Annotated in this window: 96 protein-coding genes, 2 tRNA genes and 2 pseudogenes (1 of these 100 running past the window's edge); 61 read left to right on the top strand and 39 right to left on the bottom strand. The window is 71.9% G+C overall.

The window, feature by feature from the left end; all coding sequences use genetic code 11:
• Both ABD993_RS30200 and ABD993_RS30195 read right to left on the bottom strand, forming a co-directional pair.
• Positions 1-940, bottom strand: the 5' portion of a protein-coding gene (locus ABD993_RS30200; RefSeq protein WP_345426035.1) for an Hsp70 family protein. Its footprint begins 848 nt before the window's first position; only the first 940 of its 1,788 coding nucleotides appear in the window; it begins with the start codon at positions 938-940; its stop codon lies off the left edge, out of view.
• A 156-nt stretch (positions 941-1,096) separates the two neighbouring features.
• Positions 1,097-1,798 (bottom strand): IclR family transcriptional regulator, encoded by a 702-nt coding sequence (locus ABD993_RS30195; RefSeq protein ID WP_345426033.1) that lies wholly within the window; start codon positions 1,796-1,798, stop codon positions 1,097-1,099.
• A 76-nt stretch (positions 1,799-1,874) separates the two neighbouring features.
• Here ABD993_RS30195 and leuC point away from each other — a divergent pair, with 76 nt between their 5' ends.
• The 3 genes from leuC (at position 1,875) to ABD993_RS30180 (ending at position 4,650) form a co-directional block, all read left to right on the top strand.
• Positions 1,875-3,287 carry a 3-isopropylmalate dehydratase large subunit gene (leuC, locus tag ABD993_RS30190; protein ID WP_345426031.1) on the top strand — a complete coding sequence of 471 codons (1,413 nt, stop codon included), beginning with the start codon at positions 1,875-1,877 and terminating at the stop codon, positions 3,285-3,287.
• Positions 3,287-3,877, top strand: coding sequence for a 3-isopropylmalate dehydratase small subunit (gene leuD / locus ABD993_RS30185; RefSeq protein ID WP_345426029.1), 591 nt, complete (start codon positions 3,287-3,289; stop codon positions 3,875-3,877). The genes leuC and leuD overlap by 1 nt, the downstream gene beginning before the upstream one ends.
• A gap of 104 nt (positions 3,878-3,981) precedes the next feature.
• Entirely contained in the window at positions 3,982-4,650 is a 669-nt protein-coding gene (locus tag ABD993_RS30180) for an HU family DNA-binding protein (RefSeq protein WP_345426027.1), read from the top strand.
• 91 nt (positions 4,651-4,741) lie between these two features.
• On the opposite strand, the gene ABD993_RS30175 is transcribed toward ABD993_RS30180, so the two are convergent.
• From ABD993_RS30175 to ABD993_RS30165, 3 genes are all read right to left on the bottom strand, one after another.
• Positions 4,742-5,656 carry an NUDIX hydrolase gene (locus ABD993_RS30175; RefSeq protein ID WP_345426025.1) on the bottom strand — a complete coding sequence of 305 codons (915 nt, stop codon included), beginning with the start codon at positions 5,654-5,656 and terminating at the stop codon, positions 4,742-4,744.
• Complete coding sequence (locus tag ABD993_RS30170) at positions 5,653-8,025, bottom strand: RNA degradosome polyphosphate kinase (protein ID WP_425569194.1); 2,373 nt, start codon at positions 8,023-8,025, stop codon at positions 5,653-5,655. Before ABD993_RS30170 ends, ABD993_RS30175 begins: the two co-directional genes overlap by 4 nt.
• Positions 8,026-8,109: 84 nt before the next feature.
• A complete protein-coding gene (locus tag ABD993_RS30165; RefSeq protein ID WP_345426021.1) occupies positions 8,110-8,511 on the bottom strand; it encodes a hypothetical protein in 402 nt (133 codons plus the stop codon).
• A gap of 407 nt (positions 8,512-8,918) precedes the next feature.
• Here ABD993_RS30165 and ABD993_RS30160 point away from each other — a divergent pair, with 407 nt between their 5' ends.
• From ABD993_RS30160 to ABD993_RS30135, 6 genes are all read left to right on the top strand, one after another.
• Positions 8,919-10,235, top strand: a complete 1,317-nt coding sequence (locus ABD993_RS30160; RefSeq protein WP_345426019.1) for an NtaA/DmoA family FMN-dependent monooxygenase — start codon at positions 8,919-8,921, stop codon at positions 10,233-10,235.
• On the top strand, positions 10,235-11,539 hold the full coding sequence (locus ABD993_RS30155) for an NtaA/DmoA family FMN-dependent monooxygenase (protein ID WP_345426017.1): 1,305 nt from the start codon (positions 10,235-10,237) through the stop codon (positions 11,537-11,539). The genes ABD993_RS30160 and ABD993_RS30155 overlap by 1 nt, the downstream gene beginning before the upstream one ends.
• Before the next feature lie 174 nt (positions 11,540-11,713).
• Positions 11,714-13,018, top strand: coding sequence for an NtaA/DmoA family FMN-dependent monooxygenase (locus ABD993_RS30150; RefSeq protein ID WP_345426015.1), 1,305 nt, complete (start codon positions 11,714-11,716; stop codon positions 13,016-13,018).
• Positions 13,019-13,627: an LLM class flavin-dependent oxidoreductase gene (locus ABD993_RS30145; RefSeq protein ID WP_345426013.1), complete on the top strand. Its 609-nt coding sequence runs from the start codon at positions 13,019-13,021 to the stop codon at positions 13,625-13,627.
• Positions 13,624-14,487: an ABC transporter permease gene (locus ABD993_RS30140; protein ID WP_345426011.1), complete on the top strand. Its 864-nt coding sequence runs from the start codon at positions 13,624-13,626 to the stop codon at positions 14,485-14,487. Before ABD993_RS30145 ends, ABD993_RS30140 begins: the two co-directional genes overlap by 4 nt.
• Positions 14,488-14,578: 91 nt before the next feature.
• Positions 14,579-16,264: an ABC transporter substrate-binding protein gene (locus ABD993_RS30135; protein ID WP_345426009.1), complete on the top strand. Its 1,686-nt coding sequence runs from the start codon at positions 14,579-14,581 to the stop codon at positions 16,262-16,264.
• Between the two features lie 39 nt (positions 16,265-16,303).
• Here the strand turns inward: ABD993_RS30135 and ABD993_RS30130 are convergent, their stop codons facing one another.
• The gene (locus tag ABD993_RS30130; protein WP_345426007.1) at positions 16,304-17,035 is read right to left on the bottom strand and encodes a GntR family transcriptional regulator; all 732 of its coding nucleotides are present in this window, start codon (positions 17,033-17,035) and stop codon (positions 16,304-16,306) included.
• Positions 17,036-17,136: 101 nt separating this feature from the next.
• Positions 17,137-17,763, bottom strand: coding sequence for a 2-phospho-L-lactate guanylyltransferase (gene cofC, locus ABD993_RS30125; protein ID WP_345426005.1), 627 nt, complete (start codon positions 17,761-17,763; stop codon positions 17,137-17,139).
• 93 nt (positions 17,764-17,856) lie between these two features.
• Between cofC and ABD993_RS30120 the strand changes: the two genes are divergently transcribed.
• The 3 genes from ABD993_RS30120 (at position 17,857) to ABD993_RS30110 (ending at position 20,763) form a co-directional block, all read left to right on the top strand.
• A complete protein-coding gene (locus tag ABD993_RS30120) occupies positions 17,857-18,564 on the top strand; it encodes a lysophospholipid acyltransferase family protein (protein WP_345426003.1) in 708 nt (235 codons plus the stop codon).
• A gap of 5 nt (positions 18,565-18,569) precedes the next feature.
• A complete protein-coding gene (locus tag ABD993_RS30115) occupies positions 18,570-19,568 on the top strand; it encodes an NAD(P)H-dependent glycerol-3-phosphate dehydrogenase (protein ID WP_345426177.1) in 999 nt (332 codons plus the stop codon).
• A 100-nt stretch (positions 19,569-19,668) separates the two neighbouring features.
• The gene (locus ABD993_RS30110) at positions 19,669-20,763 is read left to right on the top strand and encodes a cystathionine gamma-lyase (RefSeq protein WP_345426001.1); all 1,095 of its coding nucleotides are present in this window, start codon (positions 19,669-19,671) and stop codon (positions 20,761-20,763) included.
• Positions 20,764-20,898: 135 nt separating this feature from the next.
• Here ABD993_RS30110 and ABD993_RS30105 read toward each other — a convergent pair whose 3' ends face one another.
• On the bottom strand, positions 20,899-21,450 hold the full coding sequence (locus tag ABD993_RS30105) for a TetR/AcrR family transcriptional regulator (RefSeq protein WP_345425999.1): 552 nt from the start codon (positions 21,448-21,450) through the stop codon (positions 20,899-20,901).
• Positions 21,440-21,766: a DMT family transporter gene (locus ABD993_RS30100; RefSeq protein WP_345425997.1), complete on the bottom strand. Its 327-nt coding sequence runs from the start codon at positions 21,764-21,766 to the stop codon at positions 21,440-21,442. Before ABD993_RS30100 ends, ABD993_RS30105 begins: the two co-directional genes overlap by 11 nt.
• Before the next feature lie 341 nt (positions 21,767-22,107).
• Between ABD993_RS30100 and ABD993_RS30095 the strand changes: the two genes are divergently transcribed.
• Both ABD993_RS30095 and ABD993_RS30090 read left to right on the top strand, forming a co-directional pair.
• The gene (locus tag ABD993_RS30095) at positions 22,108-22,419 is read left to right on the top strand and encodes a hypothetical protein (RefSeq protein ID WP_345425996.1); all 312 of its coding nucleotides are present in this window, start codon (positions 22,108-22,110) and stop codon (positions 22,417-22,419) included.
• Positions 22,420-22,557: 138 nt separating this feature from the next.
• Positions 22,558-23,169, top strand: coding sequence for an HNH endonuclease (locus tag ABD993_RS30090; RefSeq protein ID WP_425569183.1), 612 nt, complete (start codon positions 22,558-22,560; stop codon positions 23,167-23,169).
• A gap of 184 nt (positions 23,170-23,353) precedes the next feature.
• On the opposite strand, the gene ABD993_RS30085 is transcribed toward ABD993_RS30090, so the two are convergent.
• Complete coding sequence (locus tag ABD993_RS30085) at positions 23,354-24,334, bottom strand: GDSL-type esterase/lipase family protein (protein WP_345425994.1); 981 nt, start codon at positions 24,332-24,334, stop codon at positions 23,354-23,356.
• A gap of 242 nt (positions 24,335-24,576) precedes the next feature.
• On the opposite strand from ABD993_RS30085, the gene ABD993_RS30080 reads away from it, so the two are divergent.
• Positions 24,577-25,419 carry an SGNH/GDSL hydrolase family protein gene (locus ABD993_RS30080; protein WP_345425992.1) on the top strand — a complete coding sequence of 281 codons (843 nt, stop codon included), beginning with the start codon at positions 24,577-24,579 and terminating at the stop codon, positions 25,417-25,419.
• A 384-nt stretch (positions 25,420-25,803) separates the two neighbouring features.
• A complete protein-coding gene (locus tag ABD993_RS30075) occupies positions 25,804-27,171 on the top strand; it encodes a sugar transferase (RefSeq protein WP_345425991.1) in 1,368 nt (455 codons plus the stop codon).
• A gap of 61 nt (positions 27,172-27,232) precedes the next feature.
• Here ABD993_RS30075 and ABD993_RS30070 read toward each other — a convergent pair whose 3' ends face one another.
• Entirely contained in the window at positions 27,233-28,324 is a 1,092-nt protein-coding gene (locus ABD993_RS30070) for a glycoside hydrolase family 5 protein (protein ID WP_345425990.1), read from the bottom strand.
• Positions 28,325-28,668: 344 nt separating this feature from the next.
• Here ABD993_RS30070 and wecB point away from each other — a divergent pair, with 344 nt between their 5' ends.
• Genes wecB through ABD993_RS30055 form a run of 3 tightly spaced genes read left to right on the top strand, consistent with a single transcriptional unit; the run spans position 28,669 to position 31,765 of the window.
• The gene (gene wecB, locus ABD993_RS30065; RefSeq protein WP_425569182.1) at positions 28,669-29,766 is read left to right on the top strand and encodes a non-hydrolyzing UDP-N-acetylglucosamine 2-epimerase; all 1,098 of its coding nucleotides are present in this window, start codon (positions 28,669-28,671) and stop codon (positions 29,764-29,766) included.
• Between the two features lie 50 nt (positions 29,767-29,816).
• Positions 29,817-30,962, top strand: a complete 1,146-nt coding sequence (locus tag ABD993_RS30060; RefSeq protein WP_345425987.1) for a hypothetical protein — start codon at positions 29,817-29,819, stop codon at positions 30,960-30,962.
• Positions 30,963-30,964: 2 nt separating this feature from the next.
• Positions 30,965-31,765: a WecB/TagA/CpsF family glycosyltransferase gene (locus ABD993_RS30055; protein ID WP_345425985.1), complete on the top strand. Its 801-nt coding sequence runs from the start codon at positions 30,965-30,967 to the stop codon at positions 31,763-31,765.
• A 72-nt stretch (positions 31,766-31,837) separates the two neighbouring features.
• Here ABD993_RS30055 and ABD993_RS30050 read toward each other — a convergent pair whose 3' ends face one another.
• Positions 31,838-34,840 (bottom strand): acetoacetate--CoA ligase, encoded by a 3,003-nt coding sequence (locus ABD993_RS30050; protein WP_345425983.1) that lies wholly within the window; start codon positions 34,838-34,840, stop codon positions 31,838-31,840.
• A 272-nt stretch (positions 34,841-35,112) separates the two neighbouring features.
• Here ABD993_RS30050 and ABD993_RS30045 point away from each other — a divergent pair, with 272 nt between their 5' ends.
• The 9 genes from ABD993_RS30045 to ABD993_RS30005 are packed head-to-tail and all read left to right on the top strand — an operon-like array spanning position 35,113 to position 45,391.
• Positions 35,113-36,078 (top strand): GDP-L-fucose synthase family protein, encoded by a 966-nt coding sequence (locus tag ABD993_RS30045; protein ID WP_345425981.1) that lies wholly within the window; start codon positions 35,113-35,115, stop codon positions 36,076-36,078.
• Positions 36,079-36,108: 30 nt separating this feature from the next.
• On the top strand, positions 36,109-37,104 hold the full coding sequence (gmd, locus tag ABD993_RS30040; RefSeq protein WP_345425979.1) for a GDP-mannose 4,6-dehydratase: 996 nt from the start codon (positions 36,109-36,111) through the stop codon (positions 37,102-37,104).
• Between the two features lies 1 nt (position 37,105).
• Positions 37,106-38,602: a lipopolysaccharide biosynthesis protein gene (locus ABD993_RS30035; protein WP_345425977.1), complete on the top strand. Its 1,497-nt coding sequence runs from the start codon at positions 37,106-37,108 to the stop codon at positions 38,600-38,602.
• Complete coding sequence (locus ABD993_RS30030) at positions 38,599-40,269, top strand: tyrosine-protein kinase domain-containing protein (RefSeq protein ID WP_345425975.1); 1,671 nt, start codon at positions 38,599-38,601, stop codon at positions 40,267-40,269. Before ABD993_RS30035 ends, ABD993_RS30030 begins: the two co-directional genes overlap by 4 nt.
• Positions 40,270-40,279: 10 nt before the next feature.
• A complete protein-coding gene (locus ABD993_RS30025; RefSeq protein WP_345425973.1) occupies positions 40,280-41,080 on the top strand; it encodes a glycosyltransferase family 2 protein in 801 nt (266 codons plus the stop codon).
• Positions 41,077-42,204 carry a glycosyltransferase family 4 protein gene (locus tag ABD993_RS30020; RefSeq protein ID WP_345425971.1) on the top strand — a complete coding sequence of 376 codons (1,128 nt, stop codon included), beginning with the start codon at positions 41,077-41,079 and terminating at the stop codon, positions 42,202-42,204. The genes ABD993_RS30025 and ABD993_RS30020 overlap by 4 nt, the downstream gene beginning before the upstream one ends.
• A complete protein-coding gene (locus ABD993_RS30015; RefSeq protein WP_345425969.1) occupies positions 42,197-43,264 on the top strand; it encodes a glycosyltransferase family 4 protein in 1,068 nt (355 codons plus the stop codon). Before ABD993_RS30020 ends, ABD993_RS30015 begins: the two co-directional genes overlap by 8 nt.
• Positions 43,261-44,583, top strand: a complete 1,323-nt coding sequence (locus ABD993_RS30010) for an O-antigen ligase family protein (protein ID WP_345425967.1) — start codon at positions 43,261-43,263, stop codon at positions 44,581-44,583. Before ABD993_RS30015 ends, ABD993_RS30010 begins: the two co-directional genes overlap by 4 nt.
• A gap of 1 nt (position 44,584) precedes the next feature.
• Complete coding sequence (locus ABD993_RS30005) at positions 44,585-45,391, top strand: WecB/TagA/CpsF family glycosyltransferase (protein WP_345425965.1); 807 nt, start codon at positions 44,585-44,587, stop codon at positions 45,389-45,391.
• A 12-nt stretch (positions 45,392-45,403) separates the two neighbouring features.
• Here the strand turns inward: ABD993_RS30005 and ABD993_RS30000 are convergent, their stop codons facing one another.
• Genes ABD993_RS30000 through ABD993_RS29990 form a run of 3 tightly spaced genes read right to left on the bottom strand, consistent with a single transcriptional unit; the run spans position 45,404 to position 48,436 of the window.
• On the bottom strand, positions 45,404-46,054 hold the full coding sequence (locus ABD993_RS30000) for a PIG-L deacetylase family protein (RefSeq protein WP_345426173.1): 651 nt from the start codon (positions 46,052-46,054) through the stop codon (positions 45,404-45,406).
• Between the two features lie 22 nt (positions 46,055-46,076).
• Complete coding sequence (locus ABD993_RS29995; RefSeq protein ID WP_345425963.1) at positions 46,077-47,609, bottom strand: sugar transferase; 1,533 nt, start codon at positions 47,607-47,609, stop codon at positions 46,077-46,079.
• Positions 47,609-48,436 carry a sugar phosphate nucleotidyltransferase gene (locus tag ABD993_RS29990; protein WP_345425961.1) on the bottom strand — a complete coding sequence of 276 codons (828 nt, stop codon included), beginning with the start codon at positions 48,434-48,436 and terminating at the stop codon, positions 47,609-47,611. The genes ABD993_RS29995 and ABD993_RS29990 overlap by 1 nt, the downstream gene beginning before the upstream one ends.
• Positions 48,437-48,620: 184 nt before the next feature.
• Between ABD993_RS29990 and ABD993_RS29985 the strand changes: the two genes are divergently transcribed.
• The 11 genes from ABD993_RS29985 (at position 48,621) to ABD993_RS29935 (ending at position 61,054) form a co-directional block, all read left to right on the top strand.
• Entirely contained in the window at positions 48,621-49,295 is a 675-nt protein-coding gene (locus tag ABD993_RS29985; protein ID WP_345425959.1) for a phosphatase PAP2 family protein, read from the top strand.
• Complete coding sequence (locus tag ABD993_RS29980) at positions 49,292-50,608, top strand: MATE family efflux transporter (RefSeq protein WP_345425957.1); 1,317 nt, start codon at positions 49,292-49,294, stop codon at positions 50,606-50,608. Before ABD993_RS29985 ends, ABD993_RS29980 begins: the two co-directional genes overlap by 4 nt.
• 134 nt (positions 50,609-50,742) lie before the next feature.
• The gene (locus tag ABD993_RS29975; RefSeq protein ID WP_425569181.1) at positions 50,743-52,017 is read left to right on the top strand and encodes a class I SAM-dependent methyltransferase; all 1,275 of its coding nucleotides are present in this window, start codon (positions 50,743-50,745) and stop codon (positions 52,015-52,017) included.
• Positions 52,017-53,147 (top strand): class I SAM-dependent methyltransferase, encoded by a 1,131-nt coding sequence (locus ABD993_RS29970; protein WP_345425955.1) that lies wholly within the window; start codon positions 52,017-52,019, stop codon positions 53,145-53,147. Before ABD993_RS29975 ends, ABD993_RS29970 begins: the two co-directional genes overlap by 1 nt.
• A gap of 59 nt (positions 53,148-53,206) precedes the next feature.
• Positions 53,207-54,334 carry an NAD-dependent epimerase/dehydratase family protein gene (locus tag ABD993_RS29965; RefSeq protein WP_345425953.1) on the top strand — a complete coding sequence of 376 codons (1,128 nt, stop codon included), beginning with the start codon at positions 53,207-53,209 and terminating at the stop codon, positions 54,332-54,334.
• Positions 54,334-55,710 carry a UDP-glucose dehydrogenase family protein gene (locus ABD993_RS29960; RefSeq protein WP_345425951.1) on the top strand — a complete coding sequence of 459 codons (1,377 nt, stop codon included), beginning with the start codon at positions 54,334-54,336 and terminating at the stop codon, positions 55,708-55,710. The genes ABD993_RS29965 and ABD993_RS29960 overlap by 1 nt, the downstream gene beginning before the upstream one ends.
• 3 nt (positions 55,711-55,713) lie before the next feature.
• Positions 55,714-56,649 carry a glycosyltransferase family 2 protein gene (locus tag ABD993_RS29955; RefSeq protein ID WP_345425949.1) on the top strand — a complete coding sequence of 312 codons (936 nt, stop codon included), beginning with the start codon at positions 55,714-55,716 and terminating at the stop codon, positions 56,647-56,649.
• A complete protein-coding gene (locus ABD993_RS29950; protein ID WP_345425947.1) occupies positions 56,646-57,902 on the top strand; it encodes a polysaccharide pyruvyl transferase family protein in 1,257 nt (418 codons plus the stop codon). The genes ABD993_RS29955 and ABD993_RS29950 overlap by 4 nt, the downstream gene beginning before the upstream one ends.
• A gap of 22 nt (positions 57,903-57,924) precedes the next feature.
• Positions 57,925-58,821, top strand: a complete 897-nt coding sequence (locus ABD993_RS29945) for a phytanoyl-CoA dioxygenase family protein (RefSeq protein WP_345425945.1) — start codon at positions 57,925-57,927, stop codon at positions 58,819-58,821.
• Positions 58,822-58,844: 23 nt separating this feature from the next.
• Positions 58,845-59,825, top strand: coding sequence for an aminotransferase class IV (locus ABD993_RS29940; protein ID WP_345425943.1), 981 nt, complete (start codon positions 58,845-58,847; stop codon positions 59,823-59,825).
• A complete protein-coding gene (locus ABD993_RS29935; protein WP_345425941.1) occupies positions 59,822-61,054 on the top strand; it encodes a class I SAM-dependent methyltransferase in 1,233 nt (410 codons plus the stop codon). The genes ABD993_RS29940 and ABD993_RS29935 overlap by 4 nt, the downstream gene beginning before the upstream one ends.
• On the opposite strand, the gene ABD993_RS29930 is transcribed toward ABD993_RS29935, so the two are convergent.
• Positions 61,002-62,222, bottom strand: a complete 1,221-nt coding sequence (locus ABD993_RS29930; RefSeq protein WP_345425939.1) for a glycosyltransferase family 4 protein — start codon at positions 62,220-62,222, stop codon at positions 61,002-61,004. The genes ABD993_RS29935 and ABD993_RS29930 overlap by 53 nt on opposite strands.
• Positions 62,223-62,382: 160 nt before the next feature.
• On the opposite strand from ABD993_RS29930, the gene ABD993_RS29925 reads away from it, so the two are divergent.
• The 3 genes and pseudogenes from ABD993_RS29925 to ABD993_RS29915 all read left to right on the top strand — a co-directional run.
• Entirely contained in the window at positions 62,383-64,140 is a 1,758-nt protein-coding gene (locus tag ABD993_RS29925) for a hypothetical protein (RefSeq protein WP_345425937.1), read from the top strand.
• Between the two features lie 4 nt (positions 64,141-64,144).
• Positions 64,145-65,557 carry an O-antigen ligase family protein gene (locus tag ABD993_RS29920; protein ID WP_345425935.1) on the top strand — a complete coding sequence of 471 codons (1,413 nt, stop codon included), beginning with the start codon at positions 64,145-64,147 and terminating at the stop codon, positions 65,555-65,557.
• Positions 65,554-66,780 (top strand): annotated as a pseudogene (locus ABD993_RS29915) (right-handed parallel beta-helix repeat-containing protein); the annotation flags it as partial. The gene ABD993_RS29920 and the pseudogene ABD993_RS29915, both read left to right, overlap by 4 nt.
• Positions 66,781-66,968: 188 nt before the next feature.
• Here ABD993_RS29915 and ABD993_RS29910 read toward each other — a convergent pair.
• The 7 genes from ABD993_RS29910 to rfbD form a co-directional block, all read right to left on the bottom strand.
• Positions 66,969-69,101 (bottom strand): heparinase II/III family protein, encoded by a 2,133-nt coding sequence (locus ABD993_RS29910; RefSeq protein WP_345426169.1) that lies wholly within the window; start codon positions 69,099-69,101, stop codon positions 66,969-66,971.
• Positions 69,098-71,287 (bottom strand): bi-domain-containing oxidoreductase, encoded by a 2,190-nt coding sequence (locus tag ABD993_RS29905; protein ID WP_345425933.1) that lies wholly within the window; start codon positions 71,285-71,287, stop codon positions 69,098-69,100. Before ABD993_RS29905 ends, ABD993_RS29910 begins: the two co-directional genes overlap by 4 nt.
• A 15-nt stretch (positions 71,288-71,302) precedes the next feature.
• Entirely contained in the window at positions 71,303-73,225 is a 1,923-nt protein-coding gene (asnB, locus tag ABD993_RS29900) for an asparagine synthase (glutamine-hydrolyzing) (RefSeq protein WP_345425931.1), read from the bottom strand.
• 14 nt (positions 73,226-73,239) lie between these two features.
• Positions 73,240-74,439 carry a glycosyltransferase family 4 protein gene (locus ABD993_RS29895; RefSeq protein WP_345425929.1) on the bottom strand — a complete coding sequence of 400 codons (1,200 nt, stop codon included), beginning with the start codon at positions 74,437-74,439 and terminating at the stop codon, positions 73,240-73,242.
• Positions 74,436-75,761, bottom strand: coding sequence for a nucleotide sugar dehydrogenase (locus ABD993_RS29890; protein WP_345425927.1), 1,326 nt, complete (start codon positions 75,759-75,761; stop codon positions 74,436-74,438). The genes ABD993_RS29895 and ABD993_RS29890 overlap by 4 nt, the downstream gene beginning before the upstream one ends.
• A 362-nt stretch (positions 75,762-76,123) precedes the next feature.
• The gene (gene rfbA, locus ABD993_RS29885) at positions 76,124-77,011 is read right to left on the bottom strand and encodes a glucose-1-phosphate thymidylyltransferase RfbA (RefSeq protein WP_345425925.1); all 888 of its coding nucleotides are present in this window, start codon (positions 77,009-77,011) and stop codon (positions 76,124-76,126) included.
• Complete coding sequence (rfbD, locus tag ABD993_RS29880; protein ID WP_345425923.1) at positions 77,008-77,823, bottom strand: dTDP-4-dehydrorhamnose reductase; 816 nt, start codon at positions 77,821-77,823, stop codon at positions 77,008-77,010. Before rfbD ends, rfbA begins: the two co-directional genes overlap by 4 nt.
• A gap of 138 nt (positions 77,824-77,961) precedes the next feature.
• Between rfbD and rfbB the strand changes: the two genes are divergently transcribed.
• Both rfbB and ABD993_RS29870 read left to right on the top strand, forming a co-directional pair.
• Positions 77,962-78,942 carry a dTDP-glucose 4,6-dehydratase gene (gene rfbB, locus ABD993_RS29875; RefSeq protein WP_345425921.1) on the top strand — a complete coding sequence of 327 codons (981 nt, stop codon included), beginning with the start codon at positions 77,962-77,964 and terminating at the stop codon, positions 78,940-78,942.
• Positions 78,939-79,502: a dTDP-4-dehydrorhamnose 3,5-epimerase family protein gene (locus tag ABD993_RS29870; protein ID WP_345425919.1), complete on the top strand. Its 564-nt coding sequence runs from the start codon at positions 78,939-78,941 to the stop codon at positions 79,500-79,502. The genes rfbB and ABD993_RS29870 overlap by 4 nt, the downstream gene beginning before the upstream one ends.
• Here ABD993_RS29870 and ABD993_RS29865 read toward each other — a convergent pair.
• Positions 79,496-81,334: a hypothetical protein gene (locus ABD993_RS29865; RefSeq protein ID WP_345425917.1), complete on the bottom strand. Its 1,839-nt coding sequence runs from the start codon at positions 81,332-81,334 to the stop codon at positions 79,496-79,498. The genes ABD993_RS29870 and ABD993_RS29865 overlap by 7 nt on opposite strands.
• 110 nt (positions 81,335-81,444) lie before the next feature.
• Here ABD993_RS29865 and ABD993_RS29860 point away from each other — a divergent pair, with 110 nt between their 5' ends.
• From ABD993_RS29860 to ABD993_RS29835, 6 genes are all read left to right on the top strand, one after another.
• Positions 81,445-82,851 (top strand): DUF2252 domain-containing protein, encoded by a 1,407-nt coding sequence (locus ABD993_RS29860; RefSeq protein ID WP_345425915.1) that lies wholly within the window; start codon positions 81,445-81,447, stop codon positions 82,849-82,851.
• A 47-nt stretch (positions 82,852-82,898) separates the two neighbouring features.
• The gene (ctaJ, locus tag ABD993_RS29855; RefSeq protein WP_345425913.1) at positions 82,899-83,138 is read left to right on the top strand and encodes an aa3-type cytochrome oxidase subunit CtaJ; all 240 of its coding nucleotides are present in this window, start codon (positions 82,899-82,901) and stop codon (positions 83,136-83,138) included.
• Positions 83,125-83,616, top strand: a complete 492-nt coding sequence (locus ABD993_RS29850; RefSeq protein ID WP_345425911.1) for a DUF5130 family protein — start codon at positions 83,125-83,127, stop codon at positions 83,614-83,616. Before ctaJ ends, ABD993_RS29850 begins: the two co-directional genes overlap by 14 nt.
• A gap of 262 nt (positions 83,617-83,878) precedes the next feature.
• A complete protein-coding gene (locus tag ABD993_RS29845; protein ID WP_345425909.1) occupies positions 83,879-84,532 on the top strand; it encodes a LuxR C-terminal-related transcriptional regulator in 654 nt (217 codons plus the stop codon).
• Positions 84,533-84,677: 145 nt separating this feature from the next.
• Positions 84,678-86,231: a sensor histidine kinase gene (locus ABD993_RS29840; protein ID WP_345425907.1), complete on the top strand. Its 1,554-nt coding sequence runs from the start codon at positions 84,678-84,680 to the stop codon at positions 86,229-86,231.
• A 111-nt stretch (positions 86,232-86,342) separates the two neighbouring features.
• The gene (locus ABD993_RS29835; RefSeq protein WP_345425905.1) at positions 86,343-86,702 is read left to right on the top strand and encodes a hypothetical protein; all 360 of its coding nucleotides are present in this window, start codon (positions 86,343-86,345) and stop codon (positions 86,700-86,702) included.
• Positions 86,703-86,848: 146 nt separating this feature from the next.
• Here the strand turns inward: ABD993_RS29835 and ABD993_RS29830 are convergent, their stop codons facing one another.
• On the bottom strand, positions 86,849-87,502 hold the full coding sequence (locus ABD993_RS29830; RefSeq protein ID WP_345425903.1) for a phosphatase PAP2 family protein: 654 nt from the start codon (positions 87,500-87,502) through the stop codon (positions 86,849-86,851).
• Positions 87,503-87,575: 73 nt separating this feature from the next.
• A complete protein-coding gene (pepN, locus tag ABD993_RS29825) occupies positions 87,576-90,113 on the bottom strand; it encodes an aminopeptidase N (RefSeq protein WP_345425901.1) in 2,538 nt (845 codons plus the stop codon).
• 147 nt (positions 90,114-90,260) lie between these two features.
• On the opposite strand from pepN, the gene ABD993_RS29820 reads away from it, so the two are divergent.
• Positions 90,261-90,884, top strand: a complete 624-nt coding sequence (locus ABD993_RS29820) for a mycothiol-dependent nitroreductase Rv2466c family protein (protein WP_345425899.1) — start codon at positions 90,261-90,263, stop codon at positions 90,882-90,884.
• 73 nt (positions 90,885-90,957) lie between these two features.
• On the opposite strand, the gene ABD993_RS29815 is transcribed toward ABD993_RS29820, so the two are convergent.
• Positions 90,958-91,392 carry a CBS domain-containing protein gene (locus ABD993_RS29815; RefSeq protein WP_345425897.1) on the bottom strand — a complete coding sequence of 145 codons (435 nt, stop codon included), beginning with the start codon at positions 91,390-91,392 and terminating at the stop codon, positions 90,958-90,960.
• Between the two features lie 209 nt (positions 91,393-91,601).
• Between ABD993_RS29815 and ABD993_RS29810 the strand changes: the two genes are divergently transcribed.
• Together ABD993_RS29810 and ABD993_RS29805 are read left to right on the top strand one after the other, a co-directional pair.
• Positions 91,602-93,860: an apiosidase-like domain-containing protein gene (locus ABD993_RS29810; RefSeq protein WP_345425895.1), complete on the top strand. Its 2,259-nt coding sequence runs from the start codon at positions 91,602-91,604 to the stop codon at positions 93,858-93,860.
• A 187-nt stretch (positions 93,861-94,047) separates the two neighbouring features.
• Entirely contained in the window at positions 94,048-95,574 is a 1,527-nt protein-coding gene (locus tag ABD993_RS29805; protein WP_345425893.1) for a serine/threonine-protein kinase, read from the top strand.
• A gap of 3 nt (positions 95,575-95,577) precedes the next feature.
• Here ABD993_RS29805 and ABD993_RS29800 read toward each other — a convergent pair whose 3' ends face one another.
• The 6 genes from ABD993_RS29800 to ABD993_RS29775 form a co-directional block, all read right to left on the bottom strand.
• Positions 95,578-97,479, bottom strand: a complete 1,902-nt coding sequence (locus ABD993_RS29800; protein WP_345425891.1) for a S9 family peptidase — start codon at positions 97,477-97,479, stop codon at positions 95,578-95,580.
• A complete protein-coding gene (locus tag ABD993_RS29795; protein ID WP_345425889.1) occupies positions 97,480-99,252 on the bottom strand; it encodes an N-acetylglutaminylglutamine amidotransferase in 1,773 nt (590 codons plus the stop codon).
• Between the two features lie 8 nt (positions 99,253-99,260).
• Positions 99,261-101,822, bottom strand: coding sequence for a glutamate--cysteine ligase (locus ABD993_RS29790; RefSeq protein ID WP_345425887.1), 2,562 nt, complete (start codon positions 101,820-101,822; stop codon positions 99,261-99,263).
• Between the two features lie 97 nt (positions 101,823-101,919).
• A complete protein-coding gene (locus ABD993_RS29785; RefSeq protein ID WP_345425886.1) occupies positions 101,920-102,546 on the bottom strand; it encodes a TenA family protein in 627 nt (208 codons plus the stop codon).
• Between the two features lie 4 nt (positions 102,547-102,550).
• Positions 102,551-103,159: a molybdenum cofactor guanylyltransferase gene (gene mobA / locus ABD993_RS29780; RefSeq protein ID WP_345425884.1), complete on the bottom strand. Its 609-nt coding sequence runs from the start codon at positions 103,157-103,159 to the stop codon at positions 102,551-102,553.
• Between the two features lie 10 nt (positions 103,160-103,169).
• Positions 103,170-103,826, bottom strand: coding sequence for a DUF429 domain-containing protein (locus ABD993_RS29775; RefSeq protein ID WP_345425883.1), 657 nt, complete (start codon positions 103,824-103,826; stop codon positions 103,170-103,172).
• Between the two features lie 17 nt (positions 103,827-103,843).
• Here ABD993_RS29775 and ABD993_RS29770 point away from each other — a divergent pair, with 17 nt between their 5' ends.
• Genes ABD993_RS29770 through ABD993_RS29760 form a run of 3 tightly spaced genes read left to right on the top strand, consistent with a single transcriptional unit; the run spans position 103,844 to position 105,503 of the window.
• Positions 103,844-104,302: a ribose-5-phosphate isomerase gene (locus ABD993_RS29770; protein ID WP_345425881.1), complete on the top strand. Its 459-nt coding sequence runs from the start codon at positions 103,844-103,846 to the stop codon at positions 104,300-104,302.
• The gene (locus ABD993_RS29765) at positions 104,295-105,101 is read left to right on the top strand and encodes an Fpg/Nei family DNA glycosylase (RefSeq protein WP_345425880.1); all 807 of its coding nucleotides are present in this window, start codon (positions 104,295-104,297) and stop codon (positions 105,099-105,101) included. Before ABD993_RS29770 ends, ABD993_RS29765 begins: the two co-directional genes overlap by 8 nt.
• Before the next feature lie 42 nt (positions 105,102-105,143).
• A complete protein-coding gene (locus tag ABD993_RS29760) occupies positions 105,144-105,503 on the top strand; it encodes a zinc finger domain-containing protein (protein WP_345425878.1) in 360 nt (119 codons plus the stop codon).
• Between the two features lie 138 nt (positions 105,504-105,641).
• Here ABD993_RS29760 and ABD993_RS29755 read toward each other — a convergent pair whose 3' ends face one another.
• Positions 105,642-106,445, bottom strand: a complete 804-nt coding sequence (locus ABD993_RS29755) for a hypothetical protein (protein ID WP_345425876.1) — start codon at positions 106,443-106,445, stop codon at positions 105,642-105,644.
• Positions 106,446-106,565: 120 nt separating this feature from the next.
• On the opposite strand from ABD993_RS29755, the gene ABD993_RS29750 reads away from it, so the two are divergent.
• Positions 106,566-107,306 (top strand): HAD-IIA family hydrolase, encoded by a 741-nt coding sequence (locus ABD993_RS29750; RefSeq protein ID WP_345426168.1) that lies wholly within the window; start codon positions 106,566-106,568, stop codon positions 107,304-107,306.
• 223 nt (positions 107,307-107,529) lie between these two features.
• The gene (locus tag ABD993_RS29745) at positions 107,530-107,682 is read left to right on the top strand and encodes a hypothetical protein (protein ID WP_345425875.1); all 153 of its coding nucleotides are present in this window, start codon (positions 107,530-107,532) and stop codon (positions 107,680-107,682) included.
• A gap of 4 nt (positions 107,683-107,686) precedes the next feature.
• On the opposite strand, the gene ABD993_RS29740 is transcribed toward ABD993_RS29745, so the two are convergent.
• The 3 genes from ABD993_RS29740 to ABD993_RS29730 form a co-directional block, all read right to left on the bottom strand.
• Positions 107,687-107,917, bottom strand: coding sequence for a hypothetical protein (locus ABD993_RS29740; RefSeq protein ID WP_345425873.1), 231 nt, complete (start codon positions 107,915-107,917; stop codon positions 107,687-107,689).
• Between the two features lie 648 nt (positions 107,918-108,565).
• Positions 108,566-108,642 (bottom strand) — tRNA-Pro (locus tag ABD993_RS29735).
• A gap of 25 nt (positions 108,643-108,667) precedes the next feature.
• A complete protein-coding gene (locus tag ABD993_RS29730; RefSeq protein WP_345425870.1) occupies positions 108,668-108,892 on the bottom strand; it encodes a PLDc N-terminal domain-containing protein in 225 nt (74 codons plus the stop codon).
• 121 nt (positions 108,893-109,013) lie between these two features.
• On the opposite strand from ABD993_RS29730, the gene ABD993_RS29725 reads away from it, so the two are divergent.
• Together ABD993_RS29725 and ABD993_RS29720 are read left to right on the top strand one after the other, a co-directional pair.
• A tRNA-Gly gene (locus tag ABD993_RS29725) sits at positions 109,014-109,087 on the top strand.
• An 89-nt stretch (positions 109,088-109,176) separates the two neighbouring features.
• Positions 109,177-110,463: a tyrosine-type recombinase/integrase gene (locus ABD993_RS29720; RefSeq protein ID WP_345425867.1), complete on the top strand. Its 1,287-nt coding sequence runs from the start codon at positions 109,177-109,179 to the stop codon at positions 110,461-110,463.
• A gap of 96 nt (positions 110,464-110,559) precedes the next feature.
• On the opposite strand, the gene ABD993_RS29715 is transcribed toward ABD993_RS29720, so the two are convergent.
• The gene (locus ABD993_RS29715) at positions 110,560-114,240 is read right to left on the bottom strand and encodes a YobI family P-loop NTPase (RefSeq protein WP_345425864.1); all 3,681 of its coding nucleotides are present in this window, start codon (positions 114,238-114,240) and stop codon (positions 110,560-110,562) included.
• Positions 114,241-114,512: 272 nt separating this feature from the next.
• On the opposite strand from ABD993_RS29715, the gene ABD993_RS29710 reads away from it, so the two are divergent.
• The gene (locus tag ABD993_RS29710) at positions 114,513-115,076 is read left to right on the top strand and encodes an NUDIX hydrolase (RefSeq protein ID WP_345425860.1); all 564 of its coding nucleotides are present in this window, start codon (positions 114,513-114,515) and stop codon (positions 115,074-115,076) included.
• Here ABD993_RS29710 and ABD993_RS29705 read toward each other — a convergent pair.
• Positions 115,062-115,343 (bottom strand): annotated as a pseudogene (locus ABD993_RS29705) (hypothetical protein); the annotation flags it as partial. The gene ABD993_RS29710 and the pseudogene ABD993_RS29705 overlap by 15 nt on opposite strands.

The raw sequence follows: 115,343 nt of genomic DNA, 5'->3' as shown, positions 1-115,343 counted from the left end.
ACCCGCCGACCAGCAGCACGGCGGCCAACGCCTCCGGCGTGACCCCCGCGGAGGCGACGGCCCGGCGCAGCGCCGCGACCGTCTCCTCGATCGACGACCGGATCTCCCGCTCGAACTCGCTGCGGTGCAGCCGCACCGACCCGCCCGCCCCGGGCAGCGGCACCCGGACCGACACCTCGGTGTCCGCCGACAGTGCCTCCTTGGCCTCCGCGCACTCCCGACGCAGTGCCGCGAGGGCGCCGCGGATCTCGGGATCGGTGTCGTCCAGGGTCTCGAAGGCCGCGGGGGCGCCCTGCGCGACGTGGTCGAACACCGCCTGGTCGAAGTCCACCCCGCCCAGGTGCTCGAGTCCCTCGGGCCTGCCGAGCAGCGAGAACCCGGTGACGTCCCGCTGGACGACGGCGGCGTCGAACGTCCCGCCGCCCAGGTCGTACACCGCGACGATCGCGCCCGGGTGCAGCCGCTCGTTCGCCGCGTAGTGCAGCGCCGCGGCCTGCGGCTCGGCGAGCAGCGTGACGGAGACGCCCTGGTCCAGCAGCGCCCCGGCGAACAGCTCGCGCTTGTGCTCGCCCCAGGCGGCGGGATGGGTGACGGCGATCCGCTCGGCGGGCCCGCCCTCGCGCGCGGCCACCTGGTCGACGACCCGGCGCACCAGGAGCGCACAGAGTTCCTCGGGCGACCATCCGCGCCCGCCCGCGACGATCGGCGTGGGGTCCCCGACGCGGCGCTTGAACTCCCGCGCGACGCGCTCGGGCTCGGTCGTGGCGAACCGCTCGGCCGCCTCGCCGACGAGGATGTCGTCCTCGCCGAGGTACACCACCGACGGCATGTCGACGGCCCGCTCGCCCAGCGGCACGGCCTCGGGCGCGCCGCCCGGGCGGCCGATCGCCGCCGCGGTCCGCGTGGTGCCCACATCGACACCGAGCAGGTAGGGGTTCATCGCCACCGTTCCGTCGCGGCGCCGAGTGCGGGGGAGCGGGCGCCAGGTACGTCGGGTCCATCGACCCGGACACGGGCCACGTTAGCCACCGCGGCACGTGACCTCCCACCCGTGCGACGGACGTAGCCGCGGGCTCGGTGAGAGGTGCTCAGACTCTCAGAGTCGGTGCTGCAGCGCCTCGGCCGCGGCCAGCAGGTCCGCCGCCCACCGCACCCCCGGCCGCCGCCCGATCCGGTCGACCGGCCCGCTGACCGACACGGCGGCCACGACCTGGCCCTGCCCGTCCCGCACCGGCGCGGACACGCTCGAGACCCCGGACTCCCGCTCGGCCACGCTCTGCGCCCAGCCGCGCCGGCGGACGTCCACGAGCACGCGATCGGTGAACGACGCCGCCCCGAGCACCGCCCGCTGGGTGGCCGGATCGGCCCACGCGGCCAGCACCTTCGCGCCGGACCCCGCGGTCATCGGCAGCCGGGTCCCGACGGGCACGGTGTCCCGCAGCCCCGCGGCGGGCTCGGCGGCGGCGATGCACACCCGGTGCATCCCGTCCCGCCGGTAGAGCTGCACGCTCTCCCCGGTGATGTCCCGCAGCCGCGGCAGCACGGCGGTCGCGGCCTCCAGCAGCGGGTCCGCGTGCCCGCCCGCCAGCTCGGCGAGGGTGGGGCCTGGGCGCCACCGGCCGTCCGACCCGCGCTGGAGCAGGCCGTGTACCTCCAGGCCGACGGCGAGCCGGTGGGCCGTGGCGCGGGGCAGGCCGGTGGCCTCGCACAGCTCCGCGAGGCCCATCGGTTCGTCCGCCGCCGCACGCAACACGCCCACGGCCTTGTCGAGCACGCCGATGCCGCTAGACTGTCTCACGTCTCGATACTTTAGTCCCATATCCTGGGAACGCCACCACCGGGACACGAAGCTCACACTGAAGGAGGCGGCAGCGGTGGGACGCACGCTGGCCGAGAAGGTCTGGGACCAGCACCTGGTCCGCAGGGGCGAGGGGCAGGAACCCGACCTGCTCTACATCGACCTGCACCTCGTGCACGAGGTGACGAGCCCGCAGGCGTTCGACGGGCTACGGCTCGCCGGTCGCCCCGTCCGGAGGCCGGACCTCACGCTCGCCACCGAGGACCACAACGTCCCCACGCTGGACGTGCTCGCCCCGATCGCCGATCCCGTCTCCCGGACCCAGGTCGAGACCCTGCGCCGCAACTGCGCGGAGTTCGGCGTGCGGCTCTACCCGATGAACGACCCGGAGCAGGGGATCGTGCACGTCGTCGGGCCGCAGCTGGGGCTGACCCAGCCGGGCACCACGGTCGTCTGCGGGGACTCGCACACCTCCACGCACGGGGCCTTCGGCGCCATGGCGTTCGGCATCGGCACGTCCGAGGTGGAGCACGTGCTGGCCACGCAGACCCTACCGCTCAAGCGGTTCAAGACCATGGCGATCAACGTGAACTCGGCCGACGGGCGGCTGCGGCCGGGCGTCACGAGCAAGGACGTCGTGCTCGCGATCATCGCGCAGATCGGCACCGGCGGCGGCCAGGGCTACGTGCTGGAGTACCGCGGCAACGTCATCGACGCCCTGTCGATGGAGGCCCGGATGACGATCTGCAACATGTCGATCGAGGCGGGAGCCCGCGCGGGCATGATCGCTCCGGACGAGACCACGTTCGCCTACCTGAAGGGCCGCGACCACGCACCGCAGGGCGCGGACTGGGACGCGGCCCTCGCGGACTGGCGCGAGCTGCGCACCGACCCCGACGCGACGTTCGACGCCGAGGTGGACATCGACGCGGACTCGTTGACCCCCTTCGTCACCTGGGGCACCAACCCCGGGCAGGGCCTGCCGCTGTCGGAGAACGTCCCGGACCCCGCGTCGATCGTGGACGAGAACGAGCGCGTCGCCGCCGAGAAGGCGTTGACCTACATGGGTCTCGAGGCCGGCCAGCCGCTGCGCTCGGTGCAGGTCGACACCGTGTTCGTGGGCTCCTGCACCAACGGCCGCATCGAGGACCTCCGCGCCACCGCCGAGATCATGAACGGCCGCAAGGTGGCCGACGGGGTCCGGATGCTGGTCGTCCCGGGGTCGATGCGCGTGCGGTTCCAGGCCGAGGAGGAGGGCCTGGACAAGGTCTTCACCGACGCCGGGGCCGAGTGGCGCTCCGCGGGCTGCTCGATGTGTCTGGGCATGAACCCGGACCAGCTCGCGCCCGGTGAGCGCAGCGCGTCCACCTCCAACCGCAACTTCGAGGGCCGCCAGGGCAAGGGCGGCCGCACCCACCTGGTCTCCCCCCTGGTCGCCGCCGCGACCGCGGTGCGCGGGACCCTGAGCAGCCCGGAGGACCTGGTCTGATGGAGAAGTTCAGCTCCCACACCGGGATCGGCGTCCCGCTGCGCCGGTCCAACGTGGACACCGACCAGATCATCCCGGCGGTCTACCTCAAGCGCGTGACCCGCACCGGGTTCGAGGACGGGCTGTTCTCGGCCTGGCGCAACGACGAGTCGTTCATCCTCAACCAGGAGCCGTTCGACCGTGGCTCGGTGCTGGTGGCGGGCTCGGACTTCGGCACCGGCTCCTCGCGCGAGCACGCCGTCTGGGCGCTGATGGACTACGGGTTCCGCGTCGTCATCTCCTCGCGGTTCGCGGACATCTTCCGCGGCAACTCCGCCAAGGCCGGTCTGGTGGCCGCGCAGGTCGCGCAGCCGGACGTCGAGCTGCTGTGGAAGCTGCTGGAGAACGAGCCGGGCACCGAGGTGACCGTCGACCTGACCGAGAAGACCGTGCAGGCCAACGACCTCACCGTGCCGTTCGAGATCGACGACTACATCCGCTGGCGGCTGCTGGAGGGGCTCGACGACATCGGGCTGACCCTGCGCCACGAGCAGATGATCACGGACTTCGAGGCCTCGCGACCCGCGTTCAAACCGGTTACGACCTCCTGACCTGCGCAAACGCCGCTCACCTCGCGAGGTGGGCGGCGTTTGCCGTTGTGGCACAACGAGTTCACGCTGGCGCAACACGCCATGAGGGAATACCGTGCGGGGCCATGAACAAGACGCAGCTGGTGGAAGCCCTCGCGGAGAAGCTCGGCGACAAGCGGACCGCTGCGTCCGCTGTGGACGGCGTGCTCGAGATCATCACCGACACGGTCGGCGGCGGCGGCTCGGTGACCCTCACCGGGTTCGGGGTGTTCGAGGCCCGGGCGCGCGCCGCTCGAGTGGCCCGCAACCCCCGGACCGGCGAGACGGTCCCGGTGCCTGCGACCACCGTGCCCGCCTTCCGGCCGGGCACCGCGTTCCGGTCCACGGTGAGCACCGGCGGCAAGCCCACCGCCCCGGCGCGGAAGGCCCCGCCGGCTCGGGCCGCGCGCTCCACCACGGCGCGGCCCGCGACCCGGACCGCGGCCCGCTCGTCCGGCGGCTTCAGCGAGGACGCGCCCGCCAAGCCTGCCGCGAGGAAGGCCCCCGCCGCGAAGCCTGCCGCGACCAGGACGACCGCCAAGAGCACGGCGACGAAGACCGCGGCGAGCAAGACGGCGGCGCCCAAGACCGCGGCGGCGAAGTCCGCGCCCAAGACCGCGGCGACCAAGACCGCGCCCACCAAGACCGCGGCCAAGACCGCGGCCAAGGCCGCCCCGGCCAAGGCCGCCGCGAAGAAGGCGACCGCGGAGAAGGCGGCCGAGAAGCCCGCCAAGAAGGCGAAGGCGAAGAAGTAGCGGACTCCCGATGGTGCCGGGGGCGGTCGCCCGCCCCCGGCGCCCCGTCGGGCCGGCGTGGCCGAGGGCTCGGGTGGGCGGGGAGCCCCGGTCAGGCGGGCGCGGGGTAGTAGTCCGCGGTGCGCAGCGTCCCCGCGGCGTCCGCGGTGAGCACCCAGGTGCTCGCCTTGCGGCTGGGGACCGGCTTCTCCCGCGGGGACGGGACCCCGGTGGCGTTCGCGCCGGTCTCCTCGAGCAGGGTGGCGACGACGTCCGGGATCACCCCGCCCTGGCTGCACAGGACGGTGACCCCGGGCCGGGCGAGCAGCTCGCGGAAGCGGGCGAGGCCCGCCGCGGGGTTCGCCCAGTAGCCCTCCTCGCCCAGCAGTGGCTCGGGTGTGATCGGAGCGGTGCCGACCGTCGGGCGCAGGGTGTCCACGCAGCGGATCGGGAGGGCGGAGTGGTACCGCTCCGGGCCGAACCGGCCGAGGAACCCGACCAGGTGCTCGGCCTGGCTGCGGCCGACGCCGGACAGCGGGCGCAGGTCGTCGTCTCCCTCCCAGCTCTCGCGGTTGCCCGCCTTGGCGTGCCGGACCACCACCAGCACCGAGCGGGGGGGCCGGAACCGGCGCAGGACGTGCCGGTCGTGCGGGTAGGCCATCAGGTCGACGGCCTCGGCGACGGGGACCCACCGCAGCTCGTCCACCTCGTCGTTCGGGGTGAACTCGGGCGCCGCGACCGCCTCGGCGGCCCAGTAGCGGACGAGCTTGCGGCCCTCCGGGACGGGGTAGCGGACGTCCCCGATCCGCTGTCCGAGCCGCGCTGCGACCCCGGTCTCCTCGAGGGTCTCCCGCAGCGCGCAGGCGGCCAGGCTCTCGCCGGGGTCCAGCTTGCCCTTGGGCAGCGACCAGTCGTCGTAGCGTGGCCGGTGCACCACCGCGACCTCGACGTCACCGCCCGCGGGACGCCACAGCACCGTCCCCGCGGCCAGCACGTCGGCGCCCAGGGCAGCGTGCAGGTCGGTCATTCGGTGTCGAGTGTCCGTGCGGAGTGGATGATCATCATCTCGGCCTGGTGGTCGCGCACCTTCTCCAGGTCCGTGCCGGGCGGCGGGGAGGGCTCCCACCGGTCGTCCACCAGCGTCCAGCAGCGGGTGGCGGGGTCGAGGCAGGACTCGAAGACGTCCGCGAGCTGGCCGGAGAGCGTCGGGTCCGCCACCCGGAGCAGCACCTCGACCCGGCGGTCCAGGTTGCGGTGCATCATGTCCGCGCTGCCGATCCAGTACTCGGCGGTCGAGCCGAAGTGGAAGATCCGCGAGTGCTCCAGGAAGCGCCCGAGGATGGAACGCACCTGGATATTCTCGCTGAGCCCCTCGATGCCGGGCCGGATGGCACAGATTCCGCGCACCACGACGTCCACGGGCACGCCCGCCTGCGAGGCGCGGTAGAGCGCGTCGATGACCTGCTCGTCGACCAGGGAGTTGACCTTGATCTGGATGCGCGCCCGCTCGTCCCCGGCCCGGTGCGCCTCGATCTCGTCCTCGATGCGGCGCACGATGCCGCGCCGCACGCCGTAGGGCGCGACCAGCAGGCTGCGGTAGGACGTCTGCCGGGAGTAGCCGGTCAGCGAGTTGAACAGGTCCGTGAGGTCCGCGCCGATGGTGGGGTCGGCGGTGAGCACGCCGACGTCCTCGTAGAGCCGGGCGGTCTTGGGGTTGTAGTTGCCCGTGCCGACGTGGCAGTACCGGCGGATCGTGGAGCCCTCCTGGCGCACGACCAGGGAGGTCTTGCAGTGCGTCTTCAGGCCGACCAGCCCGTAGACGACGTGCACGCCCGCCTTCTCCAGCTCGCGCGCCCAGCGGATGTTCGCCATCTCGTCGAACCGGGCCTTGATCTCCACCAGCGCGACGACCTGCTTGCCCTCGGCGGCGGCGTCGATCAGCGCGTCCACTATCGGCGAGTCGCCGGAGGTGCGGTAGAGCGTCTGCTTGATGGCCAGCACGTTCGGGTCCGCCGCCGCCTGCTCGATGAAGCGCTGCACGCTCGTCGAGAAGGAGTCGTAGGGGTGGTGGACCAGGACGTCTCCGTCCCGCAGGGTGGCGAAGATGCTCTTCGGGGTCTCCCGGTCGGCGAAGGCCGGGTGGGTGGCCGGGCGGAAGGGCTCGTCCTTGAGGTCCGGGCGGTCCGCGGCGTAGACCTCCCAGAGGCAGGTCAGGTCCAGCAGACCGGGGACGGTGACGACGTCCCCCGGGTCCACGTCCAGCTCGCGCAGCAGCAGCTCCAGCACGTGGTCGGACATGGTGTCGACGACCTCGAGCCGGACCGGCGGGCCGAACCGGCGGCGGGCGAGCTCCCGCTCGAGGGCCTGCAGCAGGTCCTCGTCCCGGTCCTCCTCGACCTCCAGGTCGGCGTTGCGGGTGACCCGGAAGGCGTGTACCTCCGCGACCTCCAGGCCGGGGAAGAGCTCGCCGAGGTGCGCCGCGATCAGGTCCTCGATCGGCAGGAACGTGACGTCTCGGCCCGGCTTGCCCTCGTCGTCCTGCACGCGGACCAGGCGGGGGACGTTGTTGGGCACCTTGACCCTGGCGAACCGCTCGGTGCGGGACTCGGTGTCCCGCACCGTGACGGCCAGGTTCAGCGACAGCCCGGAGATGTAGGGGAAGGGGTGCGCGGGGTCCACGGCGAGCGGGGTGAGCACCGGGAAGACCTGCGCGGCGAAGTAGTCGCTCAGCCGCCCGCGCTGGATCTCGGACAGGTCGCTCCAGCGGCGGATGTGGATGCCGCTCTGGGCCAGCTCGGGCCGGACCTCGTCCAGGAACACGCGGGCGTGCGCCTCGGAGATGGCCTGGCTGCGCTGGTGGATCCGCGCGAGCTGCTCGCGGGGGGAGAGCCCGTCCGCGCTGCGCACCGCCAGCCCGGTCTCGTCCCGACGCTTCAGCCCGGCCACCCGGACCATGTAGAACTCGTCCAGGTTGCTGGCGAAGATCGCGAGGAACTTCGCCCGCTCCAGCAGCGGCTGGGAGGTGTCCTCGGCCAGCGCGAGCACCCGGGAGTTGAAGTCCAGCCACGACAGCTCGCGGTTGAGATAGCGGTTCTCCGGAAGCCCGCTCGGCGCGGCGAGCGTCGTGGGGGCGGGCGGGCTGATCGGCGCGGCCCCCGCGGTGGGGGCGGTGGCGGTGCTGACGCTGGTGGGCTCGGCCGCGGGGCCGGGGTTGCCCGCGGGCCGGTCCGCCCGCGGCGTGGCGGCGGGCACCGGGCTGGTCCGACGACGGGTGGCCGGCTTGCGCGCGGGGGTCCGCCTGGTCGTCTTCTTCTCGCCCTGATCTCCGCCCGTGCTGCTCACCGCCGCGATTCTTCCGCACGGGGCAAGCCCTGGGTGGGCTGGAGTGGCCGACATCCGGGTGAACACTGGGTCACGGCGGGGTCACAACATGATCGACTGTCATCGCGGGCGGTAGATGGTCGTGCTCTGGTTCCGATATCAGACCGTCCAGCTCGGCGTGGTCGCCGGATCCGTGGGCAGGGCGGTGAGGCGGCCGGGCCGCTGGTGGCCGACATACTCGGAGTAGGTCTCCATGTTGTCGCTGATCACCAGGAACCGGGCCGTGCCGCCGCCGGAGGCGACGAGGTCGTGGATCGTGGCGAGGTCGGTGAGCGTGCCGCGCTGGGGCACGGCCATGCCGCTGACCAGGGCGGGGTGTCCGCCGTAGTCCACGTTGATCCGGTTCCAGCCGGCCGCGGCGCGGGTGACGACGCTCTGGTCGCCCAGGACGAAGGTGGAGCCGGCGGGGGCGTTCGCGTGGAGGTTCTCGGCGGCGGCGAGCTCGGAGGGCTCGTGATGGTCGATCGCGAGCTGGCCGTCCACAGGGAGCTGAACAGCCACACGCGGTAGATCGTCTCGCCTTCGTAGCTGTCGGCCAGCAGCAGCACGAAGGGGCGAAGGCCAGGACGCCCGGCAGCGCGAGCCCGGAGAGAGGTCCAGACCAGGACCGCGGCGGACCCGCCGGTGAACTACGCGGAGCGAAGCGACGGGGGCGGTGACTGTCAGTGACGACCGGTTCGGGCCCGATCTCGGCGTTGTCCGCTGTCGACGAAGGGAAACCGCTGCTCAGGGCCCTGCGAGGAGCGCCTCGTCCTCGCGAAACACGCCCGGCACGGGTCCGATCCACACCGGTCACGATTCGCCGTTTTCGTTATGCCGGTCCGGCTCGCTCGACAGGGCCCCACCCCCGCTCCGCACGCCGCCACCGCCGACGGCGCGGCGAGGCGCGCACGAAAGGACTGCGCCCCATGTTCCATCTCGGTTGGTTCCTCGGCTCGGGCTTCGGCATCCAGCCCGGCCGCGGCACCTTCGACGGACGGGCCTGGCGCGACTGGATGAGGCCGCGCCGCTATGTGGAGATGGCGACGGCACTGGAGAGCGGAGGCTATGACTTCGTGTTCATCGAGGACACGGCGATGATCGAGGACACCTTCGGCGGCTCGGCGGCGTGGACCCTGGCGCACGGCGAGATGGCGCCGAAGAACGACCCGCTGCCGTTGGTCCCGCTGATGGCGGCCGGATCGAAGCACATCGGGATCATCAACACGATGTCGACGATCCAGTACGCCCCGTACACGGCGGCCCGGCTGATGACCACGCTCGACCATCTGACGGACGGCCGCGCGGGCGTCAACGTGGTGACGTCGGTGACCCATCGGGTCGCCCAGAACTTCGGGTACGACGAGCACCTGCCCCATGACGAGCGCTACGCCATGGCGGGGGAGTGGATGGACGTCGTCACCCGCCTCTGGGACTCCTGGGAGCCCGGCGCGGTCGTCGCGGACACCGAGACGCCGCTCTACGCCGACCACACCAAGGTCCACACGATCGATCACTCCGGTAAGTACTACAAGGTCCGGGGCCCGCTCAACACGATCCCGGGGCCCCAGGGTCGCCCGGTCGTCGGGCAGGCGGGGAACTCGGTGCCCGGCCGGGAGCTCGCGGCGCGGTACGCGGACACCATGCTGGCGATGGGGCACAGCGTGGAGCAGATGAAGGCGTTCCGCGAGGACATGCACCAGCGGTTGATCGCGCACGGGCGGAAGCCGGGCGATCTGAAGGTGATGTTCCTGGTGACCCCGATGCTCGGGGAGAGCGACGCCCACGCCCGGGACCGCGAGGCTCAGCGCAGGGCCGCCGTGCACGACCGGCACCACATCGAGCAGATCCTCTGGCAGTTGTCCTACATCAGCGGTGGCACCGTGGACTTCTCGACGTTCGAGCTCGACGCGACGATGCCGGACATCCTCGGCAACGGTGAGCAGAGCTCCATGCGGCAGTACGTCGTCGGCAACGAGGACAAGACGCTGCGCGAGGTCGTGACCGGCGTGCGGCAGATCGGCGACCTGGGTTTGATCGGGTCCCCGGACACCGTCGCGGCCGAGATGGGTGAGCTCATGGACGAAGTCGGCGGAGACGGGTTCCTCCTCTACCAACCGCGGGCGCTCAACCCACGGACGCTCGCCGAGTACGCGGACGGGCTCAGCCCGGCGCTGCGCAGGCGCGGGCTGATCCGAGACGGGTTCGACAACGTCCCGTTCCGCGACAACCTCCTGGCGTTCTGATGGCCACCCCCTTCCGCCTGGGCTGGTTCGGCAACCTGACCGCCCCCGAGTGGCGCGACGGCTGGTCCACCGACGACGCGACCGGGTGGACGGACGGCCGGTTCCACGTCGAGATGGTCCAGGCCATGGAGCGTGCGGGCTTCGACTTCATGATGCTCGAGGACTCCCTGATGGTCTCCGACATCTACGCCGGTACCGCCGAGCTCGAGCTGAAGCATGCCGTCTACGCCCCGAAGCTGGACCCGGTGCCGGTGATCTCGATGCTGGCCTACGCGACCGAGCACATCGGGATCGTGGGCACCGCGAGCACCACCTTCTACCCGCCGTACCTGCTGGCCAGGGCGTTCTCGACGCTGGATCACGTGACCCGCGGCCGGGTCGGCTGGAACGCGGTCACCTCGTCCGAGGACCGGGCTGCGCAGAACTTCGGGATGGAGAGGATCCCCGAGCACGACCGCCGCTACGACATGGCGGGCGAGTTCGTGGACGTCGTCCGGAAGCTGTGGGCCTCGTGGGCGCCGGACGCGATCCTGGCCGACGCCACCACCGGCTACTACGCCGATCACACCAAGGTCGCTCCGATCCATCACGACGGTGAGTTCTTCACGGTGCGCGGTCCGCTGAACACGCCGCCGAGTCCGCAGGGCCGCCCCGTCATCTGCCAGGCGGGCGCGTCGCCCAAGGGCCGCGCGTTCGCGGCCGCCAACGCCGACATGCTGTTGACCATCCCGAACGGGTTGGACGGGATGAAGGAGTACCGAGACGACATCCGGGCCCGGGCGGCGGCCCACGGCAGGGACCCGGACGACGTGAAGGTGTTCTTCGTCGTGGAGCCGGTGGTCGGGCGCACCGACGAGGAGGCCCGGGCCAAGCACGAGGACTATCTCGCGCACGCGCAGCGCAACTACGAGTTCCAGATGGTGAACTTCGCCGCCACGATGGAGATCGACTTCTCCGTCTTCGACCCCGACCTGCCCATCCCGGACGACGTCACCACCAACGGTCACCAGGGGCAGTTCGCCATCTGGAAGGAGGCGTTCGGCGGCAGACCCATCAGGGAGGCCGCGGGCGCCATGCGCATCGGCAGCATCGAGCTGATCGGCAGCCCGGCCACCGTCGCGGACCGGATGGAGGAGGCGATGGAGCACGTCGGCGGGGACGGCTTCATGTTCCTCTCCCAGCCCCCGAGCCGCTCGTACATCGCGGACATCACCGAGGGGCTCTGTCCGGAGCTGGCTCGGCGGGGCTTGATACGAACGGGTTTCCGCCATGCGACGTTCCGGGAGAACCTGCGCTCGTTCTGAGTGCCCCGGCCCGTCCGGTCTCGGCGGTTTCACCCGTTCAGATCTCGTCGCTGCAGGTCAGAGCGTCGTGATGAGCGCTCGCCGGGGCGAAACGGGTTCGCTACGGCAGCGACCCCGCAGCGACACCGCACCCGGTTTTCCTACCTGAGCACGTGACACGAAAGGACGTCAACGATGGCTGCAACGCCGTTTCGGCTCGGCTGGTTCGGCAACCTCACCGCGCCCGAGTGGCGCACCGGCTGGTCGAACGACGCGCTGAGCTGGACCGACGCGCGGTACTACGTCGACATGGTCCGTGACATGGAACGGGCGGGCTTCGACTTCATGATGCTCGAGGACTCGCTCATGGTCTCCGACATCTATGCCGGCACCGCCGAGCTCGAGCTCAAGCACGCCATGTACGCGCCCAAGCTCGATCCGGTACCGGTGATCTCGATGCTCGCCTACGCGACCGAGCACATCGGCATCGTCGGCACGGCCAGCACCACGTTCTACCCGCCCTACCTGCTCGCCCGCGCGTTCTCCACGCTCGACCACGTGACCCGCGGCCGGGTCGGGTGGAACATCGTGACCTCGAGCGAGGACCGCGTCGCGCAGAACTTCGGGATGGACGAGCTGCCCGAACACGATCTCCGCTACGAGATCGCCGAGGAGTTCGTCGAGGTCGTCAAGGGGCTCTGGGAGTCCTGGGCGCCGGACGCCATCGTCGCCGACCCGGTCACGGGGTACTACGCCGACCACACGAAGGTCGCCCCGATCCACCACCAGGGCACCCACTTCTCGGTGCGCGGCCCGTTGAACACCCCCCGCAGTCCGCAGGGCAGGCCGGTGATCTGCCAGGCGGGCGCCTCCCCGCGAGGCCGGGACTTCGCCGCGAAGAACGCCGACATGCTGCTCTGCATCCCCCACGGCCTGGACGGGATGAAGGAGTACCGAGACGACATCCGCCTCCGTGCGGAACGCTTCGGCCGCGACCCCGACGAGATCAAGATCTTCTTCGTCGTCGCCCCGATCATCGGTCGGACGATGGACGAGGCGCTGGCGAAGCAGGCGGCGTTCCGGGCGGACAAGCAGCGGAACTTCGAGGCCCAGATGGTGCACTTCGCGGCGATCATGGAGATCGACTTCTCGGTGCTCGACCCCGACCAGCCGATCCCGGACGACGTGACCACGAACGGTCACCAGGGGACGTTCGAGGGGTGGAAGAAGGTTTTCGGCGGCCGCACGATCAAGGACGCCGCCTGCGACATGAGGGTGGCGAGCATGGAGCTCGTCGGCACGCCGGACCACATCGCGGACGAGATGGACAAGGCGATGGAGTACGTCGGCGGGGACGGCTTCATGTTCCTGGCGCAGCCGACCAGCAGGCAGTACATCCGCGAGATCACCGAGGGGCTGTGTCCGGCGCTGCGCCGCCGGGGGCTGATCCGCACCGGCTACGCCCACGAGCACTTCCGCGACAACCTGAGGAGCTTCTAGATGTTCCGTCTCGGCTGGTTCCTGGGCAACGGGTTCGGCATGCAGCCCTGGTACGGGGAGTGGGCGGGCCGGTCGATGACCGAATGGACGCAACCGGACCTCTACGTCGACCTGACGACCTCGCTGGAGCGGGCGGGCTTCGACCTGTTGTTCATCGAGGACACCTCGATGGTGGAGGACACCTACGGCGGGTCCGCGGAGACCACGCTCAAGTACGGCCTGATGGCGCCGAAGAACGACCCGGTCCCGCTCGTGCCGCTGCTCGCCGCGGCCACCGAGCACATCGGCATCGCCGTCACGATGTCGACCATCCAGTACCCGCCCTACCTCGCGGCCCGCTCGATGGTCACCCTCGACCATCTCACCGGGGGACGGGCCGGGGTCAACGTCGTCACCTCGGTGACCCACCGGGTCGCGCAGAACTTCGGCTTCGACAAGCATCTCGACCACGCCGAGCGCTACGCGATGGCCGAGGAGTGGATGGACGTCGTCAGCGCCCTGTGGGAGTCGTGGGACCCCGACGCACGCTGGGCTCTCGTCCGCCGTGCGCGGCCTCCCGTTCCGTCGGGACCGAGCCCGGCGTTGCGGTCGCCGGAGGCTGAGCCATGACCCTCACCCTGGACCCGGGCACACCGTCCGCCCCTGCCGAGCGGCGGCGCCCCCGCAGGCCGGGTTTCGCCTCGGTCGCCCTGGTGCCCGCCGCGATCCTGCTCCTGCTGGCCGTCGTCGGGCCCGTCGTCGTGCCGTTCAGTCCGGTCGAGGTCGTGGACCGACCGGACCTGATGCCGGGCGCGACGCACTGGTTCGGTACCGACTCCGCCGGAATGGACGTGTTCTCGCGGACCATCGCCGCGACGCGCAACAACCTGCTGATCGGGCTGATCACCACGGTGCTGGCGACCTCGCTCGGCATCCTGGTCGGCCTGACCGTCGGGATGAACGAGTCCCGGCGGGGTCCGGTCGGCACGCTGGCGCGTGGGATCTCGCGAGCGCTGGACCTGGCGCAGGCGGTGCCCGCCATCATCATCGGCCTGGTGCTGATCGCCTTCTTCGGGGCGACCATCCCCTCGCTGACCCTCGCCCTGACGGTCATCCTGCTGCCGAACCAGGCGCGCCTCGTCCGGACCGAGGTGCTCCGGGTCCGCGGCGAGGCCTTTCTCGACGCCGCCCGGATCTCCGGGGACTCCGAGCTCGCGCTGATCGCCAAGCACGTGCTGCCCAACTCGTCGTGGCCCGCGCTGGAGAACGCGTCCCTGGTCTTCGGATCCGCGATCGTGCTGACCGCGGGTCTGGGCTTCCTCGGCGTCGGCCTCCACCCGCCCACCCCCGAGTGGGGCTCGATGATCGCGATCGGCGCCCCGGGGGCGGCCTCGGGCCGGTGGTGGTCCGCGCTGTTCCCGGCGATCGCGCTCGCCCTCACCGTGTTCGCCGTGTCCGGGGTCGGACGCCGTCTCTTCGGCGACGACTGACCCCTCTCCGCCCCACCCCGACCGGCGGCCCCTCCGCCGGGTGGGTGGCCCCTGCCCCCGCACGTCCGCAGCCCATCGAAGGAGCCCGTCCATGTCCGCAGCCCACACCCCCGGGGGCACCCCGCCGCGGCGGTCGACAGGCAGGTGGCGGCGTTCGCGCGCCGCCGTCGTGCTCACCGCGCTGACGGCCTTCGCCGTCGCGTGCTCGTCGTCGGCCAACAACCCGGGCACCGCCGCGGGCGGCGACTCCACGACGATGACCATCGTCACCCCCGACACCGGCATCACCTGGACGCTCGACGACGGCTTCGGCGGCTTCGAGCAGGGCAAGAACGTCCAGGCGACGCTGCTGCGCAAGCCGTTCGTCGACTCTCCGCAGGGCCGCGGCGTGCAGCAGCAGGACGTCTACAACTACGGGCCGTACCTGGCGTCGAGCTACGACGTCAGCCCCGACGGCCTCACCTACACCTTCCATCTGTCCGACGCGATCAGCGTGGCGGGCAACGAGCTCACCGCGGACGACGTGCTCTGGAGCTACGAGCGCAAGTTCGGCACCCCGGGTTCGCTGGCCGCGGGCATCATGGCCCCGTCGCTCACCGACCCGGCACAGCAGCTGAAGAAGATCGACGACAAGACCGTCAGCTTCACCATCCCGAACGCCGGCCTGGGCACGACCTTCCTCGCCCTGCTGTCCGACCTCTGCGGGCAGATCTACGACAGCACGGAGCTCAAGAAGCACGTGACCCCGGACGACCCGTACGCGGTCAAGTGGTCCGCTCAGAACCCGAACTACGGCTTCGGTCCCTACAAGGTCACCGACTACAAGCCCGGCCAGTCCGTGACGATGACCGCGCGCGACGACTTCGTGCTCGGCGCCCCCAAGGTCAAGACGATCAACATCCGGATCGTGGCCGACCCCGGCACTCGCGCCAACGCCGTCAAGAACGGTGACGCGGACCTGGCCGAGAACGTGACCCCGGCGGACTCCGCCGCTCTGTCGACGGACCCGACCCTGATCGCTCCGCAGGTGAGCAACCCGAACACCTACATCATGATGCCGCTGGTGACCAACAAGGCGCCGTTCGACAACACGCTGGTCCGACAGGCCATGGCCTACGCGACGCCGTACCAGCAGATCATCGACAACGTCTACCGTGGGCTGGCCCAGCGCAAGGGCCCGGGTTTCCTCCTCGACGACGCCCCCGGCTACTCCAACGCGGGGTTCCCGGACTACACGTACGACCCGGGCAAGGCGAAGGCACTGCTGGCCCAGGCCGGGTTCCCGAACGGCGTGGAGTTCACGCTGGCCGTGTCGGCGGCCGAGCCGGACGTGCGCGAGGCGGCCATCCAGATCCAGACCCAGGCCAAGGCGGCAGGCTTCACCATCACCATCGACGAGATGCCTGCGTCGGAGTTCGCGCAGCAGCGGACCAACCACACGTCGCAGGCGTTCATCCTGCGGGACTACGCCATCACCCTGACCCCGCCGTACGAGCTGCTCGTCTACACCGCACCGAACGGCGCCAACAACTTCGCGGACTGGTACGACAAGCCCTTCCAGGACGCCCTCGCCACCGGCAACACGCTCCCGGACGCGCTGTCCCCCGAGGCGGGGCGGGCCTGGAACGCCGCGGAGAGGATCTACCTGGACCAGTCGCCGATCGTGTTCATCGGGCAGGTGCAGCCGAACGTGCTGGTCTCCAGCAAGGTCACCGGCTACGCCTGGACGTCCGACAACTGGATCGACTACTTCAACTTCGGCAAGACCGACAGCTGATCGGTCCATCCCGAGCGGGCCCGGCGCACCCGGGCCCGCTCAGGAGTGGAACGACACCATGTCGGCCCGGTAGTGGGCGTAGGCGAACTCGTGGATCACGCCGTCGGCGTCCGCGAGGACCTGGTCCCGGACGAGGAGCCCCGCTCCCGGGCTGACCCCGAGCAGGGCCGCCGTCTGCTCGTCGGCGCCCACGGCGTCGATCCAGGTCTCCATCCGCCCGAACGGCCTCCCGTAGATCGACTCGAAGGTCGTCGCGATGTCGTCGACCGCGGGCTTGTGCTCGAACATGTCGTGGCTCGGGTCCACCTGGAAGGCCACCAACGTCCCGATCGGGACGTGGTCGCTGCTGATCACGTACTCCAGCATGCGCAGCTGGGAGCGGTCGGTGGGCATCCGGTGCAGGATCAGCCCGTGGGCGGGGAAGGTGTCGTCCCGGATCAGGCGGTACTCCAGCGGGCCGCTGGTCCGCGAGTCGGTGACGTCCTGCATCGGGATCTGCACCGACTTGCCCTGCACCGTGGTGCCGATGCGCCGCCGCCGGCTCACCAGACCCTCGTCCGCCAGCAGCTGCAGGGCGAACCGCACCGAGGCGCGGGTGCTCTGGAACTGCTCCACGAGGGTGTGCTCGGCCAGCGCGTCCCCCTCGCGCAGCAGCCCGGACTTGATCGACGACCGGATGAGCTGGTGAACCAGGCGCGCCGAGCTGTGCCGCGGCACGGGAGCGCCGCCGACCGATCGTGGGTGCCGAGCGGCCTGCGCCGGGATCTCCACCGAACCACCTCCCCAACGACGTCGTCACCGCGCCGTTGGGGTCTCCGACCTCGAGGATAGCCGGCGGGCGGCCTCGACGGAACGGGTCGACGGCCGCTCGCTCAGCGACAGACGAGCAGCCCGCTCGTCCGGATCCCGACCCCCAGGACACACGCCTCGGCGAGGTCCGCCTCGGTGTCCACGTCCCGGCGCAGGCCCGGGAGGGCGCCGGGGAGGGGGCGGGCGCCGGAGGCGGTGTGGGCGGCGGCGGAGGCGCCGCCGAAGTGCGGGTCCAGCGGGGTGCCCGCCGGGGCCAGCAGGAGCGTCGTGCCGATCCCGGCCGCGTCGGCGACGAACGCGCGGTCCGGGCAGGAGAGCGCCTCGTCCAGCTCGGCGGGCTTCAGGGCCGGGAGGTCGGCCTGCAGGGCCGCGCGGGGGAGGCTCGGGGAGAGCGCGCCCGCGCCGTGGAGCAGGGCCGCGTTGAGCCCGCCCGCCGGCTCGTCCCGCACGATCCGAACACCCGTACCGGCGGAGGCGAAGCGTGCGGAGCCGACCATCGACGTCAGCTCGGTGGCGACCCGCGCGTCGTCGGTCACCACGACGATCTCGGCGACCAGCGTGGCGGCGGCCGCGGCCTCCAGGGTGTCCAGCGCCAGGGCGAGGGCGAGGGAGGCGTGGCGTTCGGGGTCGCCGATGCCCCCGTCCGCCGCCCCGCGCAGGCGCGTCTTGGCGCGTTCGAGCCCCTTCACGGGGACCACCAGTCCGGCACGCACTCCCGCATCGTTCCACTTCGGCGTCGGCCAGGTGGACCGCGCCCGGCATCACAGGGAAGGATCGGCGTCGTGACGCGCGAGAAGGGTGGGTTCTGGGTCAACCTGTCGGCGGCGGTGTTCTATCCGGCGTCGTACGCGGTGGGCCGACCCCGGTACGAGGGGCGGGAGCACCTCCCCGCCGACGGCGGCGCGCTCGTCGTCGCCAACCACATCTCCTACCTGGACCCGATGTTCACGGCCCTGTGGACCTACAGCGCCCGGCGGGTGCCGCGGTTCCTGGCCAAGGCGTCGCTGTGGAAGGTCCCGTTCTTCGGACGGGTGCTGCGCGGCAGCGAGCAGATCCCGGTCTACCGGGACTCCGCGGACGCCCAGCAGAGCCTGCGGGACGGCGTCACGGCGCTGCAGCAGGGCAAGGTCGTGGTGATCTACCCCGAGGGCACGATCTCCCGGGACCCCGCGGGCTGGCCGATGCACTCCCGCACCGGGGCCGCGCGGCTCGCGCTGTCGTCGCAGGTCCCGGTCATCCCGCTCGTGCACTGGGGCACCCGCGAGGTGTACGACCACTACAACAAGCGGTTCCGGCCGCTGCCGCGCACCACGATCACACTCCGCGCGGGCGCGCCGCTGGACCTCTCGGCGTACCGGGACAGACCGATCGACGCCGCCCTGCTGCGCGAGGTGACCGACCTGATGATGGCCCGCTGCCGGGAGCTGCTCGCGGAGGTCCGCGGGGAGCAGGCGCCCACGGAGTTCTACCGCCGCGGGGCGGACCAGTGACCGAGCTGAAGCGGGTCGCCGTCCTCGGCGCGGGCTCGTGGGGGACGGCGTTCGCCAAGGTCGTCGCCGACTCCGGCCGGGAGGTCGTGCTGTGGGCCCGGAGGCCCGAGGTGGCCGCCGCCATCGCGGAGCGCCGCGAGAACCCGGACTACCTGCCCGGCATCACGCTCCCGGAGACCATCTCCGCCACGACCAACGCCGCCGCCGCGCTGTCGGACGTCGACGCCGTCGTCCTCGCGGTGCCGTCGCAGACGCTGCGGTCGAACCTGGCGGACTGGAAGGCGCTGCTCCCGGTGGGGCGGACGTTGGTGAGTCTGGCCAAGGGCGTCGAGCTGGGCACGCTGAAGCGGATGAGCGAGGTGGTCGCCGAGGTGGCGGGCGTGCCCGCGGACCAGGTCGCGGTCGTCTCGGGGCCGAACCTGGCGCGCGAGATCGCCGCGGGGGAGCCGACGGCCACGGTGATCGCCTGCTCGGACCACGCGCGGGCGGTGGAGCTGCAGGCGGCCACGTCGAACGAGTACTTCCGGTCGTACACGAACACGGACGTCGTCGGGTGCGAGCTGGGCGGGGCGGGCAAGAACGTGATCGCGCTGGCCGTGGGGATCGCAGCGGGGATGGGGCTGGGGGACAACTCCCGCGCCTCGCTGATCACCCGCGGGCTGGCCGAGACGTCCCGGCTGGGCGCCGAGCTGGGCGCCGACCCGCTGACCTTCGCCGGCCTCGCGGGCCTGGGCGACCTGGTGGCGACGTGCTCGTCGCCGTTGTCTCGCAACAGGACCTTCGGCGAGCACCTGGGCCGGGGGGAGACGCTTGCGCAGGCCGAGGCGGCCAACCACGGGCAGGTCGCCGAGGGCGTGAAGTCCTGCGTGTCGATCTGCGAGCTGGGGGAGCGGCACGGGGTGGAGCTCCCGATCGCCGACGCGGTGCGGCGGGTGTGCCACGAGGGCTACAGCGCACGCGAGATGGCCAAGGAACTGATCTCCCGCGCACCGAGGGCCGAGTGAACGAACGGCACTCTCGTGCGGACCTAGCGCACGAACGGCACTTTCGTGCAGACCTGGCGCACGAACGGCACTTTCGTGCGGCTGTGGAGGGGCGGGGCTGATGGCGGGGGACGGGACGCGGTGCATCGGGGGTGCGGGCGGGGAGCCGGGGGAGCCGGTGCACCCGGGGCCCGTGCTGTCCTCGACCTTCCACCTGGGCACCTCGACACTGCCCGAGTACTTCTACGGCCGCGCAGGCAACCCGACGTGGACCGCCTACGAGCAGGCGGTCGGCGCGCTCGACGGCGGGGAGGCCGTCGCGTTCTCGTCGGGCATGGCGGCGCTGTCCACCGTGATGCGGCTCTGCGCCCGGCCGGGGACCGCGGTGGTGCTGCCGAGCGACGGGTACTACATCGGCAGGCTCGTGGCGTCCGAGGAGCTGGCGCCGATGGGCGTCGAGGTCCGCGAGTACGCGACGGCGGGGTCGCTGCCGCCGCTCGCCGGGGCCACGCTCGTGGTGGTGGAGACCCCGTCGAACCCCGGGTTGGAGGTCTGCGACATCCGTGCGATCGCCGAGGCCGCGCACGCCGCGGGCGCCCGGGTCGCCGTCGACAACACCACCGCCACCCCGCTGGGCCAGCGCCCGCTCCCGCTCGGCGCGGACTTCGTGATCTCCAGTGACACCAAGGCGATCTCCGGCCACGGGGACGTCGTGTTGGGCCACGTGAGCTGCGCGGATCCGACCCTCGCCGCCCAGGTCCGCGCCGCCCGCACCCGCGGCGGCGCCATCCCCGGCCCGATGGAGGTCTGGCTCGCCCACCGGGGCCTGACCACCCTGGACCTGCGCCTGGAACGCCAGGCCCGCAATGCCCACGCCCTGGTCCAGGCCCTGCTCTCGCACCCCACCGCGTCCGACGTCCGCTGGCCGGGCCTGTCCACCGACCCGTCCCACGCCATCGCGTCGAAGCAGATGCGGCGCTGGAACGGGGTCCTGCGCTTCACCCTCCCCTCGATCACGGCGGTGGACGAGTTCCTCGCCGCCTCCCGCCTGGTCGTCTCGTCGACGAGCTTCGGCGGGGTGCAGACCTCGGCCGACCGACGGGCGAGGTGGGGGGATGCCGTTCCCGAGGGCACCCTGCGGCTGTCCGCGGGGATCGAGGACACCGACGACCTGGTCGCGGATGTGCTCGGAGCGCTGGACACGGTCCGGACGTGAGAGCGGCCCGCCTGTGACCAGGCGGGCCGCTCGAGCACCGATCGGGGCGGTGGGCCGATCGGGGCGACCTCGCCGCACTCACGGCGAGGAGTCCTCCAGGGGAATGGTCGCTGACGGGTAGGCGGCTGTTAACCCTCAGTGCCCAGACTTCCCCAGCTTTGATGACGGTGAGGTCACGACGACGGCGTCGAACACCCGTGCAGCGTCCGTGTGGGTGGTCCCTACGGTCGCCGCGCGGAGGTAGAGCCCGTTGAGGGCCGCGGCGAGCACCTCCGCGCGTTCCGGGGCCAGCCGCGCGGCGAGCGCGTCGACGGCGTCGTCCCAGCGCCGGAGCTCGTCTCGCAGGTCCGCACGTCGTGCGGCGAGCAACCACAGCTCGTACTCGGCGATCACCCGATCGCGGTCCTGAGTCGCCCACCGGGCGACGTGGGACGCGAGGTCGGCGAGCGAGGTGACCGCGGCCAGCTCCGCGCAGTACCGGTCGTTGACCTCGCGCAGCGCGGTGACCAGCAGCGAGTCCACCGACGGGAAGTAGTAGAGCACCGCGCTGGGCGGGACGTCCGCCTCGGCCGCCACCGCCCGCTGCGACACGGCCGCGACCCCTTCCCGGCCGACGACGCGCAGGGTCGCCTCCAGCAGCGCCCGCCTGCGCAGCGCTCCCTTCGCGCGCCGCCCGTCAGGCGACATCCGCGCGCCCGAGCTCCAACGCCAACACCCCGGCGATGACGAGCACGATCCCGCCCACCTGCACCCAGCTGAGCGGCTCGGACAGGAACAGGGCCCCGATGAGCGCGATCAGCGCCACCCCCACCGCCGCCCAGATCCCGTAGGCCACCCCGATCGGCACTCCGCGGGCCAGGGCCTGGGACAACGAGAAGAACGCGGTGCCGTACCCGAGAACCACGACCACGGAGGGCCAGAGCCTCGAGAAGCCCTCGGAGAAGCGGAGCGCTACCGTCCCCGTCACCTCGGCCAGGATCGCTCCGGCCAGCCAGAACCACATGGATTCGACACTACCTGAGCGATCGCTCCAGAATCCCGACGGTCCGGTGAACCGCGCCGACCGAGGTTGCGCCGAACGGACGCCAACCTCGCCGCCGCTGGACCCGCACCGGTCAACGGTCCCTCCGGCGTCGATCGCGCCCGGCGCCACCGACGAGGCGAAGGTGCTCCTGACGGCGGCACCCGCGGCCATCGCGGGCCCGGTCACCGGTTCGCTGACCTTCTCCGACTGACCTGGTCACCCGGGCCGGCCCACGCAGGCCCGCCGGGAGCCTCGGCCGACACGTCGGTCCCTGGCCGTGCGCCTCCCGCCCCAGCCCTACCCTCCATGAGGAACTCGCCATGAGCACGCGCCGCTTCCCCCAGACCCGCAACCTCCGACGGACCGGGTTGATCGACGGGCTCGCCACCGCCGGTCTGGCAGCGACGGGCATGGCGACCGCAGCTGTCCTGCTCACCACGACCCTGACCGGGGAGGCCACGATCCGCACCGTGGCGGCCCCGGAGCTGAAGATCGCATTGTCCGTGGTGGGCACGCAGAACGGCGGATTGGACTGTCGACAGGTCGGGGTCTCGGCGGACTACGAGACCCTAGCGGGCGTCCACCAGCTCGTGTGCGGGAGGTCCCCCGAGTCGGGTCGGCAGCTGCCGTGAGGGCGTGGCCCAGGGGTCCGGGCCGACCGACCGACCCCGGGGAATCGGGCGGCGACGGAAAGGATCCATCGAGGATTCTCACGTGCGTAACCCGGCTCTCGTATGGTCGACTTACCTCAAGCCGACGGAGGTGGTCGCGTGCCGGACCGACAACCCCAGATCCTCGCCGCCGTCCCCGGGCCGGGGGAGGAGGCAGCGGGGAACGGGAGTGCCGCAACAGGGATGCCTGCCGCGCTCCCACCAGGCGCCAGGGTGCTGCTCCTCAACGCAAGCTTCGAACCCCTGGCCGTGGTCACGGCTAAACGTGCCATCGTTCTGATGCTCGCCGGCAAGGCCGAGTGTGTCCAGGCCGCTCTCGAGGGCGCGGCCTTCCACTCCGAGAACCTCACGGTCCCCGCCCCGTCCGTGATGCGCCTCTCCCGCTACGTCCGCGTCCCCTACCGCCGCGCGGTGCCCATGACTCGCGCCGGCGTCCTTCGCCGAGACCTGCGCCGCTGCGCCTACTGCGGCAAGAAGGCGGACACCATCGACCACGTCATTCCGAGAAGCCGCGGCGGGGCGCACTCGTGGGAGAACTGCGTCGCGGCCTGTAAGGCCTGCAACTCCAAGAAGGCGGACAAGCTGCTGGAGGAGTTGGGCTGGACCTTGGAGACGGCTCCCAAGCCGCCGAGCAGGGCTGCCGGCGGGGTACTGGTACTGGCAGTCGAACCTCACCCGGCTTGGGAACCCTGGCTCAGCGTGGCGGCCTGACGAGAGGATGCGGGGCGCTCGTCGCACGGTCCGTTCCCCGACGAGCTCCCCGGGCTCCCACGCTGAACGGAGGCGCACCACGAGCCTGCCGGACGGCGCGGGCGAGTGCGCCCTCCACGATTCGCCGCGGGAGATCCCGCCGTAGGCCGTGCCCGGGTGGTCCGGCCGCACAGCCGGTCCGTGGTCATCCGAGGGGGGCGAGGGCGAGGACCTGGTCCGCGATGAAGGTGTGGCCCGCCTCGGTGGCATGCACGTCCTCGTCCGAGCACATGTAGGTCAGCAGGCAGACCGTCTGGACGGGTGGCGGGATGGTGCCGTCCGGGGTCGGGTCGAGTGCGTCGTACCCGCCGGTGAGCCGGGTGATGTCCACGAACTCGGCGCCCGCGGCGGCGTAGGCCCGGGCCAGCACCGGGTTCAGCTGTGTCTCGAACAGCTGCTGCGAGGCGCGGGCGTAGTCCCGGTAGCCCGGTTCCGTGCGGGTGTACAGGCCGAGGTAGGAGTCCGGGTAGGTGAGCCCGACGACGGGGACCTCCGGTCCGACGAGCGCGCGCACGCGGGCGAGGATCTCGGTCAGGTTGTCGCGCAGGGTCTCCGTCGCGGTCTGCAGACAGGCCGTGGTCGCCGGGTTGGTGCGGAAGTCTCCGGACGCGTGGGTGTCGCTCAGGCAGCGGGTCAGGTCGTTGCCGCCGATCACGACCGTCACCAGCCGGACGTTTCCCGCGCTCGCGGTGAGGACCCGTTCGGCGGCCGCGAGCTGCGGCTCGGTGGGGTACGGGGTGCTGTCCGCTCCCATGAGGTTCGAGGCGCAGCCCGCCGCGCCGACCATGTCCTGCGAGGTGGCTCCCGAGCAGGCCAGGTTGACCAGCTGGAGGGGCGTGCCGGTCGCGTCGACCCGGGAGGCGATCTGGTTCGGGAAGGCGAAGTCACTGGTCTCGCCCGAGCTGTAGCTGCGCGGGTTGGTGCCTGCGGCGTAGGAGTCCCCGAGGGAGAGGTAGAGCCCCTTGCCGGGATCGAGCCGGACCGGTTCGGGCGTGGGGGCGACCACGGGAACGGTCGACGCGGTGTTGCCGACCTGGCCCGTGCCCGCGGCCGCGCACCCAGAGGCGACCAGCAATGCCATCCCGCCGCACGCGGCGGCGAGACGTCGGCGGAACGGGACGTGCATGCTGCTTCCCCCAGGATGTCGGCGGCCCGGCGGGGCGGCGCACGGGCGGCGCCACGGCTGCAGCGTTGCGAGAACCGGCCGGAGGTTCGACGGCCAGTATGCCGGTCCGGAGCCCCTCGCGGCCCGAACCCGGTAACGGGCGGCGGGGCGGTCTTGATAACGAAGCGTCCCCACCGTCGACCTCTCAGGAGATCCCCGTCTGCTCCGGGCGGCGGACCTTCGACACACGAGGAGGAGGCCGCATGGCCGACACCCCACTGACGATCCCGGCCAACCCGCGCATCGCCGTGCTGGGCGACAGCCTCGCCGCGGGGCTGGGGGTCCGCGAGAACTCCTACCCCCGCTTCCTGGCCCGAGACCTCCAGGCCGAGGCGATCCTGATGAAGGCCAAGGCCAGCCGCCGGGTCGACGAGTGCACCGCGCTGGTCCCGCGGCTGGAGAAGTTCGCGCCGGACCTGGTGCTGATCAGCACCGGGCAGACCGAGAGCCTGCTGCACCCGCGGAAGGCCGTCGAGCAGATCATCGACGCCCACGGTCCCGACAACTGGAAGGGCGTCGTGGGCCTCGACGCCCGGCCCTTCTACTCGGCGGACCCGCGCAAGCGTGCCCGTGAGGTCGGCACGACCGTGGCGAAGATCGCGGTCAAGAACCTGACGATCCGGCTGGGCGGCGGCCGCCCCCGGATGCCGCACGAGCAGTATCGGCGTGAGCTGGACACGTTCCTGGATGCCATGGAGCTGAGGGGCTGGCCTGTGATCGTGGCCGGGGTCGGGTTCGTGAACCCCGTTCTCTACCCTCGGTCGCGCAGGAACCTCGAGGTCGTGGAGTCGCTGCAGCAGGAGCTCATCGCCGCGCGGCCGAACGCCCGCTACGTGCGCCTGAACGGCCTGGTCGACTTCGCGCGCGAGACCCTGGCCGATCGCTGCCATCCCTCGGTCTACGGGCACCGGAAGATCGCCGATGCCCACCACCGGCTGCTCGAGGTGGTACCGAGGGCGTCGCTCGTGCCCGCCCAGGGCGTCGTCGGGGAGACTGCCGCGGCGCCGTCGTCGTCCGATCGCTCAGCGTCATCCTCGGCACGTTAGACCAATCAGGTGCACCATTCGGAGTAGCGACCGAGATCTCCATCACGCTGGGTGCGTAACCAGCAGATTACCGCCGAGATCATGGGCCTGAAGGAGTAACGGCGTCATCTGAAATGACGAGTCTGGTCGTGTGTGCATGGAGTGTGTCCTCGGGGGCTGGAAGGGGCGCACGCGGCCAGACGATTACGGACGGTGCCCGATGAATCGCCCTTCCCAGGTCCGGCGGTGGTCGCGCTGAGCAGCGAGATCGGACAGGGCCCCCCGCCGTCGCAGGCGGCACCCATCCCCACCCAGCGGGAGCCGACGGCTCCCGCCCCGGGTCGGCGGAGCCCGGAGGCTCGGAGTCGCACGCCGCGGTGGGAGCGCCGCTACCAGCGTGCCGTCGTGACGTCGGACACCCTCTCCGTGCTCGGCGCGGTCGGGATCGGGCTCGCCACGGGTCTGTTGTGGACGTTCGAGATGTCCTCGGTGGTCGCGCTGCTCGCCGTGGGAACGGTGCTCGGCCAGCTCTACGCGATCTTCGCGACCCGCAGCTGGGACGCTCGGATCCTCGGCCAGGGCTCGGAGGAGTTCAGCCGACTGCTGCGGGCGATCATCGCCGGCGCGGTGGTCCTCGGGATGGTGGGCCTGCTGCTCGGCGCCCCGGGCACCCGGCAGTGGGTCTTCGGGGCGATTCCGGCGGCCGGCCTGTTGGCGATCATCGGCCGGTACGTGCTGCGGCAGCGGCTCCACCGGCTGCGGAGGGTGGGGCGGTGCCTGCACCCCGTGCTCGCGGTCGGCGACGAGGACGTGGTCCTCGACCTGATCCGCCGCACGGTCAAGGACCCGTACCACGGCTGGGAGGTCACCGGGGCCTGTACGCCGTCGGGGACGGGGCCCGGTGGGCTGCCCGAGATCGAGGGTGTCCCGGTGGTGGGCGACCTGGAGGCCGTGAACCTCACCGCGCGCTCGGGTGGGTACCGCGTCGTCGCCGTGGCGCCCGCGAGCGGGTGGAGCAACCGTCGGATGCACCAGCTCTCGTGGGACCTCGAGGGCAGCGGCGTCGAGCTCGCCGTGCAGCCGCGGCTCATGGAGTTCGCCGGGCCCCGGCTGCACGTCGCTCCGGTCGACGGGCTGCCGCTGCTCAAGCTGACCGAGCCCGTCTTCACGGGGGTACCCAAGATCGTGAAGGGCTGCATCGACCGAGTCGGGGCCGCGCTGCTCCTGCTGCTGCTGGCGCCGGTGCTGCTCGCGATCGCCGTCATGATCAAGCTGGACGGCGGCGGCCCGGTGTTCTTCGCCCAGGTCCGGGTGGGGCGCCGCGGGCAGGAGTTCCGCGTCCTCAAGTTCCGCACCATGGTGGTGGACGCCGAGCGGCTGCTGGCCGAGCTCGCCGTGGCCAACGAGGCGGCGGGGCCGCTGTTCAAGATGCGCAACGATCCCAGGATCACCCGGGTCGGCACCGTGCTGCGCAAGTACTCACTCGACGAGCTGCCCCAGCTGTTCAACGTGCTCGCCGGGTCGATGTCCCTGGTGGGACCGCGGCCGCCGCTGCCCGCCGAGGTGGCCACCTACTCGCGGGAGGCTCAGCGCAAGCTGCTGGTGAAGCCGGGTCTCACCGGGCTGTGGCAGGTCAGTGGGCGCAGTGACCTCAGCTGGGAGGAGTCCGTGCGCCTCGACCTGCGGTACGTGGAGAGCTGGACGCTGGCGCTGGATGCCCTGATCCTCTGGAAGACCATCGGCGCGGTGACGCGGGGGACGGGCGCCTACTGACGCGGTGCGGCCGGGGGCCGTCGTCCGCTCCGGACGCTCCCGGCCGCCTCGGCGGCGGGGGTCAGAGGTGCGAGCGCAGGAGCTCGAGCAGCCTGCGGTCCAGCTTGTGCCCGCGGAAGTCCTCGTAGGCGACGTCCGTCCGCTGGCTGTCGAGGATGCCGAAGTCCCCGTACAGCCCCCACATCGCCCACCCGAAGCCCGCGTCCCGCCACAGCGACAGGTAGTCCTCGGTCCACCGCAACGAGACGTCGTGGGGTGCTGCCCGGTACACGCCGAACTCGCCGACGTGCACGGCCGTGCCCGCCTGCTGGACCCGCACGAACGGGTCGATGTCCTTGCGCTTCAGGTAGTCCTTGTCGACGGTGACGAGCTGGTCGTTCTCGTACTTCTGCAGCGGCCAGGTGGGGGTCGGCCAGCGCTCGTCCAGCCAGGGGGCGTCGAAGCTGCTCAGCTCGCGCGGGGTGTAGCCGCGGGCACTGATCGCGACGTCCGGGCCGAAGTCGATCGGGACCGGGTCGTTCCCCCAGCCGCGCGCGTCGACGATGATCGGCCGGTCCGGATCGACGTCCCGGACGGCGGCCACGAGCCGCCGGTGGACGCGGTCGTAGGCCTCCGCGCTCACGTCCCCCGGCTCGTTCAGCAGGTTGAAGCTCAGCTGAGTCGGCGGCACGTCTCGGAAACGGTTCGCGAAATAGGCCCAGTGGTAGGCGCAGGCCTCGAGGGCGTAGGAGTCGGTCCAGAGATCCAATGGCTCCGCGGGGGAGTTCACGCAGTAACCGGGGGCGCGGTGGAAGTTGATGTTCACGTGGATGCCGCGGTCCGCGCCGAGCTGGACGGCCCGGACGAGGTTGTCCTCGATGGCGAACGGGTCGATGGTCATCCAGCGCGCCGGGTCCGGCGAGGACCAGAACTGATAGGAGGTGGGGAGTCGGACGAAGGTGAATCCCCATTCCGCGAGCATGTCGAAATCGGATTCCTCGTACCGCTTGTACGGCAGCCCCGCGTTGTAGATGTCCAGCAGGTTGAATCCCTTGTAGCCGGGCAGGGAATCGAAGAAGGTCGCCGGGGCCGCGGTGTCCGGGCTCGCGCACCCGAGGGAGGCGAGCCCCATGCCTGCGACGGCAGCGGTCGACAGGAACTGTCGTCGGTCCATTGTGTGAGTGCGCACCTTCTGCGGTCGACATCGGGCGCGCTCGCCCGATGTGGCTGCGGCACAGGCCGCCCGGGTCAATCTAGTCCATCGGGTGGCCCGGCCGTGGTCGACGGCCTCGATCGACGGCCCGGGCTCGGGCCGTCGAATAGTGATCTATGCCACTTCGTGGTGGTCGTCGCCCTGTCGGCGTGCCGGGCAGCCGATTCGCCGGTAACGCGGGCCGGTTCCCCCGCGAATGACCTGATGTTCACAGCGGAGTCACAGCCGCACCCCCTGTGCATGGAGAATCGATGTCGTTGCCGAGGGTTCACCTCGTGCTGGGCACAAGGCCCGAGGCAATCAAGATGGCACCGCTCGCCGTTGCGCTTCGGAACAGTGGAATTCTGCAGCCGGTAATCGTCGCCACCGGGCAACACGGCGCCCCCGTCGACCAGGCGCTGGCGGCCTTCGACCTCGTGCCGGACGTCCGGCTCGACCTGGCGCGCACCACCGGCTCGCAGCCCGAGCTCGTCGCTCAGGTGGCCACCCAGCTGGACCCGGTCCTCGAGGACTCGGCTGCGGTGGTCGTGCAAGGGGACACGACGACGGCGCTGGTCGGTGGCCTGGTGGCGATGTGGCGCCGGGTCCCGGTGGTCCACGTCGAGGCGGGCCTGCGCTCCGGTGACCTGTCGGCGCCGTTCCCCGAGGAGGCCAACCGGCGGATGCTGAGCGTCTTCGCCGACCTCCACCTCGCTCCCACCCGTCGTGCGGTGGACGCGCTCCTGCGGGAGGGTCTCCCCGCAGACCGGGTGCTGCTGACCGGCAACACCGTGGTCGACGCCGTGATCGCCACGGCTCTGCGGGCTCAGGGGAGCACGCCGTCGGACCCCGGGGTCGCCGAGGTGCTGCGGGAGGTCGAGGCCGGGCGCGGGCGGCTGGTCCTGGTCACCGCCCACCGCCGGGAGTCCTGGGGCGAGCCGCTGGACCGGGTGATGAGCGCGGTGCGGCAGGTCGTCGACGACCACCCGGACGTGCTCGCGGTCGTGCCGACCCATCCGAACCCGGCGGTCCGCGACCAGGTGGAGGCGGCCCTGGCCGGGCACCCGCGGATCCGTACCACCGGTCCGCTCGCCTACCCGGAACTGTGCCACGTCCTGTCCCGCTCCACGCTCGCGCTCACGGACTCCGGTGGGATCCAGGAGGAGGCGCCGTCCTTCGGCGTCCCGACGGTGGTGCTGCGCGAGGTGACCGAGCGCGTCGAGGCGGTCGAGAGCGGGTGGGCGGTCCTGGTCGGGACCGATCCCGAAGAGATCTCCGTGGCGGCCAAGGGCTTCCTGGACGGGGACTTCGCGCGGCCGAGTGGGCCGAACCCGTTCGGGGACGGGCGCGCAGCCGAGCGTGGCGCCCAGGCCATCGCGTGGTTGGTGGGTCGAGCCGATCGGCCGGAACCGTTCGCACCGTGAGCCGAGAGCGGGGGGCCGCGCTCGTGTCCGTTCAGTCGAGAGGAAGCAACGTGGACGAGGGACAGCCCATCCTGGGGGTGGACGGGCACACGGAACTCTCCCTCCGGGGGATCCGGGACACCTTCAACTCCGCCGAGGCGCTGTGGGACCGTCAGCTGCGTGCGGGGGTCTGGGCGCCGACGCTGGGTACCGAGGCGATCACCAGCACGCTGATCTGCCTCATCGGCGTCGACCGCTGGGACGCCACGGCCTGGTCGACCGTGGGGGCCACCCCGGCCGCCGCGCTGGGCGCGGCCCGCGCGCGGCTCGCCGCCACGCCGTACCCGGGTGGACTCGGTCTGCTGGTGTGGGCCAACGCGCTGCACGGGGACGCCGACCTGGAGCGGCTGCTCCGCGAGACCGGACTCGACATCGGTGACCGCAGCTCCTTCAGCCGGACCATGACCTCGATGGAGGCGTCCTGGCTGCTCTCGGGGCTCCTGCACGAGTACTCGCGCAGGCCCGCGACGAGCACCCGCGAGTTCGCGGACGCGGTGCTCACGGACATCCACGAGCGACTCGACGCTGCGGGGTCGGGCCTCATGCCGCACGCCACCACGCGGGCGCCCGTCGGCCATCGCCTGCGCAGGCACATCGCCAACTTCGCCGACCAGATCTACGCGCTGCAGGCGTTGTCGTTCGCGTCGGTCACGATCGACTCGGCGGGCTCGTACGCTCGCGCGCGAACCCTCGCCGACCGGCTGCTCGAGCTGCAGGGCCCACTCGGTCAGTGGTGGTGGCAGTACGACTCGCGCACCGGGTCGACCGCGGACCGCTACCCCGTCTACTCGGTGCACCAGCACGCGATGGCGCCGATGGCCCTGCTCGCCTACAGCGCCGCCGCGCGCGAGCGGGGGGACGAGCCGGACCTCGCCTCGCCGATCGTGCTCAGCGCGGGGTGGGAGGAACGCAACGAGCTCGGGCTGTCGTTGGTCGAACCGGGTCGCACGATCTGGCGTTCGGTCGAGATCGAGGCGGGTCGGATCGGTCGCACCGCGCGGCACGCCCGTGTGCTCGCGGGCCGGGGACGGGGCGAGCCGGGGGACCGGTTGCCCGCGCTGGTCCTGAACCGTGAGACCCGGCCCTACGAGTGGGCCTGGCACCTCTACGCCCAGGCCATCCTCACCGGCCGCGACCGCACCCTCCACCTCGTCTGATCATGAGTGCGAACACGGACGTCACCGGCACGGACGAGGGTGTGAACCCCTCCGCCACCGTCGAGCTCATGGGCTGCCGGTTCGACACGGTCGACCTGCCCGGAGCCGTGGAGCGCACGCTGTCCTGGGGTGGCCAGGACCGTCGTCGCTCGCACACGATCGTCACGGTCAACGTGGCCATCCTGATGATGATGCGCCAGGACCCCCAGCTGACCGCCGCGGTCAGGGCGGCGGACATGGTGGTCGCCGACGGGGTGCCGTTGGTCTGGGTGTCCCGCTGGCTCGGTGAGCCCCTGCCGCACCGGGTCACCGGTGTCGACCTGATGCTGGAGCTGCTCCGGGTCGGGGCGGAGCGCGGGTTGCGGGTCTTCCTGCTCGGCACCACCCAGGAGCGGCTGGACGAGCTCGTCTGGGTCATCGGGGACCGGTACCCCGGGCTGCGGATCGTCGGCAGCCGCAACGGCTACTTCGGTCCGGAACACCACGACGACGTCGCCGCGCAGATTCGGAGCGCACGGGCCGACCTGCTGTTGATGGGGATGCCCGCACCGATGAAGGAGATCTGGGCCGAACGGCTCCGCGAGGAGCTGCACACCCCCGCGATCCTGGGTGTGGGCGGGGCGTTCGACGTCCTGGCGGGGTACGTCCGTCGAGCACCGGAACCGGTGCAGCGCATGGGGATGGAATGGGCCTGGCGGCTGATGCTCGAGCCGCGCAAGCTCTGGAAGCGCTACCTCGTCACCAACGTGACGTTCCTGGCGCTCGTGGCCCGTGGCGTGCTCCTGCGGCGGCTCGGTCGCTGACGAGGAGTCCGAATCCCGCGAGACGAGCGAGAGGCCCTGCAGGCACGGCCTGCGGGGCCTCTTGCGTCCCACTCAGCGCAGGGTGGCGGAGATCCGGGCCGCGACCTCGCTGACCGCGGGCTCGGCGAGCAGGGACTCGTGGTTGCCGGGGATGGGCGTGACCATCATGTTCGGCGCGCTCCGCCGCCACACGGCCAGCTGGCTGCCGATCACCGGCAGCTGCTCCCGGGCCTCGTAGTAGACGACCGCGCCACGGTAGCGGGCGGGCAGGTGCGCGTCGAAGACCTGCTGGTAGCTCGCCATCTCCGGATCGCCCTGGACGTCGGTCGCGACAGGGCGACCGAGCCTGCGCCTGGCGAACCGGACCGCCGTGCCCGGGGCGTCCACCTTCACCTTGTCCAACCGCTGCGACCAGCGCTTCGCCCGGATCTCGGCGGGGGAGAGCACGGCCTCGGGTGACGCGACGTCGATCAGGCCGAGGAAGGCGATCTCCCGGCCCCGCCCCGCCAGGTGGTGGGCGGCCTCGTAGGCCACCAGCCCGCCGAACGAGTAGCCCAGCAGCGAGAACGCCCCCTCGGGGTGTGCCTGCGCCAGCTGCTCGGTCACGTCCAGCGCGACCTCGGCGATGGAGCGCCTGCTGCCGTCCTCCCGGGAGACCTCGGGAGCCAGGCCGTAGACCGGGCGCTCGGTGTCCAGCCTGCTCACCAGCGTGTGGAAGGAGTTGAGCTGGCCCAGCACGTCGCAGACGAGGTAGACCGGCCTGCCCTGTCCGGGGCGGAGCAGCTTCACCGTGGACGACCCGGCCCGGCGGGCCGAGACGACGGCGCGGGCGAGACCTTCCGGCGTGGGCCGGGCCAGGAACTCCCGGATGTCCACGTCCGCTCCCAGCCCGACCTTGACCCGGCCGAGGATGTGCACGAGCAGGGCCGACGAGCCGCCGAGATCGAAGAAGTCGTCGTCCGGACGGATGTCGGCCAGGTTGAGGTGCTCCTGCAGCAGGGCCAGGACCGAGCGCAGCGTGGTCTCGTCCACCTCCACCGCGTCGAGCTCGTCGGGCGAGCGGGGGGCGGCCACGGAGACCGGGGCAGCCGCGGGGGCCGCCTCGGGGGTGGCCTCGGCACGAGGCGCGGGCACGGAGCCGCCCCGCTCCAGGACGGCCCGGCTGATGACCGCCAGGCACTCCGGGTTGCGCAGTGCCGCTTCGTTGGCGACCCGGTCGCCGTTCACCGCGTCCCTGGCGGCCCGCTCGGAGGGCTTGCCGTTGTGGGTGGTCGGCAGCTCCGGGACAGCCACGACCAGCGAGGGCACGTGGGCGGCCGAGTTCTGCTCGCGCAGCACCCGGCGGATCGTGCGGTCCAGCGCCGCGTCGAGCACCGCGCCCTCGGCGAGCCGGACGAGCAGGACCATCCGGGTGGGGCCGGAGCGGGCGGGGTCGCGCTGCTCCACCGCCATCGCCTCGAGGATCTGGGGCAGCTCGCGAAGGGTGCGGTAGATCTCGCTGGGTCCGATCCGGACGCCGCCCACGTTCAGCACCCCGTCCGACCGGCCGTGCACGCGGGACGTGCCGTCGGTGTCGAAGTCGACGAGGTCGCCGTGCGTCCACATACCGGGGTGATCGACGAAGTAGGACCGGTGGAAGCGCTCGCCCGCGGGATCACGGAGGAAACCCACCGGCCGGGACGGGAAGGGCCTGCGGCACACCAGGTCGCCGATCTCGCCGACCACCTCGCGGCCGAGCTCGTCCACCGCCGCGACGTCCATGCCCAGGCTGCGGACCTGGCTGCGGCCCTTGCGCACGGGCAGCTCGGGATGGCCCATCAGGAAGCAGCCGATGATGTCCGTGCCGCCCGACACGGACTGCACCGGCACGGGGCCGACCGCCTCGGCCACCCAGTCGTACTGCCACTCGTGCAGGACCGACCCCGTGCAGGCCACCCGCTTCAGTCGGGAGAGATCGAACCCGTCCCGGGGCCGATAGCCGGAGTCCTGGCACAGCTGCAGGTAGGCGGGGCTGGTGCCCAGGACCGTGACGCCTTCGTCGGCGACGATCCGCCACAGCGTGTCGGGGCCGAGGATGGGACCGTCGTAGGTCACGACGTGCGCGCCGCACGCCAGCGCGGAGAGCAGCCAGTTCCACACCATCCACGTGGTGGTGGCATGGAAGTAGAGCACGTCCGACGGACCGAGGTCCGTGTGCAGCGCGAGCTCCTTGACGTGCTCGAGCACAGTGCCGCCCGCGCCGTGCACGATGGGCTTCGGCGGCCCCGTGGTGCCGGAGGAGAACAGGACGAACAGCGGGTGGTCGAACGGGAGCCGGGGCCACGCCGCGGGGGGAGCGCCCGCCGCCGCGTCGACGAGGGCGGACAGCCGGACCACCGGCACCGCGGATTCGGCCGGGAGGGCCAGGTCGTCCAGGATCATCAGCGTGCGGACCGTGGGCAGCCCGGCGACCAGGGCCGCGGCCAGTGCGTCCGCGTCCCCGGGGACCAGCGTCCGGTCCAGCACGAGCAGGCTCGGGTCCACCTGCTCGAAGCGCCCGAGCAGGGCGGGCACCCCGACGTCCGGTGACGCCGTGGCGAGGGTCGCGCCCAGGGCGGTGACGGCCAGCCCGGCCACCGCGGTCGTGGCGTTGTTCGCCGCCACCGCGACGACCCGGTCGCCTGCTCCGAGCCCGTGACGGGCCAACGCGGTCGCGGTGACGCGCACCCGGTCGCGCAGCTGCCCGCGGGTCAGGCGCTCGGCGGGCCGGTCGCGGTGCAGGGACGTCAGGGCGGGGGCGTCGTCGTCCACCCCGGGGATCGGGCGCAGCAGGCACTCGGCGTGGTTGAGCATGACGTCCGGGAAGAACCGGGCGGACTCGACGTCCTCGCCGACCAGGACCTTCTCCGCCGAGCCCGACCACGGCAGGCCCGACCAGTCCAGCAGCGCGCGCCAGAACTGCGGTGCGTCGCGGATCGACCAGTCGTGGAGGTCCGCGGGCCGGGGGAACGGACGGTCGGCCCGCTCGGCGCACAAGGAGGTGAAGTCGGCCATCCGGGTGACGGGTCGGCTGGGGGCGGGCGGTACCAGGGTCACGCTCTGCTCCTCGACACGTCCCCCATCGTCGTTACAGGACGTGCGCAGGACCGTGCGGTGGCCACGGAGCGTGAAGATGTGACCTAGTTCATCATCGCCCGCCCGGTGAAACGTCGCGCCGGCCGGGAGCGACTTCAGGCCTACCGGGGCACCGCGGCTCGCCGGCACCGAACGTCTTCGTGCGCTGCGGTGTCGGTGGTCCCTCCGCCCCGGTCTCGCCCGAACGTGGCCCCCGAACGGGTGGCCGCGGCCCGCACGACGAGGGAGACACGGTGGCCAGCCTGCGCCCCCCGACCCAGGACGACCGGATCTACGTGGCCGGTCACCGCGGCCTCGCGGGTTCGGCCATCTGGCGCGCCCTCGAACAGGCCGGACACACCGACCTCGTGGGGGCGCGGTCGTCCGAGGTGGACCTGCGCGACCGTGCCGCCACCTTCGACTACCTCGCCGACACCCGGCCCTCGGTCGTCGTCCTGGCCGCGGCGAAGGTGGGCGGCATCGCCGCGAACGACGCCTCGCCCGCGGACTTCCTCTCCGAGAACCTCCGGATCCAGACCAACGTCATGGACGCCGCGCGCGAGGCGCGGATCGAGCGGCTGCTGTTCCTCGGCTCCTCCTGCATCTACCCGAAGTTCGCCGAGCAGCCCATCCGCGAGGACAGCCTGCTCACCGGCAAGCTGGAACCCACGAACGACGCGTACGCCATCGCCAAGATCGCGGGCATCATGGCCGTGCAGGCCACCCGGCGACAGCACGGGCTGCCGTGGATCTCCGCGATGCCGACCAACCTGTACGGGCCGGGGGACAACTTCGATCCCGAGAAGTCGCACGTGCTGCCGGCCCTGATCCGCAGGTTCCACGAGGCGGCCGAGGCGGGGGCGGCGACGGTCACGCTGTGGGGGAGCGGCACGCCGCGCCGCGAGTTCCTGCACGTGGACGACCTCGGCCGCGCGATCGTCCGGCTGCTCGACGTCTACGACGACCCCGAGACGATCAACGTCGGGGTCGGTGAGGACGTGAGCATCCGTGAGCTCGCGGAGATCGTCGCGGACGTCGTGGGGTTCCGGGGGGAGATCGTGCAGGACACCAGCCGCCCCGACGGCACCCCTCGCAAGCTGCTCGACGTGAGCCGGATCAACGCCCTGGGCTGGCGGGCCTCGATCCCGCTCCGCGAGGGGATCGAGAGCACGTACCGATGGTTCGTCACCCACCGGGCCGAGGCCCGGCTCGTCGGCTGACCGGGCCCGCACCCGCCTAGGAGACAAGACATGAAGCGAGCCCTGATCACCGGTGTGACCGGCCAGGACGGCTCCTACCTCGCCGAGTTCCTGCTCGGCAGGGGTTACGAGGTGCACGGTCTGATCCGCCGAGCCTCGACCTTCAACACGTCGCGGATCGACCACATCTACACGGACCCGCACGAGGAGGGGGCGCGCTTCTTCCTGCACTACGGGGAGCTGACGGACGGCTCCCGGCTCGTCACGCTGCTGTCGCGGATCCAGCCGGACGAGGTCTACCACCTCGGTGCCCAGTCCCATGTACGGGTCAGCTTCGACGAGCCCGAGTACACCGGCGACACCACCGGCGTCGGCACCACCCGGCTGCTCGAGGCGATCCGGATGATCGGCCTGGACTGCCGCTTCTACCAGGCGTCGAGCTCCGAGATGTTCGGCGCGACGCCGCCGCCGCAGAACGAGCTGACGCCGTTTCACCCGCGCAGTCCGTACGGTGCCGCGAAGGTCTACGGCTACTGGATGGCCCGCAACTACCGCGAGGCGCACGGGATGTACGCCGTGAACGGCATCCTGTTCAACCACGAGTCGCCCCGCCGCGGCGAGACGTTCGTGACCCGCAAGATCACCCGGGGGGTCGCGCGGATCAAGGCGGGTCTGGAGGAGACGCTCTACCTCGGCAACCTCGATGCGGTCCGCGACTGGGGCTACGCCAAGGAGTACGTCGAGGGCATGTGGGCGATGCTGCAGGCGGACGAGCCGGACGACTACGTCCTGGCCACCGGCACCGCGTACACGGTCCGGGACTTCGTGGAGATCGCCTTCGAGCACGCCGGCCTCGACTGGGAGAAGCACGTCCGGTTCGACGAGCGGTACCTGCGTCCGTCCGAGGTGGACGCGTTGATCGGGGACGCCTCGAAGGCCGCGGACGAGCTCGGCTGGAAGGCCGAGGTCCTCACCCCCGAGCTGGCCCGGCTGATGGTCGACGCCGACTACGAGACGGCGCTGGCCGAGGTCAGGAGCAAGGGCTGACGTGACGATCCCGACAGAGGCCGACGGGTCGCTCGTCACCGTCCCGTTCGAGGCCGTTCCGCCCGTGCAGGCGCCCGCGTCATCGGGCAGGCGGGTGGTGAGGGCGCTCGCCGCCTCGGGTGGCGCCAAGATCGTGGTGATGCCGATCGCGGCCATCGCCAACCTGGTCATCGCCAGGATGGTCACCGGTGCCGTCGGGATCGAGATGTTCGGCGCGGTCATGCTCATCGCCACGTTGAGCCAGTCGCTGAACTTCGCCGACCTCGGTGTCGGCGCGCCGGTCGCCACGGCGAGCAGCAACCTCGACGGCACGGCGGCGGCGACCGAGCGGTTCCGCCGGATCCTGCTCACCGCGGTCCGCACCATGCTGGTCTCCGCGACGGCGCTCGGCCTGGTCGCCGTCGGGCTCGCGGTGTTCGGTCTGTGGGCACCCCTGTTGGGCATTCCCGAGGTGCCCGGCGGCCTGTCCGCCGGAGCCGCCACGGCGCTGGCGCTGCTCGCCTTCAGCGCCTCCCTCCCCTTCTTCGTGGGTGAGGCGCTGCTGCGTGGCGGTGGGCGCACGCACGAGGCGGTCCTGCTGACGGGGTTGTCGGCGCCGGTCGCACTGTTGCTCACGCTGCTGTTGCACGCGGTGGACGCGCCCGCCTACTCCTACGCGCTCGCTCTGCCGCTCGGTCTGCTGGCCGTGGCCCTCGGCTGCGGGTTCCGCGGCTGGCGGTTCCTGCGCGACTCGGTGCGAGGCGTGCTGTCGCAGGTGCTCCGCCCCCGCCGGTTCCCCGGCCTCCCGGTCGCCGCCATGGCGGTGCCGTGGTTCGTGATCATGGTGGGGCTGCCGATCGCGCTGCAGTCGGACCGGATCATCATCGCGCAGCGCGCGCCCGACGTGGAGCTGTCGCACTACACGTACGCTGCGCAGCTGTACCTCCCGATGTGGTCGGTCATCGCGGTCGCGGCGCTCGCTCTGTGGCCGGTGTTCGCCAAGGCCGACCAGGGGTCGGGTGGAAAGCGCAGGAGTTGGCTGACCGGCACCGCTGTGCTCACCACCGTCGCGGTGGTCTTCGCGGCCGGGCTGCTGCTGCTCGGCGGGCTGGTCATCGGATGGATGAGCGGCGGCGAGGCGCACCCGTCCCTTCAGCTGTTGGCGGCGTTCGCCCTCCTGCTCCTGGTCCAGGCCGCCCACGTGACGAGCGGCATCATGCTCATCTCCCCGGCACAGCTGCGGTTCCAGGCGGTGTGCGTGGTGGCCCTGGTGGCGACCAACGTTCCGCTGTCGTGGTGGCTGACGCCCCACCTCGGCGCCGCCGGTCCGGTGCTCGTCTCCGCGGTCACCGTCTTCGTCTGCCAGCTCGTGCCCTGCGCGGTCCTGGCCTGGCGGGAGACGAGTCGGCCGCGGTCCGCGCCGAAGCCCCCCGGTCACCCGGACCACGGCCCGACCGCCGCCCGGCAGCCCACCGGCCCCATCCGCCCTCACACCCGTGACGCCAGGAGAACGAAGTGACCGCCAAGCAGTTCGTCCGTGTGCTCCGAGAGCGGTGGAAGGCCGTCGTCGCGTTCCTGCTGGTCGGGATCGTCGCCTCGGTGGTCGCCGGCCAGCTCCGGCCGGTCAGCTACACCTCCACCTTCACCATGCTCACCGTCGCACCGGCCACGCAGGAGGGCCAGGGGGCCTACGAGGGCGAGCTGTTGGCCCAGCAGCGGACGAAGTCGTACGTCCCGATGATCAACAGTGAGCGGGTCGCCGAGCGGGTGATCCGGGACCACCAGTACCCCGCGACCCCGCGGGAGATCTCCAGCGCGATCACGGCGGTCAGCGGCGTGGACTCGGTGGTCACCACCGTCACGGTGCGGACCGACAGCGAGCAGGGCACCGCGAACCTCGCCACCGCCGTCGCGGACGTGTTCGTGAAGTTCGTCGCGGACTTCGAGCGCAGCTCGACCATGGGTGGGGAACCCGTGGTCAACATGCAGATCATCCAGCCGCCCACCCCGCCCACCGCGCCCTCCTCCGGGCTGGTCACCTCACTCGCGCTGGGGTTCGTGCTCGGCCTCGGCCTCGGCGTCGGCTACGCGTTGCTGCGCAACGCCCTCGATCGTTCGGTCAAGACCACCTCCACCCTCGAGGCGCTCACCGGCGCGCCGGTCGTCGGGGCCACCACGGTGGACGAGAACGCGGACCAGAGCCTGTTCGTGCGCATCGCCGGGGTGGACGATCCCACGATCTCCGAGGACTTCCGGCAGCTCCGGATCGGGGTCAGCGCGTTGCAGACCACCACGGGTGCACGCGTCGTCGTGGTCACCAGCCCGACGCCCGGGGACGGCAAGACGACCACGGTGGTCAACCTGGCCGCGGCGTTCGCCGCGGCGGGTGGCCGGGTGCTGGTCGTCGACGCCAACCTCCGCAGGCCCCGCGTCGCCGAACGGCTCGGCGTGGCGGCCCGCCCCGGGCTCACGGACACCTTGTCCCGCAACGCCGAGCCGCGGTCGATGATCCAGCGCTGTGAACCCGGCGGGATCGACGTCCTCACCGGTGGCGCCGTCGCGGCGAACCCGGGTGAGCTCCTCGGCTCGCGGTCGATGTCCGCGCTGCTCGCCGAGCTGCGGACCTCCTACGACCTCGTCCTGGTGGACACCCCGCCGCTGCTCTCCGCCACGGACGCCGCCGCCGTCGCGCCGGGCACGGACGGCGTGCTGCTGCTCTGCAGGCACGGGCGGACCACCGCGCCGCAGGTCGAGCGGGCCCTCGGCATCCTGCAGTCGGGTGCGGCGACCGTGCTGGGCACCCTGCTCACGATGGTGCCCAGGGACCGGACCCGCGCCTGGATCCCCTACGGCTCGGACGTCTCGGCCACCCTCTCGCCGGATGCGCCGCCCACGGAGGTCGAGGCGGGCCCGGCGCAGGAGCGCATCGAGGGCGCCCGCCCGCCCACCGAGTTCGCGGACCCCACCGAGGAATCGGTCGAGGCGACCGCGGAGCAGGAACCCGGCCGGGAGGCCGAGGGCCTGTTCGAGCCGAAGGCGGCGGCCGAGGCGGAGTCCGCGGCCGCCGGACCGGAGGAGATGGACGACGAGGAACGTGCTCTGCGCCGTGAGCAGCCGGAGTTGTTCCAGCCGACGTTGCGCATGAAGGCCGCCGAGCCGGCGTCCTCGCGCGGGAGCAAGGGTTAGGGATCCGACCATGGCCGACATCGGTGCCCCTCCGCGCTTCAGCGTGGTGACCATCGCCTACAACGACCTCGCGGGCCTGCGCCGGACCATCGCGTCCGTCGACGCGCAGCAGTTCACCTCCTACGAGCACCTCGTCGTCGACGGGGCGTCCACGGACGGGACGGTCGAGTGGCTGCGAGGCCTGGCGGAGAACCCCGCCAGGACGATCGTCAGCGAGCCGGACGACGGCATCTACGACGCGATGAACAAGGGTCTGCGCTCCGCCCGGGGCGAGATCGTGATCATCATGAACTCCGGGGACACCTTCTCGAGCCCGCAGTCCCTCGGCACGATCGACGCCAGCCAGGTCGAGCACGGCTGGGAGTGGGCCTACGGAGCGATCCGGATGACCGACACGACGGGGCGGCCGATCGGCGCGTACTCGTTCGACCCGTTCAAGGCCCACCTGTTCACCCTCGGCCTGGCCTGGATCCCGCACGCCTCCGTGGCGGTGACCCGCGAGCTCGCGCTCAAGCTCGGTCCGTACCGCGCGGACCTCGGCACGGTCGCGGACCAGGAGTACCTCATGCGGGCGGCCGCGATCGTGCCGCCGCACGTGATCACCTGGTTCCTCGCCGACTACGAGATGGGCGGGGTGTCGCAGTCGGGGTCCGCCCGGCAGCGGGAGCTGGCCTGGCACCGCATGCGGGCCGAGACCGGGCAGCTCTGGCGCAACTCGCGGCTCGCGGACCGGGCGGTGGCCGAGACGCTCGCGCTGGGGCAGGTGCTGCGATCGGTGGCCAAGCGGGTCCACGGCCCGGTGGCGTCGTGAGGGTGCTGCTGCTCGCGCACTCCATCGAGGGCGGCGGGGCGCAGGAGGTGTGCCGGGCCTGGGCGCGCGCCCTGAACGGCAGGCACGAGGTGCGCATCCTCGTGCTGGACCGGTCCGCGGGCCTCGCCGAGGCACGTGCGGCGCTGACGGGGATACCGGTGGCCTGTGCGGAGGAGGTCGGCGCGGCGTCGCACCGCTCGCGGGTCGCGCATGTGCGGCGGGAGGTCGTCGCCTGGCAGCCGGACGTGCTGGTGAGCCTGGAGACCTACCCGAACCTCGTGGCGCTGTCGGCCACCGCGGGCCTGCGCACCAGGACCGTCGTGTCGGAGCACAACGTGCCGTCCATCCTGCTCAAGGTGGAGGGCCCGGCCAAGCGCGCCCAGCTGGCCCTCGCGCGGCTGTTCTACCGGCGGGCGGACACCGTGATCTGCGTGTCGCACGCCGTCGCCACGGACATCAGGTGCAACTTCGGCGTGCCGCCCGAGCGTGTCGCGGTGCTCCCCAACGGGGTGCTCGGCGGCGAGGTCGACGCTCCCGACGTGACCGCCTCGCCGAGTCGGATCACCATCCTGGTGCCCGCGCGGCTCGTTCCGCAGAAGCGTCCCGCGCACTGTGTGGCGATCGCCGAAGCCCTCGCCCGCCGGGGGGCCAGGGTCACGCTCGTCTGGGTCGGCGACGGGCCTCCGGACTCACCCGCACTCCGTCCGACCCGGGGCGCGCCGACCGTGGAGATCGTGCGGGAGCCCTGGCGGGACGACTGGCACCTGCTGGCGGACGAGGAGACCGTGGTCCTGCTCGGCTCGGCCTACGAGGGGTTCGGCAACGTGCTCGTGGAGTCCGCGAGCCGCGGCATCCCGGTCGTCGCGGGATCGAGCGCGCTCGGCTGCGCCGACGCCGTCGTCCCCGGCGTCACCGGGTACCTCGCCGCCACCGACTCGGCCGAGAGCTACGCGGACGCGATCAGCGAGGCCAGGCTCCTCTCCGCCCCGTTCTCCGCGGACAACTGGCTCCGACAGTTCTCCGCGGCCGCGACCGCCAGGCGGCTCGAGACCGTGCTCCGGCCCTCGACGCTCGCGTTCCCCCTCCCCGCACCCGCGGTCGAAGCCGGAGCCGGCCGTGGCTGAGTCCCGGATGAGCGTCCTGATGGCAGGACCGGACCCCGCCGGTCAAGGCGGTATGGAGACCGCGGCCGAGCTGTTCCTGCGACACAGCGGGGCGGACGTGCACTACGTGTCCACCTATCGGGCCGCGGGCCCGGTCGGCAGGCTCCGCCGGTGGGCGGCGGCCTGGGTCGAGGTCCTGGTGGCCCTCGTGAGCCGCAGGCCGGACGTGGTCCACGTCCACCTCTCGGAGCGGAGCAGCATCTTCCGGGACGGCGCGGTCCTCGCGTTCGCCAGGGTCGCCCGGGTGCCGTCGGTCCTGCACTGCCACGGGGCGGAGTTCGAGCCGTCCTTCCTGGCCCTCCCCGGGCCGCTGCGCCGCCTCGCCCGCGGCATGCTCGGGACCGCCTCGGCGGTGCTGGTCCTCGGCGATCGATGGACCCGGCGGTACAGCGAGCTGTTGGACCTGCCCGCGCAGCGGTTCACGATGCTCTACAACCCCGTCGAGCTGCCCACCCGGCCATCCGTGCGGGCCCGCCGCGGTGGGACCGTCCGGGTCCTGTTCCTGGGGAGGCTCGGCGCGCGCAAGGGCGTCTACGACGTCGTCAAGGCGTGCGCCGCCCTGCCCGAGGAGATCCGTGCCCGGCTGGAGCTGCGGATCGGCGGGGACGGAGAGGTCGACGCCGTGCGTGACCTGTGCCGGTCGGAGCTCGGCACGAGAGCCACCGTGCTGGGCTGGCTGGATCCGGCGGGCAAGGAGAAGGAGCTCGCGGCGGCGGATGTCTTCGTGCTGCCCAGCCAGGACGAGGGCCTGCCGATGGCGTTGCTCGAGGCGATGGCCTGGGGCCTGGTGCCGGTGGTGTCCACCGCGGGCGCGATGGGCGAGGTCGTACGGGACGGCGAGAACGGGCTGATCGTCCCCGCCGGCGACGTGGACGGCATCGAGGCGGCGCTGCGCCGGGTCGTCGGGGACGACGCGCTGCGCGCCGAGCTGGCCTCCGCCGCCCGGCGGGACGCGGCGTCGTTCGCCGTGGGGCCCTACATGGACAGTGTTCGAGCACTGTGGACTGCAGTGGCTCGATGACCGCGGTTCACGAGGCGCCCGTGGCGGGATCCGGGCCCGCGCCGCGGTCCGCCGCGCGACGCGTCCTGGCCCACGCGGGAGAGGTGCCGTGGGTGGCGCTGCTGCCGTTCACCCTCGTCCTGCCGATCCTGGAGAGCAACCCGCTGCGTGCCGCCCACTCGCTGTGGGCGCCGATCAGCATGGTGATGCTCGTCCCCGCCCTGCGGTCCCTGCCGCGGACCCGGTGGCGGGCGTTCTGGCTGTGGGTGCTCGCCGTCGCGACCGTCGGCACGATCGGCTCCGCCCAGCTCGCCGGGGCCTCCCTGTCCGCGGCGATCGGTCCTGTCATGGCGGTGGGCAGCGTGGTCGGCACGGCCTACTTCGTCAGGGCGATGGCGCTGCGCGGGCCCCGCTACGTGTGGACGGCCACCGGGAGCATCGGCGCGGCGATGCTGATCCACACCTATCAGATCCTCCCGCTCGCGCCGGACGCGGCCGGGAACCCGTGGAAGTTCGGTATCGGCTACTCGGTGTCGATCATCGTCTTGTCGGCGTGTGCGGCCGCGGGCCGGACGTGGCTCGAGGTCGCCGCCGCGCTGGTACTGGCCGCGATCTCGTTCTCGGAGGCCACGAGGGCGCTCGGCGTCGTGTTGGCCCTCGCCGCGATGGTCGTCGCGATCGCCCGCATCGCGCGGGGGCGACCGACGTTCACCCGGATCGGCGGTCGGCTCTGCGTGGGGGCGGCGCTGGGACTGACCGCGTTCTACGGGGCTGACGCGGTGCTGAACAGCGAGCTGTTCGCCTCGTCCGCGGAGCGCTTCGCCGAGCAGGCCGAGGTCAACGACAACTCGCTGCTGGCAGGCCGGACCGAACCGCCCATCTCGATCGCGGCGATCAGCGAGAGCCCGTTCGTCGGGATGGGGCCCGAGCCGCACCCCACCCCCGCGATCGTGGACCGCGCGATCGGCGTGGCCCAGCACCTGGGCTACCGGCAGATCGACCAGCTGGTGAAGTGGTGGACCCAGGACGACACGATCTATGTGCACTCCGTGCTGGCGGACACCTGGGTCCGGTCCGGGGTCCTGGCGGCGGCCCTCTACCTCGCGGCCCTGCTGTGCTTCGTCGCCACGGTCGTCCGCGGCGTGCTGGGATCCGCCGCGCGCCCGGCGCTCGCGATCTTCATGGTGTCCCAGTCGGTGTGGGACGTGATCTTCTCGCCCGCCGCCTACGGCCAGCTGGTGCTCATCGGCCTGGCGATCGGGATGTGCAGCGTGACGATGCCGAGGACCCCACCCGGGCTCGACCCCGAGACCGGGGTCGTCCCGGTCGGAGCGAGGTGAGATGACAGCGCCCCCGCACACGCTCTGCGAGGCCCGGCACGTCCGGATCGCAGGCGTCGAGATCTGCAGTGTCACCGAGGAGGGGGTCGTGGACCTCGCCCGACGTGCCTGGGCCCTGGGGAAGGGATGTCGGGTCGTCACGGCGAACACGGACATCCTGCGGCTCGCCGCACGGGACCCCGTGGCGCGTGCCCTGGTGGACCGGGCCACGGCGGTGGTGGCCGACGGGATGCCTCTGGTGTGGGCTTCGCGGATCCTCGGCGACCCGCTGCCGGAACGGGTGACCGGCAGCTCCCTGATCTTCTCGCTGAGCGAGCTGGCGGCCGCGGAGGGGCGGTCCGTCTTCGTGCTGGGCGGGGCGCCCGGTGTCCCGGAGCTGGCCGCGGACCGACTGCGCGAGCGCTATCCCGCCCTGCGCGTGGTGGGGGCGGAGTCACCCGCCTTCGGCTTCGACGGGGACCCCGCCGCCGTCGCCGACGTCGTGCGGGGCGTTCGGGAGGCGGCCCCGGACCTGGTGTTCGTCGGCATGGGGTTCCCGCGCCAGGAGGTGCTGATCGAGGCGCTGGTCGAGGCGCACCCGCGCGCCTTCTACATCGGCTGCGGCGCGGCGATACCGATGGCGGCGGGGGTGGTCGACCGGGCCCCCGCGGTGCTCCAGCAGTCCGGCCTGGAGTGGGCCTACCGCCTGCTGCGCGAACCGGGCAGGCTCTCCCGCCGTTATCTGCGCAACGACCTGGTCTTCGCCCTGGGTCTGCTGGCGACCACCTCGGTGCAGCGGGCGAGGGCACAGGGGGAGGGCCGCGGCTGAGCCTGGGTCCCCTCAGTCCGGGGGCGCTCCGACGAGCAACCGGGTGAGGTGGAAGGCCTCCGCGTACCGGCACCCGGCCTGGACCCCGCGGATCCGGGCGAGCCCGCGGAAGGTCTCCTCGTCGAACCACGCTCGGGAGGTCTGCGACGGGTAGTGCTCGTGGAGGAGGTCGATCTTGTCTCGCAGCAGGCGCTCGCTCAGCGGCCAGAAGACGGTGGGCTGGGCGAGGTCCGGCTCGGCCTTGAGGATCTCGTAACCGAGGATCAGGTGGTCCCGGAAGACCGTCGGGGCCAGCGCGGCGAGCCCGCGGTGGTCCTGGTGGTTGTCATGGGCCGCGGTCGCCAGCACCAGATCGGGTTCGCAGCGGGTCCGCAGGTCCTCCAGGGCCTCCTTGGCACGGTTCCAGTGGGCCGGGACCCGGCCATCGGGCAGGTCGACGGTCGTGATCTCCAGCTTCGCCTCCGGGCAGAAGGCCCGGAGCGCGGCCTCCTCCTCGGCCCGCCGCACCGGATCGGCCGCGCAGAGCACGAGGGCGTGGACACGCAGTCCGGGGGTGCGTTCGCAGAGGTCTCGCACGGTCGCGCCCGCGCCGATGGCCACGTCGTCGCAGTGCGCGCCCAGCAGGACGATCTCGTGGATCTCCTCGGGACGCAGAACCGGCATCATCTCGTGTCTCCCGGGTCGGTCAGTAGGCGCCACGGCCGGTGAGCACCGCGCCGACGGTCTTCCAGAGGATGGTGAGGTCGAGGGCCATCGACCAGTTCTCGACGTAGCGCAGGTCGAGCTTCACCGACTCCTCCCAGCTCAGGTCGCTGCGCCCGCTGACCTGCCAGAGTCCGGTCATCCCCGGGCGGACGAGCAGGCGGCGCCGCGCGTCGTCGGCGTAGGTGGCCACCTCCGCGGGCAGCGGTGGTCGCGGGCCGACCAGCGACATCGAGCCCGACAGCACGTTCAGCAGCTGCGGGAGCTCGTCGATCGAGTACCGGCGCAGGGTCGCGCCGGTCCTGGTGACCCGCGGGTCGTGCGTCAGCTTGAACAGCGGCCCGCGGTCGATCGCGTTCCGCTGTTCGAGCCCGGCGCGCCGCGCGTCGGCGTCGACCACCATCGACCGGAACTTGATCATTCGGAAGGTGGCGCCCCGCGCGCCGACCCGCTCCTGGCGGTAGAAGACCGGTCCCCGGTCCTCCAGGGCGATCGCCACCGCGATCGCGGCGAAGACCGGGGCGGTGACCACCAGCAACAGTGCGGCGACGATCCGGTCCATGCCCACCTTGAGGACCCGCGCCAGCCCGGTCAAGCGTGGTCGGGAGAGTCGCAGCACCGGCATGCCGTCCATCGGCACGATGTGCAACCTCGGCCCCGCCACCTCCATCAGACCCGGGTCCACCACCAGCTCCGCGTCCGTGCCCTCGAGCTCCCAGGCCAGCTTCTGCAGGCGGCCCGGCCCCCAGCCCGGTGTCTTCGTCACCGCGACGACGCTGTAGCCCCCGTGCGCCGCGATGGCGCCGACCGAGTCGAGGTCGCCGACGACGTCGACACCCAGGATGGCGGACGACTCGCCCATGCCGGACTGGGTCGGGGTGCAGGCGCCGACGATGTGCCACCCGAAGTGCGGGTCGCGTCGGCTGCGGATGATCAGGTCCGCCACCGCCTCCACCTTTCCCACCGCCAACACCGGGAAGGTGCACCGGCCGCGCGCTCTGGCCCGGTGCAGCTGTTTGCGCAGCAGGTACCGGTTGGCCGCGACGGCGAGTCCGCTCAGGGGGACCAGCACGAACACCCAGATCCGCACCGAGCTGACCAGCAGGATCAGTCCGCCGAGAGCGAGGGTCACCGTGGCGCCGACGGTGGCGTTGCTGACCCGCCGGAACTCGGCCGAACCCGTACCCAGCACGGTGGGGTCCCACGCTCGGGCGAGCGGGAGCGCGAGGATCAGCAGCGCGGCACCGATCGCGCCGCACACGAGCTGCGCGCGGTTCGACGGAAGGTGGTCCCCCCAGCCGACGACCACCGCCGCCACCGTGAGCACGACGATCACCGCGATGTCCCCGGCGATCACCCAGCGCCGGAGCAGGACCGGCCAGCGGAGTTCGCCCCCGCCGAGGGGCGGCCGACCCGGGACGCTCTCGACGGGGGACGGTCGGGGCCTCGTCCCGTTCCGACGGGCCGCTCCGGGATGTCCACGCTCGCTGTCGTCGGCGCGTGCCGGCGTGGCCATCAGCGTTCGATCGTCGCGAGCTCGGCGATCGCGGCGTGGAGGGGCTCCCGGTCCTGCGGGGTGTCCCAGACCATCCAGGGGCGGTTCCCGGACTGGTAGGCGGCCTCGAGCGCGGTGCGCTCCTTGACCGTGTCCGCCGGGTGCCAGAAGCCCTTGTGGCGGTAGCCGAACATCCGTCCGGTGCGGGCGAGCGGTGCGCAGACGTCCCCGATCAGGTCGCACCCCTCGGTCAGGTGGTCGAACACCTCCGGTCGGAAGATCAGGTAGCCGCCGTTCTCCCAGAGCGGCATCTGCTGCAGGCTGCTGATCGAGGACAGCGTGCCGTCGTCGCGGACGTCCACGCAGTGGAAGGCCGACTGGGGAGGAACGGCCATCAGGCCGCCCACCGCGTCGGTGGACCGGAACCCGGCGACCATGTCGTCGAGCGGGGCGTCGGTCAGGACGTCCGCGTAGTTCGCGAGGAACATCTCCTCCTCCCGGACGAACGGTTCGACCCGCCGCAGCCGCTCGCCGATGGCCGAGTCCAGGCCGGTGTGGACGAAGGTGATCGTCCAGTCCTTGATGTCGCTGCCGAGCAGCTCGACCTCGTCGCCGTGCAGGACGAAGTCGTTCGAGGCGGTCTCGTCGTAGTTGAGGAAGAAGTCCTTGATGTGATGGGCGCCGTAGCCCAGGCAGAGCACGAAGTCCGTATGTCCGAAATGGGCGTAGTAGCGCATGACGTGCCAGATCAGCGGCCGAGGCCCGACCGGGTGCATCGGTTTGGGGAGGTCGGAGGTGCCGTCCCGCATGCGCATCCCGTACCCACCACAGAAGAGAACGACCTTCACAGCTGGCCCCCTTTGGACAGCTCGACGGTTGCTATCGGCATCTCTCGGCGCTGCGGGGCCGTGTGTTACCACCCTGTTGCCGACTCCGTGCACTCTCCGCCGTCGGCCATCACTTGATCGGAGTAACGCGGGGCCGCCTGCGGCCGAGGAGAACATCGCACAGTCCAGCGGTGGGGGTGGCGTGGTGAACAGGCGAGCCGTCGCCCGAGGCGTGATCCACTACCCGGCGGCCCTCGTGCAGGCTGCCGTCGGCGGCGCGGGCCTGCTGGTCCTCGGCGTCGCGGTCGGTGGGACCGACGGGCCGGTACGGCTGGACACCCTGATCGCGGGCACCGTGTCCCGGAACCCGCCGTGGCCCGCCACCGCGCTCGCCGTGGACTGGCTGGGGGAACCGGTCGGGGCCGCGCTGCTCGCCGTGCTGGTGGCGGGGATCATGCTGCTCGCCGCCCGACCGCGCTACGCCGCGGTCGTGGTGCTCGTCCAGCCGCTGATCCTCGTCGTGGCCGACGGGCTGAAGCTCGTGGTCGGCCGCACCATCCACGGGGGGAGCCTGAGCTTCCCGAGCGGGCACACCGCAGGCGCGGTCGCCTTCGCCCTGATGCTGGCGCTGTTCCTCGCCGACGTCGGCGGGCTGCGCACCGTCGGCCGCGTGGTCGTCGTGGTGGGGGCGGCGGTCGTGGTCGGGTCGGTAGCCGGGTGGGCACAGATCGTCGTCGGAGCGCACTACCCGACCGACACGGTCGGCGGGCTCCTGCTCGCCGTCGCCCTGGTCCCCCTGACCGCGCTGGTGGTCGACCGGGTCGCGGATCGTCGGGGCCGGTCCCCGTCGCCGTCCCGGGACGACGCGGGTCTCCGGTGACGGTCCGGAACCGGGTCGCCCGGATCCGTCGGGGCGCAGGCGGCACCGTCGCTCGCCGGGTGGGCTGGGGGCTCGCCGACCAGGCGGTCTCCAGCCTGACGAACTTCCTGGTCGGCGTGGTGGCCGCCCGGACTCTCGGGGCCACCGACTTCGGCCTGTTCAGCCTCGCGTGGGTCACGTTCGGGCTGGTCCTGAACGTCTCCCGGGGGCTGGCGTCCGACCCGCTGGTGGTGCGGTTCAGCGGTCCGGCCGACGAGCGCTGGCGGGAGGCGGTGCGGCGCAGCACCGGCACCGCGCTGGTCATCGGGTGCGTCGGGGGGCTGGTCTGTGCGCTCGTCGGGCTCGCGCTCGGCGACGGGCTCGGCGCCGCCCTGATCGGGCTGGGCGCGGTCCTGCCGTTCCTCGTGCTGCAGGACTGCTGGCGCTTCGCCTTCTTCGCGAGCGGCCGCGGTCGACACGCGTTCGTCAACGACCTGGTCTGGGGAATCGCGCTGGTCCCCGCGCTGCTGGTGGCCGACCGGCATCCGGCGGCGGTGTGGTTCGTCGTGGCGTGGGGGGTGTCGGGCGGTGTCGCGGCCGCGGCAGGCCTCGGACAGGCGCGGCTGGTCCCGGACGTCACGGCCGCGTGGACCTGGGTGCGCGACCATCGCGATCTCGGGCTGCGCTACATGGTCGAGAACCTCTGCCAGAGCGGGGCGGGACAGGCCCGCATGTACGGCCTCGGCGCCATCGCCGGGGCGGCGGCGGTGGGGACCGTCCGGGGTGGCGAGCTGCTGCTGGGCCCCTTCCTCGCCGTCCTCATGGGCATCAACCTGGTCGCCGTCCCGGAGGCGACCAGGATCGTCCGCCGCGAGGTCGGCAGGCTGCGCCCGTTCTGCCTCCTGGTCGGTGGGGTGCAGTGGTTCGCCGCGCTGTGCTGGGGCCTGGCCCTGCTCCTGCTGCTACCGGCGGCGGTCGGCGCCTACCTGCTCGGTGCCGTCTGGCCCACGGCCTCCCAGCTGATCGTCCCGGCGACGCTCTCGGTCATGAGCGCGGGGCTCTCGTCCGGCGCCTCCACCGGGCTCCGGGCACTGGGTGCCGCGGCACTCGGACTGCGCGCCCAGCTGATCGCCTCCGTCTTCTACGTGGGCGGGGGCCTGACCGGCGCCCTGCTGGGCGGCGCGGTGGGCTCCGCGTGGGGCGTCGCGGGCGGCGCCCTCGTCGGCGTGGGCGTCTGGTGGTGGTCGCTCGGGGTCGGTGTCCGGCGACACCGGGCGCACGTCGAGCCTCGCACCGAGCCGGACAAGCAGGCCGAGCCGGGCGTGACCGGCTAGTCGGGCAGAGGGATCCGATCGGCACTCGAGTCCCGTCGGTAACGGATCCCCGAGCGGTCCCGAGTCCCCAGCCGTGCGACCCCGGTCACAGCGACGGGGTCATCGCCCCCCGTCGTCGTGGGATGGAGAGTTCCGTGGGTGTCACCACCGAGATCAGCGAGACCGCCGATGCGGTGGGTGTGCGGACGAGCTGCCGGCTCTGCGGGTCCCCCCGGATGCGCACCTTCGTGGATCTCGGGGCGACGCCGCCCTGCGAGCTCTTCCTCGCCGCCGACCAGCTGGACGAGCCGGAGGTCACCTACCCGCTGCACGCCCGGGTGTGCGAGGACTGCCTGCTCGTGCAGGTGCCGCCGTTGATCACCCCCGAGGCGACCTTCACCGAGTACGCCTACTACTCGTCCTTCTCCAGCTCCTATGTGGACCACGCGGAGCGGTTCGTCGCGGCCGCGGTCGACCGGATCGGCCTGGGCCCGGACTCGTTCGTGGTCGAGGTCGCGAGCAACGACGGCTACCTGCTGCAGCACGTCGTGCGCCGGGGGCTCCGGTGCCTCGGGATCGAGCCGTCGGTGAACGTGGGGGAGTCCGCTCGGGCCGAGCGCGGCGTGCCGACGCTGACCCGCTTCCTGTCCGAGGAGTCCGGACGGCAGGTCCGCGCGGAGCACGGGCCTGCGGATCTCGTGGTCGCGAACAACGTCTACGCCCACATCCCGGACGTCGTGGACTTCGGCCGGGGGCTGCGGGCCCTCGTCGCCGACGACGGCTGGATCTCCATCGAGGTCCAGCACCTGCTGACCCTGATCGAGCGCAGGCAGTTCGACACGATCTACCACGAGCACTTCCAGTACTACACCGTGCTCACCGCGCAGCGGGCGCTCGCCGCGGCCGGGCTGGTGCTCGTCGACGTCGAGCTGATCGAGACCCACGGCGGGTCGCTGCGGCTGTGGGCGCGGCCGCGGGAGACCGGGGCGACTCCGACCGCCGCCGTCGCGCGGCTGCTGGCCCGCGAGGAGGCCGCAGGCCTGGACCGGGCCGACGGGCACGACGGTTTCGCCGGTGCGGTCTCCACCATCCGAGACGACCTGCTCCGGTTCCTCCTCGACGCGCGCCGGGCCGGGCGGAGCGTGGTGGGCTACGGCGCGCCCGGGAAGGGGAACACGCTGCTCAACTACTGCGGAATCCGACCCGACCTGCTCGCCTACACCGTCGATCGGAACCCCTACAAGCACGGACGGTTCACTCCGGGGACGCGGATCCCGGTCCGAGCGCCCGAGCGGATCGCCGAGGACCGGCCGGACTACGTCCTCGTGCTGCCGTGGAACCTCCGCCGCGAGCTCGTCGAGCAGCTGGCCTACGTGCGGGAGTGGGGCGGACGGCTGGTCTTCCCGATCCCGACGATCGAGGTCGTCTGATGGCCGGGCCCCGTTGCCGGTTCTGCCGCGGTGTCTGGGGCGAGCTGGTGGTCGACATGGGACTGCAGCCCGCGTGCGACCACTTCCCCGAGGTGGGCGCCGCGGAGGCGGACCCGGTCTTCCCGATCAGGCTCTGGCTGTGCGCGGACTGCGGACTCGCCCAGCTGGTCGAGGACCCGACGATCCCCGAGGAGGTCAGGGGCATCGAACCGGAGGCCCTCGTCGCGCAGGCCCGGTCGGCCGTCGGGATGATCGCCGAGGCGGGGTTCTCCACCGCGGGCGACACGGTGATCGAGCACCCGAGTCCGCACGGGGGGAGCTGGGTCGGCCACCTCGCGGAACGGGGTGTCGGGGTCGCGGCCGGTGAGACGGCCGATCTCGTCCTGGACTGCTTCGGGCTCATGCACTCCCAGGACGTCCGCGCCGACCTCGAACGCCGCGTGCGACAGCTGGCCCCCGGCGGCACCCTGCTGCTCCAGTTCCACTCCCTCGCGGCCGTCCTGGCCCAGGGCCAGTGGAACGCGATCCGCCACGGCCACCCGGTCTACCTGTCGGTCCCCACGGCCGTCGGGATGCTGGAGTCGCTCGGCCTCGGCACCGTCCGGGCATGGCGCTTCCGGCTCTACGGAGGGACGATCCTGCTCGCCGCGCGGCGCGGGGAACCGACCGCCACCGCGGTGCGGGCGCTCGCCGAGGCCGAGCTCGCGGCCGGCGTCAGGGACGCGGACGTCCTCCGCGCCCTGCACGACACGGCGGCCGACACCGCCGCGGCGCTGCGGGGCTGGCTGGTCGGGGCCCGCAGCTCGGGGCGGACGGTACTGGGCTACGGCGCCGCGTCCCGTGCGGTCCCGCTGCTCAACCACGCCGGCATCGGACCCGACCTGCTGCCCGCGATCGCCGACGGCTCGCCCGCCAAGCACGGACGTCGGATCCCCGGCACCGGGATCGCGGTCGTGTCGCCCGAGGCCATGGTGGAGCGCAGCCCGGACGAGGTGCTCCTGTTCGTCCCCGACCTCCTCGACGAGGTCCGGCGGCGCTACCCACAGGTCGAGGCGGGCGGCGGCAGCTGGGTCGTCGCCGAACCGCGCCCGCGGTCCGTCGAGAGCGCCGCCCACGCCGTCCCCACCTGAAGGCCCTCGATCCGACCGACCACGACAGGCCCACGACGCAGGGCAGACGGGAGACACGCATGATCTCGGCCGCAGCCGCCGCCCGCGCGGAGCAGGTCCGGACAGACGACCTGGCCCGCATCATCGGGTGGCTCGAGGGCGACCTCGCCCGCATGTCGGGCGGCAGACTGCTGATCACCGGTGGCGCCGGGTTCCTGGGCTACTACCTGGTCCAGGTCCCGTTGGCCTGGAACGACGCCCATCCGGACCTGCCGCCGATCGCCGTCACCGTGCTCGACAACTACATCCGCGGGGTACCGTCCTGGCTCGGGGAGCTGACCGTCCGCGCGGACCTCGACCTGCGGACCGTCGACGTCCGGGAGCCGCTGCCCGCGGACCTGGACGACGTCGAGTGGATCATCCACGCGGCGGGCATCGCCTCGCCGACGTACTACCGGGCGCATCCGATCGAGACCATGGACGCGAACATCACGGGGTTGCGCAGTCTGCTCGACCTCGCCGCGGCACGGCCCCCGACCAGCCCGGTCCGAGGCTTCCTGTTCTTCTCGTCGAGCGAGATCTACGGCGACCCGGAGCCGACGGCGATCCCGACGCCCGAGACCTACCGCGGGTTCGTCTCCTGCACCGGCCCCCGTGCCTGCTACGACGAGTCGAAGCGGTACGGCGAGACCCTCTGCGTGAACTTCGCCCGCGAGCGGGGGGTCCCGGTGCGCATCGCGCGGCCCTTCAACAACTTCGGCCCCGGCATGAAGATCACCGACGGGCGGGTCATCGCCGACCTGTGCCGGGACGTGCTGGCCGGGCGGGACGTGGCACTGCTGTCGGACGGCTCTCCCACCCGGACCTTCTGCTACGTGTCGGACGCGGTCACCGGCTACTACCTCGCCCTGCTCCGAGGGGGCGACGGGGAGCCCTACAACATCGGCACCGACGAGCCCGAGATCTCGATGGCCGAGCTCGCCGAGGCGCTCGTGCGCCAGGCCAAGGAGCTGTTCGGTGCGACCCTGCAGGTGACCCGGAGGACGAGTGGGGAACAGGCCTATCTCGTCGACAACCCGAACCGACGGTGCCCGGACCTGACCAGGGCGCGCACCGAGCTGGGCTACCTCCCCGAGGTCGGGCTCGAGGAGGGGCTGCGGCGGACCCTGCTCTGGTACGCGGGCAACACCGGCGGGAGCGAGGCCTGATGCGCGTCGCCGTGATCGGAGCGGGCTACGTCGGGCTCGTCTCCGCGGTCGGTCTCGCCGAGCACGGTCACCGGGTCGTCTGCGTCGACGCGGACCCGGCCAGGGTCGCGGCGATCACCGAGGGGCGGCCCCCGATCGCCGAGCCGGGGCTCGCCGAGCTGCTGCGCCGCCATGCGGGACGGTCGGTGCTCGCGACCGGCGACCTCGCCGGAGCGGTCCTCGAGGCCGACCTCACCCTGCTCTGCGTCGGGACCCCCTCGGGTTCGGACGGGAGCATCGACACCTCCGCCCTGGAGGCCGCCGCCGAGCAGGTCGGCAGCGCGCTGCGGGCGCGTCCGGCCGGTACCGCGGCGCCCGTCGTCGTGGTCAAGAGCACCGTCGTCCCCGGGGTGACGGACGGGATCGTCGCGGCGGCGCTGGCCCGCGGCTGCGACCTGGTCCGGGGGCGGGAGCTGGGACTCGGGGTCAATCCCGAGTTCCTCACCGAGGGACAGGCCGTCGCGGACTTCCTCGAGCCGGACCGGTTGGTGATCGGCGGGGACGAGCTCGCGGTGGCGGCGATGCGCAGGTTGTACGCGGGCTTCACGGCGGTCCCGCTCATCGAGACCACCGCGCGGACCGCCGAGATGATCAAGTACGCCTCCAACGCGCTGCTGGCCACCGCGATCTCCTTCGCGAACGAGATCGCGCTGATCTCGGACGCGGTGGGCGGCATCGACGCGCTCGCCGTGATGCAGGGCGTCCACGCCTCGCGCTACCTGACCACCCCGACGGAGACGGGCCCGGTCGTCGCCGGGCTGGCGTCGTTCCTCGAGGCGGGTTGCGGGTACGGAGGCAGCTGCCTGCCGAAGGACGTCGCGGCGCTGTCGGCGCACGGTCGGTCGGCGGGCGCGTCCCCCCGGATGCTCGAGGCGGTGGCCGCGGTGAACGCGGACCAGCCCGCCCGGCTCGTCGCGCTCGTCCGGCGGGAGCTGGGCGCGCTCGCGGGCCGCTCGGTCACGGTGCTGGGGCTGGCCTTCAAGCCGGACACCGACGACGTCCGGCACTCGCCCGCCTTCCCGGTGCTGCGCGGTCTCGTGGACGAGGGGGCCAGGGTCCTGGCCCACGACCCGGTCGTCGGGCCGGAGGTGCTCCCCTCGGGCGTCGGGCACACGCACGATCTCGCCTGCGCCCTCGCCGGGGCCGACGCCGTGGTGCTCGTGACCCGCTGGGGCGAGTACCTGGCGGTGCCCGGGTTGCTGCGTGCCGCGGGAGCGGAGCCGCTGGTCGTCGACGGTAGGCGGCTCCTCGACCCGCGAGACGTCCCCCGGTACGCGGCCCTGGGGCTCAGCGATGGCGACCGGCGGCGGACGCCGGACCTGGAACGGAGGATCTGAGCGATGCCGCGACTGAGCATCGGACTTCCCGTCTACAACGGCGAGGCCCATCTGGCGGAGGCGCTGGACTCCCTCGTGGACCAGACGTTCGGGGACTTCGAGCTGATCATCTCGGACAACGCCTCGACCGACCGGACCGCGGCCATCTGTCGTCGTTACGCGGCACGGGACTCGCGGATCCGCTACGTCCGCCGGGCTCGCAACGTCGGCGCCACGGGCAACCACAACGCCACGGCGGAGATGGCGGAGAGCCCCCTGTTCAAGTGGGCCGCACACGACGACCGGTACGCGCCGGACCTCCTCGAGCGGTGTGTCGCCGTACTCGACGAGCACCCGTCGGTGATCGCGAGCCACGCCTGGACCGCGCTGCTGGACGGCGAGGGCCGGATCGGGGACCGACAGCGCTACCCCCTCGCCACGGCGTCCCCCCACGCACCGGAGCGGTTCCGGAGCGCGCTGTTCGACGTGGGCGGGGACGACGCGTACGCGGTGTTCCGCACCGACGTCCTGCGGCGGGTGCTGCCGTACGGCAGCTACTACCGGGCCGACCGGGTACTGGTCGGCTCCCTGACCCTGCACGGACCGTTCCAGCAGGTCCCCGACTGGCTGTACTTCCGGCGGGACGAGCCGGACCGTGCCACGCGCGCACCCTCGGTCCGCGCGTGGTGCGCGACGATGGACCCTCGCCGCGCGGACCGGCTGCGCCATCCCGTCCCGCGGCTGCTCGCCGAGTACGTCCTGGGGTACCTCACGGCGATCCAGCGCGCGCCGCTCTCGCCCGCCGATCGTCGCGCGTGCCGCCGACTGGTCGGCGAGTGGCTGGCCACCCGGGCGCGCCCCCGCAGGCTGCGGACCGAGGAGGAGCCCGTGCCCGAGGTCTACACCGGCCCCGTCGGGGGCGTCGTCGAGAGCGCCGTCGGTGGGGAGGCGTCGGCATGACCGCCCGCCCCCTCCGCATCGGTCTCTACGGCCTGGTCGGCTCCGGCAACCTGGGCAACGACGCGTCGCTCGACGCGATGCTCGCGCACCTGCGGGACCGATATCCCGACGCCGAGATCGACGCCCTCACCGACGCGCCGGACGGCGCCCGGGCCCGGTGGGGGATCCGGGCGACCCCGATGCACTGGAACCGCGGCGAGTACCGGACCGCCGACACGCCGGTGCTGGTGGCGCGCAAGGTGCTCGGCAAGCTCGTCGACGCGGTCCGGGTGCCGCTGTGGGTCGCCCGCAAGGACGCCGTGGTCATGTCCGGGTCGGGGGCGTTCGAGGTGACCCTGCCCCTGCGGTCGTGGGGGACCCCGTACACCCAGTTCCTCGTGTGCGTCTCCGGGCGACTGCTGGGCACCCGGGTCGGGCTGGTCAGCGTCGGCGCGGACGACGTCCGCCCGCCGGTCATGCGGGCGTTGTTCCTCGCCGCGGCCCGCTCGGTCACCTACCTGTCCTACCGGGGCGAGCACGCCCGCGACTCGATGCGGCGGATGGGGCTTCGCGAGCGCGGCGACCGGGTCTTCCCCGACCTGGTCAACGCGCTGCCGGTGCCGCCGGGTCCGCCCGGCCCCACCGGGGTCGTCGGGGTCGGGGTGCTCGACTTCTACGGCGGCAACGACGACCGGGCCCGGGCCGAGGAGGTCCACGCCCGCTATGTGGCCTCGATGGCGAGGGTGGTCGACGGGATCCTGGACCGCGGCCGTGAGGTGCGACTGCTCATCGGTGACCAGGTGGACGACCGCGTCGTGCGGCTCCTCCGGGAGCACGTCGCCACCCGGCGCCCCGCGGACCTGAGCAGGGTCCACACCGAGCCCGCGGCGGACGTCGGCGAGCTGATGCGGCAGCTCGTCGCGGTGGACGCGGTCGTCGCGACCCGGTTCCACAACATCGTCTGCGCACTGAGCGCGGGCCGACCGACGGTCTCCGTGTGCTACGCCCGCAAGAGCGACGAGCTGATGGTGGACGCCGGGTTGGGGGCCTATCGCCATCGAGCCGACACGTTCGACCCGGAGACCGTGCTCACCCAGCTGGACGAGCTCCTGGCCTCGGCGGACCGCATGTCCGCCGACATCGCCCGGCGCGCCGAGCGCGACCGCACGGCCCTCGCGGAGCAGTTCGCGCTGCTCGACGCGGCGCTCTTCCCCGGGGTCGCCGCGGCCCGACCCGTCTCGGACCCGGACATCCACCCCGCACCGACCGCCTGACCTCCAGAGGAGGGACACGACCATGGTCGACGTCCACATCGACCCGCAGTTCGACGACGAGCAGCGGCGGGAGCGGCTGTTCGCAGGCGACGTCGTGGTGTACACCCACGTCCCGGAGATCGCCGCCTTCGCCGAGTTCGCCCGCGAGCTGATCACCGAGGCGTTCGCGCCGTTCGAGCCCAGGACCGTGCAGGAGCACCGGGGCCCCGAGGAGCTCGCCGAGATCCTCATCGCGTTCAAGCCCCGCTTCATCCACCATCCCGAGTCGACGGCCCACGTCCGGCGCATCGTGACCGCGCTCGGCGTCGACCCGTCGTCGGTCTACGCGGACGTGCCCAAGCTCCGGACCGCCTTCCCGCGGGGCGGCCTGACGACCGGCATCGCGTACGCGTTCCAGCCGCACCGGGACACCTGGTACAGCGCGCCCCTGCAGCAGCTCAACTGGTGGCTGCCGCTGTGGCCGGCGGCGCCGTCGAACGTCATGGAGTTCTACCCGCAGCGGTTCGGCACGACGGTGCCGAACACCAGCGCCTCCTACGACTACACGGAGTGGAACGCCTGGCGGTCGCGGATGAGCGAGCTCAACACCCGGGACACGCGGGTCCAGCCTGCGCCGGTCGCGCCGCTGCCCGCGGACGAGCCCCGGCTCTGCCTGGTGCCGCCGGTCGGCGGGGTGATGCTGTTCTCCGGCGACCAGCTGCACGCGTCGATCCCGAACACCAGCGGGGTGGCCCGGTACAGCGTCGACTTCCGGACCGTGGACGCGACCGACCTGCGCAGCGGCCGGGGAGCGCCCGGTGTCGACGTCGCCTCGACCGGGACCTCGCTGGGTGACTTCCACCGGCTGACGGACGGTGCGGCGCTGCCCGTGGCGGACGCGACCTCCGGTCGCCCGGCCCCTGTGCCGCACGGCGTCTGACGCGACGAGGATCGGAGGAGCGGGTGGCACACACGGCATCTCTGTCCCAGCTGCAGACCCCGCGCTGGGCACAGGTGAACGGCGAGCTCGTGCCCTACGGGGACGTCCGGATCCACATCGGCGCCGAGGCGCTGACGCGGGCGCTGAGCGTCTTCGAGGGGGTGAAGGGCTACTGGGACGACAGCGGGGAGACCTTCGCGCTGCGCAGCCCCCGCAGGCACTACGAGCGGCTGTGTCGCTCGGCGCGGCTGCTGCACGTCCCCGTCCGGTTCGGCTACGACGAGTACGTCGTCTGGCTGGCTCGGCTCGGCGCCGAGCTCGCGGTCCCGGACCGTGACCTGTGGTTCCGGACCACGCTCTACGTGATCGAGGGGCACTGGGGTGAGGGCACCGTGGCGGACCTCGTGACCACGGCCTACACGCAGACCACCGCCGAGCCCGCGCCCATGCGGGCGGCGGTCAGCACCTGGCGTCGGGGCGGCGACTCGGTCCTCCCGGCCCGGATCAAGAGCGCGGCGAACTACGTGATGGGTCGGGTCGCGCGGATCGAGGCGAACCGGGCAGGCGCCGACGAGGCGGTGCTGCTGAACGAGAGTGGGCGGGTCGCCGAGGCCACCGGGGCCTGCGTCGTGATCGTCGACCGATCCGGGCTGGTCACCCCGCCTCCGGCGGAGGGGTGTCTGGACAGCATCACCGTCGACGCGCTCGAAGAGCTCTGCGGCGGGCTCGGGATCCCCTTCTCCCGCAGGCCGGTGGAGCGGACCGAGCTGCTCACCGCACGGGAGTGCGGGCTCGTCGGCACGATCACCGAGCTGACCCCGGTCGCGGAGGTCGACGGGTACACCTTTGCGCTCGACGGGCTGCTCGCCGACGTCCGCCGCCACTACCTCGGGGTGATGCGGGGGAGAACGGCCCTCGCCTGTGCGCCGCTCGTCCCCCTGCTGCATCGAGCGGGCGAGGGCATCCGGCCGATCGGCGGGCCCCTGGTCGGAGCGGCCGAATGACCGCGCAGTGCCCGCTCTGCGGGAATGCCGACTTCGCGCCCGTGCTGTCCCTGGACGGCGTCCCGGTCGAGGAGGGCCGGTTTCCCGAGTCGTCCGCGGCGGCGGTGGCCATGCCGACCGGCTCCTGCCTGCTGTGTCACTGCCCGGCGTGCGGGTTCGTCTACGACGCCGCGCCGCGGCCGGAGCAGGTCGTCTACGACGTGGGCTACACGACCTTCATGGGTGCCTCGCCCAGCTTCGCACGCCACGTGCGGGAGACCGCCGAGCGGCTCGTCGCCGACTACGGGCTGGCCGGGGGGACCGCGGTCGACATCGCCTGCGGCTTCGGCGACTTCCTGGAGGCGCTGGTCGGTGCCGGGATGGCCGCCGGGACCGGCGTCGACCCGGCTGCGGGGCCGGTCGGGGACACCCGGATCACGATGGTGCGCGAGTACTTCCGGCCCGACCTGCTCCCGCCGGACGTCGCCCTCGTGTCGTGTCGGCACATGCTCTACCTGATGGACGACCCGCTCGAGCTCCTGACGTCGATCCGCGGCAGCCTCGGCTCGCGCTCCCCGCTGGTCTACGTGGAGTTCGTCAACCGTGCGGCGGCGGCCACGGGATGGGACCCGTGGGACGTCACCTACGAGCACCGCAGCTACTTCACGGCCCAGTCGGCCCGGCGGCTCTTCGAGGCGACGGGGTTCGAGGTCCTGGCCGTCCGAGAGGTCCACCACGGTCGGTTCCTGGGCGTCGAGGCCCGGCCCACGGAGATCTCGCCGAGCCGGAGCACCGACGAGGAGGTCAGCGGCCTCGCCGGCGCCGTCGCAGGGCTCCAGGCCCACACCGACGAGCGGGTCAGGCTCTGGGGGGAGGCACTGCGGGAGACCCGCGAGGCACGCGGCCGGATCGTCGCGTGGTGCGCCGGAGCGCGGGCCATCTCGTTCCTGGCGTTGACCGGGGCAGCCGAGGAGGTGGCCGCCGTCGTCGACCTGAGCCCCGCCCGGCATGGCCGCTTCGTCCCGGGTTCCGGACGTCCGGTGGTCGGGCCGGAGGAGGTCGCGGACCTCCGGCCGGACGTGGTCCTCGTGACCAACCCGGCGTACACGCAGGAGGTTCGGGAGGAACTGGCACGGCGCGGGCTCCCGGAGGTCCCGGTCGTCGAGCTCGACGACCCGGCCGCGCCCACGGACCTCCTCACCGCGGTGCGGGCCGCCCGAGGCGCTCCCGCGGCGAGCTCGCCGCGATGACCTCGCGATATCCGGACACCAGAGCCTCCAGCCCCACGGCCGGGGTGAAGGCCTCCTCGTAGCGACGGCGCCCGCCGCTGCCCAGCGAGCGGTTCAGATCGCGGTCCGTGACGACGGTCCGCAGTGCGTCGGCGAGGGACGCGGGATCGCCGGGCTCGTGGAGGAGGCCGGTCCGGCCCTCGACGACCAGCTCGGCGAGCGCGCCCAGCCGCGAGGCGACGACGGGCACGCCCGTCGCCATGGCCTCGACGACGACCAGGCCGAAGGTCTCCCGGGTCGTCGACGGCAACACCACCGCCGAGGCGGCGGCGGTGAGCCGCCTGCATCCCGCGTCGTCCTGCAGACCGAGGAAACGGACGTCCGCCCGACCCCGCGCCCAGCGGCGTGCCGACTCCTCGAGCTCACCGCCGCCCGCCAGCACCAGCGGGACGCCGATCCCGCCCGCGGCGGCGAGTGAGTCCCAGGCGCGCATCAGCGTCGGGAGGCCCTTCGGGTCGGAGAGCCGACCCAGGTAGAGGACGTGCTCGCCCGGTCCGGAGCGGAGGAGGCCGGGATCGGGCACGAAATGGTGCTTGACGGTCAGTCGGTCGGGCGGCATCCCGGCCTCGACCAGGATCCGCCGCTGGGTGTCGGAGACGCAGAAGAAGCGGGCGACCCCGGACCACCAGACCCGTCGGGTGGCGGCCCGGGCGACGGCGACGGGGAGCGTGGCGAGCCGCGAGTCCCGATAGCACCCGTGGCGCACGGCGGGGAGAGGGAGGCGCCCGACGCACTCCGTGCAGTCCGAGCCCGCTCGGTGCAGCGTGCCCGTCGGGCAGACCTGCTGGTAGTTGTGCAGGCTGGCGACGACGGGCACCTCCTCGTCCGCGCAGGCCGCGAGGACCGACGCGGACAGCAGGGGAAAGGTGTTGTGCACGTGGACGATGTCGGGGCGGTCCGCGCGCAGCCGCGCCCGTAGTTCGTGTCTGCTCGCCGGGTTCCAGGGGACACGGACCGGGACCAGCGCCCGTTGCGGGAGGGACATCAGCGCGATGTCGTCGCTGCGGCGCTCGAAGAGGTCGACCTCGTGACCGGCCTCGGCCAGCAGGGCGCACTCGCGGTCGACCACCCGGTCCTCGCCACTCGGTTGGGCCGAGCGGTATCGGTTGTGCACCACCAGGACCCGCACTGGTCGCCCGTCCGCCACGGATGCCCCCGCCCTCGGGCACCTCCGTGTGCCCGGCTCTCCCCCCGTGGTCGAACGGGGATGGTGGGCCGTTACGACGTGACGCCGGTAACACCCCATGCCCGGACGACGAGTGACCAGGCGTCGAGAGAGGGGTGCACCGTTGCACGTCGAGGCGATGGACCAGGCCCGGTTCGAACCGACCGTCCTGCGGGCCACACGCAGGCATCGCGTCGCGGTCCTCCTGCTCGTCGGGCTCAGTACCGCGATCGGGATCACCGTCCCGCTGCTGGAGAGACCTGCGTACACGGCCACGGCGGGTATCACGGTGCCGCTGCCTGCGGGGGCGACCGAGCAGACGGCCGGGGCGTTCCTGGACGGTCAGGTCCTGCTCCTGAGATCGTCCGCCGTCGCGGAGCGGGCCGCGGTGCTCGCCGCGGACGCCGTCGGGCCGGGCGCGCCCGAGGCGGCCGACTACCTGGGCGACGCCCCGGCCTTCGTGGTGAAGCCGCCCGAGTCGAGCTCGTCGGGCTCGTACGGGGCCAGCACGATCCTCGTCACCTTCACCTGGCCGGACGCGCGGGTCGCCCAGGTCGGCGTGAATGCCGCGGTCGAGGCCTTCAACCAGGTCAGGGCCGACACCATCCGGTCGCAGGGGGACGCGACGGCCGCGGCCCTGCAGCGCGCCGCCGACGAGGCCCCGAATCCCGCGCAGCGGGACTCCCTGCTCTCCCAGCGCAGCCAGGTGCTGGCGAACCAGCAGATCGACCTGATCGCCAGGCCGACGGTGGCGGGTGGCGTGCTGCCGGAGGCGCCGACGAACCGCGACTGGCCCGTCGGCGCGGCGGTCGGCCTGCTGCTCGGCCTGCTCATCGGTCCCACTCTCGCGTACACGTGGGCGAGCCTGCGAGGTGGCTTCGACGAGGCGAGCGAACCCGCCGACTACTACGGCGTGCCCCTGCTGGGCGAGATCGACGCCCGCCCGAGGCGCCGCCGTCGAGGGCGGCGGACGGCGACGGCGCGGACCCCCGAGGAGGACATGAGATTCGCGGCGACGGCGCTCGAGCACACACGCGCCGCGGTCGACTCGAACCAGGTGATCGTCGCGGTCGCTCCGCGAGGATCCGGGGCCACCGGCGCCGCCGTCGCCGGCATGGCACTCGCGTTGGCCGAGGGTGGGCGGCGGGTACTGGTGGTCGCGGCGGATCCCAGCGACACCACCGTGTCCGACCAGCTGGGGGTGGCGGCCACGGGGCCCGGGCTCGCCGAGCTCGTGGCGGGGACGGCCGCCCCGGGCGACGTCGTGCGACCGAGCCCGTGGAACATCGACCTGGCCGTGGTGGGTCCGGGAACCGCGGCAGCGCGCCTGCCTGCGGGCGAGGCGTACCGGCGAGCCGCGGCCGACGTCCTCGGCGCACTCGCGGAGGGCACCGATCTGGTGCTCGTCGCCGCCCCCGGACTGCTCGACGCCGCGGTCGCGGGCGAGCTGGTGGAGGCCGGTCACTCCGTCGTCCTGGTCCTGAGCCGCCGTGAGCCGCGGCGCGACCATCTCGCCATGGCACAGCGGCTCGCCCTGTCCCGGGCGACGGTGCTGGGGTACGTCTTCCTTCCCGTCGAACCGCCGCGCGGTCGCACCCCCGACCGAACGGCGGGCCCGGAGGGCAGTGCGGTCGCGCCGGAGGGCAGTGCGGTCGCGCCGGAGGGCGGTGCGGTCGCGCCGGACGGCGCGGGGCCGCCCCTGAACGGAGCCGCGGTCCCGGGCCGGCGCGGGTCCGAGGTCTCGGGCCCACCTGCCGACCAGGGTGGCGGCCCGCACCACGAGGACCCCGACAGCGTCGACGATGCCCCCGACGGGCAGATCGTCGTGATGTCCGCAACGAACGGCTCCCGGCCGACGCCGTTCCCGCGTGCGGACGAATGACCCGATGACGATCCGACCCCTCCTGCCGACACCCGGCCGGATCACGGCTCCGGAGACGCCCCGGGCCCGCGACCGGCTGCTGGTCGCCTACGGATGGGCGATCGGGTGGCTCCTGGCCGGATACCTCTTCCTGGACAAGGCGTTCGCCTACCTCCACGTGCCGGGGACGCCGCTCTACATCGGCGAGATGGTGCTCGCGCTCGGCATCGGAGGGCTCGTCGCGTCGACCGGTCATCTGCGCGTCCCCCTGCGGGACGAGTCGATCCTGCTCCTCCTCGTCCTCTTCCTGCTGTGGGGGGCGATCCGCGCGGTGCCGGGAGTGGGCGCCTACGGGATCGACGCGTTCCGTGACTCGGCACTCTGGTACTACGGCCTCTTCGCGATCGTGATCGTGGCGGCGCTGGCGCGCTGGCCCGAGATCCTCGACCGGTTGTGGGCGGGCCTCGCGCGGATCACTCCCTGGTTGCTGCTGTGGCTCCCGGCCGCCGTCGTCCTCGTACCGTTCGCCGCCCGTGCTCCCCGCGTCCCGTTCAGCGACATCTCGGTGCTCGCCCACAAGTCCGGCAGCTCCGCCACCGCTGCCGTGCTGGTCGTCGCCGCGCTGTGGCTGAACCCGCGTGGCCGGGTCCCGGGTCGTGCGGGGTGGACGATGCTCGGGCTGCTGGTCATCGCGTTGGTGGCGACCCAGAACCGGGGCGGGCTGATCGGTGCGCTCGTCGGGGCGTCGGTGTGGCTGTCCTTCCACCACGACCGGCTCCGGATGGTGGGGAAGGCCCTCACCATCGGCGCGATCGCGCTGACCCTGTTCAGCCTGCTCGCCGTGGACGTCCCCATCCCGGGCCTGCAGGGCCGCGCGTTCTCGACCTCCCAGCTCGTGAACAACGTCCTGAGCCTCACCGGCTCCGGCTCCGCGCCCGGCAACCTGGACGGCACGGTGGACGGCCGACAGCAGCTCTGGGGCCGGGTCGTCGAGCGGCAGCAGGAGCAGGGGCAGATGGTCGAGGGCGCCGGTTTCGGCCCCAACCTCGCGAGCGACGTCGGGGTGTACGACGAGGGGACGACGGCGCTGCGTACCCCGCACAACTCCCACCTCAACGTCCTGGCCCGGATGGGGGTGCTCGGGCTCGGCATCTGGGTCGCCCTCTGGGGCGGCTGGTTCTGGCGGATGATCGTGGGGGCCCGCAGGCTCGGTCGACAGGGGCTGCACACCCGTCGGCAGACGGCGGCGCTGTGCCTCACCATCGCGTCGACCGTCCTCGTCTCGACCTTCTTCGACCCGCAGCTCGAAGGGGCGCAGGTGGCCGCCCTCCTGTGGACGGCGTTCGGCGTCGGCGTGGCGGTCACCAGCCGGAGCACCTGGTTCCGGCCGCCGTCGGATGCGGTCATCCGCTTCCTGCCCGGAGTCGGAACCGGATGAAGGTGCGGGCGTGGGTCGTCGGGCTCGTCGCCGTGGCCGTGACGGCGGTCATCCCCTCCGCGGCGGCCAGGACCGCGAGCGGCACCCCCGCCGAGGGAAGCGGCCCCGGCCCGCGGATCCCGGTCGGGCAGCTGGACCGCACCTGTGACGGTGTCCGGATCGGGCCCGGCGAGGACGCCCAGCGCGTCATCGACCTCCACCCCTCCGGCACCACCTACTGTGTCGCGGCGGGCGTCCATCGCGTCGCGGTACCACTGGTACCGAAGACGGGCGACGCCCTCGTCGGGGAGCGGGGCAGCGTGCTGAGCGGCTCGATCGTGCTCACCGACTGGGTCCCCGGGCGAGACGGCTGGTCGACGGCGGGCAGGCTGCCGCCCGCGCCCGGTACGGCCGGTGAGTGCGCCGAGAACGCTCCACTGTGCACCCAGACGGAGGACGTCTTCCTGGACGGGCGACGACTCGCGCGGGTCGCCGCGGCGCGGGACGTCGTACCGGGCACCGTCTTCGTCGACTACGCGGCCGGGCGCGTGGTCCTGGGCGACGACCCCACGGGGCGACTGGTCGAGCAGGCCGTCGCGCCGGGGCTGATCTCCTCCCTCGCCGACGACGTCACCGTCGAGAACCTGGTGCTCGAACAGGCGGCCAACGAGGGACAGGTGGCCGCGCTCGAGGCGCGCGAGGTCGGTGGCGAGCGCTTCGGCAGCGGATGGACGATCCGCAACAACGAGATCCGCTCCAACCATGCCGTCGGTGTCGGCTTCGCAGGCGGCACCCTGGTGTCGGCCAACGTGATCCGGGACCAGGGACAGCTGGGGTTCGGGGCGTGGGGGAGCGGCTCGACCGTCAGCGACAACGTCGTCTCGGGCAACGGGGACGCGGGCTACTCCTTCGACTGGGAGGCCGGAGGCGGGAAGAGCTGGATGACCGAGGACCTCACGGTCGAGCACAACCTCGTGCAGGACAACCGAGGTCCCGGCCTGTGGACCGACGGCGGCAACATCCGCACGACCTACGCCTTCAACGTCGTGTCGGACAACGACGGTGCCGGGATCCAGCACGAGATCAGCTACGACGCGCTGGTCACCGGCAACGACATCACCGGCAACGGCCGGGTGCACAAGGGGTGGGCCTGGGAGGCGGGCATCCAGATCCAGTCCTCCGGCGGCGTCCAGGGACGGATCGAGGTCAGCGGCAACCGCGTGACGGGTGGCCCGAACGGCATCACCCTCATCGAGGGTGGCGACCGGGCGGACGAGTGGCCCGCACCCTTCGGGCCGCACCTCGTCCGCAACGTGTGGGTGCACGACAACGTCGTCGTCGTGGCCCCGGGGAGCAGCAACGGCGCGGTCGAGGACATCGACGATCCCACGGTGTTCACGAACGGGGGCAACCGGTTCGAGGCCAATACCTACTACGTGCCGTCCCTCGACGGGGAGCACTTCGTCTGGGACGGGACGGAGATGCCGTGGACCGTCTGGCGCGGCTCCGGCGTCGGCAACGACCTGACCGGTCGGGTGCTGACCGTCGCGAGGTGAGGCCGAGGCGGGCCTCCGAGCGACCGGCCCGCCCCCGGCCCCTGTTCCGGGTCCACGTGCAGCGTCGTCCGGACCGTCTTGCGGGCGCCACCCAGCCACCCGGTGCCGACCAGCGTGACCGTGGGCTCCCGGCTGCCGAAGCCCACGGAGTACCACCCGAGGGGCGGTGACACCGAACCCCGGTGGGCGGCCCAGTCGAGCTCGGGGGGCAGCTGCAACACCGCCTCGCCCGCCGGGTGGGTCAACAGCGCCGATGTGCCCTCGAAGCGGGCCCGGACCTCGGGCCCCAGGTGGAACGCCAGCCTGCAGGGCCGCTCCCGGTCGGACACGAGCACGTCCGAGACCGTCAGGACGCGGCTCCCGACATCGAGGTCGACGGTCCGCCGATGGACCGCGTCGCGTCCGTACCCGGTGTGTTCCGCACACCAGTGCGCCCGGTCCGCGCCGTCGGACGACCCGAGGACCCGGCTCGAGGCATGGCGCGTCCACAGGAACGGCCCGCCCGAGGCCGACTGGTCCCGCCCCTCGACCTCGAGCGTGTTGTGCCCCAGTGTCGACCGGAAGTAGCGGCGCCAGTCGGGCTCGCCGTGGTAGCAGTACGTGCCGGGGTCGGCCAGCAGGTCGATGCCGCCGTGGCGGACCTCGATCGCGAGCGCGTCCGCGTGGGCGTGGGCGGCGATGGACAGGAAGCCGTGCGGTCCCGCGTCGCATCGACACCACAGCTCGGGGCCACTCGCCGACTCCGGCGCGCGGAGGATGGTCAGTCCGGCGTCGGCCAGCTCGTACGGCCGCCGCGCAGGTCGCCGGTCGTCCGGCTCCCGCCTGCCGAGCAACGCGGTGAGGGCGGCGGTCCGGACGTCTCGCGGCGCGGACTCCGGCCACCAGGGCAACCGCCCGAACACCTCGCCCGCCGTCCCGAGCAGAGAGGGCCAACGGGCGACGTCGTCCCCGTCGAGCACGAGCCCGACACCGTCGTCGGAGTCGCCTTGGCGCGGCGGACGTCCTCGGCAGTCCACCATGGCGGCCAGTGCGTCGGACATCCGCACGAGCACGTCCCAGGTCGACTCCGGCACCTCGACCCCCGCCCTCGAGGCTTCGGCGGTCGCCGCCAACCCGAGCTCGAGGACGAGCCCGTGGTAGTCCGACGCCAGCTCCCGGTTCACCCCGCTGGGGAACGTGTTGTTCCGCAGGACCGCGTCCAGCTCGGCGACGGCCTCGGCGCGCCAGCGCGCGGACTCGGGGTACCACGGGAAGGTACATGCCGCGGCGAGCAGGCCGGCCCACTCGGCGACGGCGTGGTTGTTCGCCGAGGACCCGCGGCTCGGGAAGGCCGCCAGCCGCCGCTGGTGGAGCAGGATCTGGTTCACGGCGACCGGATCGTCCTCGAACAGCGCCGCCGCTCCGGACCAGCCGTCCAGCAGCCGCCGCACCCACACCCAGGAGAGCAGCCGGATGCCGAGCTCGATCCCACTGAGCCAGTGCACGCCGCGCAGCGGGGGGTTCGCCCTCCACCAGGAACGGAGGTGGTCGGCGACGCGCTCGGCGTAGTGGTCCTCCCCGGTCATGGCGTACGCCGCCGCGAGGACGGTGAGGTACTGGTGGCGGGACGGCTCCCAGAGCTGCTTGACGTCCCCGACCACGTCCTCGTCCCGATAGGGCACGTCCGCGGTGTAGACGTCCGTCGGCGCCCGGCGCCCGGTCTTCGGGTCCCAGGACCAGTCCGGCAGGACCATGTCGGACCGCCGTACTCCGAAGAACTCCGCCTCCCCCGCCATGAGGCGGTCGGCGGTGCGCCGCAGGGCCGCCTCCGCCTCGGGCGTGACGGAGGCGAGGGCATCGCGCGGCAGCACCCCCGCGAAGGTTCGCTCGCCGAGCCATTCCCCGGGGTCCGGTGCGTGGTCGACCCGCCGCCTCCAGGCCCGCTGCCGGACGGCGGTCCGCAGGCGGTCACCGACCTCGCGGGGCCCCATCTTCGACAGCCGGCGCAGGTACCAGCCGGGACCCGTCACCACGGGCGGAGGGAGATCGGGCCGCGGGCGCCGAGCGCGGGCTCCACGGCCAGCGTGGCCCGCGTCGTGGCCGTGAGGGACGCGAGACCGATCGGCATCGGCGTGCCCTCCCGGACCGCTGTGAGGAACGCGTCGAGCTCGGCGGCCTGGCCCTTGTCCCGCCCACGGCGTAGCCGAGACGACGACCAACCCGGCTTCCCGACGACGGCGGCGCGGGTGAAGTCGTCCAGTGTCAGGACCTTGCCGTCGGCCAGGAGGTCGAGGGTCTCCTTGGGGTACCGGGACGAGCCGGAGGTCACGTAGCTGATCACCGCGGTCGAGCCGTCCGGGTAGGCCAGGGTGAGCTGGACGTCCGAGCGGTCCGGGGTGCCCGCCGCGGAGACGGTGACCGGATCCGCGTCGAGCAGCAGGCTCACGGTGTCGATGAAGTGGCCGCCCTCGCCCACGAACCGCGATCCCTCCGCCGCGGACCGCAGGTACCAGCTCCGGCCCTCGAGCCGCCCGGCGTTGACCAGGTACCGCACCGACGCGGGACCGATCCGGCGCCCGAACCGCCGCCGCGCCTCGACCAGCAGGGGGGCGAACCGGCGGTTGAACCCCACCTGCAGCCGGTCGTTCCCGCTCTCGGCCACGGCGTCGACGACCGACCGGAGCTCGACCTCGGACAGCGCCAGGGGCTTCTCCACGAACACCGCCTTGCCCGCGAGCAGCGCCCGGCGGGTCAACGCGGCGTGGGAGCTGTGCCGGGTCACCACGAAGACGGCGTCGATGCGGGGGTCCGCCAACGCGGCGTCGAGGTCGGTGTCGGCCGTCTCGAACCCGAACCTGCGCTGCGCGTTCGCCCCGGAGAGCGCCGAGGTCGTCACCACCCGGCGGAGGACGACGTCCTCACGTCCCGCCAGGTGGGGCAGCAGCATCGACGACGCGTAGTTCCCCGCGCCGACGAAGGCGAGCTCGACCGGGCGGCCCGCGACGGGCACCGCCCGCGGACGGTCGGCCGGAGCGGCCGGGACGACCCGGACCCGCGGAGCGTCCGCCGCCTCCTCCTCCGGAGCCGGGGCGGGCGGGTCGTAGGCGAACAGGACGGCCACCGCCTTCAGGCCGCCGTCCGCCAACCGGCCGTAGGTCTCCACCGCAGACCCGAAGGGGGCGACCTCCGAGACCAGCGACGCGACGTCCACCCGGCCCCTCGCGACGAGGTCGAGGAAGCACTCGATGTTGCGGCGCTCGGTCCACCGCACGTAGCCGATGGGGTAGTCCCTGCCCTCCAGCTCGTACTCGGGGTCGTACCGCCCCGGCCCGTACGAGCGCGAGAACCGGACGTCGAGCTCCTTCTCGTAGTAGGCGTTCCAGGGCAGGTCGAGGCGGGTCTTGCCGATGTCGACCACCCGTGCGCGGTCTCGGCTGAGCCGGGCCGCGAGCTCGACGGGCTCGTTGCCGCCGCCTCCGGCGGCGAGGTAGGTCTGGTCGACGCCGTGCCCGCCGGTGATCTCGGCGACGGCGGCGTCGACGACCCCCGACGCCGCGTCCCCGCAGACGAGGGCGCCGAGGCGTTCGGCGAGCGCGCACCGCTCCAGGTCGGGGTCGATGCCCACCACCCGGACCCCGGAGGCGACCAGCAGCTGGACCACGAGCTGGCCGATCAGACCGAGCCCGATCACCGCGGCGACGTCGCCGAGCTGCGGTTCCCCGCGCCGCACACCCTGCATCGCGATCGCCCCCACGGTGCCGAAGGCGGCGTGGCGTGCCGACAGCCCCTCCGGGACCCTGGTGAAGAGGTTCGTGGGCACCCAGTTCCATTCGCCGTGCAGGGCGTGCTCGTTGCCCGCGCAGGCGACGAGGTCGCCGACCTTGACGTCCCGGACGCCGTCGCCGACCTCCTCGACCACACCGCACAGCGAGTAGCCGAGTGGGGTGTAGGAGTCCAGGGTGCTCGACACCTTGCGGTAGGTCGCGGCCACGCCGATCGTCGAGGCACTCTGCACCACCTTGGCGACCTGGTCCGGCCGGGCACGGGCCTTCGCCAGCAGCGACATCCCCGCCTCGCCGACCTTCATCAGCTCGGTGCCGGTGGAGATCAACGAGTACAGGGTCCGGACGAGGACCCCGCCCGGCTTGCACGTCGGCGCGGCCACCTCGATCAGGGCAAGCTCACCGGACTTGTAGTTCTGTACGACCTGTCTCACGTGTACTACTTCCCCCTACGCCGCGTGGGCGCCGTCGGCGACGACCGCGCCGCGGTACCAGTGCTCGAGCGTGACGATGTGCCAGAGATGCTTGGCCCGGTCCTCGCGGCCGGTCGCGTCCTCGGCGACCAGGCGGCGCAGCGCCGCCCGGTCCAGCAGACCGGAGGACACCAGGAGGCCCTCCTCGACCGTCTCGCGAACGAGTCCGGCGAGGTCGCGACTCATCCAGGCCCGCAGCGGGGCGCTGAACAGCCCTTTCGGGCGGTACACGATCTCCGGGGGCAGGACGGTGAGGGCGGCCCGCTTGAGCGCGGCCTTGCCCTGCCGCCGCTCGATCTTGCGGTCGCCCGGGATGCGGAACGCGGCGCGGACCACCTCGACGTCGACGAAGGGCACCCGCACCTCGGTCGAGGCCGCCATGGTCGCCCGGTCGGTGTAGGTCAGGTTGAGCCCGGGGAGGAACAGCCGCGCGTCGGCCAGGCACATCCGGTTGACATGGTCGGTCAGGTCGGTGTCCCGGTACGTGCGAGCGTGCTCGTCGAGGACCTCGTCCACGGCGGGGGCGAGGTCGGGGTGCACGAGATCGAGGAGCTCGGCCCGGTCGTACATCGTGTAGCTGCGCCGGAAGGCCTCCTCCTCGGGGAGGTCGGCGAAGGAGACGAACCGCTTCGCGAAGCGGGCGGAGCGGTAGCCGCGGCGGGCCGAGGCCACCGGGAGGGCGTCGACGACCGAGCCGACCGCGTGCCGCACGCCCGCGGGGAGGCGGCGGTACCGGACCCCGAGGACGTTGGCGAGGTGTTTGCGGTAGCCCGCGAAGAGCTCGTCCGCTCCCATCCCGGAGAGCATGACCTTGATGCCCGCGGCACGGGCGGCCTCACAGATCAGGAACGAGTTGATCGCCGCCGGGTCGCCGATGGGCTCGTCGAGAGCGCTGGTCATCCGGGGCAGCAGCTCGAGGACGTCCGGGGCGATCCTGATCTCCCGGAGGTCCACCCCGAAGCGCTCGGCGACCAGGCGGGCATACCTCAGGTCGTCGGGCATCGCCTCGAAGCGCGCGTCCTCCTCGCGGAAGGAGATCGTGTACGCCGCGATGCCGGGTGAGTCGCGGGCCGCGAGCGCGGTGAGATAGCTCGAGTCGAGCCCACCGGACAGGAAGGTCGCCACCGGGACGTCGGCGAGCAGGTGGCAGCGGGTCGACTCCGCCACCACCTCGTGGAGCTCCTCGACCGTCAGCGGCTCCCGCGCGGCACCGGCCTCGGCCTCCTCCCGCAGCGACCAGTAGGTGCCGCGCTGGGTCCGTCCGTCGGGCCGGAACCGGATCCAGGACCCGGGTGGCAGCTTCTCGGCCTCCCGGTAGGCGCACCGTGAGTCCGGGACCCAGTAGTAGAGCAGTGAGGCGACGAGCGCGGACCCGTCCACCGTCAGCCCGCCCGGCAGCGCGCCCGCCAGAGCCTTGAGCTCACTCGCGAAGGCGATCCCGTCGTCGGAGCGGACCACGAACAGCGGTTTGACGCCGAGCTGGTCGCGGGCCAGCACCAGCTCGCCGGTGCGTTCGTCGAAGATCGCGAAGGCGAACATCCCGCGCAACCGGGGCAGGCAGTCCGTCCCCCAGCGGCGCCAGGCCTGCAGCAGCACCTCGGTGTCGGAGGTGCCGCGGAAGCGGACCCCGAGCCCGGTGAGCTCGGCCCGGAGCCGGGGCGCGTTGTACAGCTCGCCGTTGTAGCTGAGAGCGAGCCCGTCGGCCACCATCGGCTGGGCCCCGGTGGGGGACAGGTCGACGATGGACAGCCGCCGATGGCCCAGGTGGACCTCGCCCGCACCGGCGCGGTGCCGGTAGGTGCCCGCGCCGTCCGGACCCCGGTGGGCCAACGCCGTGGTCATCCGGGCGGTGAGCGGCCCTCCGTCGAGGCGCAGATAGGTGCCGGCGATGCCGCACATGGATCAGGGTCCCCTCAGCGTCGGGTCAGTCGGTCGTACACACCCACGTAGGCGGGGACCTGCGTCCGCCAGGCGAGCTCCCGCTCGACCCGTTCCCGGCCGATCTTGCCCATCTCGGCCCGGAGCGCATCGTCCGCCAGCAGGTCGAGCACGGCACCTGCGTACTCCTCGATCCGGTTGGGTGTCGCGTAGACGGCCGCGCCTCCCGCGGAGACGCGGGTCTCGATCAGGTCGAACGCCACGACGGGCAGCTCGAACGCCATGTACTCCATGGTCTTGTTCATGGTGGACACGTCGTTGAGGGCGTTCTTCGGGTCCGGCGACAGCCCGATGTCCGCGGTCGACATGACCTGCCTGACGTCCTCGTCCGGGAGCCGCCCGGTGAACTGGACGTACTCGTCCAACCCGAGCTCGGTGGTGAGCCTGCGCAGCTCGGGGGCGGCGTCGCCGTCCCCGATCAGGGTCATCCCGATGTCCGAGCGGCCACGGACCCGCACGATGTGGTCGAGGGCCCGGATCGCCACGTCCACTCCGTCCTGCGGGCCCATCACCCCGATGTAGACGAGCAGATGGGGGAACCCCCGGCGGAGCTCGGGGCGGGGCTCGCCGCGTCGCAGCCGGTCGGGATCGGGCCCGGTGCGCACGACGGTGACCCGGTCCGGCCGTTTCCGCCCCCGGGTGAGGGCGACCCTGCGGTACGACTCGTTCGTGGAGATCACCTGGGTGGCGAGCAGGTAGGTCATCCGCTCGGCGAGCAGCAGAGCGCGGTGGGGCAGGCGGGCGGGCTCCTCGAACCGGGAAAGGTACAGCTCCGGACACAGGTCGTGCTGGTCGTAGACGAGGCGTGCCCCCAGCGCCTGGAAGGGCAGCGTCGCCACCCAGAGCACGTCGGGGGGGTTGCACACCTGCACGGTGCCGAAGGGCGCGCGCCGCCACACCCGCGCGAGGCAGAGCAGCGTGCAGAGGATCGAGTAGGCGTACTCGGCCAGGAACATCACCTGGCGGGTGACGGGCGGGAAGGCGCCGTAGGTGACGATGTGGACGCCCTGGAGGTCCCGCGTGGCCGGTTCGCCCGGTCCGCGCGGACACACGACGGACACGGCGTAGCCCGCGTCGACCAGCGCGAGGCACTCCAGCCAGACACGTCGGTCGAACGGCACCGGCAGGTTCTGGACGACGATGCAGACGTGCCTGCGCCGCTCCGCCCGGCTCACCAGCCGACCCCCTCGTAGCCGGGGAGGGCCTCGAGCTCGGGACAGGTTCCCGCCAGGTCGACCACCACGGGCGGTGGCACGTCGAGAACCGCGTCGACCACCTCCGACGAGGTGCACGACACGACCGCGACGTGGGCGCCGTCCAGGGCGTCCGCGGCCCGGTCGTGGAGCACCCGGCGCAGGTGGGGCAGCTTGGCGTCGACATAGCGCAGGTTGGCCCCGGACAGCCGGGACAGGGTGACGACCGGGTCGTGGATACGGACGTCGAGTCCCTTGCCGATCAACAGCTCGGCCAGCGCGACGTTCGGACTCTCCCGGAGGTCGTCGGTGAGGTTCTTGAAGGACAACCCGAGCAGGGCGACCCCCCGGTTGTGTCCGCCCGCCTCGTCGACGGCCGCCACGACCCGGTCCGCCACGTCGCGGACCTGCATGTCGTTGGAGGTCAGGGTGCCCTCGAGGACGGGCAGGGTGATCGAGTTCATCCGGGCGAGATACAGCAGGCTGCGCACGTCCTTGGGCAGGCAGGAACCGCCGAAGGCGAACCCCGGCCGCAGGTACGCCGTGGACACGTTCAGCTGCCGGTCCTGGACGAACACCTCCATGACCTCCCGGGCGTCGACGTCGAGCACCCGGTAGAGCCGGGACAGCTCGTTGGTGAACGCCACCTTGAGGGCGTGGAAGGCATTGGAGGCGTACTTGACACTCTCCGCCGCCCGGATGTCCACGACGCGGACGGTGCAGTCGAGGAACCCGAACAGCTCGCGCACCCTCGCTGCCGAGACGTCCGACCCGCCGATGACGAGCATCGGGGGGTGGAAGAAGTCCGTGACACCGGAGCCCTCGCGGAGGAACTCGGGGCACATCGCGATGTGGAGGTCGTCTCCGACGGTCCGCCCGGACGTCCGTTCCAGCAGCGGGCGGACCACATCCTCGACCGTCCCCGGTGGGACGGTCGACCGGACGACGACCGTGTGTGGTCGGGTCTCTCCGGCGAGTGCTCGTCCGATGTCCTCGACGACACGGCGCAGGTGGGTCAGGTCGGTGCCGCCGTTCGCGGCGGACGGAGTCCCGACGCAGACCAGCGAGATGTCGGAGTCCACCAGGGCCGCGTCGGCGCGCGTGGTCGCGATGAGGGTGCCCGCTCGAACCATGGTCTGGACGATCGGATCGAGATCGGGTTCGACCACCGTCGCCATCCCGAGGTTCAGCGTGTCGACTTTGGCCTGATCGGTGTCGACGCCCACCACGTGGTGTCCGCGGTGGGCGAGGCAGGCTGCCGTGACCGAGCCGACGTAGCCGAGGCCGAAGAGGGTGACGTTCATGCTGATCTGATCGACGCCTCGTCGCGCCGATCGAGGGCGGGGAATCGCGGTCGAGACCGTCGCCGCGGTCGGCCGCGGCCGCGCCGAGGCGTCGGCCGGGAGGGATTCGGAACGCGTGTGCTCGCCATTGATGCTCACGTGGGGTCCTTCTGCCGTTGTCAGGAGACCGTCACTCGCCCGAGTGAGGGGGAGCTCCCTTCGGCACAGAACTCGCCGCCACTGTGGCGCCCGTTACAGCGGGCACTCGGCATTCGTCGGCATTCGGGTGATGCCTGCACTCCATTGCCGCGCGGTGCTCACGCAGAGTCAGCGAAAGGTCGCGACTCGTCGACCGCGGGGTCGTGCCGTGCGACCGCGCTCGGTCAGCCGCCCATCGACCGAGCAACCTGCATCACGTACTGCCCGTAGCCGTTCTTGCCCTGCTTCTCACCCAGCGCGTAGCAGGCCTCGGCGTCGATGAACCCCATCCGCAGCGCCACCTCCTCGAGGCAGGCGATGCGGATGCCCTGGCGGTTCTCCAGGATCTGCACGTACTGGCCCGCCTCGGTCAGCGACTCGTGCGTGCCGGTGTCCAGCCAGGCGAAGCCGCGGCCGAGGTCGACGAGGCGGGCGCGGCCGTCCTCCATGTAGGCGCGGTTGAGGTCGGTGATCTCCAGCTCGCCGCGGGCGCTCGGGGTGAGGGCCTTGGCTCGCTCGACCGCTTCGCCGTCGTAGAGGTAGAGGCCGGTGATGGCGCGGTCCGAGCGGGGCTTGTCGGGCTTCTCCTCGATCGAGATCAGCCTGCCGGTCCGGTCGGCCTCGCCGACGCCGTACCGCTCGGGGTCCTTCACGGGGTAGCCGAACAGGACGCAGCCGTCGCCTTCGCGGCCGATGCCTGCCCGGGCGTCGCGGAGCATGCCGGAGAAGCCGGGGCCGTGGAAGATGTTGTCGCCCAGCACGAGCGCGACGGAGTCGCCGTCGATGTGGTCCTCGCCCAGGAGGAACGCCTCGGCGATGCCGTTGGGGGCGGCCTGGGTGGCGTAGCGGAGGTCGAGGCCGAACTCGGAGCCGTCGCCGAGGAGGCGGTGGAACATCGGGGCGTCCTCGGGGGTGGTGATCACCAGGATCTCGCGGATGCCCGCCAGCATCAGCGTGGAGAGCGGATAGTAGATCATCGGCTTGTCGTAGACGGGCAGCAGCTGCTTCGACACCCCGCGGGTGATCGGGTGCAGCCGGGTGCCGGTCCCGCCTGCGAGGACGATGCCCTTCATGACAGCCAGGCCTCCAGGCTCTCGCGCCAGTCCGGGAGCGTGACGCCCGCCTTCTCGGCCTTGGTCGTGTCCAGTACGGAGTTCAGTGGGCGGGCAGCGGCCGCCGGCTTGTCGGCGAAGTACTCGGCCGTGGTGGTGTCGGTGACGTCGGTCCGCGAGCGCCCCGACCGTTCGAAGACGAAGCGTGCCACGTCCGCCCAGCTGACGGCGGGCCCGCTGTTCGTCAGGTGGTAGGTGCCGGGTTCGGCGTCGAGCAGGGCCGGGATGCCCGCGGCGAGGTCCGAGGCCAGGGTGGGGCGGCCGATCTGGTCGGCGACGACGGTGGGTGAGACGCCGCGTTCGGCCAGGGTGCGCATGGTGCGGGCGAAGTTGGCCCCGTCCCCGATCACCCAGGTGGGCCGGACGATCCAGTGTCTCGGGGCGACCGAGACCGCGAGGTCCCCCGCCGCCTTGGATGCACCGTAGGCGCTGAGCGGGGCGATCTCGACGTCCTCGTCCATCGGGCCCTCGTGGGTGCCGTCGAAGACGTACTCGGTGGAGACGTGGACCAGGCGCAGGTCGTGTGCCGTGGCGATGCGGGCGAGCGACGCGGGACCGGTCGCGTTCGCCGCCCAGGCCGCCGCGCGGTCCGTCTCGGCCTGGTCGACCTTCGTGTAGGCCGCGGCGTTGATCACCGTGTCGTAACGGGACCAGTCGAGGGCGGCGGGATCGCTCAGGTCGAACTCCGCGCGGGAGAGCGCCGTCGCGGTGGGCAGGGCGCGGGTCAGCGCCCGGCCGAGCTGGCCGCCTGCTCCCAGGATGATCGCGCGCACGGCCGTCATCCTTCCAGGTGCGATACGACCGGGACGGTCGGCCAGCGCACCTGCGGCTCGGCGATGCCGTCGGCGACCGTGGCCGGGGAGTCTGCCGGCCCCGCCGGGCCCCTCGTGGTCGGTCGATAGCCTCGCCCGGTGCATGTTCTCGTGACGGGCGGAGCCGGGTTCATCGGATCGCACTTCGTGCGGTCCCTGGTCTCGGGGGTGTATCCCGCGCTGGCGGGTGAGGTGCGGGTGCTGGACCTGCTCACCTACGCCGGGCGGCGGGAGAACCTGGCCGGGTGCCTTTCCGACTCGGCCGTGGAGCTGGTGGTGGGAGACATCCGGGACCCGGACGCCGTCGCCAAGGCGATGGTGGGGGTGGACCTCGTGGTGCACTTCGCCGCCGAGTCCCACGTCGACCGGTCGATCACGGGGGCGGCGGACTTCGTGTCCACCAACGTGGTCGGGACGCAGGTGCTGCTGCAGGCCGCGTTGGACGCGGGCGTGCGCAAGTTCGTCCACGTCTCCACCGACGAGGTGTACGGGTCGATCGCGGAGGGCTCGTGGCCGGAGACGGATCCGTTGTTGCCGAACTCGCCGTACTCGGCGTCGAAGGCGGGGTCGGACCTGCTGGCACGGTCGTACTTCCGGACCCACGGGCTGGACGTGTCGATCACGCGGTGCTCCAACAACTACGGGCCGTTCCAGTTCCCGGAGAAGGTCATCCCGCTGTTCGTGACCAACCTCCTGGACGACCGGAAGGTTCCGCTGTACGGGGACGGGCTGAACGTGCGGGACTGGCTGCACGTGGACGACCACTGCCGCGGGATCGCGCTGGTCGCCGAGGGTGGCCGGGCGGGGGAGATCTACAACATCGGCGGGGGGACGGAGCTGACCAACCGCCGCCTGACGGAGCTGCTGCTCGAGGCGGTCGGCCGGGACTGGACCTCGGTCGAGCCGGTGCAGGACCGCAAGGGGCACGACCGGCGCTACTCGGTGGACTGGTCCAAGATCCATTCCGAGCTGGGCTACTCGCCGCAGCACACGTTCGACCAGGGACTGGCGGAGACGGTGGCCTGGTACCGGGACAACCGGCCGTGGTGGGAGCCCATCAAGAGCGGGGTGACCGCGTGAAGTACCGCGAGCTGTCGATCCCGGGGGCGTGGGCGTTCGAGCCGTCGGTGTTCCCGGACCGGCGTGGGGTGTTCGTGGCGCCGTACCAGGGGCCGGTGTTCCGGGAGGCGCTCGGGTTCGAGCTGGTCACGCAACAGACGAACCACTCCCGCTCGGCGCGCGGGGTGGTGCGCGGGGTGCACTTCGCCGACGTCCCTCCGGGGCAGGCGAAGTACGTCTACTGCCCCTCGGGGCGGTTGCTCGACGTGATCGTGGACGTCCGGGTCGGCTCGCCCACCTTCGGGCGGTGGGAGGCGGTGGAGCTGGACTCCGAGCGGCTCAACGCGGTCTACCTCACCGAGGGTCTGGGGCACGCCTTCGTCGCGCTCGAGGAGCCCACCGTGATGGCCTACCTGTGCTCCACGCCGTACAACCCGAAGGCGGAGCACGGGATCTCGCCCGTGGACCCGGCCCTGGGGCTGCCGTGGCCCGCGGACATGGAGCTGATCCTGTCGGACAAGGACCGGGACGCGCCGACGCTGGCCGAGGCCCGTGAGCAGGGGATCCTCCCCGCCTACTGACCGTCCAGCGCGACCAGCTCGCGGGCCAGGGCGTACTCCACCGACTCGGCCGCGGCGAGGGCCACGACCTCGTTCCGCTGGACGTCCACCCGGGCGTTGGTCACCGTCGACCCGACGAGCAGCGCGTCCACCAGGGCGATCACCCGGACCCGGGAGGGTCGGGCCTCGGGGCTGAGCAGGCTCTCCCGGCCCAGCATCGCCGCCTGCAACGCGCTGGACCGGGCGGTCGAGGGTCGTTGCAGCGGCACGTCGGGGGTGGGGTCGCCGCCGGTGAGCAGGGGGACCCAGGCGGGCCTGCTGAGGTCGAGGTCGCGCAGCAGCGCCCGGTCGTCCGGGCGGGGTTCGGTGGCCCAGAGCCGTTCGTCATGGTCGCGGATCTCGCCGACCTCGCGGTGCGCGACGTCCTCGCGCACCTGCCCGAGCCAGTCCACGCCGGTCTCCGGCGTCCAGTCCCCGCCGGGGATCGCGGCCGCGACGAGCCGCTGGACGCAGAGGAGCCGCTGAGCGTCGGGGGTCGAGCCGGTGAGCTCGACGTCGCAGATCGCGAGGGTGACGGCCACCGCGGGCCCCGGCACGTCCACGCCGGAGGCGAAGTACCGGCGGGCGACGGGGCGGGTGTCGGTGCGCACGCTGCGGTCGACGAGGCGTTGGAGCTGGCCGATCTCGCCGGTGAGGGTGGGGTCGGGTGGGGGCGCGCTGGGCGCCGGGCGCTCGGGGGGCGCGGGTTCGGCGGGCTGGGGTTCGGCGGACCGGGGCTCGGCGGCGCCCGGCGGGGGCGGTTCGGATCCGGCGGTCTCATGTGCTCCCGGCTCGGTCGGGCCGGGTGCGGGCCGGCTGCGACCGGAGGGTTCCGCCGGGCTCGCGGGCTGGTCGTGGGTGGCGTCCTCGGCGGGACGACGGGCCGCGGCTCGGTCGGGGTCGTCCTCGGGCTCGGGGTGCCGTTCGCCCGGTGGGTCGTCCTTGCGGCCCAGGTCCAGGCCCTGGGGGCGGGGCGTGACGACGGTGAGCGGGTCGGTGCGGGCCTCGTGGTCCCTGATCGGGCGGAGTGCGCGGGTCAGCGCGTCCGCGGGCGGTGTCGGGCGGGGGCGTGGCTCGGCGCGTGCCTCGGGCTCCGCGGGGCGCGGTCGGTCTTCCGCGTCGTCCGGTTGCGCGGCTGCTGCGCCGGGGCGCCGACGACCCGTCGAGCGGCCTTCCCGCGGCTCGTCGAGCCAGTCCTCGTCCGTCTCGGGGCCGGCCTTCCCACCGCGCCGCCCGCGCCTCCACGACGACCCCCGCTGCGGGGCGTGCCGTTGGGTGAGCCACGGCCCCTCCGGCGAGGGCGCGCGCCGCCACATCAGCCCGCCGAGCACCAGGGCGGCCACAGCGAGCAGGAAGGTCGGGAGCACGATCGGCCAGCCCGTCCACCAGCTCGCCTGCGGGTAGGGCGCGACCGCGGGCAGGGCCAGCGAGGTGACCCGCTGCTCCTGGGGCGTGCCGAGGCGGGTCAGGCCGTTCATCGCGGGCTGGTTGTTCTGGTCCAGCGCGAGCGCGGACTGGTAGGCGGCCCGGGCGCCCTCGTCGTCCGCGACGACCTCCAGCGCGGTGCCGCGGGCGGACTCGCGGAAGGCGGAGGCGTACCGGTTGCCGACGGCGTCCAGCCCGGTGTCCGCGCAGGTGCCCTCGCCGGACTGCTGGGCGCGGGCGTACAGCTCGGCGGCGGTGGCCAGCTGTCCGGCGTTCAGGGCCGTCGAGGCCAGGTCGCACTGCGCCGTCTCCACGGAGGAGCCGCAGGCGGTCAGCCCGCCCAGGGCCGCCGCCGCGACGAGGGCGAGCGCCGACCGCCGGATCTGCATCGGTCCATCGTCGTGCCCGAGCCTCCGCCGAACAACCCGGGAGGGTGACCAGTCGATCACCGGCGGCGACGGATCGCCCACAGGTGGCGCCGACGGAGTATCACTCCACCATGCGGCACACCGTCCTCGCCTCGTTGGACCCACGACAGCGGGACGGCTTCGCCCTGCTGTCCGCGCCCGCCCTGCCCCGGGAGGCCCGGCAGGCCCTCGGGAAGGAGCTGCGCGAGCAGGTGCCGCGCGAGGCGATGGCCGCGTGGTCGCCCGCGAACCGGCGGATCGGGGCCGTCGGGTCGGTGCGGCTCACCAACGAGGGCCGGGTCGACCGGCTGATCCCCATCCGGATCGGGCGGATGACGGCGAGCCCCTTCGCCTTCCTGCGCGGAGCCGCGCACCTGCACGCCGCGGACTTCTCGACGTTGCCCGCCACCGGGATCCAGCCCGTCGTCTGCGGCGACGCCCACCTGGGCAACTTCGGCTTCTACGCCTCGCCCGAGCGCGACCTCGTCTTCGACCTCAACGACTTCGACGAGGCCCACCCCGGCGCCTGGGAGTGGGACCTGCGCAGGCTCGCGGTCAGCATCCATGTCGCGGGCAGGCAGTGCTCGGCGACCGAGGAGGAGTGCGGGGCGGCCGTCGCCCGGTGCGTGGACGCCTACCGTCGATCGTTGCGCAGGCTCGCCTCCGCGCCGCTGCTGGGCCGCTCCTACGAACGCATCGAGGCCGACTTCCTCGAGGAGAACGCGCCCCGCAAGGGCAGCAGGCGCGCCATCGCCGAGGCCGCCCGCAAGGCCCGCCGCCGCACCAGCGACCGGGCACTGCCGCGCTTCACCGGGGGCGAGGGCCGCGAGATCGTCGCCGAGCCGCCGCTCATCACCCGCCCCGAACCGGAGCAGTACGAGCGGATCGTGCTCGCCCTCGACGACTACCTGAACACCCTCCCGCCCCACTGGTCGCGCGTGGTCGGCGGGTACAAGGTGGTGGACGTGGCGCACAAGGTGGTCGGCGTGGGGTCGGTCGGGCTGCGCGCCTACATCGCCCTCTGCGAGGGCTCCGGGCCCGACGACGTGCTGTTCCTGCAGCTCAAGCAGGCCCGCCGCTCGGTGATCGCGCCGTTCGTGCACGGCGAGACCGCGCTGCACGAGCACCAGGGCCAGCGGGTGGTCGAGTACCAGCAGGCGCTGCAGACCGTCTCCGACCCACTGCTGGGCTGGACGACGGTGGGGGACCGGCAGTACTACGTCCGCCAGTTCCGGGACATGAAGGGCTCCTTCGACCTGGACGACATGGAACCCGCGGGCCTCATGGACTACGCCGCCATCTGCGGCCTGCTGCTGGCCAAGGGCCACGCCCGGACCAGCGGCGCATCCATGATCGCGGGCTATCTCGGCGGCGGGGGGAGGGTCCGCAGGGCGTTGTGCCGCTTCGCCCGCGCCTACGCCGACCAGACCGAGCGGGACTACGAGGACCTCCAGGCGGCCGTGCGGGCGGGCGTGTTCCCGTGCGAACCGGGCGTGTGACCGACCTTCTACACCGTGTCGGAGTCGAGTCGGGTAGGTTCACCGCCGTGACTGTGGTGCAGACGGTGCTGGCCTTCGTGCTGCCGCCCGTGGTGATCTACGCCGTGGTGTTCGGGTTGACGCTGGGGCGCAAGGCGAGCCGTCGGCCGCGCTACCGCTCCGGCGAGGCCTGGGACTACGAGCCGGTGCTGTGGACGGCCAACCCGGAGGGCGCTCACCTGCCTGCGCCCACCGAGCACGTCGAGTCCGCCACCGCGACGACCGGAGGTGCCCGTGGCCACTGGTGAGCACGCCCACGGGACGGTCGCCACGATCGATCCCGCCGACCTGCCGGAGGGCTCGGTCGTCACCGGGTCCGGCCGGGTCTCGAGCGCCGTGGTCTTCGCGGAGCCGGACACCACCGGGAAGGTGCCCTTCAGCACCGAGCAGCTCGCTCGGCTGGACGAGGCCCTGACCCTGGCGAGCCGGGACACCGGCCTGCTGTTCGCGATCTACCTGGGCGAGCTGGGGCCGAAGCCGGAGGCGCAGGCCGTCGAGCTGCAGGCTTCGCTGGAGAACGCCGACAGCGCCGTGCTCGTCGCGGTCAGCCCGGCGCAGCGCGTCGTCGAGGTGGTCACGGGGTCCGAGGCGAAGCTGCGGCTGCCGGACCGGGGTGCCAAGCTCGCGGTGATGAGCATGGTCGCGTCCTTCAAGGAGAGCGACCTCTTCGGTGGCCTGCTCAGCGGGCTGCGGATGCTGGCCGACCAGGCCGGTCACCGCCGCTGAGCCTCCGGCCGCCCGCTCGCGTGGCCCCTTCGGGGCGTCATGCGGCAATCGTGCGTGATGCCTATTCGTGGTCAGCCATATGGTGTAAGCATGTGGGCACGGAGTAGCGACCTCGTTCCCGGGAACGGCACGCACCGTTCCCGGTGTCTCGTCGTTGCTGGTACATGACAGGTCGTCGGCCCCTGAGCGGAAGACCACGTCGTTGCCCATGAGCGAACCGACATCGCGACCTGACCCGGACCAGCCCGGCCGGCGTGGCGGCGTGTCCGTGGTCGTCGTGGACGACCACGAGCTGGTGGCGACCTCGCTGGTGCTCAGCCTCAAGACCGAGGGCATCGAGGCGACCCGGATCCGCCCCTCGGCCGAGCGCGGGATCCTCGCCGAGGCCGCGCGGCTGTCGCCGGGGCTCGTCCTGCTGGACCTCGACCTGGGGCGAGACGCCGAGGGCAACCGGATCGACGGCGTGGAGCTCGTCGTGCCGCTGGTGCAGGGCGGCTGGCAGATCCTGGTCCTGTCCGGCAGCGCGGACCCCGCCCGGATCGGGTCGGCGCTGGATGCGGGCGCCCTGGCCTGGGTCCCGAAGAACGCCCCGTTCCCCACACTGCTGGGGGCGGTGCGGGAGGCGGTGGCCGGGCGACCGGTCATGTCGGAGGACCGCAGGCAGCGGTTCATCGACGTCTCGCGCCGCCGCACGGCCGAGCGCCGGGACCTCTCGGAGAAGCTCGGACGGTTGACCCAGCGGGAACGCGAGGTGCTGGCCGAGCTGGCCCGGGGCAAACGCGCCCAGGCCGTGGCCGACCACTTCGTGGTGTCGCTGGCGACGGTGCGCACGCAGATCCGCGCCGTGCTGACCAAGCTCGAGGTCGGCTCGCAGCTGGAGGCGGTCGCGCTGTACCGGCAGGCCACCGGAGGCTGAGCCGCCAGGGGCATGCGGCTGTCGGGTATTCGCCCCGCAGCCGTTCGGTCGAGGTCCATCGTCCGCTGCCGACGGTGTGGTCGCATCCCTAGGATGGATGAACGGCACGTCGTGCGACGGGCCGCGGAGGGGGGTCTCCGGCGTCATGGCGACGGGTGTCACGAGTGCGGTGGGCAGGCTCCGGCGCGCCCGGTTCACCTCCCGCCTGGCCGTGGACGTGGGGGTCCTGGCGGCGCTGTGCGCGGGCGTCGTCGTGCTGGCGTCCAGCCCTCGGCTGCTCGACTGGCTGAACCAGGAGCGCGCGGTCGACATCCTGACCCTGGTCGCCGCGGGTGTCGGCGCGGCCACGGCGATCTCGGCGCTGGTCGGGTCGCGGGTGCTGGGGGACACCCGGCTGGCCTGGCTGGCGGCCGCGCTCGTCCTCTACTGCGCGGTCGTGCTGCCGTGGACGGTGGGCTCGACCGCGGACCCGCAGAGCGCGGAGCGGGTGTCCCGGCTGCTGGCCTACTTCACGGCACTGATCCTGCTGGTCTTCGCGCTGCGTCCACCACGGAGCCTCGGGGCCTGGGGCGGTTGGGCCATCATGCTCGGCGGGGCGGCCGCGTCCGTGCTGGCGCTGTTCCTGGTGCCGGACCTCGGCCCCGTCACCGAGGTGATCACGGGGCCGGTCAGCACGGTGGTGGTCGTCGTCGGCTGGGTGGCCGCGGCCGTGCTCGCGGTGGTGGACGCCGCGCGCAGGCAGAGCGGGCCGCGCCTGCGGGTGGGCCTGGGCCTGGTGATCCTGGCGGGCGCACAGCTGTACCGGATCGCGAACGTCGCCCGGAGCCCGGTCACGGACCTGGTGTTCCCCACGCTGCGGCTCGTCGGGCTGGGCGTGTTGCTCATCGGGCTGATGCAGATGGTCGGCCGGGGCGTGCGGCGGCTGCAGGAGGAGAACTTCCTGCAGCAGGAGGAGCTGGCGGTGGCCGCGGTCCACATGGAACGCGCCGCCGCGCACTCGGCCGAGCGCAACCACGAGCTGCGCAACGGGCTCGCCGGGCTGGCGGGCATCACGCACCTGCTCTCGGCGGAGGCGGACGGGCCGGACCACGAGCGGCTGCGCAGCGCCGTGCTGGCCGAGCTGGGGCGGCTGCACACCATCCTGGAGTCCACGACGGATCCGAGCCGGCTGGAGGCGCTGGCGGGCGCGACGACCTCGGGGCCCGTGGACCCCGAGGAGTCGGGAGAGGACTACCTCCTCGAGCCGATGCTCAGCGGCCTGGTGGAGCTGCAGCGCGCCCGCGGCCGGGACATCGCGCTGGACGTGCCCGCGGACCTCGGTGCCCGCGGGGACTCGGCCGTCGTCGCGCAGATCGTCACGAACCTGTTGGCCAACTGTGAACGACACGCTGCTGGAACCCCGGTGACGATCCGAGCGTTTCCAGAGCGGAAGAACGTGGTAATCGAAGTACGTGACCGCGGGCCGGGGCTCCCTCCGGGCCGCGAGGAGACCGTGTTGACCCGTGGGGTTCGCGACCCGAGGGCGGGCGGCTCCGGGCTCGGACTGCACATCAGCCGCGAGCTGGCCGAAGGTCAGGGAGGGTCCCTGACCCTGCGCACCGTGGAGGACCCGGTGGGCTGCGCCGCACGGGTGGTCATCCGGCCGTCGACGCTGCCCGACCGGTCACCGACGGAATCGCTCGGTAGGGGCAACCTCTGACCCCACTGGGCGTCTCCCCGCTCTCGATGATGACTTTCCGGGGCGGCGCGCGACATACTGTCCGCACTCCGGCCTCTCGCGAGGCCGGTCGGCAGAAAGGAGGGATCCCAGATGGGTGACTCGAACACCCCCCGTTCGCGCAAGGGCAACACCCCGGGGTCCGTCTCGTCAGTGCTGACCCCTCCCACGGGTCTGCCCTCGATCGACGACCTCGAGACACGGTTCACGATGCCCGCCCCACGGGCACCGGAGGACTCGGCCCCGACCGCACCCCCGGTCGAGCCGCAGCCGCCTGCGCAGGCGCCACCCGCCCTGTGCCTCTGTGGCCACGTCGCCGAGGCTCACGAGCACTACCGGGCCGGAGACGACTGCGGCGCCTGCGGCGCCGAGGTCTGCAGCCACTACCGAGCTGCGGACGCCGCGGCGGAACCCGAGAAGGGTCTGCTCGCCAGGCTCGGGCTGCGCCGCTAGGACGACCCACCACGAGGGCCCCGCTTCCCCGGCGGGGCCCTCGTGGTGTCCGGGGCAATGCACGTTTCGTGCTCCCGGAGCGGCATGATCCCCGTTCGTGTGTCGGCGGCTCGGCGGCGACAGCGCTGAGGACACGCAACCGCCGATCACGCTCGGCGGGCGTGCCACCACCCGGCGAGACGCTCCAGCAGCAGCGCGCTGCCGAGGACGGTCGCGACCGCCACGCAGAAGCCGCCGACGGTGTCGGTGGGGTAGTGCGCCCCCGTCGCGACCATGCCCGCACCGATGGTCCCGCCTGCGACCAGGGCGATCGTCACGACCAGGGCGATCCCCGTCGTTCGGCCGGGGCGGACGAGGCTGACCAGCAGCAGCGCCACCACCAGTGCGATCGACGTGGCCCCGCCGGTGTGCCCGCTCGGGTAGGCGTACCCGCCGAACTCCATGGTCCGGCCGATCGCGGGCTTGAGGAACGTGGTGGCCAGCCCGGTCAGCCCCGGTCCGACGATCGCGACCGCCGCCAGCCTCCGCCGCCCCAGGGCGAGACAGATCCCGCAGAGCACGAACGCGGCCACCACGACGAGCGGCGGGGAGCCGAACAGGGTCAGCCGCTGCAGCAGGCTCACGTGGGAGCCTGCGGCGTCGTCCACGAGGGTCTCGGCGTGCCCGTCGAGCCGGCCGTAGCCGCTGTCACCCGCGTAGTGCGCGCCCAGCACGGCGAAGACGACCGTGGCGAGCGCGACCGCGACGAGCGCCGGGGTGCGGAGGTTGCCGGGCAGGACGGGGCGGCCGGCGGCTGTCATGGCTCCAGCATTTCCCGCGGGTCCCCGGCCCGGCATCGCCCGACCGGGGCCTGCGGTGTGGCGTTCGCCGCGATTACGAGCGATCGAACTCGCGTGCCGCCAGGGCTCGCACGATGCCGGCGCGACCCTCGGTCACCAGCCGACGCAGGGCCGGGGGATGGGACTCGTCCGCCAGCCAGGCGTCCGCGGCGTCGACCGTGGACTTGTCCACCGCCCAGCTCGGGAACAGGCCGAGCACCACGCTCTGCGCCCGCTCCGACGTCCGGCGCTGCCACACCTCGGCGACGACGGCGAAGTACTTCTCCACGTACCCGCCGAGCAGACCGCGCTGGGCCGGGTGGGCGAAGCCGCCGATGATGGCCTCGTTGACGGCGTTGGGGATCTCGTCGTCGTAGACGGCGCGCTCCCAGGCCCTGGCCTTCGCCTCGGCGGTGGGGATGAGGGCCCGGCCGCGCTCGGCCTGCCGCTCGCCCGCCGCGGTGGGGTCGCGGCGGTGCTCGGCCTCGATGGCCTGCTCACCCGCCCTGCCGTGTGCGACGAGCGCGGTGAGCAGCCGCCACCGCAGGTCCGTGTCGACGGTCAGGCCCGCCGGGACGTCCCGCCCGTCCAGCCAGGCGGCGAACCGGTCCAGCACGTCCTCGGTCAGCACCGAGCCCGCCAGGGAGTTGACCAGGGCGAGCTGGGTGTCCGAACCGGCCTCGGCGGCGTCGAACCCGGCGACGAGCGCGGAGGTCAGCATGGGCCAGCCGGTCTCGGCCGCCCAGGTCTCGTCCGCGTAGGAGGCGACGGCGGTCTGGACCTGCAGCAGCAGCCGCTGCAGCACACCGATCTCGGTCTCGCGGGCGAACCCGCCGGAGACCAGCGTGGCGAAGTCCCGGGCCTTCAGCTCGGCCTCGCGGGTCATCTCCCAGGCCGCCGACCAGCACAGGGTGCGGGGGAGCGGCTCGGCGATGTCCCCGATGCGGTCGATCAGGGTGGTGAGCGACGCCGGGTCCAGGCGCAGCGCGCAGTAGGTGAGGTCGTCGTCGTTGACCAGGACGAGCTTGCCCTGAGGGGTGCCGACCAGCGCGTTCACGGCGGTGCGCTCGCCGGTGACGTCCACCTCGACGCGCTCGGTCCGGACGATCCGGCCTTCTCCGTCCTCGTCGTAGACGCCGACGGCGACGCGGTGCGTCCGGGTCTCGCCCGCACCCGGGCGGGCGCCGCCCTGGACGATCTCGAAGCTGGTGAACCGGCCGTCGGCGTCCACCTCGAACTGCGGGCGCAGCAGGTTCAGCCCGGTGGTGCGCAGCCACTGCGCGCCCCAGTCGCTGAGATCCCGGCCGGAGGCCTTCTCCAGGGCGCCCAACAGGTCGTCGAACGTGGCGTTGCCCCACTGGTGGGCCTCGAAGTACGCGCGCAGGCCGGCCATGAAGGGCTCGAGCCCCACGTAGGACACCAGCTGCTTGAGCACCGAGGCGCCCTTGGCGTAGGTGATCCCGTCGAAGTTGACCTCGACGGCCTGCAGGTCCGGGATGTCCGCCGCGATCGGGTGCGTGCTCGGCAGCTGGTCCTGGCGGTAGGCCCAGGACTTCTCGACGTTCGCGAACGTCGTCCACGCCTCGGTGTACTCGGTGGCCTCCGCCTGGCAGAGCACCGACGCCCAGGTGGCGAAGGACTCGTTGAGCCACAGGTCGTCCCACCAGCGCATGGTCACGAGGTCGCCGAACCACATGTGCGCCATCTCGTGCAGGATCGTCTCGGCGCGGCGCTCGTAGAGGCTGCGGGTGACCCGGGACCGGAAGACGTAGTCCTCCAGGAAGGTCACCGCGCCCGCGTTCTCCATCGCCCCCGCGTTGAACTCCGGCACGAAGAGCTGGTCGTACTTGCCGAACGGGTACCGGATCCCGAAGTTGCGGTGGTAGAAGTCGAAGCCCTGCCGCGTCTCCGTGAAGATCCGCTCGTGGTCCATGTGCGGCGCGAGGCTGGAGCGGCAGTAGATGCCGAGCGGGATGCCGTCGTGCTCGGTGTGCCAGCTCGCGTAGGGGCCCGCGATCAGGGCGACCAGGTAGGTCGACATGACCTCGGTCTCGGCGAAGCGGTGCACGCCGCCGTCCGCCTCGGCCACGGCGTTCGAGACGACCTTCCAGTCCTCCGGGGCCGTCACGGTGATCGTGTAGCGCGCCTTGAGGTCCGGCTGGTCGAAGCAGGCGAAGAGCCGCTTGCAGTCCGCCGTCTCGAACTGGGAGTAGAGGTAGACCGCGCCGTCGACCGGGTCGACGAAGCGGTGCAGGCCCTCGCCGGTGTTCATGTACTCGCCGGTCGCGACGACGACGAGCTCGTTCTCCGCGGCGAGGTTCGGCAGGGCGATGCCCTCGTCCTCGGTGTAGCCGGAGACGTCCAGTGCGGTGCCGTTGAGCGTGGCGGACTCGACGCCGGCGCCGACGAAGTCGATCCAGCTGTCCGCGCCGGGCTCGGCGGCGGTGAAGCGGACCGTCGCGGTCGTGGAGAAGGTCTTCTCACCCGGCGCGCCGTTCCCGTCGGTCAGGTCGAGGTCGACCGCGTACGACGAGACGGCCAGCAGGGCGGCCCGGAGCTCGGCGTCGGTCCGGGTCAGGTTGGGCGGGGCCATGAGCGGTGGGCGGTCCTTCCGGGGGCCGGGGGCGGTCCACCGCATCCAATCACGGGTCGGCCGTCCGTGACGGGGTATCCGGGAACACCCGGCCCGTGATGACGGTTGAGCGTTGAAGGACGAGCTGTGACGACGAACGGAGTGCCTGTGAGCAGCACGGAGACCACCACACCGAAGGTCGACATCTGGGTGGACCCGCTGTGTCCCTGGGCGTGGTTGACCTCGCGCTGGATCCTGGAGGTCGAGCAGGTCCGAGACGTCGAGCTGGACTTCCACGTGATGAGCCTCGCGGTGCTCAACGACGGCCGGGACCTCCCCGAGCAGTACGCCGAGATGATGAAGAAGGCCTGGGGCCCGGTCCGCGTGCTGATCGCCGCGGCCGAGGCGCACGGGCGCCAGGTCGTCCGGCCGCTCTACGGCGCGATGGGTGAGCGGATCCACAACGGCGGCAACAAGGACTTCGACGTCGTCGTCGAGGAGGCGCTGGCGGAGCAGGGTCTGCCCGCCGAGCTGGCCGAGGCGGCCACCGACTCCTCGTGGGACGAGAAGCTCAAGTCCGAGCACCACTCGGGCATGGACGCGGTGGGCATGGACGTGGGCACGCCGGTGATCCACGTCGACGGGGTGGCCTTCTTCGGGCCGGTCATCTCCAAGGTGCCGCACGGCGAGGAGGCCGGGAAGGTGTTCGACGGCGCGCGCCTGCTCGCGGGGTGGCCGCACTTCTTCGAGCTCAAGCGCACCCGCACCGAGGACCCGGACTTCGACTACTGAGCCCTTCTCGCACGAACGGCACTTTTGTGCGGTAGGTCCGCACAAAAGTGCCGTTCGTGCGTTTCGGGGTGGGTCAGTGGGCGGCGATGTACATATCCCGGAGGATTCCGGTCTGCAGTTCCATGTCCCGCAGCCGCGCCTTCACGAGGTCGCCGATGCTGACCATCCCGACGAGCCTGCCGCCGTCGAGCACGGGCAGGTGCCGGTAGCGGCCGCCGGTCATCCGGGCCATCGCGGTCTCCAGCGGCTCGCCGAGCGAGGCGGTGGCGACCTTGCGGGTCATGACCTCCTCGATCCGCAGGTCGAGCAGGGCGGGGCCGCGCTGGGCGAGCTCGCGGATGAGGTCCCGCTCGGACACGATCCCGACGATGCGGCGGTCGGCGTCGCACACCACCAGCGCGCCGACGCCGTGCTGTTCCAACCTGCGCACGGCGTCGTTGACCGTGGCCCACGGGAGGATCGTGTGCACGGTCCGTCCCTTGCTGTCGAGGATGTCCGCAATCTTCATCGCTCAGCCCTCCACTCGATTCCCACTGTGATTCACAGTGTGCGCCCGCAGGCACTGTTACGTCACGAAACGGTGGAGCGGATCACTGGGATGGGGAGGCCCGTCTCGCGGACGCGACGTCCAGCCCGGACACTCTCCGGCGTTCACGATCGTGAAGCGTTCGCGGCGTTCGGCCGCGCGGACGGCGCCGGGTCGGCACGGTGCCGCCCGTGCGTGGAGGACTCGGACGGTCGGTGGCGGCGGTGGTCGGCGTGCTCGCGGTGCTTGCGGGGGTGGTCGTCGCCGTCGGGTGGCGGGGTGAGCCCGGCGGGGTGCGGGTGGACGGACGGTGGTTCGCGCGAGCGGACGGGACCCCGCTGTTCTGGCTCGCGGACACCTCGTGGGACCTGGTGGCGGCGGATCCCTCCGCGGCGGAGGACTACCTCGCCCGCCGCGCCGACCAGGGCTACACGGTGGTCCGGACCGCGTTGCTGCGCCCGGGATCGCCCCGGGACGCCGCGGGCCATCCGGCCTACCGGGGCCACCTCGGGGCCCTGGACACGTCACCGGGCGGGTACTGGGACCACGTGGACGACCTCGTCGCGGCGGCCACCGCACAGGGCCTGACGATGGCGTTGGCGCCGGTCTGGAGCGACGGTCAGGCCGGGAGCCTGGTCACCGCGGACAACGCGCGGGAGTACGGGGCGTTCCTGGGAGCCCGGTACGAGGACGCGTCGGTGCTGTGGCTGACCGGCGGGGACGACGACGGCTCGCACGGTGAGGTGTGGTCCGAGCTGGTGGCGGGGTTGCGGGAGGGCGGGAGCGACGCTCCGGTGTCGCACCTGGCGAGTTCCGGCTCGTCGGATGCGGGTCCCCACCCCGCCGCGGGGTCGGATGGGCACGCGGAACAGGGCTCGGATCGGGGGGCGCGCTCGGACGCGCCGCCGGGTTCGGACCGGGCGTCGGGCTCGGTGGAGACCTCGGGACCGGGGGCGGCTGGTCCGGGATCGAACATGTCGGACTCGGGCCGGACGCCGACGGGGGAGTCGGTGGGGTCGCGGACGGACGGCCCGCGCCCGGAGTCGACGGATCCGGAGTCGACGGATCCGGAGTCGAGGGGCTCGGGCTCGGCGGGGATGGGCCGGCGTTCGACGTCGGACGCCGCCCGGGGCGAGGGAGGGTCGGGGTCGACCTCTGCCGGGTCCGACGCGAGCGGATCCGGCGCCGGGACGGGCAGCGCGAGGACTGGCGAGGTGCGGTCCGACGTCACCGGTACCGCCGCGGGAACCTGCGCCTCCTCGGCGAGCCGGGCCGATGCGCGCGCCGCGGGCCGGGAGAGCGGGGACCCGCTGGTGGACGCGACGCCGCCGAGCGTCGGCGAGGACTGCGGGTCCGCGGGCACGACCACACCGCACGACGCCCGGGCCGAGGCCTGGCGCGCGACGCTCGGCGGGGCGACCGGCGCGACCTACGCCGGGTCGGAGGCGGACGCGGAGGCGGGGTCGGACGCCGGGGGAGAGGCAGAGGAGGGCGCCGCGCAGCTCGGCGTGCTGCGGCGGGTCATGGAGTCGCGGCCCTACCGGCTGCTGGAGCCCGCGGACGAGGCGCTCGGCGGAAGTGGGCTGGAGGGGTCGGCGCGGGTGTCGGCGGCGGTGGCGTCGGACGGGTCGTTCCTCGTCGCGTACACGCCGGAGGGCATGGACGTGACGGTCGACCTGGACATGCTGGCGGCGAACAGTGTGAGGGCCTCCTGGGTGGATCCGCGCACGGGGGAGGTGCTGGAGGTGCCCGAGCCGGTCGAGGCGACCGGCACCGCGGCCTTCGAGGCGCCGGCCGGGACGGGGGACGAGCGGGACTGGGTCCTCGTGCTCGACGACGACGCCGCCGGCTACGGGGCGCCGGGCACCGAGGTCCTGGAGGACCCCGCCGAGTCGGGCGCGGCAGCCGTCACCCCGGCCCCCTCGGTCGAGCGTGCGCCTGCCGATCCTGGGCGGAGCTCGCCGACCCCCGCCGACTCGCCGTCCGCCGGGTCCGAGAGCGGCGGCGCGCGGCCGGCCCGGTCGGACCCCGCCCGACGACCGGCTGAACCCCGGCCCCGGGAACCGCAGCCCACCGAGCCGCAGCCCACCGAACCGCAGCCGGGAGAGCCTCAGCCGGAAGAGCCTCAGCCGAGAGAGCCCCGGCCGACCGAGTCCCAGCCCACCATCCCCGAACCTCCCGCCGCCGAACCCGCCACCGACTCCACCTGGGACCGCCTGGCCACCTGCGAGTCGTCGGGGAACTGGGCGATCAACACCGGGAACGGCTACTACGGCGGGCTCCAGTTCAGCTCCGCGACCTGGTCGGACTTCGGCGGGACCGCCCACGCCCCGCGCGCGGACCAGGCGACGAAGGAGCAGCAGATCGAGATCGCGACGAAGGTCCGCGACCGGCGGGGCGGGTACGGCTCCTGGCCCGCCTGTGCCCGCAAGCTCGGCCTGCCGCGGTGACGACCATGATCACCGAAAGTGTGCACTCAGCGCGCCCACGACCGCGCTGCGAGCACACGAACGGCGATCTTGCCGCGCTGAGAGCACGAAACGTGCGCGCCCGGGGAGCCGCTCGCCCACCCGGAACCGCGCCCCCAGCCCGACCTCCCGCGAGCCGAACGATCGGGAGTGCCTACCCTTGGGGGTCATGACCCCGTCCGAGCCCGATGCCGTGCGCATCGGGAACCGCTACCGCCTCGAGGAGCGCATCGGCGCGGGCGCCATGGGGGCGGTCTGGCGGGGGACGGACGAGCTGCTGAACCGGGCCGTCGCGGTCAAGGCGCTGATCGCGGCCACCACGATCAGCGGGCACGGGACGGACGCCGCCGAGGAGTCCCGCCAGCGGCTGCTGCGCGAGGGCCGGATCGGCGCGCGGCTGCAGCACGCGCACGTCATCAGCATGTTCGACGTCGTGGTGCACGACGACCGCCCCTGGCTGGTCATGGAGTACCTCCCGTCCCGTTCGCTCGCGGTCGTGCTGGGGGAGAAGGGCCCGCTGAGCCCCCAGGAGGCCGCGGAGATCGGCCGCCAGGTCGCGGACGGGCTCTTCGCCGCCCACGCCGCGGGCGTGGTGCACCGCGACATCAAGCCCGGCAACATCCTGCTCGCCGAGGACGGCACGGCGAAGATCAGCGACTTCGGCGTCTCCCGCGCGGTGGACGACGTCCAGCTCACCCGCACGGGCATGATCGCGGGCACCCCGGCCTTCCTCGCCCCGGAGGTCGCGCGCGGCCAGGAGCCCACCAGCGCGTCGGACGTCTTCGCGCTCGGTGCCACGCTCTACGCCGCGGTCGAGGGCGAGCCGCCGTTCGGCCTGGACGACAACGCCTACGCCCTGCTGCACAAGGTCGCGACCGGCCAGATCCGCCCGCCGCAGCAGGCTGGTCCGCTGACCGCGCTGCTCATGCGGCTGCTGTCCAACGAGCCCACCGACCGCCCGACGGCCTCCCAGGCCCGGGACGCGTTGGCCGCGATCGCCGCCGGGGGGACCGCGGTCGGCCTGGCCGCGACGGCCCCGGCCGGGACCGCGGTGCTGCCGCCCGTAGCCGCCCCGCAGCGCACGGAGGGCCCGCCCACCCTCACCGGCCTGCCCCCCGTCGTCGGGCCGCCCGCGCCGGTGTCCGGCGGCGGTGAGCCGCCCCGTCGGCGCAGGCTGCTGCCCGTCCTGATCGCCCTGGTCGCGCTGCTCGTAGTGGGCGGCGGGGTGCTGATCGGCGCGCTCCGGAGCGGGGGCTCGGGGACCGAGGACCCGGTCGTGGCCGCCCCGACCACCACCGTCGAGGCCCCGGCGCCGACCACGACCACCGCACCGCCGCCGACCACGACCCCCACCCGTCCGCCGACGACGACCACCACGCCCCCGCCCGCGAGCGGCGAGGCCGTGTCGTTCGTGCAGAGCTACTACGCCCTGCTGCCCGGGAACCCGGACGCCGCGTTCGCGCTGCTCAGCAGCCAGGCCCAGCAGGCCTCCGGCGGGATCGACGGTTACCGGAGCTTCTACGGCGGGCTGTCCGCGGTCTCCGCGCAGAACGCGCGCGCGATCGGCGAGGACCAGGTCTCCGCCACCATCGTCTTCACCCGCCGGGACGGCTCCAGCAGCAGCGAGCCGTACACCTTCCGGGTCGGCACCGGCCCGGACGGGAACCGGATCATCCAGTCCTTCAGCCGAGCTTGACCGTCAGGCGGTCTGCGACTCCGCCTCGCGCAGGTGCGCGGTCACCCAGTGCACGACCTCGGTGACGAACTCGGCGCGGTGGGCGACGGCGTGGGTCTCGTGGCCCTCGTCGTCGAACAGCAGGAACCGCGGGGACGCACCGCGCTCCCGCAGCGCCTCCACGATCCGCGACGCCTCGCCCAGCGGGACGTTGGTGTCGTACTTGCCGTGCACCACCATCAGCGGCGCCGCGATCCGGTCCACCGAGTGGATCGGCGACAGTGCCCGCAGCAGGTCCCCGTCCGCGGCGGGGTCGCCGTACTTGGTGGTCGCCGCGGCGGCGATCCACGGCTCGGTGTCGGTGTAGAAGGTCTCGAGGTCGCTCATCCCGCAGACGTCCACGCCCACGGCGAACAGCTCCGGGAACCACGCCAGCGCGACGAGCGTGAGGTACCCGCCGTAGGACCGCCCGGACACCCCGATCCGGTCCGGGTCGGCGAGGCCCGAGGCCCGCAGGAAGCTCACCGCCGCCCGCACGTCCGTGATCGCGGTGAACCGCCGGTCCCGGTCGTCCGCCTGGGAGAACGAGCGGCCGAAGCCGGCCGAGCCGCGCACGTTCGGCGCGAAGACCTGCACGCCTGCGGCGACCAGCGCCTGGAACAGCGGCTGGAAGATCGGCCGTTCCTGCGCCTCGGGGCCGCCGTGCAGCCAGATCAGGGTGGGGGTCGCCCCGTAGGCCCCGCGCGGGCGGAACAGCCAGCCGGTGAGCAGCAGGCCGTCCTCGCCGCGGAACTCGTGCAGGGTGGGGTCGACGAGCTCGTCGACGACCGCGATGTCCGCGGGCAGCAGCGGCGCGGGCTCCGCCAGGGGGACGTCCAGCGCGATCCGCGTGATGCCGGGCGGCAGAGTGGGACCCTCCGAGGCCACGAGCAGCGCCTCGCCGTCCCGGGTGAACGCCACACCGGTGACGACGTCCCCGGGCTGGTCCGACACGGGGGACGCGATCCCGTCCCGCAGGTCGATCAGCTCGAGCTCGCTGCGGCCGTCGACGTTCCAGACCAGCGCCGCGCGGGCACCGGCCGGGTCGAGGGCGACCTGGTCGAGGTCGTCCCCGCTGCGTGCGGCGACGTCCCAGGCCAGCGACACCTCGTCGTCCGACAGGGAGCAGGCCAGCAGCGACGGGCGCTCGCGGCCCGCGTCCGTGTGCAGGTAGAGCACGGCGCCGGTGACGCCGAAACGGGCGTCCGCGACGGTGGCGTCGTGCCCGGGCAGCAGCTCGACGCGGCGGCCGGTCCAGAGGTCGATCAGCTCCAGGCCGCGGAACCCGCGCCGCCCGGTGCGGACGACGGCCCGCCGCCCGTCCCGGCTGACCGCGCAGACCACCGCGGCGGGCCCGGAGGCCAGCACCGTGGACGAGCCGTCCCGGACGTCCACCAGGCAGGCCAGGCCCTCGCCGTCCGGCCCGTAGATCGTGACGCCGAGCTGGCGCCCGGACGGCGACCAGGCCCCCAGCGTGACGGCCCGGGAGCCGGAGCCCTCGGAGTCGACCATCGACTCGGAGGCCGCCGCGATCTCGCGGCGCTCGACGCCGTCCGGCGTCAGCAGCAGCACCCGGGTCCGCTCCCCGCCGCCGGGAGCGATCTGGCACGCCAGGTAGGTGCCGTCCGGCGACCAGTTGATCGCCGTGACGTCGCAGGCCACGGCCGGGTCCACCTCGGTGTCCAGCGGCGCGGCGGGCTGGGCGACCGGCTCGTCGGGCGCGGGCAGCGGCGCGACCCAGGCCCGCGGGCGGCCGTCGCGGTCGGAGACCCAGGCCAGCAGGGTGCCGTCCGGCGACGGGAGCGGGGACCGGTAGGAGGGGACGATCAGATGTTCACCCAGGTCCCCCGCCAGCTGAGCGCGACGACGCTCGGTGAACGTGTCCATCTAGATCCCCCTCTCCTGTAACCACATCTCCAGCAGTGCTACCTGCCACAACGCATTCGAACCCAGATTGGTGCGCTGGGTGTTCGGGTCCGCCAGCATCCGGTCCAGCCAGTCGCCGCGGACGAGCCCACGCGCCTTGGCGACCGGATCGGTGACGGCGGCGCGTACGCGCTCGAGGAACGGTCCCTCGAGGTGCCGGATCGCCGGGACGGGGAAGTATCCCTTGGGCCGGTCGATCACCGCGTCCGGGACGACCCCGCGGGCGGCCTCCTTGAGGACACCCTTGCCGCCGTGCGCGAGTTTCAGTTCTGGTGGGCACGCCGCCGCCAACTCGACGAGCTCGTGGTCCAGGAACGGGACGCGTGCCTCCAGTCCCCAGGCCATCGTCATGTTGTCGACACGCTTGACCGGATCGTCCACGAGCATGATCGTGCTGTCCAGCCTCAGCGCCGCGTCCAGTGTGCGCTCCGCCCCGGGCCGGGCGAAATGTGAGGTGATGAACTCGCGGCTCGGATCGTGGTCGAGCAGCCACTCGGGCTCGAGGATCGACGCCAGGTCCGAGTGCGGCCGGTCGGTGAAGACCGCCTGGTAGGCCTCCATCGCCTGGTCGCGCGGGGTCCGTGCGAGCGGCGGGTACCAGTCGTAGCCCGCGAAGACCTCGTCCGCGCCCTGGCCGGACTGCACCACGGTGACGGACTTGGCGACCTCCTCGGAGAGCAGGTAGAAGGCCACGCAGTCGTGGCTGACCATGGGCTCGGCCATCGCCGTGATCGTGTCGTCGACGGCGGGCAGCATCCGCGCCGGGTCGACCAGGATCTGCTGGTGGTCGGTGCCGAACTCCTTGGCCACGATGTCGCTGTACTCGAACTCGTCGCCCTTCTCGCCGCCCGCGGCGTGGAAGCCGACGGAGAAGGTCTTGAGCCCCGTCTGCCCCTCCTGGGCGAGCAGCGCCACGATCAGCGAGGAGTCGAGTCCACCCGAGAGCAGGACGCCCACGGGGACGTCGGCGACCATGCGCCTGCGCACCGCGGTCCGCAGCCCGTCGAGGACGGCCTCCTTCCAGTCCGTGACGCCCAGCTCGGGGCGGCGCTCGTGGACCGGGGCCCAGTAGACGCGGTCGCTGAAGCGGCCGTCCGCCTCGTAGGTGCGGACGGTGGCGGGCGGCAGCTTGCGGACGCCGCTCAGGATCGTCCGCGGCGCGGGCACCACCGAGTGGAAGGTCATGTAGTGGTGCAGCGCGACCGGGTCGATGCTCGTGTCCACCCCGCCCGCCTCCAGGAGCGCGGGCAGCGTCGAGGCGAACCGCAGGACGCTCGAGGACGACGTGTAGTACAGCGGCTTGATCCCCAGCCGGTCCCGGCCCAGCACCAACCGCCCGGTGTCCCGCTCGGACACCGCGAAGGCGAACATCCCCTTGAAGTGCTCCACGCAGGAGGCACCCCACTGGGCGTAGGCCTTGAGCACCGTCTCGGTGTCCGACGTGGAGAAGAACGTGTGCCCCGCGGCCTCCAGCTCGCCGCGCAGCTCCTGGTAGTTGTAGATGCAGCCGTTGAACACCACGGCCAGGCCCAGCGCGGAGTCGACCATCGGCTGGGCGCCGCGCTCGGACAGGTCGATGATCTTCAGCCTGCGGTGCCCCAGGGCGACCGGGCCCGCCGCGTGCACCCCGGTCCCGTCCGGCCCGCGGCGCTCCATGGCCTTCGTGATCCGGGCCACCACCGCCGGGTCGGCGGGGGAGCCGTCGAATCTCATCTCACCGGCGATGCCGCACATAGCACTCCTTAACGCAGGATCCAGGTGTCCTTCGCGCCGCCGCCGCGCGACGAGTTGACGATCAGGCTCCCCGGCGGGGCCACCCGGGACAAGGCGGCGGGCACCACGTCCAGGTGCGCGTGCGCGCCGTACTGGCTCTGGAAGACGAAGGCCCGCAGGTCCACGGCCCGCGGCTCGAGCCTGCGGCCGGTGAAGGTGGGATGTGTGGAGAGCGCCACCATGTCCTGCGCCACCCAGCCCGCGGGCTCGGCGCGGATCTGCTTCTCCACCTCGGTCAGCTCGGAGCGCTCGGCGTGCGGGCCGATGACGATGCCGGCGCCGCCGTACCCGTCGACCGGCTTGAGGACGAGCTCGGAGAGCCGGTCCAGCACCTCGGCGCGGCGCTCGGGATCCACGCACGGGTAGGTGGGCACGCTGTCGAGCAGCGGCTCCTCGTCCAGGTAGTACGTGATCATATCCGGGACGTAGGCGTAGACGAGCTTGTCGTCCGCGATGCCGTTGCCCAGCGCGTTGAGCAGGGCGACGTTGCCGCGGGAGACCGCGACCGCCAGCGCCCGGCCGATCGGGCGCAGGTCGGCGCCCTTCGAGGTCATCAGGTCCTTCTCGTCCATCCGCCGGTAGAGCGCGGAGAGCCTGCGGCGGCCGCCCTCGGAGACGAGGAAGACGCCGTCGTCGGTCACCTGCAGGTCCCGCGGCGTGACGACGGGGACCCCCATCTGCCGGGCGAGCAGCTCGTGTTCGAAGAAGGCCGAGTCGGTGGGGCCGGACGACAGCAGCGCGACCTCGTCGTGCCCCGGGGTGCCGGTCTCGGTCGCGGACAGCAGCGCCGCGCGCAGCCTGCCTGGCACGTCCTCCAGCCCGACGACGCCGGTCGGCGGCTCCAGGTCGCTCATCACCGAGCGCACCAGCCGCCGCGACATGATCGAGTAGCCGATACCGGACGGGACCCGGAGGTTGTCCTCCAGGACCAGCCAGTGGTCGGCCGAGTCCCGGACCAGGTCGATGCCGGCGACCGCGATGCGCACCACGTCCTGCGGCACGATCTCGCCGTTGCGGTGCCTGCCCGGCGCGTTGTCGACCACGGTGGCCGGGATGACGCCGTCCCGGACGATCCGGCGGTCGCCGTAGACGTCTCGCAGGAACAGCTCCAGGGCCCGGACGCGCTGCGCGAGCCCGTCGGTCAGCCGCGCCCAGTCCTCGGCGGAGACGATCCGCGGGACCAGGTCCAGCGGGAAGAGCCGGTGCTCCTCCGGCGGCCCGAACGTGACGCCGCGGGCGCGCTGCTCGGTCTCCAGCGCGGACTCGGCCGCGACCATCCCGCGCGGGCCGAGGCGTTCGAGGGTGCGGAACATCCAGCCGTACTGGGGCAACACGGTGCCTGCGGGGGAGACGGCCTCGTCGTAGGCGCCCGGCGCGTACTCGGCGAGCAGCTCGCGGGCCAGCGGGGCCTCGACGGGCGGCTCGATCCGCAGCAGCCGTCCCTGCGTGTTGGCGAGCAGGGCGTCCACGACGTCCACCAGCTCGCCGCGGCGGCCGAACATCCGCCGCTGCCGGGCCGCCCCCGAGCCGCGCAGCAGCGTGGCCTGGGACAGCTCCAGCACGTGCTCCCAGTCGCCCTGCTCCTCCAGCTGCGGGCGGAGCCGGTCGATCAGCTGCCCGACGAGCAGCGGCGGCGAGATCAGCGACGGCCCCACCAGGTCCACGAGGTCGCCCTCCAGACCCGAGCGGGCGGCCCGCCAGCTCGCGGCGCGCAGCAGCTCCTGGCCGGTGGTCGGCAGGGGCACGCCCGCCTCGATGTCCTCGCGGGCCCGGCAGACCAGGGCGCGGAAGAGTCCCGCGATGAGGACCACGTCGTCCACCTCGGTGCACGCGTCGCACACCCGGAGCTCGACGGTCGGCACGTGCGCGCTCGGCCGGATGTCGAAGTAGAGCATCCCCGGGTCGGAGATCGTGCCGCTGGCGATCAGCGAGTCCACCATCGCGTCGTACTCGGCGGCGGTCTCGACCATCGCCGGCGGGCCCGCGGTGGGCCAGCGGGACCAGACCATGCTGCGGTAGCTGGCGTAGCCGGTGTCGTTGCCGCGCCAGTACGGCGAGCTCGCCGAGATCGCCAGCAGGATGTGCAGGTACGGCGCCACCCGCCGGACGACCTGCACCGCGGTGTCCCGGTCCGGCACGTCCACGTGCACCTGGGCGCCGCAGATGTGCTGCTCGCGCACGAGCGCCTGGTACTCGTGCTGCATCTTCTCGTAGCGGGCACCCGCGGAGATGTCGTCCCCGGTGAGGTCGACCAGCGGGACCGTGCCCGCGGCGACGATCCCCAGCCCGTGCGGCTCGGCGACGCTCTCCAGCTTCCGGCGCAGCCTGTGGAGGTGTCCGCCCAGCTCGTCGAGGGTCTCGCAGACCGGCGTGTTGGTCTCGACCAGCGAGCGCTGCAGCTCGCGGGCGAACTCGGCGCCGTCCAGTTCCGGCAGCAGGAGCTCCACCTGGGGCGCGGCCCGCCGGGTCGTGAGATCCACGACGTGGAACTCCTCCTCGACCCCGAGAAGGGGCCTCCCCGCGGCGCTCATGCGGGTGACGCTAGGGGCCGATTGTTACGTGCAGATAGCCCCCAGACGGTCGCCACACCCGGGAGTACCCCATTCGGACGGCCCGATCGGACATCGCTCAGGTGTACGCCGCCTCGAAGAACGCCAGCTCCAGCTCGACGGCCCGGGCGAACCTCCTGCTCACCCGCACCACGTGCCTGCTGCTCGGCGCCGCCCGGTCCAGCTCGGCCCGGAGGAACCCCACCCACGCCTCGAACGCCGGGCCCCGGTGCAGCTCGATCCACTCCCGCGCGATCGGGTCCGCAGGCAGCTCGCCGTCGCGGGAGGCCCAGTCCAGGTAGAGCCACTCGGCCACCAGCAGCACCGCGAGGATCTCGGTGTAGCTCGCGTCCGCGCGTGCGGCGTCCATCAGGTCGACGAACCCGCGGGTCGGCTCCGCGAGCTCCGGGGCCTCGGCGGACACCCCGAGGGCGGCGAAGGAGGTGAGGAAGAACTCGTGCTCGTCACCTGCGACCAGCCCGACCTGGCGGGCGTGCACCACGCGGGCGGCCGGGTCGTCGCAGGTGGCGACGGCCGCGCCCATCAGCGCGAGGAAGGCGTCGCAGAACTGGAAGTCCTGCACGAGGTAGCGCGCCAGGACGGCCCGGTCGACGGTCCCGGCCCACAGCTCGGAGACGAAGCGGTGACCGACCGCCGCCTCCCAGGTCTCGAGGGTGGACTCGCGGAGCTCAGCGGAGAACGACACGGCGTCAATTCTGGTCGAGGGCCGCGGCGTACTCGTCGGGGGTGTTGACGTTGCGCAGCGACTCGAGCTCCGGGTCGGCGGCGGCGAGCGCCGGATCGGCCCGCAGCTCGGCCGCCTCCACCCGCCGGGTGTCGACGACCGCGAACAGGTCCGGTGGGCGGTTGCGGCCCGCGTCGATCAGGGCCGCGACCTGCCCCGCGAGTCCCACCCGGTAGGCGGCCGCGAGGGGCTGGTGGTGGCCGTGGACCACGGGGAGCAGGACGTCGTGCCCGCCGAGCAGGGCCAGCACCCGCCGGACGTAGGCCGGGTGCAGGAACGGGAGGTCGACCGACGCGACGAACGCGGCGTCCGCCCGGTCGCCGACGGCCGCGAGCCCGGTCGCGATCCCCTGCAACGGCCCCCGCCCCTCGACGGGATCGGCCACGACCTCGGCCCCCACCTCGGGAAGCTCCTGGCCGGGCGCCCCGACGACGATCACCGGCCCGTCCACGACGGTGCGCACGACCCCGACCACGTACGCCAGCAGCGGAGCCCCACGCCAGTCCAACCAGGCCTTCGACCGCCCCATCCGCGACGAGCGTCCTCCGGCCACCACGATCCCCGCCGTCCGCACCGCGCCGACCCTAGACCGCCACGCGCATGACCCGGCCCGCGTCGCCGATCTCGCCGCCCAGGACGTCCGCCTCGCCTGCCGCGAACCGGGCGGCGGACCACGTGCAGGCGAGTGCGTCGAGGCAGTCGTCGAGGCGGGCGCCCGCGGGCAGGTCGGCGAAGGCCTCCTCCGCCGGGACCCAGCGGGACAGGGCGGCGATCCGCTGACCGGCGCCCCGGGCTGTCTTCTTGCCCGCGTAGTCGACGGGCGCCAGGCCGCGGAAGGCCAGCTCCGGCGACACCTCGACCACGCCCGGCGGCAGCGGGTCCACCGACAGCCAGTCCAGGATCTGGCGCCGGATGTTGTAGGTCTGGATGCTGATCCCGCGCCCGGTCAGCTCCTGCGACAGCGCCACCGCCTCGGCGTGCGTCGGCGCCTCCAGCACCGCTCGCGCCGGTGCCGGGAAGATCGAGGACCGGGCCCGGCCCAGCCGGGCCGCGGCGAGCCCGTCGCACGGGCGCCACCCGGTGACCGGCACGGCGAGGGGGATGTCCACGCCCACCGCCGCACAGTCCGCGGTGAGCGCCACGACCTCGGCGGCGGACCCGACGACGGACCACCGCACGGGATCGAGCAGCACCACCACCCAGCCCCCGGGCACCCCGTCCACCCCGGCGATCGCGCGCATACGGCAGGATCGCACCCGTGCGCGTCTACCTCGGCAGTGACCACGCCGGTTTCGAGCTCAAGGCCCGCCTCCTGGAGCACCTCGGGGGGCGGGGGATCGACGTCGTGGACGTCGGCGCCCTGACCTACGACCCGGACGACGACTACCCCGCCTTCTGCATCGAGACCGCGCAGCGCACGGTCGAGGACCCGGCGAGCCTGGGCATCGTGATCGGCGGCTCCGGCAACGGCGAGCAGATCGCCGCGAACAAGGTCAAGGGTTGCCGCGCGGCGCTGGCGTGGAGCACCGAGACCGCCAAGCTCTCCCGCGAGCACAACAACGCGCAGGTCATCGGCATCGGCGCCCGCCAGCACACGTTCGAGGAGGCCGCGGCGATCGTCGAGGCGTTCCTCACCACCCCCTTCTCCGAGGGCGAGCGCCACCAGCGGCGCATCGACCAGCTCGCGCGCTACGAGGAGACGGGCGAGATTGCCTGAGGGCCACACCCTCCACCGGCTCGCGCGCAGGCACCGGACGCTCTTCGCGCACAGGCCGGTCGGGGTCTCCAGCCCGCAGGGCCGGTTCGCCGAGTCCGCCGCGCTGCTCGACGGGCTCGTGCTCCGCAAGGCGGAGGCGCACGGCAAGCACCTGTTCCACATGTTCGACCGGGACCTCGTGGTGCACGTCCATCTCGGGCTCTACGGCACGTTCGACGAGGGTGAGCTCCCCGTGTCCGAGCCGCGCGGCCGGCTGCGCCTGCGCCTGGTCGGCGAGACCCACTTCGCCGACCTGCGCGGACCCACCGCGTGCGAGCTCCTCACCCGCGCCGAGGTGAAGGCCATCCGGGAGCGGCTCGGCCCGGACCCGCTGCGCCGGGACTTCGATCCCGAGCGCGTGTGGGCGCGGATCTCGCGGAGCTCGTCCCCGCTCGCGACGCTGCTCATGGACCAGAAGGTCGTCTCCGGCGTCGGGAACGTCTACCGCGCGGAACTGCTGTACCGGCACGGGCTGGACCCGCAGACCAGCGGGAGGTCGCTGGACCGTGGCACCTGGGACGCGATGGCCGCCGATCTCGTCACCCTGATGAGGGACGGCGTGCGGAAGGGTCGGATCGACACCGTCCGGCCCGAGGACGACCCGCGGCGCAAGGGGTTCGCCGCCCGCAGGGACCGCCACGGTGGCGAGGTCTACGTCTACCGGCGCGCCGGGATGCCCTGTCACGTGTGCGGTACCGAGGTCCGCACCACCGTCCACGCCGCCCGCAACCTCTTCTGGTGCCCCACCTGCCAGAAGTAGGTCGACGCGCGGGATCGGGCGCGGCGGGGCACCCTCGACGTCATGCCCGAAGGCCACACCGTGCACCGGCCGGTCGAGCCGCCCGCCGGGCTCGGTAACCTCTTCCGCGCGGAGACCCTGTTCCGGTGCCGCATCCCACCCCTGCTGCCGGGCCGGGAGCTGGGCCGCGAGCGGTTCGACGCCTTGTGGGCCGACCTGACCGACATGCTGCGCGCGGGGGAGCGGGAGGGCCGGATCGAGACCGTGCGGGGGCCCGCCGGGGACCAGCCCGACAGCAGCTGCGCCGGCTCCGTGTACACCTACCGCCGCACCGGCCGTCCCTGCCTGGTCTGCGGCACGCCGATCGCCGGGGCGACCCACGCCACCCGCAACCTCTTCTGGTGTCCGCGGTGCCGGGGATGAGCAGTCCCGGAAAGCACTGACCGGCCCGGGACGTGGTCTCCGGGCCGGCCTGTGTCGCGGGGCCGGGCGTTGCCGGCCGAGGTCTGTGTGGTCCCAGTGTGTCAGTACCCCATGATCGGGATCGCAAACCTCAGGTGATCAGAAGTCGAACCCTCCGCCGAAGTCGCCGCCGCCACCGAAGTCGCCGCCGCCACCGAAGTCGCCGCCGCCACCGAAGTCCCCACCGCCGACGTCGCCCCCGGCGTCCCCACCGGGGTCGCCGCCCGCGTCCCCGCCGGCGTCACCCCCGGCGTCCGCCTGGGCGTCCGCGAGGCCCTGCTCGTAGCCACCCGCGTACGCGCTGCCCGCCATGCCGGAGAACATCGCGCTGAACAGCAGCGCCGAGCCCACGCCCCAGGCACCGGCGACGAGCGCGGGCTTCCACCACGGCTCGCTGTACCAGCCGGCCGGAACGGGGCGACCGGCGACGTTGCCGCCCGGGTAGTAGTGCGAGTTGCGGTCCGACGGGTTCGGCGAGGCGCTGTAGTGCCGGCCCTCGACGTCGACGTCCCGCTCCTCGGTGACCGCACCCGCCCGCTGCTGGCCGGGCAGTGGCGGCAGCTCGGGGCCGGGGTCCATGTCCATCGCGAGCCGCGCGGCGCGCACGTAGTAGAGGCCCTCGTACGCGGTCTCGGTGACGCCGCGGGCCTGTGCCGGGGTCTTGGCCTGCTCCATCTGCGAGCCCGCGGCGGTGTAGCGCTCGGAGGCGTCCGCCATGGCCTGCTTGGCGGCCTCGTTCGTGCCGATGAGGTTGAGGACCTGGCCGCCGAGCCGCTCGACCCAGCGCCGGGCGTCCGACTTGGCGTCCTCGAGCTCGCGTGCCTGGCCCGCGCCGCGGTTGCGGACCAGCCAGACGACGCCCGCCACCACGGCGAGCAGCAGGACGATGGTCACGAGATCCACGGGTCTTCTCCTCAGCGGGTCGGTTCACCTGTGACAACGGACGAAACGCCCCGGGCGTTCCCCGGGTCTACCGTGTGTCGGGTGTCCGAGAGCAAGCCCGTCGAGGCGTGGATGACCGACATGGACGGCGTGCTCGTCCACGAGGGGAACATCATCCCCGGAGCCGACCTGTTCGTGAAGCGTCTGCGTGAGACTCGGACGCCGTTCCTGGTGCTGACCAACAACTCCATCTACACCCCGCGAGACCTGCAGTTCCGGCTGCGGAACACGGGGATCGACATCCCGGTCGAGTCCATCTGGACCTCCGCGCTGGCCACCGCCACCTTCCTGGACCAGCAGCGTCCGGGCGGCTCGGCCTACGTCGTCGGCGAGGCCGGCCTGACGACGGCGCTGCACGAGATCGGGTACGTCCTCACCGAGAGCGCCCCGGACTACGTGGTGCTCGGCGAGACCCGCACCTACAGCTTCGAGGCCGTGACGACGGCGATCCGGCTGGTGGAGAAGGGCGCGCGGTTCGTCGCGACCAACCCGGACGCGACCGGCCCGTCGAACGAGGGGTCGCTGCCCGCCACGGGATCGGTGGCCGCGCTGATCACCCGGGCCACCGGCGTCGAGCCCTACTTCGTGGGCAAGCCGAACCCGCTGATGATGCGGGCCGCGCTGAACCGGCTCGGCGCGCACTCCGAGACCACGGTGATGATCGGCGACCGGATGGACACCGACGTGGTGGCGGGCCTGGAGGCGGGCATGCGGACCGTGCTGGTGCTCAGCGGGATCATGCGGGCCGAGGGCGTGGACCGCTATCCGTACCGGCCCAGCCGGGTCGTATCCTCCATCGCCGAGCTGGTGGACGACGTGTGAGGTGGTCCACGCCGGCGGGCACGCCGGCGTGGACCGGCGGCCGGTGAGGGAGGGGTGTCTCCCGGCCGCAGGGTCGGCGCCACCCAGCGGATCCGAAGGATCCGCTGGGTGGGCGCCTGGGGGAGGACTCGGTGCGGTTCTACGCTCCGTTACCGCGCGTTCGGAGCCATTTCGGCGCGAACCGGACTTGCGAATCACACCGATGTTATTACCCTCGGAGGGCATGGGTGACAGCGCGTGGTGGAGCTGCCCGGAATGTGGCTCCTATGCCGAATTGTCGGCCGAGGAGACGGTCGGGTTCACCGTCGAGTGTCCGGACTGCCGGGGTTCGATGGTCTCCCAGTGGGTCTGGGAGGAGACCTCGACCGCGGCCTGAACGGCTATCTCGGGGTCCCGCCGCCGCGCCCGCCCCCGCCGGGCGCGGAGCCCGCGGTCGGCGCGGTCCGCGTGTTCACCCGGACCGGTAGTGACACCGCGTAGCCGGCGCCCACGCTTCCGGTGACGGTCGCGAGCCGGCTCGCCCCGCCGTCGTCGCCGAAGACGGTGTCGCCCTCCAGGGTCAGCGTCGCCAGGTTGCCCACCGACTCCTCGTAGCCGGTCTCGGCGAACACCGTGTCGCAGACGTGCTTCGGCAGCGCGACATGGGAGGTCGCGAGGGCGGTCGGGGAGTCGGTGATGCTCGGCTGGTCGGGGTGGACCTCGAGTGCGGCCGGCGACCGGAGTAGCAGGCCGGGAAGACGCTGGTGCAGGTCACCTTTCCGTTCGCGTCCGCGATCTGGATGCCGCGCAGGTAGTTCTCGTCCTCCACACCTCGAGCACCCGGCGCCTGCCGGGCGTCCCGATGTCGAACGCGAGGCCCTGGTCGACCAGCTCCTCGTCGGGGCGGGGCAGCGGGCGGCCTCGATAGCTGTGGTGTCGAGGAGGGGGCCAGGGCGGCCGACCGGGGTGCGCGCTGTGCCGAACCTGCGCGTCGGGTATGACCGGTCGGTCGCGCTCGCACAGCTCTGCGAGCCGCTCCGGTCCGGGACCGGACGTCTGGCCGCCCACCGCGGCGGCGGTCGCGGGGGCCGGCTGTTCGTCGACCGCGACGGTGGCGCTCCACCCGACGAGGACGGTCGACGTCGTCGCCGCGGCGACCGTGAGCAGCGCCAGGGAGTCGATGCTGCCCGAACCGGGGAGGCGTCACACCGATCCAGACCACCTGACCGCAAGTCCGGGCGCCGCCCTCGGGACGCCGCCGGACCACCTGGCGGAACACGTGGTCGGGGTGGCGGGATTTGAACCCACGGCCCCTCGCTCCCAAAGCGAGTGCGCTACCAAACTGCGCCACACCCCGTCGAGGCGAGTGTAAAGGGCGCCGCTCACGCGCGGCGGCGTCGCCCTCGGATCAGGTAGAGGACGGGCCCGACGAAGTTGACCAGCGAGACCAGCACCCACCGCCGCTTCGTCCCGTTGATCTCCGCCGGATCGCGCCGGGCGATGTCCGCCAGGGCGACGCCCAACAGCCCGAACTGCACACAGCCCGCGGCGACGAGCATCGCGCGCTGCGCGGTGGACAGGCTGGACCACGTGACTGTTCGCTTCACCCCCCGAACGCTGCCGGCCGCCACGCCGACGGACCAGGGCCGAAGAGCCTGGCGGGGGAGGTGCGAGAGGCACGCCCGAGATCGGGTAGCCTGACCTCCGCGCCGGAGAGATCCGGCGCACGCGGGCGTAGCTCAATGGTAGAGCCCTAGTCTTCCAAACTAGCTACGCGGGTTCGATTCCCGTCGCCCGCTCCACCTTCCACCAGCGGAAACGCTGCGTTCATGATCGAAACTAGCGACAGCATGGAACGAGAAATGGAACGAACGAGGTTTACTTCCGTTCCATGGCAGGCAAGCCGGGCACCCGGACGAAGCGCGCGACGGGCAGCATCGAGAAGCTCCCGAGCGGCGCCCTGCGCGTCCGCGTGTACGCGGGGCTGGACCCGCTGACGAAGCGCCGGCACGAGCTGATCGAGATCGTGCCTCCGGGTCCGCAGGCCCAGAAGCAAGCCGAAGCGGTCCGAGTCGCCTTCGTCCACCAGATCAACGAGCGCCGGAACCCGAAGACCAACGCGACGCTCGACCAGCTGCTGGAGCGCTACCTCTCGCAGTTCCAGGGCTCTCCGAACACGCTGCAGCTCTACCAGACTCACGTGAAGAACCACATCAAGCCGCTGCTCGGTCCGGTCAAGATCGGCCGCCTCGACGCCGAGGTCCTGGACTCCTTCTACGCCGAGCTTCGCCGCTGCCGGGCGCACTGCTCCCGCAAGCGCGGCCTGATCGACCATCGCACTGCTCGGGAGCACGAGTGCGACGAGCGCTGCCGCCCGCACCGCTGCAAGCCGCTGTCGGCGACGACGATCCGCCACATCCACTTCATCCTGTCCGGCGCCTTCAAGAAGGCGATCCGCTGGGGCTGGATCAAGGAGAGCCCGACGGCGTACGCGGAGCCTCCGCCGGCCCCGAAGCCGAACCCCAAGCCGCCCAACGCCGCCCAGGCGGCCCAGATCGTCACCGAGTCATGGAAGGACCCGGACTGGGGCGCAATGATCTGGACGGCCATGACGACCGGCGTCCGCCGTGGCGAGCTCTGTGCGGTGAAGGTGGAGTCGGTGGACTTCACCCCGGGTCGGGAGACCCTGTGGCTTGAGCGAGCCATCCGTCGCGAGCCCGGCTGGGGCTGGGGCGAGGGCGACCTGAAGACCCACCAGCAACGCCGCATCGCCCTCGACGACGAGACCGTGGCGGTCCTGAAGGAGCAGCTGGCCCGCCTGGAGACCCGCTGCGAGCAGCTGGGCACGAAGCTCCGCCCGACCGCGTACCTCTTCTCCGGCGCCCCCGACGGCTCCACCTTCATGACCCCGGACAGCGTGACCCAGCGCTACGACCGCATGGTCACCCGCCTCGGCATCGACACCACCCTCCACAAGCTCCGCCATTACTCCGCTACGGAGCTGATCGCGGCGGGCGTCGACCCGCGAACAGTCGCTGGCCGCCTCGGCCACGGTGGTGGCGGCACGACAACGCTGAAGACCTACACGGCGTGGGTCGCCGAGGCGGACCAGCGGGCTGCTCAACTCGTGGGTGCCCAATTGCCCCGACGTCCGCGAGTGGCCCGAGATCTAGCCTGAACAACGGAGCGATCACACCTGACTAGCCGAGGGCGCCCCAATCCATCGATGTCGGAGTGGTTGCATGCGTGTGCGGCCAGTTCCATAGCGGGGGCTTCAGGGCCTGCGCATCTGGACGCGCAGAGAGCCGCCCGACTCCTGGAAGCTGCTGGCAAACTCCAATTCTTTCAGGCGTTTCGCGAGAAGCCTATTCGCAGGCGTACTGGCTAGCTTAGGCCGCTTCCCGTTCTTCTCGCTCAGTCTGGAATACTCGCCACCGAGTGCGGCTAAAATCGGGCTAAGATCGGACATCGTCATGGCGTTAAGGTGAGGTTCAAGTAAGGACATCGCATCATCGGTTGCGATTCCAGCGTTCACGAGGCGTGCCACCTCTGTTAGTGGCAGGTGGAGTCGTACGCGCGCTGCGTACGAAGAAGCAGTCTCTAGTACAGGTAAGGGTGCGGTGACGCTGAATTCGCTCAGCCTTTGAGCCACGGCATTTTTAATCTCGTCGGGAATAATAGCGCTCTTGAACAGAGTGCCAATGAAGGCGGGTGGCAGTTCTGTGGTTGTCATGAAGTCTAAGAAGCGAGTTGAACGCGAAATTGCGAACTCTCGTCCATCCTCGTCGTCAGGCGCCAGTCTTGAGAACGTCTCGGCGCTATCTATCACGATATCGGCGGCGACAAGCAGGCCGACCAGGTGGCCAGCTTCGAGAGGAATGGACGCGAGGTCGATGTGATTCGCAAGATCAAGAGAGTCGACTAGCTCGACACGGACCGCAGGGTCTCTAAGGTGCTGGGACGCATTTATGATAGATGTCGCTACGATCTGTTTACTGGCCTCGTCCTCGCTGTCGCTGGCTTCGATCCTGCGCGCCTCTTGGAGGTACCCAGCTAAGGGTTCATCTATGCTGAGCTCAGAGATGTAGTTGTGCACGTTCGCCAGGTCGAGGCTAAACCGGCGGTTTCGAGCTAGTACTGGCCAGATGTCTGTTTCTACCTCAGGAAGGGACTCGATCAGGCAGTCCATGCTGGCTCGCTCGACGACGGCACCTACTTGCTTAGGATCAACCGCCCAAACATCACAGATGATTAGAATGAACTCGGTGCTGTTGCTGATCGAAGCTTCGTCCGCTTCAAGAGCGGCAATGAATGCAGGTACGTCTTGGATCGTGCGTCGATAGACGGCCTCACTCACTGATCGAATGAAGTCCAATGTCGGAGACGAATCGGTGCCGGCAAGCGCGACGGCTAAATTCGCTCTCGAAACCGCGTATGTGCCTACGTCTACGACCAGCGTGAGCGCTCTCGGTGATAGAACGTCTAGGTTGGAAAGCTGCACACCTAGGTCGCGGAGGAGAACTCCGAGCGCAGGTAGGGGATCGATCTTGTCTGACGTGAAGACGTCCAGCTTTCCGTAATTGTCCTGGACGAACTGACGTACTGCATCGTCAACCGAGTATGTAATATCTGGTGATAGAACCTGCAATGCCGAATTAACTACTTCGTACCGAATCGAGTCCTCGACACTGGCTTCCGAGATCAAAAAGTTAACTGCATTTGACCAGGTCTTCGCGAGGTTAATCGCTAGTTCGCTTCGTCTGGTGCCGCTATCCATGTATCCTAACAGGAAGTCCCGTTCCTCGGCGCCATATGACGTCAACTCGGCAACGACGGTGTGCGCGTCCTCCGGTCTATTCGCTAGCAAATAGTCCAGAAGGCTTATGTTTCGCGCGGACGGTTCTCGTAGCCAGGCTTTGCTGCGTTCGCGAATAATCGACTCGATATCGGCGGGCTCAAGGAGATAGTAGAAGTCTACTATGTTGGGATCGACATTCTTAATTAGGTAGTTTGTAGCGTTAGCACTCACTCGATTCTCGTAGAACGTCGAGGTGTATAGGGTAAAGTTGCGGTCGATGTACCCTGCCGCCACGAGCTCACTTGCCAACTCTGACGTGAGCGTCCGTTTGGCAATTTCCTGAAAAGAAAGACATTCGCCATGTCGGTTCAGACTGAATTCACCGCGGGCCAAAAGGTCTTTCATGTCTGCCTTAGTCAGGAACCTGACTTCCGCCTGAGCGGCTTCGATTCCAGCATTCGCTCGTTCGCGTCGGTCATCGACCCAGTCGCTACTTTCAATACTTTCACCGATTGCTCTGCTTAGCCAGTCCCTGGTGAAGTAGAATGAAATCGGGTACTGGTTCGGCATTGATCGTATCGATACCTCAACGTGGTTGTTCTGAGCGCTGAAGGTCTCCCAGAAACTTGGCGAACGCAGAGTCTGATCACTTATCTGCGAGCCGTTGTACGTCCTTGAGATGATCTGACCACGAGTCGTCTCGCGGGTCTGTTCGATCTGCTCAAGCAGTGCGGCGCCAAGTCTTTCGCTGAACTCAAGCGCAGGTTGAGTCTCCCTGATCTCGTCACGAAGGCGGCGGATCTCGGCATTTGCAGACGTGATCCCTTCCTGCACGATTTGGCGACTTTCGCGGTACAGTGCATCTAGTTTGCTATTGCGAAACCGAATCTGCTCAAAATCGCGCAGGTGGATGTTCTTGTATAAGATCATGGCCAGAAGGCCATCCTGATTGAGTTCTAGTCCACCGCTGTCGATAACGTGCTGCTTGAAGACGGCGAACTCGTTCCGAATGTTCTTGATCAATCGCATGTCTGCAACGTGGCGGGACGCCAGGTCAATTAGAGCGACAGATATATCGTGGTCCAGATCCTCAAACGTTGAGACAAATAGATCGCGAGCGCTTCGGTGTGTAATAAACGGGACTACGGGTATGACAAGGTCGAAAAACTTGGTCCTGTTAGCACGCGCAATCTCTGCGGCAGCTGTGTCGGTTGTGTCAAGGCTAGAGCTAGCACTAGGGTCGCCACCCTGCTGCGCGGCTCGTAGGCCCAAGTCTTCGAATATGCTGTCCTTGATGGCATAGATGAAGCGGACGTCTCGGCCGCGCAGCTGCTTCGCCCCGTTCAGGATTGTATTGAGAGCGCGAAGTGTCTCGAAGATGTGCGCGTTGTCGAAGCGATCGATGTCTTCGAATATGACGATGTCGACGCCAACTTCCTCGAAGAAGTAGACGATCTCGTCCAGGTATTCATCGAAGTACGTCGTCCCTGCCGAGGATAGGGAGATGGTGGCGGCGCCTGCGGAGACTTTTTCGATCCGCAGACGATTGTGGAATACTTTCCGAATCCCGAATATCAGAGCGACGCCAAGACTGAATACGATAAGGTGCGCCCAAGCTCCAAGCCTGAAACCGAGAGGCGCCAACGCTGCGATCTTGTCGGTCCAGCTTGTAAGAAAGAAGGTGGCTGTGAGAGGAATCCCTGCGAGAATGGCGAAAGCTAGTTCCCGCCAAGCTCGAAATCCGACGATTCTTCGATAGCGTGACCCGGGCATCCTAACCGGATCTTGGCTATAGAGCAGCTGCTTGACAATCTCCTTCTGGATAGCATTTGTGGTAGTCGCCTTATTCGTTGTACTGAAGTCAGATTCCGCTGGCTTCTCTGTAATCTGCTCATTGATAGAACCGAGTGTTGACAAGCTAATGGAAACAACTCGCTTCTTGTGGCGACGGGCAATTTCTTGCAAGACGCTGCTCTTGCCGACGCCGTAGCTGCCCGTCAGAGCGATGTTCTTTACTGAGTCCGCTTCGCTTGAGAGCGCTCTCTCCAGGGCGTCAAGGTACGTGCCGTGCTTCGTACGATCGTATGTCGGAGTCAGGGGCAGGAGGCTCAGGGATGTAGCCCCCTGCCCTCCGGCGCCTCGGTTTCGAAAGCTCATGTAGATTGACTCCGTAAGTCTAATATGCCTTTGCCTTGTGCCGGATTATCGCATCCCTGTTGGGAGCTCAACGAAGGGGGCGGATGCGGCTAATCACTCGATGGGGCGGATCGTTAGAAGGTGATACCTGGTGCGGTTAGACGCCTGCAGATCACAGGAGGATGGGCTCCACAACGAGCCAGCTGGCAGCTGCTCGCAGAGCTTGAGGTGAGCGAGCTCTGCGAGCACGCCGCCTTCGTGCTCCGAGGCCGTGACCAAGATAGCCTTCCAGGATGAACTCCCGGAGCGACGCTCGATGGGTGGCGAGGGGAGAGCGCGCGCTCTACGAATCGTCCTGGGTGACGGTGGGGCTAGCTGACGTCGAGCTCCCTTCGGGAGATCGCTTCGAGCACCACATAGTGACGTTGCCACCCGCGGCTATGACTGTTGGTCTCGATGGTGCACGTGGGCGGGTCCTCATGTCCTGGCGCCACCGCTTCGTGCCCGACGTCTGGAACTGGGAGCTCCCCGGCGGCCTACTCGACGAGGACGAGGAGCCGATTGACACCGCGGCACGGGAGGTCCTGGAAGAGACTGGGTACCGGGTGCGGAGCATCGAGCACCTGGTGACCTTCGAGCCCATGATCGGCATGGTGCGCAACGCTCACCACGTCTTTCTCGCTCGCGGGGCCGAGCTTGTCGCGGATCCCACGGAGCTGAACGAGGGCAAGTTCCAGTGGCTGCCGCTCAGTGATGTCCCGGATCTGATCCGGTCCGGGAAGATCGTGAACTCGGGCTCCCTGGTCGGGCTGCTCCACCTGCTGGCGCTGGGCGGGGCGAAGTCAGGCGACGAGTAGGTCCTTGATCCTGCGGCGCTGACGCTGCGAGCCTGTACGGCCTGCGAGCTCGTTGGCGCGGCGGGCGTGGAGGCGGGCTTCGGTGAGGTCGCCGCGGGCGCGGAAGGCGATGGCGAGGTCGACGCGGAGGCTGACCTCGGCTCGGCCGTACTGGCCTTCGCCCATGGCGAGCAGGGCTGAGGTGAGGTCGTCGATCGCGCTGGTCTCGCCTAGAGCGTGTCTCCCAAACATCGGCGGCGTGTAGCTCCATGATCGGTGCATGGTCAG

Source organism: Pseudonocardia xishanensis (genome assembly GCF_039541715.1).
Taxonomy (GTDB): Bacteria; Actinomycetota; Actinomycetes; order Mycobacteriales; family Pseudonocardiaceae; genus Pseudonocardia; species Pseudonocardia xishanensis.
This window is presented reverse-complemented; position numbering and strand designations above follow the sequence as displayed.

Bases quoted from the DNA above. Each gene is read 5' to 3' on its own strand.
- ABD993_RS30025 (WP_345425973.1), top strand. From the start codon at position 40,280: ATGGCCGACATCGGTGCCCCTCCGCGCTTCAGCGTGGTGACCATCGCC.
- wecB (WP_425569182.1), top strand. From the start codon at position 28,669: ATGGCACCGCTCGCCGTTGCGCTTCGGAACAGTGGAATTCTGCAGCCG.
- ABD993_RS29750 (WP_345426168.1), top strand. From the start codon at position 106,566: ATGGACGGCGTGCTCGTCCACGAGGGGAACATCATCCCCGGAGCCGAC.
- ABD993_RS29830 (WP_345425903.1), bottom strand. From the start codon at position 87,502: ATGACAGCCGCCGGCCGCCCCGTCCTGCCCGGCAACCTCCGCACCCCG.
- ABD993_RS29775 (WP_345425883.1), bottom strand. From the start codon at position 103,826: ATGCGCGCGATCGCCGGGGTGGACGGGGTGCCCGGGGGCTGGGTGGTG.
- ABD993_RS29790 (WP_345425887.1), bottom strand. From the start codon at position 101,822: ATGAGCGCCGCGGGGAGGCCCCTTCTCGGGGTCGAGGAGGAGTTCCAC.
- ABD993_RS29890 (WP_345425927.1), bottom strand. From the start codon at position 75,761: ATGAACGTCACCCTCTTCGGCCTCGGCTACGTCGGCTCGGTCACGGCA.
- ABD993_RS29865 (WP_345425917.1), bottom strand. From the start codon at position 81,334: ATGCAGATCCGGCGGTCGGCGCTCGCCCTCGTCGCGGCGGCGGCCCTG.
- ABD993_RS29745 (WP_345425875.1), top strand. From the start codon at position 107,530: ATGGGTGACAGCGCGTGGTGGAGCTGCCCGGAATGTGGCTCCTATGCC.
- ABD993_RS30105 (WP_345425999.1), bottom strand. From the start codon at position 21,450: ATGTCGCCTGACGGGCGGCGCGCGAAGGGAGCGCTGCGCAGGCGGGCG.
- ABD993_RS30000 (WP_345426173.1), bottom strand. From the start codon at position 46,054: ATGCCGGTTCTGCGTCCCGAGGAGATCCACGAGATCGTCCTGCTGGGC.
- ABD993_RS29760 (WP_345425878.1), top strand. From the start codon at position 105,144: ATGCCCGAAGGCCACACCGTGCACCGGCCGGTCGAGCCGCCCGCCGGG.
- rfbA (WP_345425925.1), bottom strand. From the start codon at position 77,011: ATGAAGGGCATCGTCCTCGCAGGCGGGACCGGCACCCGGCTGCACCCG.
- ABD993_RS29715 (WP_345425864.1), bottom strand. From the start codon at position 114,240: ATGAGCTTTCGAAACCGAGGCGCCGGAGGGCAGGGGGCTACATCCCTG.
- leuD (WP_345426029.1), top strand. From the start codon at position 3,287: ATGGAGAAGTTCAGCTCCCACACCGGGATCGGCGTCCCGCTGCGCCGG.
- ABD993_RS30005 (WP_345425965.1), top strand. From the start codon at position 44,585: ATGACAGCGCCCCCGCACACGCTCTGCGAGGCCCGGCACGTCCGGATC.
- ABD993_RS30110 (WP_345426001.1), top strand. From the start codon at position 19,669: ATGGCGGGGGACGGGACGCGGTGCATCGGGGGTGCGGGCGGGGAGCCG.
- gmd (WP_345425979.1), top strand. From the start codon at position 36,109: ATGAAGCGAGCCCTGATCACCGGTGTGACCGGCCAGGACGGCTCCTAC.
- ABD993_RS29960 (WP_345425951.1), top strand. From the start codon at position 54,334: ATGCGCGTCGCCGTGATCGGAGCGGGCTACGTCGGGCTCGTCTCCGCG.
- ABD993_RS29950 (WP_345425947.1), top strand. From the start codon at position 56,646: ATGACCGCCCGCCCCCTCCGCATCGGTCTCTACGGCCTGGTCGGCTCC.
- ABD993_RS30140 (WP_345426011.1), top strand. From the start codon at position 13,624: ATGACCCTCACCCTGGACCCGGGCACACCGTCCGCCCCTGCCGAGCGG.
- ABD993_RS30180 (WP_345426027.1), top strand. From the start codon at position 3,982: ATGAACAAGACGCAGCTGGTGGAAGCCCTCGCGGAGAAGCTCGGCGAC.
- ABD993_RS30145 (WP_345426013.1), top strand. From the start codon at position 13,019: ATGTTCCGTCTCGGCTGGTTCCTGGGCAACGGGTTCGGCATGCAGCCC.
- ABD993_RS29970 (WP_345425955.1), top strand. From the start codon at position 52,017: ATGGCCGGGCCCCGTTGCCGGTTCTGCCGCGGTGTCTGGGGCGAGCTG.
- ABD993_RS29935 (WP_345425941.1), top strand. From the start codon at position 59,822: ATGACCGCGCAGTGCCCGCTCTGCGGGAATGCCGACTTCGCGCCCGTG.
- ABD993_RS29720 (WP_345425867.1), top strand. From the start codon at position 109,177: ATGGCAGGCAAGCCGGGCACCCGGACGAAGCGCGCGACGGGCAGCATC.
- ABD993_RS30135 (WP_345426009.1), top strand. From the start codon at position 14,579: ATGTCCGCAGCCCACACCCCCGGGGGCACCCCGCCGCGGCGGTCGACA.
- asnB (WP_345425931.1), bottom strand. From the start codon at position 73,225: ATGTGCGGCATCGCCGGCACCTATCTGCGCCTCGACGGAGGGCCGCTC.
- ABD993_RS30175 (WP_345426025.1), bottom strand. From the start codon at position 5,656: ATGACCGACCTGCACGCTGCCCTGGGCGCCGACGTGCTGGCCGCGGGG.
- ABD993_RS29920 (WP_345425935.1), top strand. From the start codon at position 64,145: ATGACGATCCGACCCCTCCTGCCGACACCCGGCCGGATCACGGCTCCG.
- ABD993_RS29815 (WP_345425897.1), bottom strand. From the start codon at position 91,392: ATGAAGATTGCGGACATCCTCGACAGCAAGGGACGGACCGTGCACACG.
- ABD993_RS30010 (WP_345425967.1), top strand. From the start codon at position 43,261: ATGACCGCGGTTCACGAGGCGCCCGTGGCGGGATCCGGGCCCGCGCCG.
- ABD993_RS29710 (WP_345425860.1), top strand. From the start codon at position 114,513: ATGAACTCCCGGAGCGACGCTCGATGGGTGGCGAGGGGAGAGCGCGCG.
- ABD993_RS30055 (WP_345425985.1), top strand. From the start codon at position 30,965: ATGAGTGCGAACACGGACGTCACCGGCACGGACGAGGGTGTGAACCCC.
- ABD993_RS30100 (WP_345425997.1), bottom strand. From the start codon at position 21,766: ATGTGGTTCTGGCTGGCCGGAGCGATCCTGGCCGAGGTGACGGGGACG.
- ABD993_RS29995 (WP_345425963.1), bottom strand. From the start codon at position 47,609: ATGGCCACGCCGGCACGCGCCGACGACAGCGAGCGTGGACATCCCGGA.
- ABD993_RS29800 (WP_345425891.1), bottom strand. From the start codon at position 97,479: ATGGACACGTTCACCGAGCGTCGTCGCGCTCAGCTGGCGGGGGACCTG.
- ABD993_RS29955 (WP_345425949.1), top strand. From the start codon at position 55,714: ATGCCGCGACTGAGCATCGGACTTCCCGTCTACAACGGCGAGGCCCAT.
- ABD993_RS30080 (WP_345425992.1), top strand. From the start codon at position 24,577: ATGGCCGACACCCCACTGACGATCCCGGCCAACCCGCGCATCGCCGTG.
- ABD993_RS30095 (WP_345425996.1), top strand. From the start codon at position 22,108: ATGAGCACGCGCCGCTTCCCCCAGACCCGCAACCTCCGACGGACCGGG.
- ABD993_RS29965 (WP_345425953.1), top strand. From the start codon at position 53,207: ATGATCTCGGCCGCAGCCGCCGCCCGCGCGGAGCAGGTCCGGACAGAC.
- ABD993_RS29860 (WP_345425915.1), top strand. From the start codon at position 81,445: ATGCGGCACACCGTCCTCGCCTCGTTGGACCCACGACAGCGGGACGGC.
- ABD993_RS30150 (WP_345426015.1), top strand. From the start codon at position 11,714: ATGGCTGCAACGCCGTTTCGGCTCGGCTGGTTCGGCAACCTCACCGCG.
- ABD993_RS30160 (WP_345426019.1), top strand. From the start codon at position 8,919: ATGTTCCATCTCGGTTGGTTCCTCGGCTCGGGCTTCGGCATCCAGCCC.
- ABD993_RS30070 (WP_345425990.1), bottom strand. From the start codon at position 28,324: ATGGACCGACGACAGTTCCTGTCGACCGCTGCCGTCGCAGGCATGGGG.
- ABD993_RS30170 (WP_425569194.1), bottom strand. From the start codon at position 8,025: ATGTCGGCCACTCCAGCCCACCCAGGGCTTGCCCCGTGCGGAAGAATC.
- ABD993_RS30085 (WP_345425994.1), bottom strand. From the start codon at position 24,334: ATGCACGTCCCGTTCCGCCGACGTCTCGCCGCCGCGTGCGGCGGGATG.
- pepN (WP_345425901.1), bottom strand. From the start codon at position 90,113: ATGGCCCCGCCCAACCTGACCCGGACCGACGCCGAGCTCCGGGCCGCC.
- ABD993_RS29840 (WP_345425907.1), top strand. From the start codon at position 84,678: ATGGCGACGGGTGTCACGAGTGCGGTGGGCAGGCTCCGGCGCGCCCGG.
- ABD993_RS29835 (WP_345425905.1), top strand. From the start codon at position 86,343: ATGGGTGACTCGAACACCCCCCGTTCGCGCAAGGGCAACACCCCGGGG.
- ABD993_RS29795 (WP_345425889.1), bottom strand. From the start codon at position 99,252: ATGTGCGGCATCGCCGGTGAGATGAGATTCGACGGCTCCCCCGCCGAC.
- ABD993_RS30155 (WP_345426017.1), top strand. From the start codon at position 10,235: ATGGCCACCCCCTTCCGCCTGGGCTGGTTCGGCAACCTGACCGCCCCC.
- ABD993_RS29805 (WP_345425893.1), top strand. From the start codon at position 94,048: ATGACCCCGTCCGAGCCCGATGCCGTGCGCATCGGGAACCGCTACCGC.
- ABD993_RS29945 (WP_345425945.1), top strand. From the start codon at position 57,925: ATGGTCGACGTCCACATCGACCCGCAGTTCGACGACGAGCAGCGGCGG.